The sequence below is a fragment of the Pseudoalteromonas sp. H105 genome (assembly GCF_001469215.1).
In the GTDB taxonomy this organism is placed as follows: Bacteria; Pseudomonadota; Gammaproteobacteria; order Enterobacterales; family Alteromonadaceae; genus Pseudoalteromonas.
The window spans coordinates 1-115,343 of the sequence record NZ_LOFH01000010.1 but is presented as its reverse complement, the minus strand read 5'-3'; the positions used below and the strand labels follow the sequence as shown (position 1 = coordinate 115,343).

The following is a 115,343-nucleotide window of genomic DNA, read 5'->3' as shown; positions in this document are numbered from 1 at the left end:
GCATCTGGTGACAGTGACAGCATACTTATCGTCGGCGCATCAAACAATTGCTTCGCAGAGAGAGTTTTACTCGCGTGCTGACTTATGGTGATTTTGTCATGTGCTGACTTAGGCTCAAAATCCAGTGACACTTCATTCCAATTAGCGACTTGCTCTGCAATGATAAGCACTTGGTGTTCGCCATTACTTAATGCCAGTTGGTAAGTATGATCGTTTGCGGTGAGCTCTACGCCATCAATAAATAACGTCGCTTTTTCTATACCACTCAGTTTCAGAGCACCTTCACTAAAACGCTCTGTGTGTACGGTAAATTTTAATGCCTGCAATCCACCAAGGGTCAGCGCGTTTACCTTACTTAATGTTTGCCATTTATGCTGCTCACCAAATACAGAAAAGCTTGAACTGTCAGCTAAAAGACGTGGGAGAAGATTCTTTATTGCCGCATCATGATGAGGTGTTTGGTGAGGTTTCACCTGCATTTGCTCGGCCAAAGGGCCAATAAATGCAATTTTTTCCTTATTTAACACCGCTGCTGAAGCTGAAGTTGCTACAGTGTATAAAGCCAATGCACTGAGTGTTTTTAACACACGTTTATTTGATAATTTTGCAGACAAATTGAAAGTCATAGCTAAGCCTTTGAACGATAATTTGGATAAATATACCATGTATTGGTAGGATGCTCATTAGTCCAACGATGAGAGTGATTTAATGACGTTATTAATTGTTTACATGTGTGTTGCTATTCTGATTTCATTTTTGTGTTCTATTATGGAAGCGGTGTTATTAAGTATCACCCCAAGCTATGTAGCATTGCTGCGTAAACAAAACCCAAAGCTGGCTAAGTGTGTTGAAAAACTTAAAAAAAATGTAGATCAACCATTGGCTGCTATCTTAACTTTAAATACAGTGGCTCACACCGCAGGTGCTGCTGGTGTTGGGGCGCAGGCCGCCGTTGTTTTTTCAGATGCAGCGGTGGGTATCGCATCAGCCATCATGACGTTACTTGTATTAGTACTATCAGAAATCATTCCAAAAACACTCGGTGCCAATTATTGGCGTGCCTTGACCCCTATTGTCTCACGCGGGTTGGTGTATTTAGTCATTTTATTAAAACCCTTCGTATGGTTTGCTGAAAAGCTAACGAATCTGATGGGACGAAACTATGATGAAGCCTTTTATATTCGTCAAGAAATAGAAGCCATGGCCGACATAGGTTCAGAGTCAGGGGCATTACACCAGGAAGAGTCGGAGATCATTCGTAGCTTATTACATTTTCGACACACCACGCTTGATTCAATAATGACGCCACGTACTGTACTATTTAAAGTGCATAAAGACATCACCGTACACCAGTACTTGGCTGAGCATGGCTCTTCGTCATTTTCACGTGTGTTAGTTTACGATAAAGACGGCGACGATATTATCGGGTTTGTGCATAAAAACGACATTATGTTGGCATATCATCGGCTTGGTGAGGACTACAAAGTCAGTAAATTGGTTAAGCCACTTTATACCGTGCCAGAGACGCTTTACATGCCTACGCTATTGCACACCTTACTCGCTAAACGTAACCATATCTGTTTAGTGATAGACGAGTACGGTGACGTGCAAGGAATTGTCACACTTGAAGATATGATAGAGTCATTAATGGGGCTTAATATTATGGATGAACGTGATCAATCGGCCGATATGCAAATGGTTGCTAAGCAACGTTGGCGGCAGCGTTTGGCCAGTACCGACAAGCTACTTAGCGAAGACGATCACAAACAATAGAATCAGCGCTGATTAGCGTCTTTAATCATTTGTAGCCATGATTTTGCCCATACAGTGAAGTCGGACTTTGATTTGGGCTGGCAAATTAAAAAGCCTTGCATCAAAATAAACTCTTTGAAGCGGTCTAAGTATTCTAGCTCTTCAATACGCTCGATGCCTTCTGCAACAATGGCAATCCCTTCCTGTATGGCAATATTAACTAAGCCACTGGTGATGACCTGAGAGAATTGGTCAGTTTCAATGTGGCTAATGAGTGTCCGATCAATTTTCACTTCACTAAAGGGTAAGGTTTTTAGTTGGTTAACATTAGTAAAACCAATGCCATAATCATCTAAAGAAATATCAAAACCGCGAATTCTTAGTCTATTCAATGTTTCTAACTGCGCGCTACTGCAGAGCGCATGTTGCTCTGTTATTTCTAGAATTATTTCGCTAGGGGTTAAATTATTAAGCTTGAGAATAAGGGCTAGCTTATCGGGGCAGCTAAGATCTTCTAACTGACAAGGCGACAAATTAAACGCTAATTTAAATTTATACCCAAAACATTCTTTTAATCCTATGAAATCAGCAGTGGCCTTTTCAAACAATTGAAAGGTGATTAAATTAATTAGATCAAGATCTTCAGCAACACTAATAAAGTGGTCCGGTAATATTAGGTGCCCTTTTTCAGTCACTATGCGAGCAAGCACCTCTACACTTGTTATTTTATTTTTATAGCGGTTGACCTTGGGTTGATAAAAAGGAGTGATTTCATTGTGACTTAGAGCATGCAATAGCTGTGATTCGCTGATAGGCTCAAACGGCCTCTCTATGTGTGAAGCTAAATGGTCTAGCTTTTTAAGCAACGTATGTACTTGGGTCAATTGTACTGGTTTTGCAATATTGCCAATTAAATGAGCGTTACTTTTTTTTGCTAAATCAGCAGCTAAATCAATGACTTTATGGTCCATTTCAGAAATGATAACTATTGCACCAGGGTACTTCATGTCACCTAAATGCCTAATGAGCTCCATACCGTCCATATCCGGCATATTAAGATCAGTAAAGACTGCATCATACTTTAGCGGCGCACTTTTTACTTTGTATAGCGCTTCCTGAGCACTTAAGCAGGTCGTGATATTGGGGATTTCTAGTTCGTTTAAAATTGCTTCCATTACAACTAAAATAGCTTTGGAATCATCAACAACGAGAATGTTTTTTGCTAATTTGGTCATATTCACTCCTTGAATTAAAAGCGTCCCATAATATAAAAGTAGCTGCAAACTAAAAAAAAGTCAGTATTAAGGGTAAAATAATTTCGCTAATTATCGCTAAAAAATAGGTATACTAATCGCACTCTTTTTTAGGTTTTAGGTTTTATGATTCAAATACAATTAACTCTTGCAGAGCAAGCTTTTTGTCTTATGCTCGCAGAGCAAAAAATTGTGCAAATTTTTCAGTCTGACCAAGCAATTAGTTTTGATACCCTACAACAACACTACGTTGAATTTGAATTAGACGGTAATCGCATAGGTTTAGATACCAGTGAACTGAATGATCAATTGTTATTGTTGTATGTTAATGATCAACTGGTACAAAAGCTTCCTATCCCAGAAGTGCAAAAAACGAAGCCCAAACAAGGCCTGCTAGGTATATTTGCATTAGGCTTCAAGGTATTTAAAAGTGCTAAAGTTGTTAAGGCTGCATTAGCCGGGGCGTCTGTTGCTGGTTATGCATGGTTGTTCACCTTTGAATTTGCGCTGATGTTAATTGCGTGTTTAGTTATTCATGAATACGGCCACGTACGTGCAATGAAATATTTTGGTATTAAGACCAAAGGTATTTATTTAATTCCTTTTGTGGGAGGGCTCGCTGTATCAGATGAAAAAATTACAACTCGTTGGCAAGATGTTGTGATTTCGCTAATGGGCCCAGCGTTCGGATTAATCACCTCGGTACTCGGTGTAGTGCTTTACTATGCAACAGAAATGGAAATTTTTGCGGGTGTTGCGGTACTCAGTGCTTTATTGAATTTATTTAACTTATTACCCATATTGCCTTTAGATGGCGGTCATGTGTTAAAGAGCGTTAGTTTTTCAATGCGCTCTTGGGTGGGGCTCAGTGTGTGTTTGCTTGGCGTGCTATTTGGTTTGTGGGTAAGTTATACTTTTGGTTTGATGTTGCTCGTGTTCTTTTTATTTATTGGTGCGCTGGAAATCGTGTTTGAATGGCGTGGCCGCCATTTTTCACATTTGGTGCCATTGGATAAATATGGCCAAGTTTTTTCTGCTGTGATGTATGCTTTAGTTGTGGCAGGTCACGTGGCTGTGATGATGCACTTTGCTGATTCAGAAAGTGTGATTTTAAGCTTACCTATGAAAATTCTATCAAGTTAGGGTAAGAGCTGTTGATCTTTTCAAAGCGCAACGACAAGGTTGCGCTTCAGTGTCACTTTATTTAAGGATAGAAGGTCAACATCAGTGAAATAAACACACCTGTAATGATTAACTGTACTAAACAAAAACCCATAATATCTTTGGCTTTCAATCCCGCAATAGCTAATACCGGCAATGCCCAAAACGGCTGAATTAGGTTTGTCCACGCATCGCCCCATGCTACTGCCATCGCAACGCGTGGAATATCAGCCCCTAGCGCTTGTGCAGCGGGTATTACAATGGGAGCTTGTACCGCCCACTGACCGCCGCCTGAAGGGACAAAAATGTTCACTAACCCTGCACTTAAAAACCCCCATAAAGGCAATGATTCAGCACTCGCAATGGCTATAAAACCATGTGATATTTGTTGTGCCAAGCCAGTATCAATCATAATTGCCATGATCCCTGCATAAAAGGGAAATTGAATAACAATGCCAGCACCACTGGGGATCGCTTGTTGTAAGCTGAGCAATAAATTATGTGGCGTCTGATGCAACAAAATAGCCGTAAACAAAAATAGTCCAATGACACTATTGAGGTTAAGTGCGCCATTGTTTAACACAAAGTAGTAACTTAAATACGTCAGGCCAAGTAAACCGATACTCATGCCTAATAGGCGACTGTGTTCCATTTTTTCTGCTGGGCGAGTCGCTATTATTTGCACTGGTAAAGGGTCACAGAGTTTATCTTTTTCGACAAAAACGCTGTCTTTTTTGCTTGGAAGCATATAGCGATTAACAAGTGGCATAATAATAAATAAGCCCAGTACAATCGCCATATTAAAGCCAGAAAATAGTGTCTCAGATGTACTGATTACGCCAATGCTTTGCGCTGAAAAATGCCCGGGAGTTGCAATGGTCAAAGGTACAGAGCCTGCCAAACCACCATGCCACACTATAAAGCCTGAGTAGGCACTGGCAACCAACAGTCGATAATCAACTCGCGTTTGCCTTGCTATTGCTTTGGCAAACAAGGCGCCGATCACTAAGCCAAACCCCCAGTTCAGCCAGCTACCTAGCAATGAAACTAATGTGACCCATATAATTGCTTTCGCTGGTGTACTCGCAAAGCTTGCTAATTTCGCCAATAAACGTTTGATAATAGGGGTGCTTGCTAGCATGTAACCGCTCAGGAGTACGAGTAACATTTGCATGGCAAATTGCAATAGGTTCCAGAAACCACTGCCCCAAGCATTGAGTACCTGAACGGGGTTGGCGGGCGTTAAAGCCGTAGCCATAATAGCGCTAAGAAGGGTTAATATGATGACAAATATAAAGGGGTCGGGTAGGTAGCGTTCTACGAGCAGGGTAAATGGCTTGGCAACACGATTAAGCATAATAAATGAGCGTTTTTGTTATTAGATTATGCCAATTAATCACGAAAGTGATAAATTGGCAAATTGACATCGCTATTTGTTCTGTTCAAGCACTGCTTTTAAGCGATTTTGAACTTCTTCAACCAGTAAGTCGGGTTGAAACTTAGATAAAAAGGCGTTGCAGCCTACCTTCTCAACTAAAGCTTGGTTAAAACTACCGCTTAGTGACGTATTTAATACAACATACAAGTTTTTCATGCGGTCATCATTACGGATTTCGTGGGTTAAACGGTAGCCATCCATCGCGGGCATTTCTGCATCGGTTATCACCATCAATAAATCTTGCTCTAGATTGTCACCTCGATCAGCCCAATCCTTCAGCATTGTAAGGGCTTCTAAACCGTTACTGGCTGGGATTATTTCAATACCTAATTGCGAGAGTGTGTCACTCACTTGCTTGCGTGCTGTGGGTGAGTCATCAGCATGTAAAATTTTACGGCCAGCAAATTCGTTAACAATGGTTTGATCAAGTATTTCATTAGAAATTTGCACTTCGTATTCAACAATTTCAGCCAGTACTTTTTCTACATCAATAATTTCAACGAGTTGCTCTTGGCCATCACGTTTTACTTTGGTCAGGGCTGTTAAGTAGTGATTTTTACCTACAGAAGTGGGTGGAGGCATAATATCTGACCAAGTCATATTAACAATTTGATCAACTTTTCCAATTAAAAAGCCTTGTACAGTACGATTATACTCAGTAATAACTAAGTTACTGTCTTCAGTATTTTTAGCTGCGGGCATACAAATAGCTTGGCGCAAATCTATAACAGGAATAGATTCTCCTCGGATATTTGCCACCCCTGAAATTTTAGGGTGGGCATGAGGTATGATGTTTAAATGAGGTAGTTTCACAACCTCTTTTACTTTAAACACATTAAGCGCGAAAAGGTGGCGGCTGTGTAAATAAAATAATAGCAGTTCAAGACGATTTTCGCCGACCAGCTGGGTTCGTTGATCTACAGAAGCTAAAACACCCGACATAATACACCCGTCTTTATAATTAATAACACGAGTATAGCTTACACCTTTTTTAGCCCCCTAGAAAATAATCTTAATTGTCTGTTGCGTGTTGAGCGTTTAGACAAAAACTCTTAGAGTTGGCGGGTATCGAGTCAAAGCACCCTGTGTGACGAGTGCTCAAGCAAAATGTCATATAATATAGAGTTAATAAGCCCCCAAGCATTGTCATAAATTACGCATTGCAGTAACTTAAGGGCTAATTAAAAGCAGAATAATCACGTGGTGGCATGCCTTTTATCTTTAAACGATTTTTTATTATAGTCAGGAGTCATATCGATCAAGTGAGTTGGCAAGCAGTCGCACTCGCAACATTGATACATATGCTTGTCACTTGGCTATTGTTATTTATAGCAAACGAAGATGCATTAATACCCAGTAGTACGTTTGTATACTATTACATAGTAACGACGTCCACGGTGGGCTATGGTGATTTTAGCGCAAGTACAGCGTTTGGGCGTTGGGTGGTTGCGCTAGTACAAATTCCGTTTGGATTAGCTTTATTCGGTGTTCTGTTGGGGAAAACAGGGCAAACAGTGACATATTTAATTAGGCGCGCTATGACAGGTGATAAAAACTTTTCGCACTTTAACAATCATATTATTATTTTTGGCTGGCATCAAACCAGAACAAAAAAAATGATTGATTATATTTTGGCTGATCAAAAGCGAACACAAAGGCGCATTTTGTTAGCGGTGACAGAGCAAATGGAACATCCTTTTTTAACCAACGAGCACGTTGATTTTGCTCGTTTAAGTAGTTTTACTGATTGTGAGCAGCTAGACCGAGTTGCGATTAAAGAGGCCGATAAAATCATTATTGATGGCCAAGATGATGATCAAACGTTTACGACAGCTTTACGGATTAGCAAACTTGTCAAAGAGGGCTGCCACATTAGTGCTCACTTTAATGATGAAAGCAAAGTCGAAATGCTGTTAGAGCATTGTCACAACGTAGAGTGCTCAAGCGCTAAATCAGCTGAAATTTTAGTCCGCTCAATGCAGGATCCAGGCTCAAGTCGCGTGCAAGAAGAATTACTTTCTACATTGCATGGTGATACTCAGTTTAGCTTAGTCATTCCTCAGGGGCTTGCTCAAATGGAATTTGGTCAGTTGTTTCATCACTTTAAGCATGATCATGATGCAATTTTACTGGGTGTGGCTCATAATCTCAGCGCTAAAAACATGGATCTAAACCCGCCACTGAGTTACCCCGTTAACAGTGGTGATATTTTGCATTATATTGCCATTGATCGTGTGCTGAGTAACGAAGTTAATTGGCAAGAGTTAACGCAGTAATGAATGAGGTTGCGTTATTAATTTTATTATTGAGTGCCTATATTTTGCCTGTGGTTATGGTACTCAATAGCAAACGCACCCAAGGACATGAAAAAAACGGCTGGCTCATTGGTATTATCTTCTTCTCATGGCTGGCATTAGTGATGTATTTTGCCATTGTGCCCAAGCATGGACATGTAAAGAAAAAAGGTAAAAAGAAGAAAAATACATAGGCATCTTATACACCTAGTTCCGCTTGGGTTATTTTGTGACAGTGTTCAAAGTGACATCAAGTGAGTTTTAGTGTGCCATTTTTATAATCTGATCCCAATCCGAAGCGGTCACGGGCATGATTGATAAGCGCCCTCCCTTTTTCAAAGCAATGTCAGTAACAGCTTCGTTTTCTTTGATCGCTTTTAAACTCACGAGGTTATTTAAGTGATGTTTATAGGTTACATCAACGACTACCCAGCGAGGGTTTTCAGTGGTAGCTTTTGGGTCATAATAACCGCTATTTAAATCAAATTGGCATGGATCAGGGTAGGCCTCTCGGGTCACTGTTGCGATGCCAGCTACACCGACCTGCTTGCAGCTCGAATGATAAATCATCACTAGGTCACCTTGCTTAACCTCATCACGCATAAAATTACGCGCTTGATAGTTTCGCACGCCTTCCCATTGTGTGGTATGCGCGGGTGCATTTTTTAAATCGTCAATTGAGAATGCATCGGGTTCAGTTTTAAATAACCAATAAGCCATAATTAAGGTTTCCTAACAAAGATTTACTTAGTGGCATTGTATAGTATCATTTAAGTATTGTGGGATTGAGGATATTAAAAATGAGCCAAGTTTTAGATGATTTACTGTCGTTACTAACGCTAGAGGAAATAGAGCAAGGCTTGTATCGTGGGCAAAGCCAAGATTTAGGTTTTCGCGCGGTATTTGGTGGCCAAGTCATGGGGCAGGCACTCTCTGCCGCGAAAGAAACCTTGCCTGAAGGGCGCATAGTACATTCTTTGCATTCTTATTTCCTTCGTCCTGGGGATGCTGCAAAACCGATAGTTTACGATGTTGAAAACATCCGTGACGGTAAAAGTTTTAGCACGCGTCGTGTCAAAGCCATTCAATATGGCAAACCTATTTTTTATATGACGGCGTCTTTTCAATGTGTTGAAGGCGGGTTATCGCACCAGGCAACGATGCCCAATGTGCCCCAGCCAGAAGAGTTAAAATCCTCGTTGGAGTTTTATCAAGCAAATGCCGAGCACATTCCTGAATCAATACGTAATAAGTTTATTCGTGAAGTACCTATAGATATGCGGCCTGTCACTTTTCATAACCCATTTAAACCCGAAGTTATGGAGCCAGTGAAGCATATTTGGTTTAAAGCCAATGGCGATATGCCAGATGATCAACGCATTCATAATTACTTATTGGCGTATGCGTCTGACTTTGAATTTTTACCAACAGCATTACAGCCCCATGGTGTGTCGTTTATGCAGCCAAATATGCAGGTGGCAACGATTGACCATGCGATGTGGTTTCATCGACCGTTTAGGCTCGATGACTGGATTTTGTATACGATTGATAGCCCCAGTGCAAGTTCAGGAAGAGGCTTAGTGCGCGGACAATTTTTTGACCGCCAAGGTAACTTAGTCGCTTCAACAATCCAAGAAGGCGTAATGCGCCAGCGTTAATATGCTCCACCAATACGTTGAATGTAAGGTTAGGTGGCTTAGCACCTAACCTTACAAGCCTTTAGTTACTTTGGCTTTGAACGATACCTGAGATAGACTGCCAAATACGAGCTGGCAGCAACGCTTTAAGATGCATATAAATTTCACACAATTCACTGCTACCTTGTAGCCCGGCATCCGACTCGCTTATCAACTCTTGTTGGCGTAGGTTACTGATAAAGCTTACCAAAACCTTATTATCGAAAAACTCAGGGCTTTTAATTCCATGTAATGTACCAAGGCGCTGAGCTAATACTTGGCTTTCACGCTCTAGTTCAGCGCGGTCTATGCCAGCACTTGTTTGAATGAAGCCAATCACGATGGCATAGCGCTGTAACGTTAAGCTCAATGCACGACCTAGCATTTCAAGTTTAGCGAGGCAGTCATTACTATTGGTAATTTTTATTTCGTCACCATTTATCTCAATCAGATCTTGGTCAACAAAACTGGCCAGTATGCGAGAGATGTAATGCTCGTCCAATTCATTTAAAAACCATTCCTTAGCAAACAACGGGTAAAAACGACTTATTAGTTCTTGGCATTGGCTAAGCGTGGTTTGATGGCTTTTAAATATATGCAGTGCAAGCAAGCTGGGTACCGCAAAGACATGTAAAATATTATTTCGGTAGTAATTAAAGAGGATTTTTTCTTTATCATTAATCGTAATGATTTCACCAAATTCATCACTTATCACATCAAACTTATTAAGCTTCAAGGCATGTGTTAAAAGTTGTTCAGCGTTTTCAGCTGGTGCACTGATTTTATCGCTATAACTGGCATTACGTTGTAGATGTAAGTAAAAATCAAGTTGTGCTAATAGCTTAGGTTTACTCAATGCCTGTTTATCATTGACCAATAGAATCATTGCTAATAGGTTAACTGCATTTAGGGCCGCGGCACTATTAATATTAACCATGACTTTATCAGCTAAATTGGCTACCTGCGGGCCTAACCATTGTGGTTTTTGTACATCGGTAGGGTGAATCGACTCACGCCAGTCAGGTTGATGCTCGTTTAAATATTGATTAACAGAAATGGGATCACCAAAATTTAAGTACCCTCGTCCATAGTTCTTTAAGTTCTTAATAGCTTTAAATATGCCAAATATTGATTCGCCTTTTTTATCATTCCCAGCAAGTTCTTTGAGATACGTGTTAATTTCCATAACGTGCTCATACCCAATGTAGACAGGTACGATTGAAATTGGCCTATCAATACCACGCAGCATGGCTTGCAAAGTCATTGCTAGCATACCTGTTTTTGGCGGCAATAAGCGACCTGTTCGGCTGCGACCACCTTCGGTATAAAACTTGACAGAATAGCCTTTGATGAATAATTGACTTAAATATTCTTTAAACACCGCTGAATATAATTTATTACCGGCAAACGAACGGCGTATAAAAAAGGCGCCTGAACGACGGAAAATACCACCGGCTGGGAAAAAGTTTAAATTGATACCCGCAGCTATGTGTGGCGGTACTAAGCCTAGGTGGTAAATAGAGTAAGTCAGTAACAAATAATCCATGTGGCTACGATGGCACGGCATGTAAATTATTTCATGGCCTTTGTTGGTAAGGTCATGCAGTTGCTCTGTGTATTTAATATCAATACCGTTATACAGTTTATTCCAGAGCCAAGTCAGAACGCGTTCAGCGACCCTAATTGTGGCATCGCTGTAATTTGCAGCTATTTCATCGAGTAGTTTTAAGGCATTTTGACGCGCTTGTTCATGGCTAATGTTTTTTTCATTGGCCTCTGTTTGAATGGCTTTTTTTATTGTGGGTGAGGCTAACAGTGAACTAAAAAGCTGTTCGCGTGAAGGCATTTTAGGGCCTGTTGCAGCCAGCTTTTGACGGCGAAAATGCACACGTGCAACACGCAGTAATTTATGTGGCAACTCATCAACATCCGCTTTTTCATTAACGAGCAGCGACAAGTCTAACGGTTGGCTAAAGCGCACAAAGTTATCGCGGCCAGAAAAGAGAAGAACAAAAAATTTTCGAAACCAGCTGGGTGCTAATGAATGTGATACCAAAGTACCTAAACCAGGCTTTTCTTTCCCAGGGTTGCGTCCCCACAAAATTGTTACAGGGATCACTTGAACATTACGCTCATTACTTTGAATGAGCTGATCAATGATGAGCTTGCCTTTCTGCAAAGCATCGGTTGGTTTTGCCTTGTCACCAAATAATGGGGGCGGATTTTGCAATCCAATAAAACGACCTAGCTCAGCACTGCCTAATATTTGTTGCTCAGTGGGATTTGGTAACCCATGTTTTTTACATACACGCGCAAGTGCTGCTAAGTCAGAGCGTGCATTGAGTTTAACGATATAAAAGGTAGGTGATGCTGGGTCAAGACCATATTGTTCGATTGGGTTTTCAGGCAACACCTTACTCTTAACCAATAAACGGTTCATCACCATAGAGAAAAAGTTTAAACAATGACTAAAAATACGCATCAACTCACCAAGTTTAGAGGGTTAAAAAGCAAAATAAGCGCGGATAATACCAAGTTATAACTGGACTGACCATTAAGATAATTATTACTTGTCTTTATTATAGCCAATACTACGTTGAGTTTACTGTGTTTTTAATGAACAATTTAATACGGCAGGGGGGACATTGAAATAGTTGTTGCATTTATCACCAATATCACTATAATACGCAGGCTTTCAAAATTCCCTCGGGAACTTGGAAGGAACATTAAGCTTGGATTTCAAGCTAATAAAACAGGAGTTCCGATTTGGAACTCAACGTAGATATAAATCAACAACCGAGATCTTAAATTTTAAGATTGTTCGGTCGTTTTTTTATGCTCTTTTAAATGCTCTTTATATTGAGGTTTAAGAATGTCAAATCAACGCATTCGTATTCGCCTAAAAGCTTTTGACCACCGTTTGATTGACCAATCAACGGCGGAAATCGTGGAAACTGCGAAACGCACTGGCGCACAAGTACGTGGTCCAATTCCACTACCTACACGCTTTGAACGTTTTACTGTACTTACATCACCGCACGTTAATAAAGACGCGCGTGATCAGTACGAGATCCGCACCCATAAACGTCTGATCGACATCGTAGAACCAACTGACAAGACTGTTGACGCTCTTATGCGTTTAGATCTTGCTGCTGGTGTTGATGTTCAAATCAGCCTGGGTTAATCGGAAGATTAGAGAGGTTTTAGGAAAATGGCATTAGGTCTAGTCGGTCGTAAAGTGGGTATGACACGTATCTTCACTGAAGATGGTGTATCTATCCCTGTGACAGTTATTGAAGCGACACCTAACCGCATTGCTCAGATCAAATCTGAAGCAACAGACGGTTATAACTCACTTCAAGTAACCGCAGGCACTAAAAAAGCAAGCCGTGTAAACAAAGCAGCAGCGGGTCATTTCGCTAAAGCTGGTGTTGAAGCGGGTCGCGGTCTGTGGGAATTCCGCCTAAATGGTGGTGAAGGCGATTTTGAAGTAGGCGCAGAGCTTACTGTTGAATTATTCAACGAAATCAACAAAGTTGACGTAACCGGTACTTCTAAAGGTAAAGGTTTCCAAGGTGGTGTTAAGCGCTGGAATTTCAGCATGCAAGACGCTACACATGGTAACTCTCTATCTCACCGTGCTCCTGGTTCAATCGGTCAAAACCAATCACCTGGTAAGGTGTTTAAAGGTAAGAAAATGGCCGGTCAAATGGGTAATGAGCAAGTAACTACTCAAAACCTAGAACTAGTTCGCGTTGACGCTGAGCGTAATTTGCTTTTAGTTAAAGGTGCAGTACCTGGCGCTATCGGCGGTGACGTTATCGTTAAACCAGCTGTTAAAGCATAAGTCCTGGAGATTTAGTGATGGAATTAGCAATTAAAGACGCTTCTGGCGCTCTTGAAGTTTCTGAAGCTACTTTTGGACGTGAGTTTAACGAAGCATTAGTACACCAAGTAGTTGTTGCATACGCAGCAGGTGCTCGTCAAGGTACTCGTGCTCAGAAGACACGTTCTGAAGTAAGCGGTGGTGGTAAAAAACCATGGGCTCAAAAAGGTACTGGCCGTGCACGTGCTGGTACAATCCGTAGTCCAATTTGGCGTTCAGGTGGCGTTAGCTTCGCAGCTAAACCACAAGACCACAGCCAAAAAGTAAACCGTAAAATGTACCGCGGTGCGATCAAAAGCATCTTATCTGAATTAGTTCGTCAAGAGCGTTTAATCGTTGTTGAAAGTTTTGGTCTTGAAGCACCAAAAACTAAAGAACTAGTTTCTAAGCTTAAAGAACTTGAGCTTAAAGATGTTCTTATCGTGACTGAAGAAGTAGATGAAAATCTATTCTTATCGGCACGTAACCTGTACAAGGTTGACACACGCGATGTAGCTGGTATCGATCCTGTAAGCTTAATCGCTTTCGACAAGGTACTTATTACAGCTGCTGCTGTTAAGCAACTTGAGGAGACGCTAGCATGATCCGTGAAGAACGTCTTTTAAAAGTGATCCTTGCTCCACATATCTCTGAAAAGAGCACAATTGCTGCTGAAGAAAACAACACGATTGTTTTTAAAGTAGCAAATGACGCAACTAAAGCTGAGGTTAAATCAGCTGTTGAGAAGCTTTTTGAAGTGGAAGTAACTGGTGTTCGCACACTAAACGTTAAGGGTAAAACAAAACGTACTGGCGCACGTTTCGGTCGTCGTAGCGACTGGAAAAAAGCTTACGTTACTCTTAAAGAAGGTAGCGAGCTAGACTTTGTCGGCGGCGCCGAGTAATAAGGGGAGTTAGAATTATGGCACTTCAAAAGTGTAAACCAACTTCTGCGGGTCGTCGTCACCTAGTTAAAGTGGTTAACCCAGATTTACATAAGGGTAAACCTTACGCACCACTATTAGAGAAAAACTCTAAATCAGGTGGTCGTAATAACAATGGTCGTATTACGGTTCGTCATATCGGTGGTGGTCATAAGCATCATTACCGTTTAATCGATTTTAAACGTACTAAAGATGGCATTCCAGCCACTGTTGAGCGTTTGGAATATGATCCAAACCGTAGCGCAAACATCGCTCTTGTATTATATGCAGACGGTGAGCGTCGTTACATTATCGCACCTAAAGGCTTAAAAGCTGGCGATGCAATCCAGTCTGGTGTTGATGCACCAATCAAGCCTGGTAATGCATTACCTATGCGTAACATGCCTGTAGGTTCGACTGTTCACAACGTAGAATTAAAACCAGGTAAAGGTGCTCAAATCGCACGTTCTGCTGGTGCATACGTTCAAATCCTTGCGCGTGATGGTCAATACGTAACTCTACGTCTTCGTTCTGGCGAAGTTCGTAAAGTACAATCTGATTGTCGTGCAACACTAGGTGAAGTAGGCAATGCTGAGCATATGCTTCGTTCACTTGGTAAAGCAGGTGCAAATCGCTGGCGTGGTATTCGTCCGACAGTTCGTGGTGTTGCCATGAACCCGGTAGATCACCCACACGGTGGTGGTGAAGGTCGTACATCTGGTGGTCGTCATCCTGTGTCTCCATGGGGTAAGCCTACTAAAGGTGCTAAGACGCGTAAGAACAAGCGTACGGATAAATTTATAGTACGTCGTCGTACTAAGTAATATTGAGGAATAGCCATGCCACGCTCTCTCAAGAAGGGTCCTTTTATAGACCTACACTTGCTGAAGAAGGTAGAGAAAGCTTTGGAAAGCGGTGAAAAGAAGCCAATTAAAACTTGGAGCCGTCGTTCAATGATCATACCTAACATGATCGGATTGACCATTGCTGTCCATAATGGTCGCCAGCATGTACCAGTTTTCGTTTCTGACGAAATGATCGGTCACAAACTAGGTGAATTTGCACCAACTCGCACTTACCGTGGCCATGCTGCGGATAAGAAAGCGAAGAAACGCTAAGAGGGGAATGATAAATGCAAGCATTAGCTAAACATAAATTCGCCTCTGGTTCGGCGCAAAAAGCTCGTCTAGTTGCAGATCAGATCCGCGGGTTACCTGTCGATCGCGCTCTAGAAATCCTGGCGTACAGCCCAAAGAAAGCGGCTGTATTAGTTAAAAAAGTACTTGAGTCTGCTATTGCTAACGCAGAGCATAACGAAGGTGCTGACATTGATGAGCTACGTGTAACTACGATTTTTGTGGACGATGGTCCTACAATGAAGCGTATTATGCCACGTGCTAAAGGACGCGCAGATCGCATCCTTAAGCGTACAAGCCACATCACTGTTGTGGTTTCAGATAGCTAGGAGTATAAGTAATGGGACAAAAAGTTCATCCTACTGGTATTCGCCTAGGTATATCTAAACCTTGGGTTTCTACCTGGTACGCGAGTTCTAAAGATTTCTCTGATCAGCTTTTTGGCGATCACAAAGTACGTACTTTCCTTACAAAGGAATTAAAAGCGGCTTCTGTGTCTAAAATCGTTATTGAGCGTCCAGCAAAATCAATCCGCGTAACAATTCACACGGCTCGTCCGGGTGTTGTTATCGGTAAAAAAGGCGAAGACGTTGAAAAGCTACGTCAAGCGGTAACTAAGATCGCAGGTGTACCTGCTCAGATTAATATTTCTGAAGTACGTAAACCAGAATTAGATGCACAACTAGTAGCAGACGGCATTGCCTCTCAGCTAGAGCGTCGTGTTATGTTCCGTCGCGCTATGAAGCGTTCGGTACAAAATGCAATGCGCATCGGTTCTAAAGGGATCAAAGTTGAAGTTAGCGGTCGTCTTGGCGGCGCAGAAATCGCACGTTCAGAATGGTATCGTGAAGGTCGTGTACCTCTACATACTCTTCGTGCTGATATCGACTACGCAACTTCTGAAGCCTTAACCACTTACGGTATCATTGGTGTTAAAGTTTGGATCTTCAAAGGCGAAGTTATTGGTGGTTTACCACTAGTACAAGAGCAAGAGAAGCCAGCTAAACGCGCACCAAAGAAAGCCAAGAAAAGTGCTAAGTAGAGGTAGCGAGTAATGTTACAGCCAAAACGTACAAAATTCCGTAAAACGCATAAAGGCCGCAACCGTGGTCTTGCGCAAAACGGTAACAAAGTAAGCTTCGGTACTTTCGGTTTGAAAGCTACTGGTCGTGGCCGCATGACTGCTCGTCAAATCGAAGCAGCTCGTCGTGCTATGACACGTCACGTCAAGCGTCAAGGTAAAATCTGGATTCGTGTATTCCCAGACAAGCCGATTACAAACAAACCGCTTGAAGTTCGTATGGGTAAAGGTAAAGGTTCTGTTGAATATTGGGTTGCTGAAATTCAGCCTGGTAAAGTACTTTACGAAATGGAAGGTGTTTCTGAAGAGCTTGCTCGTGAAGCGTTTAACCTTGCAGCACGTAAATTACCATTCAAAACAACTTTCGTAACTCGGACGGTGATGTAATGAAAGCTAGCGAACTAAAAGACAAAAGCGTAGAAGAGCTTAATGCTGAACTTCTAGGACTTCTTCGTGAGCAGTTTAACCTGCGCATGCAAGCAAGCACTGGTCAGTTAGCTCAGACTCACACGCTAAGAACAGTACGTCGCGATATCGCGCGTGTAAAAACAATTATTAACCAGAAGGCAGGTCAATAATGAGCGATAAAATCCGTACTCTTCAAGGCCGTGTAATCAGCGACAAGATGGAAAAATCTTTCACTGTTGCTATCGCACGTTACGTGAAGCACCCAATCTATGGGAAATTCATCAAACGTACGACTAAGTTACACGTACATGACGAAAGCAATACAGCTCAGGCTGGTGACGTAGTTACTATCCGTGAGTGTGCTCCTATTTCTAAGAACAAATCTTGGACTTTAGTAGACGTTGTTGAGCGTCCAAAGAAAGCTTAATTTTTAATTAAGTTTACTTTTTAAAAAGCCCCTGCATTAGCTGGGGCTTTTTGTTTGTGTGGTACTTTGCTACAAGTCATAAGCCATCAGCCATCAGCTGTGTGGAGTGGCGTGCGGTAACTTGAGTTTGAGTCTAGGGCACCCGAGTAAAAAAGAACGCCTAGAGTACTCTAAAACTATATTCATACCCTGATAAAACCTGCATTTGCACCGAAAGAATTAACAGTCAATGAACTAAACCCATCTATAAGCACTCCTAAAGGAAACTGTTTACAAGGGAGTTCACGTGTTTAAAAGTAATTATAAGGCATGGATTATTTCTATTGGTCTACATGTCATTGTTATTTATTTTGTTTCAAGGCAAACAATCGATAATAAAGAGTTTGAACCCGCTGATGTAATGCAAGCATATGTCATGGTAGATCTTGCATCTCTCCCTTCGATTCAAAGCCAAACGAATGTCACTTCCACCACAAATGACCCCGAGCTTGATACCGTTGAGGAATTTAAAAAACAGCGACGAAAACAAGAAACTCAAACGACAGATAATGTGACTGAGAGCGCTGTCAAACTAAATTCAACCGTAAAATCCCAAACACGCGATGAGAGCAAAGTACTAAATACCAATGAGGCTATGGTAAAAAATCAACAAGTAGATTTAAACCATAAAGCTGTAAAAAAGCCATTTAAAAAGCTCAATCCATACGCACCAATACCGCAGCTTATGCCTTCAAATAAGGCTGGTATATCCTTTGATTACTCACAGGCAACCATATCGCAAAGTGGTAAAGAGGTTCAGCGTGTTACAGTCCCAAAAGAGCACTCAAGTTCATTTGAATCAGAGGTATTATGGCAAAACGCTGATGGAAGTAAGCGCCTGGAAATGTATAAAGGTATGTGCTACAAAATTGACTTCAATGGTGTGATGGGCAAAGTAGGTTTACCACAAGGGTCGCCAAGACCATGTAAAGATAACGATGGTATTTTATTCAATAAGATAATGGATAAGTGGAACAAGAAACAATAGCAAGTAGCTGCGCTATTTTATCAATACGTCATTAAGCAGCAATACGTAAGTGAAGAAAGCCCCCTATAAAAGAGGGCTTAATGAATAGTGTTACCAAATCATCTCTACAAACTCAGGATGGTCGATAAATGGATTGCGGTTGCCTTGATGTTCAAAGGCCGCTTGATTACGGTTAAGCTCTACTTGGCTAACAGGATCATTTGTATGCCATTGAACAAGCATGCTCACCACCCAGTTTTCGAATACTTGAGTGCTAGTTCCATTAAGTACTGCGTTGCTGTAAGTCGTGTTATTTTGCCAGTTACCAATGACGTTCTCATAGCGTGTTGCCATGTAGAAATATGCACGCGCAAAATCACCCTTAAATTCATCAATTGGCTCAAATACGGTACCAGAGTAATTTAAAGAACTCGTTGCATTACCTAGTTTACTGCCGTTGCTTGAAGTGTAAGTTGCGCTGGCTACATCACCAAATGGGAAGTTACTGCGCTTTGAGTTAACAAAACCATCGGTTGCAAAAATATGATGCACATCCGAATTCATCGGCTCTACTTTGCCACCAAACCAACTTTTAGGGAAAGAGTGTTCGCGGTTATAACAATCGCCTTCGTTACGGTATGTACCACATTGATCGCTCACCGCGACATAGCTAAAGCTGTCTTGTCCGGTAGGGTTTTCTGAGTAGCGGTCGAGGATTGAATTGTCGTTTTCAAATGATGTATCGCGCGATGCACTATCGTAAAAATTCCAAATAGCCGAATAGCCCTGCGAGTTATGGCCTTTAATAATATTATATAGTTCAGTTTTTAATGCATAGCCCGTTAACCCTTGAGCAGTCACGTAGTAGCCGGTAGGTTCAGGTGGGATAGTACCGCCAGTGCCGGCTCCTAAAGTAAACGGGGTTGATTCTGAATTTTGAAAGCTAGCTCCGTTAGCCAGTACTTTTGAATTGCTGGTTAGCGCATAGTTACCATTACCATAAGTACAACATATACCGTCGCCGTAGGTATCAAAAATGGTAAAAGTATAATTGCCATCTGTTAAGCACGCTTGTTCTTGATATTCGGTGCTGGCACTGTAGTTATTACCATCAGCAACCTTCACATTTTGGCTATTGGTTATTTGCCAACTAGTTTCTTCACCATAGTTATCAGTCAACAAAGTGAGGTTAACAGGGTTATCTGTACAGCCATTACTCGGAGGAGTGGATGTTGCACTTGGCATAAAGTTATCAAGGTACACGGCTTCATTGCCATCAAACCCCGCGATATCGTAGAAGCGTACGCCAACAGTTATTGTTTCGCTGGTCGTTGGCGTATATTGATGACTAATCTCTTGCCATTGATTTAATAGAGTGGGGTTAGAGTAACCTTGATAGCCATTAACGAGTAAGCGAGCTTTAATGCCACCCTCTGTGTGATACACCCAAGTGGAAAATGTGTAACTTTTCCCAGCATCTAGTTGCACATTTTGCAATAAATCCGTGTTGCTTTGACTGACTGTAGAAACAACAACGTTAGCTGAAAATGAGCCTGAATGTGTAATGCTTGAATTGGATGAAAGTGAAATGCCTGAGTCAATCGTGCTCCAGCCATTTGGGGTATTACCAGTCCAATCTTCAAAGTTTCCGTTAGAAATTGCCGCATAGCTTGGTATTGTTGTTAGTAATAGCGCTGCAGCAAGGGTATTTTTTTTATATGTCCCGTGTAACATATTTATTCCTTGTAACGTGGTTTGAACAACTGAATAAAACACAGTTGTGATTATTGCTCTAAGTGAGCAGAACCAATATACCTTATAGGAACAATGTTACAAAATAGTTAATGTTTATTTTGATTATCAAAAAGGAAGGAGCCGACTATTTCCAAAGATCAGGGTCTTCATGTTTAGGCGTGGTTTTATTTAAAACTTGTGAAAAACGATTGGCAAATATTCCAACGTACCCCCAAGCTGCAAAAAACAGGGCAATAAGCAGAATAACTAAACCAATGATTTGGAGAATGTAGTGACTAAAATAGCCCAGTGCTATGAATATCACGGCCAGCACAAAAAGTGCTAGGCCGCGTAAAAAGCGCTGTAAGCTGAGCTTAGGATCTGAGCCTAAACGATATATCAGCGGCTTTATCATAATATTTAGTAGTAAGAGTGATCGCCAGCTTGGTGATCGGTAATATCAGCAACACCTTTGATTTCTACGAATTTAGCCAGCATCTCTTTTTCAATGCCTTCTTTTAGGGTGACATCGATCATAGAACACCCGTTACAGCCGCCACCAAACTGAAGCACTGCAATGCCCTCAGCCGTTACTTCAACCAAGCTTACTTGACCACCATGGTTAGCAAGTTGTGGGTTAACTTCGGTCTCTAACATATGTTGAATGCGCTCATTTAAGCTAGCGTCATCGCCAATTTTACGTGCTTTGGCATTCGGGGCTTTCAGCGTTAATTGCGTACCCATTTTGTCAGTAACAAAATCAATTTCTGCTTCTTCTAAAAACGGTGCGCTTTCAGCATCAACAACTGCATCAAAACCATTAAAAGGTAAGCGAATGTCGCTTGTTTCAACAGCATCTTCAGGGCAATAAGAAACACCACACTCAGCTTGTGATGTACCAGGGTTAACAACAAATACGCGAATATTGGTTTGTTCAGCTTGGTCAGCTAATAATTTTGCAAAATGTGATTGTGCAGTTTCGGAAATAGATATCATAAAACAACTATACTTGACTAAATTACTCGGATACTGAGTATCATACTCCGCTCATCGCGTTGTCGCCAGTGTTGAGCGTAAAAAGTTGGCATCTAATTTTAGCAATGCTAGCGTGCAAACATTGATCATTTTATGAGTGTTTTATATGCGTTTGATAATAGCAATCTTTTCACTACTTTTAAGTTTCGCAAGTGTAGCCCAGCCGTTGTCGTATTATTTTGAAGACGACGTAAAATTTGACCCCGCAATTCCAACGCCTAAAGAAGTATTAGGGTATGAGGTTGGGGAATGGCATGTACGTCATGATCAGCTCGTTCGCTATATGGAAGTGGTCGCTGAAAAAAGTGATCGTATTAATTTTGAAGTCATTGGTCGCACTCATGAGCACCGTCCTTTGGTGATGTTAACAATCACAGCTGCTGATAAATTGGCAAAAGTGGAGCAGACTCGCCAGGCGCATTTAGCTCGCTTAACAGGCAAGCAAGTATCTAAGGCAGATCAGCCTGCTGTTGTATGGATGGGTTACAGCGTTCATGGGAATGAATCATCAGGCAGTAATACAGCCTTACTTGTTGCTTATTACTTAGCAGCAGCACAAGGTGAAGCGATCGACACGTTACTCGATAACACGGTAATCCTGCTTGATCCATCACTGAACCCTGATGGCTTAGCGCGTTTTGCTAATTGGGCTAACAGTAATCGTGGGATGAACCTATCATCAGATCCGCAAACACGTGAACATGTTGAAAGCTGGCCAAGTAGTCGAACTAACCATTATTGGTTTGACTTAAACCGAGATTGGCTTTTATTACAGCACCCAGAGTCACGCGCGCGCATTGCTAAATTCCACCATTGGAAACCTAACATTTTAACTGACTTTCATGAGATGGGCCCAAATAGTACCTACTTTTTCCAACCAGGCATTCCAACTCGTAAACACCCTATTACCCCTGATGAGAATGTCAGCTTAACCAAAGCGATTGCTAATTATCATGCAAAAACATTAGATGAAAACAATGCATTATATTTCACTGAGGAAAGCTTCGATGACTTTTATTACGGCAAAGGCTCTACTTACCCAGATGTAAATGGCGGTGTAGGCATTTTATTTGAGCAAGCAAGCTCTCGTGGTCACGTGCAAGAAACACAAAATGGTACTTTAACTTTCCCTTTTACTATTAAAAACCAGCTACTAACGAGTATGTCTACGTTCGAAGCCGCTATTGATAATCGTAAAGCGCTACTCGACTATCAAGCTAAGTTTTATAATCAGGCCGTGGATCTCGCAAATGAAGAAGACTTTAAAGGGTATGTTGTTGATGCAGGAAAAGACGCTGCACGTTTTTCACTATTTTTAGATCTCCTAAAGCAACATCAAATTACTGCCTACCCACTTAATAAAGCACTCAAAGTTGAAGGTAAACGCTTCTCTGAGCAAAGCTACTTTATTCCTTTAGCACAGTCGCAATTTCGTTTAGTGAAGGCGGTATTTAGTGAGCAAAAACGCTTCGTTGATAATACCTTTTATGACGTATCGGGTTGGACACTAGCACATGCTTTTAATCTTGAGTTTGCAGCCGTTAAAAGCAGCTGGGGGCTTGATGTAGGGACTACCGCGTGGCAGCAACAAGACAAAGCGACTTTTTCACCGCTAACTAAGCAGTATGCGTTTGGTTTTAAGTGGGATAACTATTTAGCACCGAAAATGCTTAATACGCTATTAAGCCAAGGTGTGAAGGCACGTGTCGCACTTAACCCATTATCGGCTAAATCAGTGTCAAACAGTGTCGATTTTTCAGCAGGCAGCATTATTGTTCCTGCAGGTATTCAGGATCAAGATAATTGGGTTGAATTATTAAATGCAGCGCAAAATGAATTTGGTATTGAAATAACCCCCATTACCTCAGGGCTAACTTCAAAAGGCGCTGATTTGGGCTCACGTTCATTGGCGGTTGTTAAAGCACCCAAAGTGTTATTAGTGGGTGGCAGAGGGACTAGCCAATATGAAGTAGGTGAAGTGTGGTATTACCTTGACCGCTTCGTTGGGGTTGCGCCTACCATTGTTGAAATGCAACGTTTAGGTCGTTTAGAGCTCAGTGATTACAGCCATATAGTATTGGCACACGGTAACTATAATAGCTTGAGCGATGCAGATAAGATGGCTATCAAAACGTGGGTACGTAAAGGTGGCGTTATTTGGGGTCATAAAGGGGGCGCTAAGTTTTTAGTTGATCAGCAATTACTAAAAACAAACTACCTATCTCGCCAAGATGTTGCGAGTGCGTTTAAAACCGATGGGCTTAGTTATGGTGATAAAGATGACTTAGCTGGTAGACAGCGTATTGCAGGCGCTATTTTTAACACGAGTGTTGATTTGACTCACCCTCTTACTTATTCGTTAGAGCGTAATACACTACCTGTGTTTAAAAATAGCACGTGGTTATTAGAAACCTCTAAAGCGCCATTTGTAAATGTTCTACAGTATACTCAAAAGCCTCTATTAGCTGGTTTTACCGATGATATTAATGTAGAGCAGGTTGCGGGTGCTGCAGGTCTTGTGGCGCACTCATACGGCCGTGGTAATGTTATTGGTATGACAGATAACCCTGTATTTCGTGGATATTGGTATGGCACTAGCCGCCTATTAAGTAATGCGCTGTTCTTTGGCCATGCATTTAGGGCTAGCAGCGAGTAAGCTAGCGACCAAGTGGCGTTAAACAAGTAACAAATGCCCACACTTGTTTAGCGCCCGCTTTTTTTAAAGCCACTGTTGCAGCATTGAGTGTTGCACCTGTTGTCATTACATCGTCTATAATCGCCACCGTTTTCCCTGCTAAATTTTGATGGCAAATAAATGCATCCTGCAGGTTTTTAACACGTTTTGCTTTGGTTAATGAAGACTGTGCGTCTGTTTTTTTGTGCCTGTGCAAATAATCAAGTTTAACATCCTCATTGTTTAAACAGTCACCCCAGGTTTGCGCGACTTGATTATACCCCCGTTGTATAAAGCGCTCACGATGCAGCGGGATGATAATAAACAGCTCAGGCCATATTTCGCAACGCGCTTTAACTGTGCTTAATTGTTGAGTAATTATCTGTTGTAATACGTTTTTATAAAAAATCTGGTTGCTAAATTTAAGCTGACTTAACCAACCATCAAAGGGCGGGCGATACCATGCACAGGCCACCAAGTTGTTAAATTGGCAGTCAGGGAATAGTTCTGCTATGTCTGGACGATACAGTAAATTGGGGTGCTTATTTAAATCCAGTAGGGGCAAATCAGTTAGGCAGTATTGGCAAATCCCAACATGAGTATTAACGGGGGTTTCGCATTGCACACAAAATGATGGGAAAAACCAATCAAGTATACGGGTTGTTTGCTTCTTTAAGCTAGTCATTGCATTCATTCCTTTAAACGCTATCATGAGCGCTAAGTTTGGATGAGGAATGGTGAAAATGCAAAATGAGCTAGTGTTATTGCATGGCTGGGGGATGAACCAAGGTGTATGGCAAGTCATCTTACCTGAGTTAGAATTTTTACATGGCGGGACCGTTAGATGTATTGATTTACCTGGCTATGGTGAAAATCAGCTTTGCCCGTCGCCTTATACTCTGCATGATGCAGCGAGACAAATCAGTGAGCAGTTAGCAGAAAATACAACCTTAATGGGGTGGTCGTTAGGCGGCTTATTCGCATTATATATTGCAAAGCACTGGCCAGAAAAAGTCGCGAAAGTGATTATGATAGCTTCAACTCCTTTGTTTGCAGAGCAAGCTGATTGGCCGGGTATTAAATCGGATGTGTTGAACGCTTTTAAAGAGCAATTAGTGACACACCGAGAAAAAACAATTGAACGGTTCTTAGCAATTCAAGCGATGGGTAGTACGAGCGCTCGCGATGATATTAAAAAACTAAAGCAGCTATTAAATGAGCATCCCGCACCTAAACATGTCGCGTTGACAGCGGGGCTTGATATTTTACAGCAAGAAGATTTACGTGGTTTATTTAAAGATGTTTCAGTTCCCCTAAGAGGCGTATTTGGTCGCCTTGATGCATTGGTTCCGTATCGTGTAATTAGTAAAATAAAGGCACTAAATGATGATTTTGAATACGAAGTGTTGGATAAAGCATCACATGCGCCATTTATCTCACATAAAGATGAGTTTTTATCTGCCATCAAATCAATGCTTTAAAATTTAACCGCCACAGCCCTGTAAATATAAGGGGTTTATACTTTATTTTGTTTGTTTTATGAGCGATAATTAATCTAAGTCTATCATTGGTGGAGGTGTAATATGCCAATCGGATCTGTATTTAATAATGGGGTAGAAGGGTTTAACCGTGCCAGCCAAGGTATTGAAAAGGCGAGTGCAGAGATAAACCGTGCCAGCATTGAGCAACAAGATGATGCGCAACTGGCTCAGCAGCGCCAACTTCAGGCTGCGCGTCCAGAAGAGGCGGTTACTGCACCTGTCGCACAACCTGCGCGTATAGATGAAGCATTAGTCAGCCTTAAAGTTGAAGAGTTCAACGCTAAAGCAAATACGCAATCAATACAAACAGCAGATGAAGTGCTGGGCACACTCATTGATGTGCGAGTTTAATGATATATGAACATTGTCACGCCCTTTCCAAACGTTAGTATAAACAGTGCAAATGTTTATACGGAAAGTGCTCGGCGTGACAATCAGCTCCGTGAAGTAATCCCCCCTCCTGCAGCAGCGAAACCAAGTAATACTGAAAATAAAGCGCTCGGTGACAACGAAAAAGCCAAGTCATCAGGTTCATCCGAGAATGCAACCTATGATGCTAAAGGTAAGTTAGCAGATGAGAGTGTTATTCAGGAACGTCAGCAAGGTGAGCAAAACCCTGACGATAATGAGCAGCAAAGTAAAGAGCAGCAAAAAGAAGACAAAAAAGAGCAACAAGCAGCAGAGCAAGAAGAACTTGATGCCGCACAGATTAAAGAACTAAAAGCACGCGACACCGAAGTAAGGGTGCATGAGCAAGCGCATGCTTCTGTCGGCGGTCAATATGCAGGTTCACCAAGCTATGAATATCAGCGTGGCCCGGATGGTCAAAATTATGCTGTTGGTGGTGAAGTGCAAATTGATGTTGCTGAAATTGAAGGTGACCCTCAAGCAACGATCGAAAAAATGCAAACTGTGCGAGCGGCAGCGCTTGCGCCCGCAGAACCGTCAGGTGCTGACAGAGCCATTGCTGCTGATGCCACGCAAAAGCTCTCAGCAGCACAAGTTGAGCTTACTACTGAATCGAGTAATGATGAACGCGAACAAGGTGGTGCAACGTTCAAAGTTGACAATGCATTAACTGATGATGACCAAGCTATCAAAACTTCTAGCCCTGAAACCGCGACTGCAAAACGTGACGCCGATGTCGACGCTCGTGCAGTAAGAGTCGCGCAGTTTTATCAAGGAGCCACTTCACCTTATGGGCAGTCAGGATTTTCAGCGACAATATAAGCCAAATAGCCCTTCAATTTTCTTTATTAAATATCCTCAGGTTACTTAGCCAATTTCACATTTGTTTACGTTTAGCTACATATTTTATTTGTTAAAATATCATCAACTTGTTATTTTTCCTGCGATTTTTATTAAGGAAGACAATTAAATGAAATATGCAGTATTAGCAGGGGCTTTATCACTTTTCTCAATCAACGCCATAGCAAACGAAACATCACTTTTAAGCTATGATTATGTTGAAGTAGGCTACGCTAAAATGGACGTCGATGATATTGATGAGCTTAGCTTTGATGGCTATGTTGTAAAACTTAGCAAGCAAGTGAATGATAATTGGTACCTAACAGGTTTATACGCCAGCACATCAGATGATCTTTTTGAGAGCGAGTCGATGGATTATCGTGAGCTTTATCAAAATGGTGATTATGTGGGCACTTCAACCTTTTATACAGAATCAAGTGTAGATATTGATATTACGCGCTTAGAGCTTGGTTTAGGGTATATCCAGCAGTTATCAGCAGTGACTAATGTAGACTACAGTATTAATTTAGGCAGACTTAAGTTCGAATCGGGTAGTGCTTTCTTATTTGAAGAAAGGTTTAACGGGGCAGTGCTTGATTCATACTCTGATGGTAGTTCAGATTCAAATAGTGCAGATATCCTGTCAGCAAACGTTCAAGTAAGGCATTTATTAACTGACCAGTTCGAAGTTAATGCGGGTGTTGGTTACGAGCGTTTACATGATGAAGAAAGTGAAAATAACCTTGTGCTTAAAGCTGGCTTTAACTACGCATTCACTGAAAAAGCCATCGTTGGTGCGACATATCGCAATGTTAATGAGTATTCTGATTTGAGCGTAACGCTACGTTATAATTTTTAATGCATAAACAACGCGTTTAAAATGTTTAAAGTGCCGCAACTTATGTTGCGGCATTTTTGATTTACTTTTTCACTTTTGCGTTAGCAAACGCATCGGCGAACGCATTGCCCATCATGGCATTCCCCGTATCGCGTTTTGGTTTAGTGGCACGAGGCTGGTGATTATTGCCACGAGCATTACTTTGCGGCTTTTGCTTCGCTGCAGGTGCCGATTTATTGCTAGTGTCAATGTCATCATCTAAGCGCATGGTAAAGCTGATACGTTTTCGCGCAGCATCTACTTCAACGACTTTTACTTTAACAATATCGCCGGCTTTAACTACTTCGCGGGGATCAGAAATAAACTTATTCGTAATCGCTGAGATATGCACGAGGCCATCTTGATGCACGCCTACATCCACAAATGCACCAAAGTTAGCAACATTGGATACAACACCTTCTAAGATCATACCAGGTTTTAAGTCAGCGATTTTTTCAACCCCGGCTTTAAACTCAGCAGTTTTAAACTCAGGGCGCGGGTCACGGCCTGGTTTATCGAGTTCGCTAATAATATCCGTTACCGTTGGCAGACCAAATTTGTCATCAATATAGTCGTTTGCAGCAAGCTTATTTAATAAATCGGAATTACCGATAAGACTGTTTACATTTAAGCTATTTTGCTCACAAATACGCTTAACAACAGGGTAAGCTTCAGGGTGAACGGATGAGTTATCTAGAGGGTCGTTACCGTTAGCTATTTTCAAGAACCCCGCCGCTTGCTCAAACGCTTTTGGCCCTAAACGTTCAACTTTTTTAAGTTCTGAACGTTTAGAGAATGAACCGTTAGCATCGCGGTAATTAACAATATTTTGTGCAAGGGTTTTATTTAACCCTGATACACGGGTTAACAAAGGAACGGATGCCATATTTAAATCTACACCGACTGTATTCACACAGTCTTCAACAACGGCCGTGAGTGTTTGACCTAATTGGCTTTGCGAAACATCATGCTGGTATTGACCAACACCAATTGATTTAGGCTCAATCTTTACAAGCTCTGCTAGAGGATCTTGTAAGCGACGCGCGATAGAGACCGCGCCACGGATAGACACATCTAAATCAGGAAACTCTTTTGCTGCAAACTCAGACGCTGAGTAAACGGATGCCCCGGCTTCGCTGACTATAATCTTATTTAACTTCAGCTCAGTGTTAGATTTAATTAATTCAGCAACCAACTTATCCGATTCACGAGACGCTGTTCCATTACCTATCGCAATCAATTCTACTTTATGTTGGCGGCATAATTGCTCTAGCGTTCGCACCGATTTATCCCAGTGGTTTTGTGGGGCATGAGGAAAAATGGTTTGTGAAGCAAGTAACTTACCCGTGCTATCAACAACAGCCACTTTACAGCCTGTGCGTAATCCGGGGTCTAGGCCTAAAGTAGTGCGAGCACCTGCAGGTGCGGCCATTAGCAAGTCTTTTAGGTTCTTAGCGAATACATCAATAGCGCCTGTTTCTGCTTTTTCGCGCATAGCAGCTAAAAACTCGTTTTCTAAATGTAAGCTTAACTTAATCTTCCATGCCCATTGTACCACCGTCATTAACCATGCACTGGCCGCTTGATTTTTTATATCAAGACGATAATGATCAGCAATCATAATAGCGCATACAATCGCTGCATCTTCGGCGTTTGGCTCAGGGTTAATACTTAGCTGCAAAATACCTTCGTTACGCGCGCGCAACATGGCAAGTGCGCGATGAGAAGGGGTTTTCTTTAAAGGCTCTTGATGTTCAAAGTAATCACGGTACTTTGCACCAGCTTGTTCTTGCCCTTTAATGACGCGAGCTTCAATTTGACCATGTTGGCTAATGTGGCTACGAAACTTTGCCAGCAGTTTTGCATCTTCGGCAAAACGCTCCATAAGTATAAATTTCGCGCCTTCGAGCACGGCCTTGGTATCTGCAAATCCTGCTTCACTATTAATAAACTGCTCTGCTTGTTGTTCAGGTGCGAGTGATGCGTCGTTGAATAGGTCGTCAGCGAGTGGCTTGATACCCGCTTCAATTGCTATTTGACCTTTTGTGCGACGCTTTGGTTTGTAAGGGAGATAAAGATCTTCAAGCTCTGTTTTGCTGTCTGCATTATTGATATCAGCTTCAAGACCAGCGCTTAGTTTATCTTGTGATTTAATGGTGGCTAATATAAACGTTCTGCGCTCTTCTAGTTCGCGTAAGTATGATAGGCGCTGCTCTAGCAAACGTAATTGGGTGTCATCTAAACCACCCGTTACTTCCTTACGGTAGCGTGCAATAAAAGGAACTGTTGCCCCTTCATCAAGTAATTTTATCGCAGCAACAACTTGTTGCTGTTGAGCATTTAGCTCAGTAGCTAAACGTGCAGAGAGTGTGCTCATGCATAAACCTTTTCAGACGAAAAATAAAGCCAGTATTGCTTTACTGGCACAATAGACTGATTGAATAATATCACAGAGCAGCGTAATAAAAAGGCCTTAAAGAGATACTTTAAGGCCGCTAAAAGCATAGGCGTATATTCAGCTATTAATACGTCTAATGGGGGTGATCAACTTGCTCTAACACTTCACTAAACGTATGAGCGATTGGGCTAATATGTAATGGGATTGATAATTTTTTAGTAATTTCTCTGGCCGAAATTAAGCCGCAAATCTCATTGTTTGCAGTCGTGACTAGTAAGAACATAGCACCATGATGTTCCATGGTTTGTAATGCATCGCCAATGCAGGCATAGCTTAAGCTTTGCATACTAACACCAATCAACTGAGAAATAGGAGTCATAACATAGCGCAAGCTAACATCCGCTCGGTTTATATTTAACCGTTGCGCGAGGATCATAATTTTTGAGCTTTGCAAATCAGCGCTTGAAACAAGGCCAATCAGCTTTTCACTGTCATCAATCACTAAAATAAAATCAGTATGCTGACTGCTTGTTTGGTATAAAGCATCAATAATACTGGTGTCAAAGTGAGCACGTAGGGGATCTTTTTTAGTAAAGTTATTGACCATTTCTAGCGCCGGAGAAGCTAGATTAACTTGCGGTTGCGTATCACTATATACATGAGATAACACACCTTGAGATACATCTTGAATACGTAATTCTTTGAAATTAGACATTATAGCCACCATTTGAGTTATTAAATTTAATATTGTTTAAAGCAATGAATTAAATGAAATAGACTGGCGGCCCTCGCACACTAGCGCGACTAAAAAGCGCAGCTAATTGTGGTTTTACATAATGTGATGGTGCTGATTCAAGAGGTGGTTGAGGCGCGCCTAAATCAAATTCGTTGGCATGTGTATCAATGTCAACGTCAAGATTTGCTTGGTCAAGGATGTCGCAAGCAATAAAATGTGTGGTTGAGGGCGTAGCGTTTGCAGTATCGTCAAAGTCATGGGCAAAATAGACAAACTGACACTCATCAAGAGTGCAAATAACACGGCATTACTCATTATACGCTGTATTAGGTTTGTCATAACACGACCTTTCTTTACTACCTCAAGTGCGAAATGCATTACTTGAGTAACTTAAGTTATAATCTACAAATGAAGATTAGACAATCAATTATTAACCTTATCTGAATTATCTTAGAAAGGGCACAGTAAGAAATTTGGCGTGTGAGGATCATAATGCGTTATAGGTAACTGAGTTAAATACCGCATTGTAAGTGTTACGTTTGCATAAAATTAACACGCTATCCTCTTTTTAAAAAATAATTTACGTTAGGTGCCTGTGTACTCAATACTATTTATATACCACTCTTTTTTGCCTTGTGGGGTAGTAACATAAAACTCATCATCCACTTCTTTTTTTAGCAAAGCCCGCGCCATGGGGGAGTCAATAGAAATGTAATCTTTACGATCATAAATTTCGTCAGGGCCTACAATTCTAAATTTTAAAATTTCACCTTGCTCATTTTCAATTTCAACCCATGCCCCAAAAAATACCTTACCTGCTTGCTGGGGTGAGTAATCAATAATTTTTAAGTCAGGCATGCGCTTTCGAAGGTAACGTACACGGCGATCAATTTGGCGCAGTAAACGTTTATTATACTGATAATCAGCATTCTCAGAACGATCTCCTAAGCTGGCTGCCCAACTCACTATTTTTGTCACTTCGGGACGTTTTTCATTCCATAAGTGGTCATGTTCTTGTTGAAGTTGTGCGTACCCTTCTCGGGTAATTAAGTTGGTTTTCACTGTTTTTCTCAAAATCGATAAGCTAAAAGGTATGACGGCCTATTTGCTTGTTAGTGTTATAGCGAGTTGTTTGACATGTTGTGTAACAATCTAATTCAGCAATTTGTTTTTTATTCGTAAAGTTTCATTTATATTAACTACTAACAAATCAAAAACAACAAGAATGAAAGTTATGGGACACGAAACCACAAAAGTATTAGTCGTCGACGATGATATGCGATTGCGTAGTTTATTAGAGCGTTACTTGGTAGAGCAAGGATTTATCGTCCGCAGTGCTGCTAATTCAGAGCAGATGGATAGGCTGTTAGAGCGTGAAAACTTTCATTTGATGGTACTCGATTTAATGTTGCCTGGTGAAGATGGTTTATCTATATGCCAACGTTTGCGCCAAAAAGAGAACGAAATTCCTATCGTCATGCTGACAGCGAAGGGTGACGAGGTTGACCGTATTATTGGGTTGGAGCTGGGCGCAGATGATTATATCCCTAAGCCATTCAACCCACGTGAATTGTTAGCGCGTATTAAAGCTATTTTACGTCGTCGTGCCAAAGAAGTGCCAGGCGCTCCTGCCGCAGAAGAAAATGAAATTAGCTTTGGTGAATTTGCACTAAATCTCGCCACTCGAGAGATGACGCATGGTGATAAAACTATGTCACTCACCAGTGGTGAGTTTGCAGTATTGAAGGCCTTAGTGACTCACCCTCGAGAACCGCTTAGTCGCGATAAGTTGATGAACTTGGCGCGAGGGCGTGATTACAGTGCACTTGAACGAAGCATTGATGTACAAGTGTCACGTTTACGCCGAATGATTGAAGAAGACGCCGCTAACCCTCGTTATATTCAAACAGTGTGGGGCTTAGGGTATGTATTTGTTCCTGATGGCGAAAAATAACCTGTTATGAATATGTTTCCCAAAAGTGCATTTGGGCAAACGGTGTTTTTGGTGGCGGCGTTGTTGCTCATAAACCAAGTTGTGTCCTACATCACTGTGAGTCTGTATGTCGTTAAGCCAACGATAGAGCAAGCAAATCTTATCCTCGCGAAACAAATTAAAACCGTGTTTATTGATTGGGAAGATGGCGTTGAGATTAGTGATGAGGTGTCAAATAAGTTCTTTGAAATCACGGGCATTGAAGTGATGACCCAACGTCAAGCAATGATTCAAGGGCTTGGGCAAACGCGTGAGTATCCTATGTTATCACGCAGTATGTCAGATCAATTAAATGGCTCTGCGCGAGTGCGGATCAGCCAAATTGGCCCATTAATTTATTGGGTCGAAGCACCACAAGCGCCAGGCTATTGGGTAAAGGTACCGCTCACAGGGTTTAAAGATAACAACCTTGAATTTTTGACCTTTTACTTATCAAGTATTGGTTTTTTAAGTGTCTTGGGTGGGTGGTTATTTGCACGGCACTTAAATAGACCTTTAAAAGAATTGCAACAAGCAGCTGTTAAGGTGGGGGTAGGGGATTTTTCAACCAAGCTTGAAGAACATGGTTCGACAGAAGTTATAGAGGTTACTAGAGCGTTTAATCAAATGTCGCGGGGTATCGCTGCACTTGAGAACGATCGACGATTATTAATGGCGGGCGTATCGCATGATTTACGCACACCATTGACACGTATTCGCCTGGCCACCGAGATGATGTCAGCAGAAGAGGACTATCTGCGCGAGGGCATCATTTACGACATTGAAGATATGAATGCCATTATCGATCAATTTATCGAATATTTACGTCATCATAAGCGTGAAGAGTTAGCGTTAGAGGACTTAAATGCGATTGTCTCTGAAGTGGTACATTCTGAACAAAAGCATCAACGTAGTATTCGCTTTATTGAAGACCCAAACCTCAATAATGTGCCGTTAAGTATGGTGGCAATCAAGCGCGTAATAACCAATATGATCGAAAATGCCATTCGTTATTCTGACGGCGATATCGAGGTTCAAACCGCGCAAAGTCATGATAAAAAGTATGCCATTGTTATGGTTAACGACCATGGCCCAGGTATTCCAGAAAGTGAATTGGAAACCGTATTTGAACCATTTAAGCAAGGTGATGCAGCCCGAGGCAGCGAAGGCAGTGGACTAGGTTTAGCTATTATCAAACGAATAATTGATATGCATAGCGGTAAAGTCAAACTAATTAACCGCCCAGAAGGTGGTTTAAGCGCACAAATATTATTGCCGATGAAATAAATACGCATGTTTTGTTCGAGAGGGGAGTTATGAGGTTTAAGGTGACTGATATGCCATTAAAAAAATGGTTACTACAATACATAATCGCTTTACCTATTATCTTTATTTTGCTGGCTGGGGTGCAGTATTTGAAGGGGAGGGAGTTAGTATACTGTCTAGAATTTGGTGCATCGTGGTCTGTTATATCAATCACCGTTTTTGCTTTAAGGCGGGCTTATAACTACCATAAAAATGTATATTGTGCTGTGTGTAACGATCTTCCTAAGCACAATAAAGCGCGGTAAATGCCGCGCTTAAGTACATACTTGTATGAGCGGGCTTAAATCGCTTTAAACCTAATTGCAGTGCCGCCACTTGTCGCTAACTTTATCGATAACGTATCTTTGGCTGTTACGATTCGTTGTTCTATCTTGATATCGTAAGGGGTGTTTTTCCACTCTGCCTTATCACCATCTTTGTAGATTTGTGCTTCAAATACTTTATTAGGCTCTAAAAAATCGAGTTTAATATCAATCGTACGTGCATGCTCATCAGTCACGGCCCCTAAGTACCAGTCATTTCCTGAGTAGTTGTCACGTTTTCGTTCTTTACGGGCAAACACAACATAGTCGCCAACTTCACCTGCAAGGGCAATACTTTGCTGCCAATCGGTCGGTACGTCTTGAATGAACTGAAATGCATCTGGTTTCGCTAAGTAGTTACGCGGTAAATCTGCAGCCATTTGAATCGGGCTATACACAACAACATAAAGGGCTAATTGCTTTGCAAGTGTTGTTTGTGGGCGATTGGTGTTGGCGCCCAACCCATTAAAACTCATATCAAAAATGCCCGGTGTAAAATCCATTGGGCCTGCTAACATGCGAGTAAAAGCAAGCATCGGAATATGTTCTGGCGGATTAGGAGGTGTGCCCCATGCATTAAACTCTTGGCCTCGAGCACCTTCACGAGCAATCCAATTAGGGTAAGTACGGCGCAAGCCCGTGTCTTTAATTGGTTCGTGCGTGTTAATACTGATTTTATGCTTAGCGGCAAGTTTGATGTTGTGTAGGTACTCATTCACCATAAATTGACCATCGTGCCACTCCTTGCGGGCAATGCCGTTTTCATCAATGCGTTTAATATTACCGCCATCAGCGACATAACCTGTTTTAACTTGGCTAACATTTGATTCTTCGTAGAGCGCAAAAGCATCTTCCATTTGGTTACGGTAGTTACTGACATTCCCTGACGTTTCATGGTGGCCAATTAACTGCACGCCTTTTTGCTTACCGTAGCGAGTCAGCTCTTTAATATCAAAGTCATCGTAAGGCTGAGTAAAGCTAAATACATCGCCGTTAAAGAACCAATCTCCGTCCCAGCCCAAATTCCAGCCTTCGACTAATACGCCGTCAAAGCCATACTGAGCGGCAAAGTCCATATAATATTTGGTATTTTTCGTGGTGGCGCCGTGCTTCTCACCGCTACCCCATGTGGTTTCATTGATATGCATGCCCCACCAGATACCGACATATTTACCCGGTTTAACCCAGGAAACATCGCCTAATTTATTCGGCTCATTTAGGTTTAAGATAATGTCAGAGTTAATTAAATCAATAGCCTTCTCACCTATTTGCACTGTACGCCAAGGGGTATTGAAGGCCCCTTGTTTTTTAACGGCTATCCCATCTGACCAGGGGGTTAAATCTGCTTGCAGAGTACCAGGGCGACGCTGGTTAAGCACCATGCCTGCGAAATCTACCAATGCGGCTTCATGAATACTAACGTGCACACCATCAGCATTTTTAAATGTAAATGGTGTATGCGCTAATGCTGCGTCTTGCAAAGGCGTTGTGTTGTAAACATATTCGTAGCGATTCCAGCCGCGCGCGGGAATCCACCACGCACGTGCTTGATTAGCTCCTGCAATAGCAAACTCAGTCAGTTCTTTTGTTATTTGTATGTCTTCAAAACCAGCTTGAGCAGGCACTTCATAACGAAATCCAACACCGCTATCAAAGGCTCTAAAACGCACCGTGTAAGTGCCGCCGTGAGGAGCCGGTTTAGTGAATGTTACGGCTATTTCATTATGTTTATCGAGAATGGTTTGACGTTCACCCCAGGGTTGTTCCCATTGAGCGTTCACTTTATTGTGAGTAACATGTGATAAAGAAAAGCCAGTATTAAAAGGAGCCTGTTGTTTAAATTCAAATCCTAAAGAAGAATTTTCTATTACTTTTTTATCGTTAAAACTAATTGAATAATGAGGCGCTGAGTTTTGATCTGAAATAATTATTTTTATTTTTTTATTAGGTGATTCAACAATCGCTTGCTTGGCAAAGCTGCTGCTGGAGAGTAAAACCAATAGTAGTAGAGATAATCGCATTGTGTGTCCAACTGATTTGATGGGTGCGCAGTTAGAATAAATGACCAAGCGAGGTTTTACGAGGTGGCTGCATACGTATTCAATTTGCAGCTTATAATTAAAAGGTTATTAAAATATCTGAAAATACGACTTAAATATGTCTATAATAAATCAAATCAAATAATAATATTGTCATCCAGATGAAGCTTCTTAGTGCTATCTTATTAACTTTATTGGCGTTCAGCAGTCAAGCCGCCACCATTACGGTTTATAACCAAGGCCAAAAAGTACAGCCAAATGTGGTTGTTTGGTTGCAAGCTAAAACCCCTATTTCGGTGCCTCGTAAGCCAGAGGAAATGTTCACTATGGGGCAGAAAGATCGTCAATTCACCCCGCATATTTTAGTGGTAGAGCAAAATGGTCAGGTTGATTTTCCGAATGCAGACTCGATCATGCATCACGTGTACTCATTTTCCAAAAGTAAGTCGTTTGAATTGAAGTTATACCGTGAGCAGCCACAAGCCCCCATTACTTTTGAGCAAACTGGCGTCGTTGAGCTTGGGTGTAACATACATGACTGGATGTTGGGCTATATTGTGGTTGTTGATAGCCCGTACTACGGTATCACTGACGAGCAAGGCCAAGTGACATTAGATGTCCCCGTTGGCGAATACACATTAAATTCGTGGCACGAGGGGTTTGCCGATATCAGCTCAATCGAGTCAAAGGCTGTAAGTATTGTTAGTGAGGCTTTGCGCTATCAACTTAAACAACCATTAATACCGCGCGTAGCTATTGGTGTGGATGAATTTGATGACTATTAAACATATATTAAACACTGTTTCTATTATTGCCGTGGTTACTACGTTTAACGTCAGTGCACACGTAAAAGGGCTGTTGCAGGTCAGTGCTATTAATGCGGACTCGCAAACAAGTTGGCAGGAGCGCGGTGTCGGCTTGTATCGCTTTGATAGTGATACAGAGGGGGTGTTACTTTCGCAAGGGTTACTTGATTTTCGCACTGATTTAACTTCTGCATGGTCTGCCCATGGTGTAATAAATGCTTATCAAGATCCTGAACCGACAGTGGGCTTTACACAAGCTTACTTGCAGTACAAACCTCTTACTCAGAATAAGTATAAATGGCACGTACGGGTTGGCGGCTTCTACCCATTATTATCACTAGAAAACCCAGATATGGGGTGGTTGTCCCCTTATAATTATACTAATTCAGCTATTAATTCGTGGGTAGGTGAAGAGCTCCGGACCTTGGGCATTGAAGCCACGATAAAGCGCCCTGGTCGAAGCTTTAACAGTGCACATAGCTTCTCATTTGTTGGCGCAACGTTTAAAGGAAATGATCCTGCCGGCACGTTATTGGCTTGGCGAGGCTTTGCACTGCATGACCGCCAAACAACATTTAATGAAGGTATCGCATTTGCGCCTGTTGCTTCACTCAATACTCCACAACTTCAGTTTCAAGCTAATCAGGTATTACCATTTGAAGAAGTTGACGGACGTTATGGGTATTACATTGGTATGCACTGGGATTATTTAAAACAATCTCAATTTAGGTTTTATTATTATGATAATAATGGTGATCCAGCTGCAATTAATTACAGCACGGGGCAATACGCATGGGATACGCGCTTTTCAAGTGCAGCATGGTTGTACAAATTCACCCGTAAAACGCGCTTAATTACACAGATGATGTCTGGTAGTACAGCGATGGGGGCTAAGCGGGGAGTTGATAATCGATTCTATAGCCATTTCATTTTATTAAGTCATAAATTAGCACTGCACCGACTTTCGATACGTTATGACTATTTTGAAGTGACTGACAAAGATGATTGGGCGTTTGACCCTAATGCGAGTCATGGAGAGGGTATTACAGCCACTTGGCGCTACCAATTAAATCAGCAATGGCAACTGGGAGCCGAAGCTTCTGCGTTACGCAGCCAAGCAGATAATCGCCCATTAATGGGGTTATCACCACGTATTTCACAACAACAAATTGCATTAAATGCGCAATGGCGATTTTGACTTAGGCAATACGATATTTTTCAACTATCTTTATACTTTAATGTGATGAACATTTTGAGTTGAGGTAATAGATGAAATTACAAAGTATTCGTGTCAAAAGTTCATTACCTATTGCGCTATTAGGTATTGCTATTGTTTTATTGATTGCAGGTTACACCTATTTAATTAATTTGCAAAAGGCTGCACTGGAGACCCAGTCAGTTCGCTTTTTAAATGCTATTTCGGTTGTTTTAAATGCTGATAGAGATCTTTATCAAGCTAAAGTCGCTGAGCTCAACTTAGTCACCAATAAAAAAGGCGATGCAGATGAATTACAAAGCCACAGTGAAAATGCGCAACAGGTCGCAGATCGGTTTAAACAATACTTAAGCTACCTGTCGATTTATCCCGAAGTTACCGAAAGCGTCAGTAATTTTGATTCAGCATTTTCTCGTTGGTTATCCGCTTCAGAGGCATATATAAACGCTGCTCAAAATAAATCGCATGAACAAGCGGCTAATCGAGAGTTTGACGCTTTACGAGATATTTTAGACAAAGCAGGGGAACGTGCCGAATCAGTGTCTAAAATAGAAAAGCAAAAGCTCATTGACAAGATTAATAGCACTAAATGGCTGCTGCTTTTTATGATCGTTGTTATTCTTGCGGTTGCAGGTTGGTTTAGTTATCAAATACCGCGTCAACTTACTAAACAAATGGATTATGTAACAAACAGAATCAATGAAATAGCATCCGGTGATGGGGATTTAACTGGGCGAATTACAATTAAGAGCCAAGATGAATTTGCAGAGCTTGCAACCGCATTTAATCGTTTTTTAGATAATTTACAGCAGCTGATACGCGATATTTTAGTGCAAGCGAATGAATTAAATAACCTAGGAGGCGATTTAAACCAGTTTGCTAATCAAAACAGTGATGTTAACCACAAGCTGAGTCAAGCTTCTGAGTCTATTGTGAGTGCGGTTCACCAAATGAGTGTCGCCAGTCGAGAAGTTGCCAGTGTGGCTCAAGAATCATCTAAAGAGGCTGATAACTCTCAGTCTTTGGCAAAAGATGGATTGAGTGCCGTTGCCAGTTCAAGTAATAAAATTATTGCGCTATCTGAAAATATGGAACACGCTAGTAATAAATCAACTGAGTTACAACAAAGTTCAGACAATATTGCCAGAGTGTTAGAGGTAATACGCGCAATCGCAGAGCAAACGAATTTGCTTGCCCTCAATGCGGCTATAGAAGCAGCTCGAGCGGGTGAACAAGGGCGTGGGTTTGCAGTGGTAGCAGATGAAGTGAGAACGCTCGCTACTCGGACCCAAGAAAGCACCAACGACATTCAAAATATGGTTGAGCAGTTTGCTACAAGTGTTGAGCAATCACTGTCAGCAATTAATAGTGGAAAAAGGTTTGCAGACGAAGCCGTAGCGTCATTTTCACAGACAAACGATGTACTTAACGCGATGCAAAGTTCCTCTGTTAAAGTTAATGAAATGGCGATGCAAACGGCGCATGCTACAGATGAGCAGACGACTGTTTCTGAAGAGATTAGTCACAACTTATCATCGCTTAATGATCAAACACTGCAAGGGGGAGAGCTTGCGCGCTCGACGGAAGATGTAGCACTTAGAATGAATCAACTAACCGGTGAGCTAAGCAATTTAGTGAAGCGTTTTAAGGTTTAAAAAAACCATTAAAGCAAAAGGGGCTACAAAGCCCCTTTGTTATGACATGTAAATTCAAATCAACTTTGGGAAGCGTTCCCCCAATTTTATTTTTTTGTAAATGCGCGCTTCATAAAGTTTGGTGTTGCAAGCGCACCATAATGAATACCGCTGTTGTAATACTCGGTGATTTGCGCAAGCTCTTTGGCTGCATCTTCTCTGAAACCTGCAAATACTTCACCTTTACGAGCGAGCGTGACAGACCACAAACCACTTGGGTAAATAGGCTGTGGGAAGGGTAAGGTTTGTAAGTCGCCAAACCCCACATCAGTCATTGCATCGCGCATTTCGACAAGTAAAGGCATATGCATTAGTGGAGATTCACTTTGTTGCACCATGATGCCGCCAGGGCGTAATGCTTTTAAACAGCTGGTGTAAAAGGCATGGTTGAATAGTCCTTCACCAGGGCCCACAGGGTCTGTGCCATCAACAATAACTACATCGATGGACTCAGGCGCTGCTTCGCGCATGTATTTAATTCCATCATCAAACATTACGGTTGCTCGTGGGTCTTGGTTGGCTTCACACAATTCAGGAAAATATTTCAGTGACATTTGTGTCACGACTTCATCGATATCGATTTGTGTTACCGACTCAACACTTGTATGTTTTAACACTTCACGTAACGTACCGCAGTCGCCGCCACCAATGATCACTACATTTTTAGGGTGTGGGTGCGCTAATAATGCTGGGTGGCTGATCATTTCATGATAAAAGAAGTTTTCACGACTACTGACCATTGTGCAGCCATCAATAATCATTAAGTTACCAAAGTCAGTGGTTTCGAACATTTCAACTTTTTGAAAAGGAGATTGCTTTTCGTCTAACTTTTTATTGATACGTAGAGAAAACGCACTGCCGTCTCGTTCACTGATTTCGGTAAACCATTTGCTTTGATCTAAATTTGCCATGTCGCTAGCTACACTTTTAAGTTGAGTATGAAAAAGGGGGCAATTCTGCCAGTGGTTGGCGTTTTGCTCAATTAAATTTTTACCAGTATAGCGAATATTTTCTTCTCGCTTTGGCTTAAAGTTTAATTTTTGTTAGCGTAGGAGCTATGGAAGTACTAAAATACGCGATTCTGCGAAACTTGTTAACTATAGAAGAATTTGCCATGACTTGGGGTTTAGACACAGCACGCGCGACCTATAACGTTGCACATTGGAGTGACGGTTACTTTGATATAAACAGCCAAGGCGAGTTGGTCGCTTACCCTGATAGTGATCAAACTAAAACGGCAATTTCGTTAAGCGAACTCACAGAGCAATTTAAAAAGCAAGGGTTAACACTCCCTGTGCTGGTACGATTTACTGATATTTTACAAAATCGAGTAGACACGCTCACTAGTGCATTTTGTAAAGCACGCGATGCTCGCGATTATCAAGGTCAGTACACCTGTGTATACCCCATTAAAGTTAACCAACAACGCTCAGTGGTAAGTAAACTATTAGCGCACCCGAGTGGTTTAGTGGGGCTCGAAGCAGGCTCTAAGCCTGAGCTTATGGCAATACTTGGTGTAGCCACTTCCCCAATTACCATTGTATGCAATGGCTACAAAGACAGCGAGTTTTTACGCCTTGCATGTATAGGTCAGGCAATGGGACATAACGTTAAAATAGTGGTTGAAAAATTATCAGAATTAACCACATTGTTAACTGAAATTGAAGACTTAGGCATTGAACCTGCGATAGGTATCCGCATTCGTTTAAATTCAGTGGGTAAAGGTAAGTGGCAAAATACGGGGGGGGAAAAAGGTAAGTTTGGACTAACCGCAGGCCAAGTATTAAGCGCTGTTGAGGTGCTTAAACAGCATGATAAATTACATTTAATGCAAATGGTGCACTTCCATATTGGTTCACAAATAGCCAATATTCGTGACATTCACCGCGCTTTACGCGAGTGCGCTCGTCACTTTGCTGAGCTTACTCAATTGGGCGTGCCGCTGAATACCGTTGATGTGGGTGGTGGCTTAGGTGTTGATTATGAGGGATCAGGTTCTCGCAGTGCGTGCTCTATGAATTACACCGTTGATGAATATGCTCGTAATGTGGTTAATGCGTTTGCTGAAGTGTGTGAGCAACACACGCTTCCTCACCCTGCTATTATTACAGAATCAGGGCGAGCACTTACCGCTCATCATGCTGTACTTATCACTGATGTGATTGATGTTGAAAAAGCCCCAAACCACTCAAGCCCAAGTGCACCAGAACCAAATAGCGTGCTAGTGCTTGATGAAATGTGGCAGTGTTTACAACGTTTAACCCCGCGCATGGCCTTAGAAATCTACCACGATGCGATGCACTTATTTAGTGAAGCGCATGACCAATATGTACATGGATTAGTGAGTATGTTGGAGTGGGCAAAAATAGAGCAGTTATACTTCACTATTTTACATCGTGTGCGCGCGTCTTTGAGTAATGCACGTGCCCATCGCGAAGTATTAGATGATTTAAATGAAAAGCTAGCAGATAAGTTATTTGTGAACTTTTCGTTATTTCAGTCACTACCCGATGTATGGGGTATTCAACAACTGTTTCCTGTGATGCCGATAGAAAACTTGGATAAGCCATTAACACAACGCGCAATTATTCAAGATATAACCTGTGATTCAGACGGCCAAATTCGGGAATATGTTGAAGGCGCAGGCATTGAAACAAGCCTACCTATACCTGAGTATGTAGCAGGGCAGCAATACCATATTGCGATGTTTATGGTAGGCGCATATCAAGAAATATTAGGCGATCTTCATAACCTATTTGGTGATACCGATTCAGTGCATGTGGAGCTAAATGAGCAAGGCTATCAACTCACTAATGCCATAAAAGGTGATAGCGTTAAGGATGTATTAAAGTTTGTTGATTATGATAGCGAAATTTTAGCTGAAAACTTTGCTACAACAATCGCAACATTATCAGTAAGTGACACCGAAAAAGCGCAGTTTTTAACAGAGCTTAATGCTGGGTTGGCTGGGTATACCTATTTTGAAGATTAACAACAGACACGTTTAATGAAAGGAATTGAGTAGTAATGTCTATAATTCGCTGTGTTTTTAGTATTGTGTTTTACACCTTAAATACTGTGCTTTGGTTTATTCCTATTTTTATTTTTGGCCTTATAAAGTTATTGCCTATTAAACCGCTACAAAAAGCGATGAGCTGGGCTGCCAAAAAGTGTGCAAGCATGTGGGTAACGTGCAATTCGCTAAATCAGAATCTATTTACACCTTATGAGCTAAATGTATCAGGTCTTGAGTCGTTGCAACTTAAAGATTGGTATTTGATTATTGCCAATCATCAAAGCTGGGTTGATATTTTAGTTTTACAGCGATTACTCAATAGAAAAATTCCATTTCTAAATTTCTTTTTAAAAAAAGAATTAATTTATGTACCAATTTTAGGCTTGGCTTGGTGGGCATTGGATTTTCCATTTATGACGCGTACCAGCAAGAGCCAACTTAAGAAGAACCCAAAATTACGTGGTAAAGATTTGGAAACAACCCGAAGAGCCTGTGAAAAATTTAAAGAAATGCCAGTGAGTATTGTCAACTTTGTTGAAGGAACTCGTTTTACCGATGTAAAACATCAGCGCCAAAATAGCCCGTTCTCACATTTGCTTAAACCTAAAGCGGGTGGTATTGCATTTGTCATGCAAGCAATGGGCGAACAAATTTCAAAAGTGGTTAATGTGACCATTCAATACCCTGATGGTATTCCAACGTTTGTCGACTTTGCCAGCGGTCGAGTGAAACATATTAATGTTCACGTTGAGGTATTACCTGTTAGCCCTGAGTTAATCGGTGATTACACTGCTGATAATGAGTTTAGAGTGCGCTTTCAGTCGGAGTTAAACCGCTTGTGGGAAGAAAAAGAAAAGCAAATTATTCAGTTAGAACAGCAATCTAAATGATCATAAAAAGCGAGTTTACATGCTAAATAAAATCACACCAAATTGGCTTAATGGCCTGTTTGTCGGCACGGTACTTTTTAGCAACACTTTGCTGTGGGGCACGTTAGTTTTAATACTGGGTGTTATTAAACTCGTTTTACCTTTTAAGTGGATCAGTGACTTATTACACTGTGCTTATCAGGGCTGGTGTAGTGGTAATCGTTTAGGCCTGCGTCTGAGTAATGCGCAGTTGGATGTCAACATCGCGGGTGATGTCAATAAGCATGGCTGGTACTTGTTAGTTTCAAATCACTTAAGTTGGCTTGATATCGTTGTATTAAGTGCAATAGATGCGCTACCAGCGCCAAAATTCTTTTTAAAAGATGAGTTGAAGTATGTGCCTCTCATTGGCTCAGGTGCATGGGCAATGGGGATGCCATTTATGAAACGGGTATCGAAGGCGCAGGTAGCACGTAATCCGAAACTAAAAGGACTCGATGTAGAGCGAACAAAGCGCAGTTGTCGAGACTTTCGCAGTCACCCAACAACCATAATTAACTTTGTTGAAGGCACGCGTTTTACTGCTCTAAAGCACCGTACTCAACATAGCCCTTTTAAGTACTTACTCAAGCCAAAAGCCGGCGGTGTGGCTTTTGCATTAGAAGTGCTAGGGGAGCAATTTGATGCCATACTTAACACCACTTTGGTGTATGACGCTAAAAGTAACCATATTTGTGGTAGTTTTCTTCGTGGCCAGTTAAATAAAATAACAGTCACCATTACACTCACACCAGTAAGCCCCCATTTATTAGGTAATTATCAGCAAGACACGGCGTTTAGGGCGCAGTTTCAAAAAAGTATTAATCAGATATGGATAGCAAAAGATAGCGAGTTAGCTAAAGCATATAAACCACGCTATGCTGATCCTGTCATACTGGATGATAAGGAGATTGAAATACCGTGACTCAACAAACACATTTACAGCAACTCATTATGCCATGGTTTGAAGGGGTGCCTGATGCCACATTTTTCAGTGCGCTGACTGCCACAGCGATTGGTGTGTGCACTCTGCTTTTGGTGTATTTATTTACCGGTCGTCTAATGTTGCCGGGCATTCAGGCTGTGGTGACCAAGCTATCACCAGAGCGTATCGGTTCACTTGCGCCTATGCTAACCAAGCTGAATCGTCGCTTTGCAGGTATGCTATGTTGCGTGTTATTTTTAGCCACGTTCGATAGTATTTATCCGGTCGGGGAATTTGCTGCGGAAGTGTTTAAAATCATTGGGCAAACACTGCTTGTCATTCATATCGGATTTATTATCAGCAGTATAGTGAGTATTGCGGGTGGGATTTACAATCAGCTTGAGTTTGCCCGTGAGGTACCTATTCAAGGGTTGATCCAAGTTGTTAAACTAATGACCTTTATGGTTTGTGCAATCTTGATCGTGAGTATCGTACTTGAAAAATCGCCTACGTATATTCTGTCGGGTTTTGGTGCAATTGCGGCCGTCACTTTACTTGTTTTTAAAGACACCATTCTTGGTTTTGTAGCGAGTATTCAAATCGCCGCGAATCGTCTAGTGACTTATGGTGATTGGATTCAAGTTGAAAATTATGGCGCAGACGGTGAGGTGATAGATCTCGGTTTAAACACGGTTAAAGTGCGTAACTGGGATAACACAATTACCACTATTCCAACGTATATGCTGGTGGCTGGTTCATTTAAAAATTGGCGCGGCATGCAGGAATCAGGTGGACGCCGTATTAAGCGATCATTGAATATTGACATGAACAGTATTCGTCTTGCGGATGATGAGTTCACGCGTACATTGGGGCAGGCCATTGTTTTAAAAGATTACATTAAGTTAAGTTCATTACCCGAACCAGTATCAAACCTAGGGCTATTTCGCCGCTATGCTGAAGGGTATTTAAAACAGCATAGTAAAATAAACAGCTCGCTGACACTAATGGTCCGAGAGTTACAGCCGCTTAATCATGGCCTACCTATTGAGTTTTATTGTTTTAGTGAAGATAAGCGCTGGATATCTTATGAGCATTTACAAGCAGAAATCATGGATCATCTATTAGCGGTACTACCTTTGTTTGACTTACGGCCTTATCAAAGTGTTACAGGGCAGTTTAGCCCTGCAACGACAATGTCTAGTAGTGTAAAACCGACGATTAAAGTGGCAAATACTGCTGGCCAAGACCCACAAAAATAAACCCAATGAGAAGCCACCAAATAGGTGGTTTTGCCAGTCGAAGCCAAGCAAAAGCAGCAACAACAAGGGCTATGTGCCAGATATTATGTACTGCTGAAGTCCAAATAGGCGAATACAGTGCAGCGGCTAAAAACCCCACGACCGCTGCGTTAAGCGCAGCAATACTACTGGCGAAACGAGGGCGTTGAGCTAGTTGCAACCAACTTTTCTGTAACGCGAACATGAGCAATAAGCCCGGCAGAAAAATGAGTGTTGTTGCAATGAGTGCACCCATCACTGGGTTTACACCTGAAAACTGGGTGCCTAAATAAGTGGCTATAGTGAACATAGGACCCGGTACAGCTTGAGCACTGGCGTAGGCACTTAAAAACTGCTCCGTACTTAGCTCTGTAACGCCTGCTTGTAAAATGGGTAATACAACGTGACCGCCTCCAAATACCATTGCACCAGCTTGATAAAACGGAGCAAACAGTGCTGCGTGGTCACCTAAGGGGGCAAAACTCAGAACCAACAACAAGGCAAATAAACCCAATGCACCCCAATGAATGTGAGTTGTTTTTGCTGAAGTGGCATCGGTGTTTTGAGGTAACTTTATTAAAGGCCAAATAGCGCCAATAGCTGCTGCGATAACAAGTACAGCGATTTGGTTTAAAAGGTTTGGCTGCAATATCAGTAGTACTGTACTTGCTAAGGCTAATGCTTTTAATACCCAGCTAGTGCAAAAGCTCTTTGCCATACTCAGTGTTGCATCTGCCACAATCACCACGGCAAAAAGCTTAAGGCCAGTAACGACTGCAAAGTAGATACTGTCAAACTGATGTGCACTGAGTGCCAATAACAGCATGATCAACAAAGAAGGCAGCGTAAACCCAATAAAGGCTGCAATGCCGCCAGGCAAACCATGGCGTTCAACACCGATTGCAAATCCAACTTGACTTGAGCCAGGACCTGGTAGGGCTTGGCTTAAACTGATCAGTTGCGCGTAACGTTGATTATTTAACCACTTTAAGTTATCAACAAAATGGTTTTTAAAATAACCTAAGTGCGCCGCTGGCCCCCCAAAACTCATGCAACCTAGTAGAAAAAACTGTTTAAAAATAGCAAACAACATAATGGATCTATTTTCCTATATGACTCTTTTATTTCATTATGACAAATTTATATGACATTTTAATGGTTTTTAAACCTTGTACCTGTCTACAATGTAATAAAGGTTTAATTAAATTTAATCAGCTATGCAATTTATTGGCTATATTCTCATTATTTTTTTCTTTTTATCGCCTAGTTTAAAGGCGGCAGACCCATACGTACGTGCGAAAGTGCCTAACGTGTCAATCGCTGTGGATCATGCGCCTCCTTATAGTCAAATCAGTCCTGATGGTGAAATCAGTGGTGCCATCGTCGATATTGTTCGCGCGATGCAAACGCAGCTAGATTTCAAAATTGAATTAGTGGGCTGTCCGTTTTCTCGTTGTATACGTATGTTAGAGTACGGTGAGGTTGATGCGATGGGGGGGTTAATTTTAACGCCCGAACGCCAGCAAAAAATGGTGTTTATTAAGCCCGCTTATATGGCTTTATCATCGTCATTTGTTTTTTATGCGCGTCATAAAAGCCAGTTGAAAATAACAAATTATGAAGATCTTTATGGCAAAAAAATAGCGGTTATGCGAGGCGCAGCCTACTTTAAACGATTCAATGAGGATAATGATTTAATTAAAGTTCCCGTGCCTTCAGAGCAAACTGCAATGGATTTATTATTCAAAGAGCGAGCTGATTTAGTCATCGCGGTGGAAGAAACGGCGGATCATGCGATGAGTGTGCTGAATCAACCCTCTAATAAATTAGTTAAAATGGATTACCGCTACAAAGACACTATCTTTGGCTACCTTGCATTTAATAAAAAATTTGCATCAAGCGTGATTGCACAGGCACTCACTCTTCAAATGCAGCAGATGGCTAAAAGTGGTCAGTTAAGTCAGCTTGTTGCCCCCTATAAATTGCCTCCCATCCCCCCAGAAGTGCTGGACTTTTAATACTTACTTCATTTTTTGTTCATGGAACCCTTGTTAAGCTGCTGCCCAATAGAATTCAACGGCAAGGAAATACCATGGCATTAACTAAATCGCTGTTATCAGCAACAATCATCGGTGTGCTACTTACCGGTTGTGAAACCACAAATACGGGTACGGGTGCTGCAATTGGCGCTGCTACGGGGGCTGTACTTGGTAAAGCAACAGGCAATCATGATGACAAGCGCATTTTTATCGGCGCGGCAATTGGTGCATTAGCCGGAGCCGCTGTGGGCGATTACATGGACAAGCAAGAAGAAGCATTCCGTGATGAGCTGGCAGGTTCTGGTGTTGAAGTGGTGCGTGAGGGTGATAATTTACGCTTAGTGATGCCTTCTAATATTACCTTTGCCACGGATCAATCGTACATTTCATCTGGTTTTCATACTACGCTCGATGCTATTGCAAAAGTGATGAATAAATATGAAAAAACGTATTTAAGTATTCAAGGTCATACAGACAGCACGGGTAAAGATAGCTATAACATGACGCTATCAGAGCAGCGTGCACAAAGCGTTAAAGGTTATTTAGTTAATCAGCAAATTTTAGCAACGCGTATTAACACACGAGGCTATGGTGAAACACAGCCTATAGCGAGTAATGACAGTGCTAATGGTCGCGCAAAAAACCGCCGTGTTGAGATTCAAATAGTCCCGAACACAAAAAAATGATTGAGCATATTTGACCGCACAGCGTGCGGTCACCCTTCAATCTTTATTAAATTGCAGCTCGCAAAGCTGCTTATAAAGTGGGTTAGATTCAATAAGCTGTTGATGTGAGCCAGTGGCAATTATTTGGCCTTGCTCCATGACAACAATCACATCCGCATGTTTTACTGTCGCCAAACGATGCGCAATGATTAACGTGGTTCGGTTTTGCATTAAATGCTCAAGTGCGGCTTGAACATGTTGCTCGCTTTGTGCATCCAGCGCGCTTGTTGCCTCATCAAGTAGTAATATTACAGGGTCTTTTAATATTGCTCGAGCAAGCACAATCCGTTGTTTTTGACCGCCTGATAAACGCACGCCTTGTTCCCCCAAGAAGCTTTCATACCCATTTGGCAAGCTGGTAATAAACTCATCCGCATGGGCATATTTAGCGGCTTGATAGACGAGCTCATCAGAGGCATCTGGATTGCCATATCGAATATTGTGCATAACATCAGAGCTAAATAAAATAGGGTTTTGTGCAACCATACCCATACTGTCTCTAAGTGTTTTAAGTGACAAATCTTTAATATCGATACCATGAAATTTAATGGCGCCATTGGCAGGGTCATAAAAACGTTGCAGTAGTTCAAATAGCGTCGTTTTTCCTGCACCAGAAGGCCCAACAATCGCGACTGTTTGCCCTTGCTGTATACGCAATGAAACGTTTTTCAATGCGCTGACATCAGGGCGAGACGGATAATTAAAAGTCACATTACTGAGCTCAATCGCAGCCGACTCGGGATACGCATCTAACGTGTCATCCAGTGGATGCGTTGGATTAATGATTTCACTCTTCACCGCTAGTAATTCAAGCAACCTGGCCGCAGCTCCTGCTGCACGTTGTAGTTCACCATACACTTCAGCAACGGTCGCCACTGACATTGCAACCATAATCGCATAAAATACAAAAGCGCCTAATTCACCACCTGTCATCGTGCCTGCAAGCACATCATTCCCGCCAACCCACAGCATGATGCTAATCGCACTGAACGTTAAAAAGATGACGGCGGCAATTAAGAATGAACGTTGTTTAATGCGGCTCTTCGCCACAGCAAACGCTTTATCCGTTTCAAGTGCAAACGCCTGTTGTTCGCGTTGTTCATGGCTGTAACTTTGTACCACTTTAATATTTTGAATGATCTCACCGGCATAAGTACTGATATCAGCAATCGCATCTTGGCTGGAGCTCGCTAATTTACGTACTTTTCTACCAAAAACCATCATAGGCACTAGCACTAATGGCACGCAGGTAATCACAACTAAGGTTAGCTTGAGATTTGTGATTAATAACATGGCTAAGCCGCCTATCAGCATTAACGCACTGCGTAATGCCATCGAAAACGATGAACCAATGATGGACTGTAATAATGTCGTGTCAGTGGTTAAACGAGACATTAACTCACCACTGCGATTTTCTTCAAAGTAACTCGGATGAAGTGTGACAATGCGATCAAATACCGCTTTACGAATGTCATTACTGACGCGCTCGCCGATCCACGACATTAAATAAAAACGACTAAAGGTGCCTATTGCTAATAAGCTTATCAGGCCAATCAGCACGAGCACGGCTTGCTTAAGTTGTGCTTGTGAGCCTGCGATAAACCCATGGTCAATGACAAATTTAACACCTTGGCCGAGCGATAAATTAACGCCAGCAGTAACAAGTAATGCCGCCAGCGCTGAAAAAACGACCCATTTATAGGGTTTTATAAATTTAAAAATCGGGATCAAGCTGCTAAAAGCGGCCTTCTCTTTTTGCTCGTTATTGCGACTGCTCATGGTGGATTCTTTTCAATGGATAAGGTATAGATATGGTCACGTTACTCATAAATTCAATAACTGCAGTTAAAAATCAATAAAGGACTCGGATGGAAACTCAAAAAATAAGCGGTCAATTTAGCGTTAAACTTCACCCGATAGAAAGTTACGCCAAAGGCATTGATGGTGTAAATCTAGGGCGTATGTCAATTGATAAAATCTTTAGCGGTGATCTTGAGGCAACGAGCCAAGGTGAAATGCTTAGCGCAATGACGACAACGCAAGGAAGTGCGGGTTATGTGGCAATTGAACAAGTTGTTGGGTCGCTTGGTGGCAAGCAGGGCAGCTTTGTATTACAACACTTTGGTACAATGGATAAAGGCCAAGACGCTTTAATTTTAAATGTAGTGCCGGATTCTGGAAGTAATGAACTTGCCGGGTTGAAAGGTAAAATGGTGATCCGCATTGAAGAGGGGACTCACTTTTATGACTTCGAGTATCAATTATAAATGAGCACGTTGTGCAGAAAATAGTAGAATTTAGAAAACACCGTGGCTTTTTTAGAGGCGGTATTGATATTGACGCACTGAATGAGCGGATTTATCAATTAAACCAAGATGGCTGGAAAGTCATCAATGTGAACGCTGCAACAGGGCTATACGGCCAAGTTTATGCTTACATATAACTGATTGAAAATGTAGAATTATAAGGAATATCAATGACATTATCCGTTTGGTTAAGTTTAGTTGTTATCTGCATGATGGGAGCAATGTCACCAGGGCCAAGCCTCGCAGTGGTACTCAAGCATAGTATTCATGGCAGTATGAGAAACGGCATGTTAGCGGCACTTAGTCATGGTGTTGGTGTTGGGTTTTATGCCGCAGCATCGTTACTTGGCCTAGGCGCACTAATGCTTCAATTACCTACGGTCTATCAAGTATTGGTGTATTTAGGCGCAGCGTATTTAGCGTATTTAGGTCTTAAAATCCTATTAGCTAAACCCGCGACTGATAAACTACATGTGGCTCAGCAAAGTGGTCACGCACTACAGGCATTACAAGATGGTTTTGCTATTGCTTTTTTAAACCCTAAATTGGCCGTGTTTTTTCTCGCCTTATTTTCTCAGTTCATCGACCCCGCTAATTTAACCCTAAAAATGGGGCTGATCATGTGCTTAACCGTCTTTGTGATCGACACGGGTTGGTACTTACTTGTCGCATTATTAACGGAGCTATCAAGAAAACGCTTTGGTTTCACAAAACCCTCGCCTTGGCTCGATAAGGCGCTGGCAATCGTTTTTATCGCACTGGCAATTCGTGTCGTACTAGCGGTTTAGCTTTTACTAAAACACTCATCTTAAAAATCAAATTAGGTCGCGTTTCCTAACCGCTTTTACGTGTGCTGTGACAGCGGATAATCAACCCACTATTTTAGGTTTGCCATCCATTGCAGTGAAGCTATCGTTGCTTCATGCTTTTCTCTCTTCCTTGCCTGTGCTTATGCATACGTATTCATCACACTTAATTTACTTTTTGGTTACACTTTATTGGTTTTATTTTATCCACAAATTATAAATAAACAGCACACAACTATAATATTAATAGGGTAGGAAGCTCATGGGGAAATTCAAACTGAGTGCATTAATGCTCGCAATGTTTGCCGCAAGCAGTGCATTAGCTGCAGCTGAGAGTGAGGCGCAAACGAGTAAAGAGAAACCACAGATAGAAGAAGATCTCGAAGTCATTGAGGTACGTGGTTTTAGTCGTAGTTTAATCCAATCGCTAAACCAAAAGCGTTTTACAGATACTGTTTCAGAGCAGTTATCAGCTGATGACTTAGGCGCATTGCCTGATGTATCAATGGCTGATGCATTGACTCGATTGCCGGGTATTTCAGCGGTCCGAACAGGCGGGCAAGCAGCGGAAATCAACATTCGGGGTATGTCGGGAGGCTTTGTATTTTCGACTTTAAATGGCCGAGAACAGGTTTCAACCAGTGGTAGCCGAAGCATTGAGTTTGATCAGTATCCCTCTGAGCTAATTAGCTCCGCAGCAGTGTATAAATCGCCTAAAGCATCGCTTATTGAAGGGGGCGTTGCAGGTACTGTTGAGCTGCAAACAGCCAGCCCATTAAGCAATGATCAAAAACATAAGTTTGTGGTGAATGCTCGCGGTATGTTTAATGACCGCGCGTCAGAGGTCAATGATGCCACAGAATATGGCGACCGAATTAGTTTTTCGTATCAAGGTAAATACCTTGATGACACTCTAGGTGTTGCGTTGGGTTATGCCCGTTTATTTCAACCGAGTGTTGCAACCCAGTTTATCGGCCTTGCTTACAACGACAATAAAGATGTTGATGGCCTCGCAAATGACACTGGTGGTCCCGAGCTTAAACCTGAAAACGAATACATCAGTGAAGGCTTTGAGCTTCAGCATTTAGGCGGTGAAGAAACCCGAAATGGCTACATGGCTGCCATTGAATGGGCACCGGTAGATAACTTTAAGTTAAAAAGTGATGTGTTTTTATCTCGCTTTGATACGGAGTCGTTTGCCCGTGGTTTTCGGGTTAAATTAGGCGGTCCAAGCGCCAGCTATGCGAATGCGCAATTAGAAGGCAACTCAGTCATCGGTGCGTCAGTTAACCGCACTTCAAAAAGTTACACGCGAGTAGAAATTGTCAATGATGACAATCAAGACTTTGATGAAGTGGATAGCTACGGAATCAATGCAGATTGGCAAGTCACTGATCGTTTAAACGTTAATATGGACGTGTCTTTATCACGCGCAAAAAGTAATTTCCGTAATGGCTTGCTGTGGGCATTAGTGGCAGAAGATGCCAACGCACAAGAGCCTGTTCTTGATAATAACGTATCAATAAACTATCAACTAAACGGGCTGAACTTACCTGATGTTGGCTTTAATCAAGCGGCTGCTTTTAGTGATATCGATCGTGTGATGGTTAGTAAGTACGGTATTTATCCTTTTAAAAATGAAGATGAAGTTAAAGCGTATCGTCTAGATTTTAAATATGAACTTGAAAATAGCGTGTTTAGTTCTGTTGAGTTTGGTGCGCGTTATTCAGATCGTGAATACAGCAATAATCGGTCTGTGTTTGAATACGGTGATGATGGCGCGTTTTCTGCAAGCGAGCCGCCACTTAAATTAACCGATGATATGGTTGATGTTGTTGATTGGCAGGGCGAGTTTAGTTACTTCCCATCATATTTGGCGATTGACTTAGACAAAGCCTTGAACGCCTGGTTCCCGCAAGGTGTTCCTCAACCAGTTACCACGTGGGGTAATGCGGACGGCGTAGTTGATCCACAAGGTTATACCACGAACTATTCGTGGACTATGCTGCAAAGTGGCTCAGTGTATGAAGAAGTGTTTTCAGCTTATGCAATGCTGAATATCAATACTGAAATTGGCGGTATGCCAGTTCTGGGTAACATAGGTGTTCGCCGTGTAGATACGGATCAATCGGCCACTATTTTAGAAAATGTGAATGGTGATTTAGCCCTCGGTGCACAAAATATTACTGACAGTATCGGTATTGTGAACCAAAACTACTTACCGAATGTGTTGGGTACCGACTACGTTGATTATCTGCCATCACTGAACTTAAACTTCCAGCTGTCTGACAACACGCAATTGCGTTTTGCTGCTGCGAAAGTAATGTCGCGTCCACCTATTAATCGCTTAGCAGGGGATGCCAGCGCACAAGCAGATAAAACCAGTGGTAAAATTAATGGTTCAAGCACCAACAACCCATTCTTAAAGCCATTTTACGCTGATCAATATGATGTGTCTTATGAGCATTATTTTGATGAGTCAGATGGGGCGCTGGTCTTAGCTGCGTTCTATAAAAATATTGATTCATTTATCGATACTATCGCTATTGAAGGGTTCGACTTTAAAGGCAATGGCTTCAATGTGCCTGACTTTATTGAAAACCCGGTCAGTGGTGAGCAAGTAGCGACCACCAACGGTACATACACAACAGCGGTTAATAACGCTAACGGTGGCTATATTCGCGGTATTGAGCTTGCTTATACGCAGGTATTTTCATCGTTGCCAGCGCCGTTTAATGGCTTGGGCTTTAACGGTAGCTACTCATACACAGAGAGTGAAGTTGAATCAATCACCAGCTTAGGTGGCGAAACGATGACACAAGGTTTGCCTGGGCTATCAAAGAACGTACTAAACGGCACCTTGTTTTATAGCCTAGATAACTTTGAAACTCGCCTCAATGTGCGTTACCGCTCGGACTTTGTATCAGAGCAAGTGGCTATTAACGAGCAGGTAGTAAATTTCGATGCTGAAACCGTGGTCGATTTTCAAACCTCTTACCAATTTACTGATTCATTTGGCATGTTGCTACAGGTCAATAACCTCACCGATGAACCGACCCAGAGTTACTTTGGCAATGAAAGTATCACCGGGACAACCCAATATTTTGGGCGTCAGGTTTATTTAGGTTTTACCTACAGTCACTAATAGCAAATTGGAGCACGAATAATGAACATAATAACTAAAATGACTCATGTGCTGTTGGCCGTGAGTTTAACGTTACTTTTTGGCTGCGGTGGCGCAGGCAGTAGCGATGTAAAAGCAGGGCAAGCATTACTGACCTGTGATGTACCGCAAGTCCCTAATGCGGCTGGCACACAATGTGTTGACCCAGAGCCTATCTCTTGTGATGCACCGCTGTTTCCAGATGCAAATAACGAAAGTTGCATCAATGGTTATAACCCTGATTTACCCGACCCTGTGATATTTGCAGGCGAAGGTGAGGCTATTTTATTTTATAAACGTCCAGAAAATGAAGGATACGAGGGCTACCGCCTACATTCGTGGAACAATGATAGTTGTGATGCCTATGCGCCGCCATTTGATGCAACGGATTGGGCAAATGGTCACGAATACAACGGTATCGACCCAAATTATGGTGCATATTGGATTGTGGCATTAAAAGAAGGTTACTCCGAATGTGCTAACTTTATTGTTCACATTGGTACGGATGGCGATGGTAAAGCATATGGTGATGTTGATTTAACCATGCCATTGATGCAAGACGATGAACGCTTTGTACGTATGAACTTTACTTTTGATGGTGAGCCTTCAGTTTTTGAATTTCCAGTTGCAAGCCTAGGTGAACGCCCGGTTGCGATTGATGGCGCATCAGCACATTGGATTGACTTAAATACGGTGCTGTATAAGCCTAGTAGCGATCTCGCACAAATTATTAAGTTACACTCATCTGCAACTGCGGACCTAGTGGTTGATTTAGACACTGGGCTAAATGGTGAAGCGGTTGAACTGACTGTAACTGAGTTGAGCGATGAGCAGGTAGCAAAAGTCCCTCATCTAGCCGATTGGACAGCATATCAAGGTAATTGGGATGCTGATGCTGCCAAACAGTTAATCAAACAGCAGTTAGTATTGGCAGGGTACGACGTCGACGGAAAATTACTTGAAGCGACCTTCGTACAAACAGCTAAAGCACTTGATGCACTTTACACGGTAGGCGAAAGTGACGCGAACGAAGCGATGCTTGGCGTGCATTATAATAACAACGCAATCGATGTCTCAGTATGGGCGCCGACTGCGAATGACATGATGATCACGATTTTTGATGCTGACAAAACGCAAGTTGATACAAGTGCGATGACTTTTGATAGCAACACCGGTATTTGGTCTATCAGTTTGGACAGTAAATACGATCGTCATTATTTCCGTTTTGCGTTTGATGTTTATCATCCAACCACTAAAGCAATTGAAAGCTTATGGAGTACCGACCCTTACTCACTCAATGTATCGAGTAATGGGCTTTATTCACAACTGATCAACTTAAGCGATGACGACACTAAACCAGAAGGCTGGGATACGCGTATCGTGCCCACGATTACTAACCCAGAAGATGCGATTATTTATGAAGGCCATGTCCGTGATTTCAGTGTTCGCGATCAGTCAGTGAGCGAAGCAAACCGTGGTAAATACCTAGCATTCACTGAACTTGAAAGCGTGCCAATGCAGCACCTTAAACAATTAGCTGATAAAGGCTTAACGCACTTTCATTTACTCCCTGTGACAGATATTGGCACTATTGAAGAAGACACTGAGCAACGTGTTGAAATCACAGATACGCTAGGAAAGCTTTGTGAGCGTATCAACGATGAAGCGGATGCGTGTAAAATCGAAAATAAAAGCAGCACCATTGTCGATATTATGCAAAGTTACCTACCCGGTTCAGATGATGCACAAGCACTTGCCAGTGCGATGCGTGATTTAGATGGCTTTAACTGGGGGTATGATCCACACCATTTTATCGCACCAGAAGGGTCATATGCATCAAGCAGCGAAGGCATTGCTCGCGTTAAAGAGACGCGTGCCATGGTGCAATCACTGCAAGAAGTAGGGCTTCGTGTGGTACTTGATGTGGTGTACAACCACACAACGTCATCTGGCATTTGGGAAAAGTCAGTGTTTGATAAACTGGTGCCTGGTTATTATCACCGTTACAACGAGGTCTCAGGCGCGATAGAGCGTTCAACCTGTTGTGAAAACACAGCGACTGAACATGTGATGATGGATAAGTTTGTTAGTGATTCAATGGTTATTCTTGCTCGAGATTTTGGGTATGACAGCTTTCGTTTTGATGTAATGGGGCATATGCCTAAATCATCCATATTAGCTGCGCGTGAAGCAGTGCAGGCTGTCGACCCTGATAACTATTTTTATGGTGAAGGCTGGGATTTTGGTGAAGTAGCTAACAATCGTTTATTCACCCAAGCTAAGCAGGCAGATATGGCTGGCTCAGAGGTTGGCACATTTAACGACCGTATTCGTGAAGCCGTGCGTGGTGGGGCGATGTTTAGTAACAACCCGACAGATGGTAATCTCGCAGAGCAAGATACTCTGCGTTTATCGCTGGCGGGCAACTTACAAAATTACATTCTTAAAGACTTTAAAGGTAATTCAGCAAAAGGTAACAGCTTTAGCTGGAACACGCAGCCAACGGCTTACGCGTTAGACCCAGCAGACAGCATTAACTATGTATCAAAGCATGACAATGAAACGCTGTGGGATCAGTTGCAATACAAGCATGCATCAAGCATGAGTATTGAACAGCGCGTGCGTGCGCACAACATGGCATTGTCTATTCCACTTATGAGCCAAGGCATTGTGTTTATGCAACTGGGCGCTGATTTACTGCGTTCTAAGTCAATGGATCGTGATAGTTATAATGCGGGTGATTGGTTTAATGCTGTTGATTTAACCAAAGAGAATAATAACTGGAACATTGGTTTACCTAACGCAGAGAAGAACCAAGAAAAATGGTCTGAAATTATGCCTATCTCTGCTAATGCAGATGCACAGGCAATGCCACAAGATATTGCCTATGCAGGTGATGTATTCCAAGAGTTCTTGGCTATTCGAAGCGCGAGTCCGTTATTTAGATTAACAACTGAGCAAGCAGTTATTGACCGTGTCGGTTTTCATAATGTAGGTAAAAACCAGCAACACGGCTTAATCGTGATGAGCTTGGATGATGGGCAAGGCCTTGATGACTTAGATGCGCAATTTGATGCGCTCGTGGTGATGGTTAACGCAACAGAGCAAACGCTTTCACATACAGTGCCAACAGCGGCTGGCTTTGAATTGCATCCGTTACTAAAAGACAGTGTGGATAGCAGTATGTCTGGGGCTAGCTTTGCAGCGAGTGAAGTCGATGGTACGTTTACTGTACCTGCTTACACTATGGCGGTGTTTGTAAAACCGCAAGGTGATACACAAGGTGCTGGACTCAGTGCGAATGCAACGGTTGGTGCACCGGATGTTGTGCCATTTGGTAGTACCACAGTTTATGTTCGAGGCACCCTGAATGACTGGGGCACAGCGGATAGCTTTGAGTATGTGGGCGGCGGTGAATACCGTGTTGCTATTACACTTACAGCGGGTGATTACGAGTTTAAGATAGCATCAGAGGACTGGGCTACTGTTGATTTTGGCGCCTTGTCAGATGCTGACAAAGACGTCATCGAAAACCAAGCAGAGTCTTTAACACGCAGTGGGGCAAATATGACCTTTACTGCTGCGGTAGATGCGACGTATGTATTCTCGTTTGATGCTAGTGATAAAGAGAGTCCAACACTTAAGGTGTATAACGAAGAGCCGTTTGTAGGCACGCCCGTGTTTGTTCGTGGCAGTTTAAATGAATGGGGTACAAGTGATGAGCTAATGTACCAAGGTAAAGGCATTTACACCTTTACGAAAACACTTAGCGCAGGCAGCTACGAGTTTAAAATTGCCTCTGAAGATTGGAGCACGGTCGACTTTGGCTCGGGTGAATCAGATGCCATGGTTACCGTTGCTAAAGCGAAGCTACTCGCTGTTAAAGGCGCAAACATGATGATGGATATTGCCAGTGATGGTGATTACCAATTTGTGTTTGATGCTAGTAACTTAGATGAGCCAACCCTGAGTGTATTTGATGCGCAAATGTTTGCTGATACACAAGTTTATTTACGTGGTAGTTTAAACGGATGGGGTACTGATAATCCGCTTATGTATCAAGGCAATGCGATGTATAGCACGTCGCTTGAATTAGCGGCTGGCGATTATGAATTTAAAATAGCCTCAGAAGATTGGAGCACCGTTGATTATGGTGGTGTAGGTGAATCACCCGTATTGATGGTGGGCGAACAAAGCTTACTTGAAGCCGTCGGTGCGAATATAACACTGAATATTGCAGAGCAAGGAAATTACACCTTTGCTGTGATTGGGCCTGACCGTAACAACGTCAAGGTACTTATCAGCAAGAATTAATTTGTTTTAGATGTACACTCAAAAGCCGAGCCCCCTGGATGCTCGGCTTTTTTATATGTCAATTGCAGTGGTCAATAACTTAGCGTATCTTGAATTTATAATTACAAAAAGGAAGTAACTACGATGTCAGAGTCTGTTTTAAAAACTGCCGCATTTGATCCCAAAATAAAGTCTTACTGGTTAGTGTTTGCACTATGTATAAGCACAATTAGTATTGTCAGCATTCCTTTAATCCCCATTATTGTGTTGATTGTCTGGCTTGTCAGCGGTCGTATTTTAGCGGCGATGTCGGCTGAACTTTTAGAGCGAAAGCTGGTGGTTAAACGTGGTATTTTATTTAAAGTAGAAAAATCGATACCGCTAGAGAAAATCACTGATGTTGGATTAAGCCAAGGCCCGCTGATGCGGTTATTTGGTTTGTATCGCTTGAGCTTTGAAACGGCCGGGCAGTCTGGACAAGGGGCATTAGTATCATTATTGGGTGTCGTTGATGCCAGTGAATTTCGTGAGGCGATTTTAACGCAAAAAGATAACCTAACGTCTTCGCAACCGGGTAAAGCGCAAAATAATGAGCCTGATAGCCAGCTAGAGTTACTGCGCGCGTTAACTTACAGCGTAAAAAATATCGAGCAGATGATGATGACTTTGCTAGACGAAAAAAAGTAAATAGGTGTATTTTTAAGGTTATTAATAAACCCTTAAACCCTTGTTGCAGAGCAAGCCTTCACCCTCGTTCGACAGGGTTTATAAATAGGGGCCTCAACGCAATCTGAGCCCCTTATCTGATCGTTATTTTTACCACAACGTATAAAAAATAATCATTTTTACAATAAACAGATAATCCCCCAATAAAATAAACAGGTAGTTTACTTTTTTACAGCACGTTATTTGCTTAACATGTGAGCCGTTGAAATACCGACAAACGCCTTAGAGCTGTCAATAGCGGTTTGTGTTTTAATGGTGCCATAGGCTACATTGTAGGTAGGCGTCGTTTATTCAGAGGTGTCGAACTAATATGAATTACAGATTATTTTTGATACTTAGTATTGCCAGTATACTCAGTGGTTGTGGTGGAGGAGGCGGTAACAGCGAAAGCGATGTCCCCCCTGTAGTCACGCAAAATAAATCCCCTTCAATTTCTGTTGCTAACGTGCCTAGTGAGGTAGCTAAAGGGCAATCACTCACATTATCAGCAACAGCCAATGATGAAGATGGCAGTATTGCCAGCGTTATTTGGCAGCAGACCACAGGACAAAACGTACTTGCTGAGCCTATCGATGCTAACTCAATAACACTTGATCTAGCGCCTGCGTCGAGCTTTACGCCAACAGAGTACGCTTTTACTGTAACTGCAACGGATAACCAAGGCGCCACTGCAACAACCAATATCCGCTTTATGGCGCTTAATCGTATGGATCAATTCGCCAGCTCGCGGTTATTGCACCAAGGCAGTATGGGCCCAACACTCAATGAAATACGCCAATCACAAGGGCTAAGTGAGCAGCAGTGGCTTGATGAGCAAATCGCCTTACCTGTCGGTTATCATCGCAATTACTTAACAAAAAGCCCGGGTGAAGATGAGTTTGGTTACATCAATCGTGTGGACGCTTGGTGGAAAGCGGTGATGCGCAGTAATGACCAGCTTAGGCAACGAGTGGCATTTGCATTAAGCGAAATATTGGTGGTGTCTGATGCCAATAATGGTTTGCGCTCAGAGCCAGAAGCAATGGTTGGCTACTATGATTTACTCCTTGAGCATGCATTTGGTAATTACCGGGACTTGCTTGAAGCGGTAACACTCTCGCCTGTCATGGGGACATATTTAAGTCATTTAGGCAATGAAAAAGCGGATGAAGCACTTAACATTCGCCCAGACGAAAACTATGCCCGCGAGGTCATGCAGTTATTCACTATTGGTTTAGACGAGCTAAATCTCAATGGTTCGTTAAAACTCGATGCTCAAGGCAATAGCATGGCCACTTACGGCCAGGATGAAATTCAAGGCTTCGCGCGTGTATTTACCGGTTGGACATATGCCGATAATGAAACATTTAAGCGCAAAAATCGCAATTACATCAAGCCTATGAAGGCCTTTGCAGAGTATCATTCAAATAAGCAAAAGGTGTTATTGAATGGCCAAGTGATCCCCCCTGACTATGGACCCCAAGAATCGCTTGATATCGCACTCGATAACTTATTTAACCACCCTAATGTTGCCCCATTTATTACCAAGCAACTTATTCAGCGTTTGATAACCTCTAACCCAACACCACAATACGTTGAACGCGTTGCTAGCGTGTTTAATGACAATGGGCAGGGAGTGCGCGGTGATTTAGCTGCCGTGATCAAAGCTATTTATTTAGACGATGAAGCGCGCCATTTTGGTGCTGTTTTAACCTATCAAGGTAAGATTAAAGAGCCGTTACTTAAAGTAGTGCAGTTTTGGCGGAACCTTGATGCAAGATCATTAGATGATGAATACAGAACGTGGAACACTTTTGATAGGTTAGGGCAAGGTCCCATGCGCTCACCTTCGGTATTTAACTTTTTTCGGCCTGACTATCAACCCGCGCAACTACGTGCAGATGGCTTGTTAGCACCTGAATTGCAAATTGCAGGGGATGCAACGCTCATTGGCACAATGAATGAACATTACTCTGAGCTAGTGTGGGGTGTGGCAGAAAAACAAACAGAGTTAAAGTCGAGTAGTATCTATGTTTATCTGCAAAATGATATGAATATTTTACAAAGCAATGGTATTGAAGCATTGCTAGATCAGTACAATGTTGTGTATTACGCTGGCTCAATGAGTGACCATACACGCCAAGCTTTACGGGATTTAGACGCTTATTTTGATGATGACCAATACCCAGAAAGAGTATCGTATTTACTGTATATGATTGCCATTTCACCTGAATTTAACCTGCAGTATTAGGAGAAATATAATGAGTTTAAATAGACGACAATTTTTATCATTATGTTTAAAAGGTGGAGTATCAGCAGCCGCGTTGACAAGTTTGCAGTTACAAGCACTCACCGGCTCAATAAATACAGCTCAGTTAACCGACTACAAAGCATTGGTGTGTGTGTTTTTATATGGCGGTAATGATTCACTTAATATGCTTGTTCCGCTAGCAGGTGAACAACGCGTACTGTACGAACAAAGCCGACAAAACCTTGCGGTAGTTTCACCTGTGGCATTAAATACCCCAACAAATTTTGCCGGTGGGGTGGGTCTTCATCCTTCTTTAAGTGCCATAAAAAATGTATTTGATTCAGCCAATTTAGCGTTTGTTGGCGGTGTTGGTACTTTGCTTACACCAACCACTTACAATGACTACAAAAATAAAACCACTGCACTACCTGAGCACCTATTCTCACACAATGATCAACAAGCATCATGGATGTATGGCCGCGAAAAACAGTCGCTAAACAGCGGGTGGGGAGCACGCTTGTTAGAGCGTTTAGGGCAGCAAGATCAGTTTGCTGCCAATATCTCACTTGATGGGACTAACCTCTGGCAAACGGGCGATCAAACAAAAGCATTTGTTTTGAATAAAAGCGGTATCAGTAAAATTAATGCATTTAGTGGTTATCAGCCTCGCTCAGAGCATGTAACACGTATTATGAATCGTTTGATGAGTAATACTCAGCACCCTTTGAGTACTGCTTATGCAAGCAGCTTTAATTCGGCGATTAATAACACCCAAACAATGAATGCGGCGCTGGAATCGGGCGTTGAGTTTTCAACGGTATTCAGTGATACGTCTTTATCAGAACAGCTAGCAGCGGTTGCCAAAGCGATTAGTGTTCAATCGAGGTTAAGCACACAAAGGCAGGTGTTTTTTGTTTCTATGGGGGGGTTTGATACCCATGATGATCAATTAGATACCCATCCACTATTACTTAACACACTCGCTCAAGGGCTGGCTGAATTTGACAGTGCAATGAAAGAGCTGAATATGGCTAACAATGTAACAACATTTACTATGTCTGACTTTGGCCGTACTTTAACGTCAAATGGAGATGGTACCGATCATGGGTGGGCAGGGAATCAAATTGTGATGGGCGGTGCAGTCAAAGGCGGGGATATTTACGGTGAGTTACTTACTCAGCATTTAGATGGTCCGCAAGATGTTGGCTCAGGGCGCTTAATTCCACGTGTTGCAAATGAGCAATACTTTGCTACTTTAGCCAAGTGGTTTGGTGTACCAGACTCTGAGCTTGTCGATATATTTCCAAATTTAAGTAATTTTAATCAGCATACGCTCAATGTGTTTGGTAGCAGCTGACATTATAATACTGTTGATTACTCAGCTTAAGTGAATCGCTTAAGCTGAGTGTATTTATCACAATACCATTAACCTTGAATCTGTGGTTGTCCAGCGATTACATGAAGTTCGTTACTGCGTTCAGTTTGCATGGTGTATGAGGCCGTTTTTATGCTACTGACGTATTGCCACTTTGCGGTTGCTTGTTCAGGGGTAAAGGTAATTGTTAAATATCCACGATCAACAAGGTTGTTATACACCAAGTCGTTTACTAGTAATGGAATAACTTGTTCCATTTGAGCTGTGACTTCTGGTCCTTGGGTATTCAATGCTAAGTACTCTTCAAGGCCAGGTGAAGACACTGATGAGGTGGCAAATTCAACCCCGGCATTTTGCGAAGCTGCGATTGGGTTGGTTGCATCGGTGGTTAGCTGACCTGCCCATGCATTATGCGTATCACCGGCCAACACAACTAAATTCTTTTGCAAAGCGATTGCAGTACCAAGTAGTACTTCGCGTTCGTAAGCATAGCCGTCCCAGGCATCTAAATTATAAGGTGCAGTGGTATCAACACGGGCTCGCTCTGCGTCAGTTACTGTTGGATCGCCGGCCAAAATACGGCCTTTGATTTGAGCTAATTCTGCAAACACTGCATTGGCTTGAGCTAATAGTGGCGCAATATCACCTCCGCCAGCTTGCGTTACCTGTAGGGTCACCAATAACTGTAATATTTCGAATGGTAAATACATTTTGGTCATCAATACTTGTTGGCCAAGAACTTGCCATTGAGCGTTTGATGTTGTCATTCCATCCGTCAGCCACGTGAGCTGCTCATTACCGAGTAATGCACGACTAGGCGAGCTAATGGCATTGACAAAATCGCTTTGCCCCTGCGCACTGGTTAAGTCAAAATCACCGTAGTTTAGCTGCTCATCACGCGCCAAAACTCGGGTATCTAGCATATACAACGACACTAAATCGCCAAACTCAAAACGGCGGTAAATACGTTCTTTATCGGCGACATTGCGGATTGGCATCCATTCAAAATAGGCTTGTAGGGCATGGAGCTTTCTTTCGCTAAACTCCCCTTCGCCATCGTTATGGTTCTCTGCACCTTCACGCCATGTATCATTGGTTACTTCGTGGTCGTCCCACACGGTTATAAATGCACAATTACTATGCGCTGCTTGTAAATTACGGTCTGTACGATAGTGCGCATAGCGTTTACGGTAATCAGTTAAACTGATTATTTCTTCGCTATTGTCTTGTGGCAGTAACCGTCCTAACAGCGCCGCATCTTGCGAAGCATAGCCACCATTCCCGTATTCATAAATATAATCGCCTAAGTGTAATACGGCGTCTAAATCAGTTTGTTTTGCTATTTCACCATACACATGAAAAAAGCCCGCAGGGTAGTTGGCACATGAAATAACAGCAAACTTCACTTGATCAATATTGCCTGTAGGCAGTGTTTTACCTGAACCAACAGGCGATGCTTTTCCATTAGAGATAAAGCGGTAGTAGTAGGTGGTATTAGCATCTAAGCCTTGAAGGTCCACTTTTAAAGTGAAATCACTGGCGGTTGTTACAAGCGCTTCGCCATCATGGCTAATGTTATTGAAATTAGGGTCTGTCGCGGCTTGCCACTGTACTTTAATGCTACTGGTTGCTGTATCGAGTGGCGTTACACGGGTCCATAAAATTAGGCTATCACTGAGTGGATCGCCACTGGCTACTCCGTGATCAAAACTAATTTCAATGGTTTCATCATCGTCTTCATCAAATGTACACCCTGTGATGCCCAATGATAAAACGGCAGCGCCGAAACCCGCTGCCGATGCTTTTAAAAAACTTCTCCGTGTAAACGTCATTGCTCTGTACCGTTAAAAGTAAAACAATGAGCTTATCCGACCAGTATGACTATTATATGAAACAGATATTAAAATACGTGGCAGATAGTATCCGCTTTACACGTAATGACAGTCACGTTTTCGTAGCCAACACGCGTGAGCGCTTCTGCACTGAGTGTTGCGCGTGCACCACTGGCGCAATGAAGATAAATAGGACGTGCAGGGTCTTTTTCTATCTCCATTAACTTCATTTCCAGTAAACCACGTGGGATGTTGATTGCACCAATAGCAGCCTTTGTTGTATGTTCGGCAGGCTCGCGAACATCAATTAATAAGCCGTGGTTTTGTTCAAGCTCTTGTTTTGCTTGCGCTGCTTCGATACGACGTTGGTTTGGTGTAATTATTTTCATTAAATCAGGGATAGATGTAAGCATGTTATTCCTCAAAACCAAGTTTTTTTAAGATAGTGATCATTGGGCACCATTTGCTAAATGCCGATTGAATTAAGTTTAGGGCAATAAATACAGTAAACCAAATCCATAATGGATCGTGAAACTGTTGTAACAACAATGAAATGCCAACCATGATGCCTGCAATAAGACGGAGTACGTCGTTTAGTTTCATTTTAACCTCAACACAATGTGAATATGTAATAAATATATTAGAAAAACCTACATTAGTAAATTCTAATATTAGACTTTTCTAATATAACAACCTATACTATTTTGGTACTTTGAATATAAGAGTGAACTTATGACTATCGATTTTGCTGCTATGGCTAACAATGTAGAGCGTGCTGAAAAGCTATTAAAGATATTAGCCAATAAAAACCGTTTAATGATTTTGTGCTCATTACAAGATACAGAGATGAGTGTGTCCGCACTGAATGAAGCTGTACCTTTAGCACAATCAGCATTATCACAGCACTTAGCAGCCCTGCGTAAAGCAAACATAGTTGATACGCGCAGAGAGGGGCAAACAATTTATTACCGTGTGGTGGATCAGCATGCGCAAGCGATGCTGGGTACATTGTATGGCTTATTTTGTAAGGAATAAGAGATGTTTACGCTTGATAGCGCAGTAAAAAATAGCCTCAATGGGCGCATTCCTGTCATTATTTTTGTGATGGCTGTATTGCTTGGCATTATGGCGTTACAGCAGACCCCACGAGAAGAAGAACCGCAAATTGTGGTTCCCATGCTTGATATTTATGTCTCGGCTCCGAACGTTGAAGCGCCGGAAGTCGCACGGTTAGTCACCCAACCTTTAGAAAAACTATTAGCACAATTACGTGGTGTCGAACATATTTACTCAACCACACACAGTAATAGCACCGTTGTTACGCTTCGCTTTGAAGTGGGGCATGATCGCGAGCAAGCCATTTTAGATACATACGCAAAACTTTATAGTTATCAACATACTATGGCATCAGTCATTAGTGCATGGCAAGTGAGGCCGGTTGAAGTGAACGACGTGCCAATTGTGATGCTTGGCTTATTCAGTAAAGATCCAAAACTATACAGTGATTTTGAGTTAACCCGTTTTGCGTATGAAATAGCAAACAGCCTTCAGCGTATTGAAAACACCAGTGAAGTAAAAGTTATTGCAGGGCGCACACGCACCTTAAGCATTAACTTAGATGCCAGTGCATTGGCGGCGCATCAAACAACGTTGGCTGATGTATATTATGCCTTGAGCGCATCAAACCAGCTCACGTACGTTGGCAGTGTTGTCGATGCCGCGCAGCAAATAACGCTACAGGCCGGAGATGTGCTTCGGTCAAAAGCCGCAATAGAACAGTTAGTGGTTAATGTCATTAATGGCAAAACGGTTTATTTAAGCGATGTGGCTCATGTTCTTGATGGGCCGAGTGAGCCAGATAACTATCAGTGGTTAGCACAATCTAATGGCAAGCAAGATCAGCCATTAGTGACCCTCAGTATAGCCAAAAAAGCAGGCACTAACGCTGTTGCGGTTGCCAACGACGTGCATCAAATGATGGCTGAGCTTAAAGCCGGCTTTTTACCCCCTGAAATAGACTACACCACGCTGCGGGATTACGGCCAAACGGCAGATGAAAAAGTGAATAACTTAACGTCAAGCTTGGTGTTTGCTGTTTTTACAGTGGTTATTTTTGTTGGGGTATTTTTAGGCTGGCGCCCCGCGATAGTGGTGGGTCTTGCGGTGCCTATTTGCTATGGCATTACCCTGAGTTTAGATTTTGCTTTTGGCTACACCATTAATAGGGTGACACTTTTTGCATTGATTTTATCCCTGGGTTTGCTGGTGGATGACCCTATAACGGGCATCGACAATATCAGTCGTTTTTTACAAAAAAAGGGCAATAAAAAGCAACAAATCGTAGCCGCGATGAGTGAAATACGCGGTGCACTGTTAATGTCTACCTTGACCATTATGGTGGCATTTATACCACTGGCTTATATCACTGGCATGATGGGGCCTTATATGGCACCAATGGCATTCAATGTTCCGTTAAGTGTGGCGGTTTCTACCATAGTCGCGTTTTTTGTTACCCCATGGCTTGCCATGAAATTATTAAAAGAAACGGGGGCTGAACCGCCTGTAGCGGTGATACAAAAAGCGGGTATTTATGAGCGTATGCTAACACCATTGTTAGCATCAAAAAGCAGAGCAAAGTTCGTTCTATGGATAACCTTAGCCCTTTTTGTCATCAGTGCTTTATTGCCAGTGATACGCGCGGTTCCGCTGAAGCTATTACCCTTTGATAATAAAAATGAAGTGCAAGTGCTGATTGATATGCCAGAGGGAACAAGCTTAGAGCAAACAGCCCTTGTTACCCGAAAAGTGCAGGCTGTAACGTGGCAGCTAAACGAGGTGAGCGAAATAGCCGCTTATGTTGGTCAGCCATCAAGTATGGACTTTAATGGCATGGTGCGCGGGTATTACCGCCGTGAGGCTTCACATTTGGCCGAGCTAAGAGTGCTGTTATTAGATAAAGCAGAGCGAGAGCAACAATCGCATGGCATAGTCATGCGTTTGCGTAAACAACTTGCACCTCTCGCTGTTAACGGCATTGTTATTAAGGTTGTAGAAGTGCCGCCAGGGCCGCCTGTTTTAAGCACCCTTGTCGCTGAAGTATACCGTGACGCATTTGTTGATACTGCGACTTTCCATCAAGCCGCACGCAATGTTGCAGAGCGCTTGAGGCAAGAACCACACGTTGTGGAAGTGGATACCAGTATTGCCGCGCCAGCTCCTTTACAGCGTTTTATTAGCGATAAAACAAAAGCGGCACTATCAGCGGTGTCAACCGACGACATTGCCAATACACTGTCGATCGCCTCTGCGGGTAAGCGTGTGGGGGTGATGTACGTCAGTGGTGAAACGCAACCGGTCGATATTAAGATGCAGCTGCCGTATCAGCAGCGAAATCAGTTAGCAACGCTGCTTGCTATGCAAGTACGTGGCGATCGCGAATTGGCAAAAACCATGGATGAATATGGATTATCGAGTGCGCCTCGTCCGTTAGTGTCCTTGTCAGAGCTCGGTGAGTTTTCATCATTGAACGTAGCTAAACCTATTATGCGCAAAGACCAACGTGATGTCGTTTATGTCATGGCTGAGCTAAATGGCCGTACACCAGCAGAAATTATTGCCGATGTAAATGCTGATTTAAATGCAAGTAATAATGAATTTACCCAAACAGATTGGTTAAGTAGGCACTTTTTCAATAACGGTGGTACCGCAGCTTGGCAGCTACCAGCAGGTACACATGTTACGTTTAGTGGCGAAGGGGAATGGCGAATTACGATTGATGTATTTCGTGATATGGGGATTGCATTTGCATTCGCTTTAACCGCGATCTTTATTATTTTGCGCATTCAAACACAATCAGCAAGCTTATCGTTGATCATCATGTCGGCGATTCCTTTAACGGTGATTGGTATAATGCCTGGTTTTTGGCTGCTCAATCAGTTTGGTGAGCGAAGCATTGCAGGTGCTCCAGAACCGGTTTTATTCACCGCAACAGCCATGATAGGCATGATCGCATTAGCGGGGATTGTTATACGTAACTCGCTTATTCTCGTTGAGTTTATCAATCAATCCAGAGCGCATGGCATGGTAATAAAAGACGCATTAATTGCTGCTGGAACAACACGTTTGCGTCCGGTTCTGCTGACGGCAGGCACCACTTTACTTGGCAACTTAGTGATCACACTCGACCCCGTTTTTAGTGGCCTGGCGATTGCCATAATCTTTGGCATTGTGGCATCGACTGTCTTTTCACTCTTTGTCGTGCCGTTAGTTTATTTTTTAGTTTTTTCAAACACACAAGCAACTGAGGATGATGCTCATGCAAGGTAAATCAAAACTGTTTGGCTCAATCATCGCGTTGGTGGTGATTATTGGTTCAGTACTTTATATGGCTGGGAGTTTTTCAGATAAGCAGGCTGCTGGCGATAAAGTGATCCCCGCATCTGACTACGCAGGCCGAGTGATTGTGGTTAATGCGACAACCATTGCACGTAATGAGCGGGTGCCAGGCAGCGTGATTGCAAAGCAGAATACACAAATTTCATCACGGGTAATGGCGCAAGTAGAGCATTTAAATGTACGAGCGGGCGATAGTGTAACTCGAGGTGATGTGCTAATCAGTTTGGAGCAAAATGACTTTAAAGCGCAATTGGCACAAAGCAAGGCGCAAATAAAGGCGATTCAAGCGCAGCTAACACAAGCTGAGAAACAGCTTAAACGCATGCGTGATTTATATTCACAAGGCTTAGTCTCGGTCAGTGATTTTGATGATGCAAAAGCCAAGTTTGATAATATAACAGCCAACTTAGCGATTGCGCAGCAGCAGCAAACGCAAGCTCAAGTAGCCCTTGAGTTTACCCGTATTAAAGCGCCTATTTCGGGTGTCGTGGTCGAGCGGTTAGTTGAACCCGGTGATACAGCCACTCCGGGAAAACCACTACTTGCCTTGTATAATCCTCAACAGCTTCAACTTGAATTTAATGTTCGAGAACGCCAAGCAATTAAGCTTCAATTAGGGCAAGCGCTGCAAGTCAATTTACCCACATTAAATATAAGCACCGAGGCCATAGTGACTGAAATTGTGCCAGTGGCAGACAGTGCCGCACGTAGTTTATTGATTCGTTTAGACATGGAATCAAATGGCGCACTGATGCCGGGGTTATACGCGCAGTTACAATTGCCGTTACACGCACAACAAGGTGTGATGGTTGCAACTGATTGGGTGCATGAATTTGGCCAGTTAAATATGGTGTATGTGATTAATAATAATGTTGTTGAACGTCGCTTTGTACGCTTAGGAGAGGTGCAGGGTGCAAACGTGCACGTTGTCGCGGGGCTTAACCCCGGCGACAAACTTGCGGCTGATTATAAGCCGGTTTTGATCAGATAAACGTGGCTATCTCGTCGAGTGATTTCTTCACCAGTGCATGATTTGGTACGGTTGCCTCATCACTGGGGTAACCGGCCACTAAAAGCATATAAGGGCGTTCATTGTCTTTGTCTCTGCCACAAATATCGGTTAAAAAGCTCATTGGCTTAGGGGTGTGCGTTAGCGTTGCAAGGCCTGCTCGGTGTAGCGCTTGAATTAAAAAGCCTGTCGCGAGCCCCACTGATTCATGCACATAATAATTGGTGTTTTTGTCATCGGTGTTTAAACCCCCTTTCTTTTGACTAAATACGGCAATTAACCAAGGGGCATGCTCTAGGTAAGGTTTACTGGCATCAGTGCCTAATGGCTTAAGGGCATCAAGCCATTCTTCGCCCGCGCGCCCCTCATAAAAAGAGCGCTCTAATTTTTCTGCGGCCTCTCTAATCTGTTTTTTAACGTCACTAGAATGAATCGCGACAAAATGCCACGGCTGATGATTCGCTCCACTTGGGGCGGTCCCTGCGGCTTTGATACAGGTTTCTATAATCTCTTTTGGTACAGGGCGATCGCTAAAGCTGCGAATGCTGTGGCGACGCTGGCTAGTGGTTAAAAACTCCTTTGCGCGTTCAAGCATAATCTCTTCTGGGTATTCATTAAAGTCATTAAGGGGTTGATTGTCGTGTTGTTGCATGGCTTTTCGCTTCTTATTAAAAGGGGATGTTATTTTTATACCTAGTCACGGTATCAGGTGCAAGTAATATCTGCTCTGATTAGTTGCTATTGATATGTTCACTAAATGTTCAGTTTTACTTGAATATAGTGAATCTTGCACTATGATTCAGCAGAATCGAATTCACTCTCCTACATGTGAAACCAAGCCGCATTTATTGCGGCTTTTCTGTGTTTCTAACTTTACGAAGCTCGGCTGTTAACCACACATTTGCTGTAAGTTGTGTACCATCCTTGAGAATAACGGTATACGCTTTTCCGCTCCAAGCACTTTTTGTCGCTAAATTATTGATAAAGTCATCCGCTGTTTTGGCATAACGCTTACCTTTTTTGTACTTCATGGCTAGGTGCTCAGCAGCTTCCGTGCTGGTGTGATTATTTCCATTACGAATAAACGTTGCATCACTGTGAGCTATAAACGTAATGAGGTGGTTAACCTCTTTATCGACCGTGCTTGCTTGACTAAATAATGTGATTAAAGCAATGCTTAGCCAGCATATATACAGTATTAATTTATTCACTTAGGCGCCTTATTTTTTCTCATGTAACTGGGTGGGGCTTATTTACTTGGTATTCTGTTTCAGCTTAACTTTGTCCTTTTAATATAATCAACTAGGTACTAAGTTCACTGTTAAAAAGTGTGCTGAGTTCTACTGTTTGTCTACAAAATTACTACAGTTTTTTACCTTTTAATAGCGCTCCTCTATATACAATTACAACTCTTAAACACATAAAAGGACAAACCTGATGAAGGCGTTAATCACATGTTCAATAGTACTAATGCTGAGTGCATGCTCGTCGGTGACAATTCAGCCGCAAAAAATTGCCAAATTGAGCGCTAAACCAACGTATCAAGATAGTCGCCCTTTTTTCATGTGGGGACTGGTTGGCGAAGAGCGTGTGGATGTGAAAAAAGTATGTGGCGATCAAAGCGTGTTGCAAATGCAGTCGCAACAAACCGCCACGGATGGGGTGTTAGGATTAGTAACATTAGGCATTTACGCGCCTCATACGGTAAAAGTATGGTGTGATGAGCAGCAAGCAGCAGGAGGCATGTTATGAAAAAATTAACGGTATTAGCAGCTAGTTTAGTGATACTCAGTGCGACTGGGTGTACCAATATCCATTTTGATAATGGTGAATATACAGCGTCACAGAAAGCCAATAAAACAAAACAGTGGCACCACAATTTTGCGCTTGGGTTATACGAGGGTTCCGATGCGATTAATTTATCGCAAACGTGTGCGGACGGTCAGTGGCAGAGTGTTCATACGTATAAATCGTTTGTGAATGGTTTAGCTGAAATGGCCGTTAATGAAGTAGGCCCTGTTTGGTACCCTAAAACTGTCGAAGTCGACTGCGCTAAGGTACCTTACAAGGTGCAATAATTACTCGTAACGCAGTGCATCAATAGGATTCAGCCTTGCTGCTTTAATAGCCGGGGCTAATCCAAACACAATCCCAATTAATGAGGTAAACCCAAACGACAACATAATAGCCCACCCAGGTATATACGCATCAGGCATACTTGGCACAGAGAGCGAAATAAGCGCCGCAGCGCCATAACCAATCGCCAGACCAATTAACCCGCCAAAGAGTGATAACACCACCGCTTCAACTAAAAATTGCAGCATGATAAAACCAGGAGTCGCCCCCAGTGCTTTTAATGTGCCTATCACACGGGTGCGCTCGGTCACAGAAACCAGCATGATGTTCATGACACCAATGCCCCCTACCACTAAACTGATACCTACAATTCCCGCGGTGATAGCGGTGGCACTGCCAGTGAACTTATCGACATTGGCGCGGGCTTTTTCTGCGGTTTCAAACTCAAAATCGTTCTCTTCACCGTCTTCGAGTTTATGCAGTTGGCGCAAGATACGGGTAATTTTGGCGAGCACTAACTCTTCATCACTGTTTTCTTTTAACCTAAACATAATTTGTACGTTGCTGGTACTGCTAGCCCCTTCAAGTGCGCTCATAGTACTGATGGGGATATTAATATAATCGTCTTGATCAAAGCCGAGTAAGCTGCCTTGCTTTTCAGCCACGCCAATGATTCTAAACCATTCGCCACCCAGTTTTATGTATTCACCAACGGGGTTGTCAGGGAGGTTTAATTTCTCGATAATTGAAGGGCCAATAAAGGCAACGCGGCGACGTTTTTCATCATCTTCAGCGCGAATAAAACGGCCGAGCTCAGGAAATGTGCGGTATGCTTTTTGATAATCCTGTTCGGTGCCCATCACCCGTGATGAATGACTTTTATTACCGTACTCAGCGCCACCAGAAAAACGCCACGTAAACATTAAAGCGGTAAATGTTTCGGCTTCTTTTACCCGGGCTTTTAAGGTTAAAAAATCGCTGTAAGTGAGCTTTGCATTTTTCCCCACCATTTCTTGTTCAATGCTGGTAAATGGCTTAATTGAAGTAACATCAGGTGCCATGTCGGCTAACTGGTCGTTGATTTGCTTGGTAAAACCTTGCATAACGGCAACCACAGTAATCACTGCCGCCACACCTATAATAATACCTAAACAGGTTAAAGCACTGCGCATGGCATTGGCTTTAATAGCCATGAGAGCTGCTTTAGTGCCTTCCATAATGGCTATAGCAGATTTAAACATGTTGTTTATCTCCTTCGCCTTTACGCACATCACTAACCACTTTTCCGTCCACTAAACGAATCACTCGTTGGCAATGATCGGCAATGTCTTGTTCGTGAGTTACTAAAATAATGGTGTGGCCTTCGTTATGTAGCTCATCAAACAACGCCATGATCTCGGTGGTGGTTTTGCTATCGAGGTTACCGGTAGGTTCATCACCTAATAAAATATGTGGTTTAGTTACTAGTGCACGGGCAATGGCAACCCGCTGGCGTTGGCCACCCGACAACTGACTTGATAGATGATCAACTTTATCACCCAGGCCTACACGCTTGAGAGCTTCAAGTGCTTTTTGTTTACGCTGCTTAGCAGGGATAAAACGATACACCAGCGGTTGCATCACGTTCTCAAGTGCAGAGGCACGTGGTAATAAATTAAAGCTTTGAAAAATAAACCCCACGCTCTCATTGCGCTGATGTGCGAGTTCCGTCTCAGTCATGCTTTTTACAAGTTTATCTTTTAAAAAGTAATCACCACTGGTTGGGGTGTCTAAACAGCCGAGTAAATTCATTAAAGTGGATTTACCAGAGCCGGACGGACCAATGATCGCCACATATTCGTTTTCATCAATAACAACGTTTACATCATCGAGTGCTTTAAATATTTGCTCACCCATTTTGTATTGTTTGTTGATGTGTTCAAGCCTAATAACTGCCGACATTATTACGCATCCTCAGCAATAGGCTGCTTAACTTTTACGGTGTCGTTTTCTTTTAGCTTACTGACTGGGCGAGCAGGGCCAATAACAACGCGCTCACCTTTAGTTAAGCCTTTGGTGATGGCTTGCTCTATGTCGGATGAAATTCCCACTTTGACATACGCTTTGCTGACTGTGTTATCGTTGTTTAAGCGCCATACAAAAAATTTATCATCTTCTTTTTGCACTGCTTCTATGGGGAGTTTTAAACCATCCACAGCAATACTCGTTGCAATTTCCGCACGGCAACTCATACCGGCATAAAGTTGTCTATCGGTGTTATCAAGCAGCACTTTTACGCGAAACGATAATCCCTGAGAACCCGATTGGTTTTTAGCCGATGTGCCGATGTTAATCACTTTGCCTGTGAAAGGCTGGTTCGGGTAGGCGGCGGCATAAATATCGGTGTGTTGATCAAGCTTGATGCCAGCAATATCGGTTTCATCAACCCTAAGCTCTGCCAAAATAGCGCTCGGATCGGCAACCAGCATTAAGTCAGAGCCAATAATATTGGTGGTGCCTGCTATAACGGTTTCGCCTTCTTTAATGTTAACCGAGGCCAGCAAACCACTCATTGGTGCGCGAAAAACGCTTTTACTGAGTCTATCTTCTGCAATAGAGAGCGAAGCTTTAGCTTGGTTATAGGCTTCACCACGGGCTTCTATATCAATTTTGGCAAGGTCACGGGCATTTTGTAGGTTTTCATACACTTCTTGTCCTGCAAGGCCAACATCGTAGAGTTCTTTTTGACGCTTTAACTGTCGTTCAATATTTTTGAGGCGTGTTTTGCTGTGCTTAATTTCAATTTCGCTGGCACGTAAAACGGCTTTATTACGATTGACTTCAGATTCAAATGCGGTGGTATCAAGGCGCATTAAAATATCGCCTTGCTTCACACTCTGGCCTTCCTCTACAAACACTTTGTCTACGCGGCCAGTTACTTCAGAACGCAGTTGTACTTGCGTATTAAACACTAAGTTACCTGAGGCTAAAATAGAGTCGGCAATACTGCCTTGTTCAACCTGTGCGATATTAACTTCTGGCGCGTCTTTACTGCCAGTGATTTGCTTTGACACAATTAAGGCAACAAACGCAGCAATCGCAAGGATGATGATAATGGCTTTTTTCATTGTTATTTCCGTGTGTTTTGTGGGTAACGTTAATTACCCACGCACTTTTAAACGAGGGCTATCACAGTCCATATTCCGTAGATTACAACGCTTGGCAGAGCTGCAAAAAGGAGTGCTTTGTTGAAGCTAAAATTAGTCCAGCACGTTAAGCCAATAGCCGCTAAGGCAATGCCCCAAAGGCTAAAAACATTTAAACTTTCAGTCATGGTATAAAACGGGTGACCTAGCTCTAAGCCAAGCATTAATTGGTTTACAGAAGCGTAACTAAATAAATTGATTGAAAGTTCATTGGTGCTTGCCGTCAACACTAATGCGATGACACCTAAGCTTGAAATAATCATGGGCATCATGGTCCACAAACCAAAGCCATACCATGCACCATAGCCGTAATTTGCTTCAGGGTCTTGTTTTGACACTAATAAGTAATACCCGGAAATAAGTGCGTTGATAATAATAATACCGAAAATACCTCCGCCAATAGCAAACCAAACTTGGTGATCAATACCTTGCTCCATACTTTGACGAATCATCTTCTTTTCGCCAATGGTGGCATCAACCGTGGCCGCGGCGACCTGTTGTTCTAATAAAAATTGCGGATCAGCTTTGCTGTAAAACAAATAACTACTGGCAACAAGTGCCGTTATAATCAGCGCAAACGCAAGCCAAGACCAACCTTTGGCTTCTTTTATGCCATTGAAGGCTTTAGTCGGTGTGATAAAAATATCGGCACACGCAGACAGGGCATTGGTTGATTTCATTATTATTATTCCTTTGTTAAGTGTTTTATATCCAAGTCCCTGTGAAACGCTGAATTCTGCATCTTCAGGTGGTTTGGGCATTTAGGTACAAATCTTAAGGCTATTAATACCTCATTATGTAGGTAGAATAAAGCATAATCAGTATCTGTACACGACAATAGTGTAACAACCTATTAACGTATGGATATTAATTGAATAATAAATGGAATGAGGCAGAAATAATGATCAGCACTGAGCGAAAGATAGATGAATTAGTACTGGGGTTTTGGCGTTTATTAGATTGGCAAATCTCACCGCAGCAATGTTTAACTTTTCTTGAACAAGCGATTGAAGCAGGTATAACAGAGACTGATCACGCCGATATTTACGGGCAATATGGTTGCGAGGCAGAGTTTGGTAAAGCCTTGGCATTAAAGCCAAGTATTCGTGATGACATTAAAATAATTACTAAGTGTGGTATTAAACCAGCTTTTCCCAGTTTAGGCCTTGAGGGGAAAGCTAACCACTATGACTCAAGTGCAAAGCATATCATTGCTTCTGCACAGCAATCGCTTAAGCATTTTAATACAGACCGTTTAGATGTATTACTGATTCATCGCCCAGATTATTTAATGAATGCTGACGAAATGGCACACGCCTTTCACACCTTAAAACAACATGGTGATGTGTTGGAATTTGGTGTGTCTAACTTTACCCCTTCACAATTGAGCTTATTGCAGTCACGCCTAGACTTTGACTTAGTGACTAACCAGATTGAATGCTCACCCTATGAAATGAAAGCCCTTGATGATGGCACTTTAGATCAATGTCAGCTGCTTGATATTAAACCCATGTTTTGGTCACCGCTTGCTGGCGGGCGTCTATTTTCAGGCAGCGATGAAAAGGCGATACGTTTACGCCTTGTGCTTGAACAAGTAGCGAGTGAAATTGGCGCAAGTTCGATTGATCAAGTGGTATACGCATGGTTACTAATGCACCCAAGCGCGCCATCGGTAGTACTCGGTACAGGTAATATAAAACGTATTGAATCGGCAGTAGCCGCTAAGCAGTTAAAACTTAACCGCGAACAGTGGTACCGTATTTGGCAGGGCTCTACAGGACATAGCGTGCCTTAATTGTCATATCTGCTCATATAGCTTTACTGTTTGAGTCAATCTTACACCGCTATATGAGCGATAATCGGACTGTCCCCCCATTATTGTAATTTATGCAGTCAGTTTGGGTTATGACGTTTTTGCCCAATATGACAGCTCCTTCCCATTTTTATGTCTATTTGAACTTATACAGCCTGAACCTTAGTTAACTAATTGTTTACAAAATTGCATTTAATCGATAATGTTAATGTATTGTCATATATGGATATTTATCCGTTTATAAAACGGCAAATATCGCAGACAACATGGTTATGTACTCATTTAAATTAAACATATAGGGATATTTTATGAAAACACTCTCACTAATTTTCTTTTCAATTTTGGTTTTAGGATGTACTTCAACCCCGGAAGTCGTTTTAAACCAAGCGCCAGTTGAAGTAACAAATGACAATGTTGGTCAATACTGGGTGCTAAAAAATAAAAGGTTTAGTGTTAATTTACCCCTAAGACGGGCCCCAAAAAAACTTGAAGAAGGGCATGTTACTTTACGTTTTCTCATAGACTCCAATGGCAATACATTTGACCCAGAAATCATCGAGTCAGTACCTGCAGGTATTTGGGATAATGCGGGAGTTAAAGCGATGTCAAAGCAAGATTTCATTCCTGCCAAATCCAATACCCTAAACGTTCCAGTGTATTTCACTCAGACGATATTTTTTAAGTAAAGCACTTAAAGGGGGCGTCATTGGCTTGGCGTTCCTATGTATTATTGTCTCTTAGTGATGAGTTTAAGGTGAAAGCTACCTGCGTCAAAGCCTTTGGTGCTATAAACCGTGCTGTTGTCTGATGGCACTATTAACTGACGCAGGGGGTTGTTATCAATCATCAAAATGAGATAGGGTAGGTTGTTATATGGATATCCCAACAATGGAGTGTATATGAAAGTTTCGTTCTTAATCCCTTTATTCATTGCCTTTGCCAGTACAGGTGCTGTAGCTAAAAATAAAACTACTTATGCAGACATACAAGTTACAGATGTAGACCCCACCAGTGACTTTATTTGGCAGCGAGCAAATCAAAATACGCCCAAATACCCAGTCGAGCTAGCTCGTTCAGGGTTAAGAGGCTGCGCTGTTTTGGCCTTTAATATTACTGACTCTGGTAAAACCGAAAATGTTGAGGTTATTAATACTTTGCCTAATAAGCACATAGGTAAATATTCTCGTAAAATGTTGAAAAAATGGAAGTGGGTGCCTGCTGCAACAGAGATGGCTTCAGAAAAGAGAGTATTAAGATTAGATTTTTGCATGGGTGGTGAGTCTGTTGAGCAAGCTGAACAGGCTTGTAAACAACAAACAAAATTAGCCTGTAGCTAATTAAAGCCAGGCGATGCCCATTTTTTGCTTAGTTTAGAAAATAACTTCAAAGACATTCGTGTTTTATGACTACGTGTAAAAAGTGTAAAAGCAAAATTTTACCTAAATTAGTTGGGGCAGGTAAATCTGCCGCTTATTTTTGCCCGTTTTGTGGCGCTTCTCAAAGCCGATTTGGTCTGAAAGAGTACTATCTTTTATTGATAGCTCTGCTGTTGTTGTGGTTTGCCGCTTTTTTTAACCATCATATCGGTGCTGGCAATGTTATATGGTCACCGTTAATGCAAAAGTCGGTATTACTGGTATTGGCCTCTATTGCAGGTTTTATTTTTACTTTCTATAAAGATTTAAAAAAGCATAAAGGGCGTTGGAAGCTTTATAATTTCTTGGCTTTTATAGGACTGGTTTTGTCTATAGCGCTGTCAGCATCTCAAGTTTGGGGGTTATAAAAAGAGGGAGTCAGTTAATCGCTACTTTCTTTTAACTTGTGCCTATTTTATGTAGCATGATCGAGTCTAATTTTTAAAGGAGTTTCGCCATGTTGCGAACAATGTTATCTGTAAGCTTGGGATTAGCGGTCAGTATGGGCGCATATGCCAACGATTTAATGACCCCAGAAAAGCTTTGGCAAGTAAAGCGCGTTAGTGCGCTGGGTTTAAATCAAGACAAAACCCATGTGATTTATAAAGTGACCACGCCGAGTGTTGAAAACAACGACTTCAATAGCAAAGTTTACCAAGTGCCGCTTAAAGGCGGTGAATCTCAGTTATTAGAAGCCTACCAAGGCCTTTTGATTGATCGCAGTATATCCCCTGATGGCAGCAAAAAACTGTTCCATGAAAAAGTGAAACTAGAAAAGGTATTAGCATCCGACCGGTATAAAGAGCTTGGTCAGGCTAATGCATATGTGTTTGATGACTTAAACTATCGCCACTGGGATACATGGAAAGACGGCAGCTTTAAGCATGTATTTTATCAAGATTTAAAAAGCGAAGAAAAAGTCGACATCATGAAGGGAATGGCATTCGACAGTCCAACGTCGCCATTTGGTGGGGCTGCTGATTATACCTGGGGCCCAAAAGGTGAGAATATTTACTATGTGAGCAAAAAGTTCACAGGCACTGAGTATGTAAAAAGCACCAATACCGATATTTATCGTTATAACCTTGCTAGCAAAAAAACCACAAACATCACACAAAGTAATTTAGGCTATGATAAATACCCCGCGTTCTCACCAAAAGGTCACTTAGCGTGGTTGCAAATGGATGAGCCAGGCAATGAAGCGGATAAGAACGATATCATTGTTAAAGTTAAAAACCGTGAATTTAACTTAACAGCGCACTGGGATGGCACAGTAAACAGCTTTAAATGGAGCCATGACGGTAAGCACATATATTTTGTGGCGCCAACTGATGGCACAATTCAGCTATTTCAAGTCTCTGTAAATACTAAAACCAAAGCCAAGCCGAAAATAAAACAGCTTACCAATGGCCAGTTTGATGTAAACAGCATTGTTGCGGTGTTAGACAATCAATTAGTGGTTACGCGTAACAGCATGAATGCCGCAAGAGAAATTTACCGACTTGATTTAAAGAGCAAAAAACTGGTTGCATTGACCAAAGAGAACAACGCGTTTTATGCCAACCTTGAGTTACCTAATGTTGAAAAACGTATGGTAAAAACCAAAGACGGTCAAGACATGCTGACGTGGGTTATTTACCCGCCTAATTTCGATAAAAGCAAAAAATACCCAACCTTATTGTATTTACAAGGTGGCCCTCAGTCTGCACTGTCGCAGTTTTACTCTTTTCGGTGGAACTTCCAAGTAATGGCCTCACAAGGTTATATTGTGGTGGCACCTAACCGCCGTGGTATGCCGGGTCATGGAGTTCAATGGAATGAAGACATAAGCCAAGATTGGGGTGGTAAGGTAATGCAAGATTACCTTGATGCCATTGATGATGTAGCAAAAGAATCGTATGTAGATACGTCTCGCATTGGTGCAATTGGCGCAAGTTATGGCGGTTACTCTGCATTTTATTTAGCGGGTAACCACGACGGCCGCTTTAAAACCTTTATTGCCCACTGTGGAATTTTTGATTTACGTAGCATGTACGGCACAACTGAAGAGTTATTTTTTGTAAATAACGAATTAGGTGGCGCGTATTGGGAAGAAAATGCCGCGACCAAAAAATCATATGGCCAATTTAACCCAATAAGCTATGTAGATAAGTGGGATGCCCCGATGTTTGTGATTCACGGTGGTAAAGATTACCGTGTACCGCTAGAGCAAGGTATTGCCGCTTTTCAGGCAGCAAAATTACGTGGCTTGCAAAGTCGCTTTTTATACTTCCCTGAAGAAAATCACTGGGTGCTAACACCGCAAAACGGGATTGTATGGCAACGTGAATTCTTTAAGTGGTTAGATGAAACCCTGTAGTTAAACAGTTATAAATAAAGCCAGTACGTGAAAATTCGCGCACTGGCTTTTTTATTGAGACTTACTCGCTAGGGCAAACATCAGTCACAGTGAATACAACTAAGGAGTATCCATGTTCGCAGTCATATTTAGGGCAAAACCAGGTATTCAGGATGATGAATACGGTAAAACAGTAACAAAAATGAGAGAGCTTGCATTTGAAAAGTACGGCTGTTTAGATTTTGTTGCTGTGACAGAGGGCGATCAAGAAATTGCAATTTCGTATTGGGAAAGTGAAGAAGCAATCAAAAATTGGAAGCGGGATCCAGAGCACGCGCTAGCCCAAGGTATTGGCCGTTCTAAATGGTATGAGTCATACAGTGTGCAAGTGGTAGAAATAAAACGTGAGTACACGTTTAACGGATAACGCATGTTTCTCTTTTATACTAACTAAATTAAGTGGCAGAGAATGGCTGGTTTTTTTTGTGACTTTTGCTTGAAAAAGACCTAACCATCAACGGCTAAAAATACTCTTAATCGACAAGGAGCAATTCGGTTTGTCGACCATTTAAATACCACACGCCGGTTTTATCGAAAATGGCGTCTTCTTCTAGCATAATTCTAATTTCTTTATTCCATGGTTTGATAAACACCGCATTGTTAAGCTCAATTGAATAAGCGGTGTTTAAATGCAGTGGGTAATCGCCATCTCCCGGCACGCCTTGTTGAGAATCCCACATACCTAATGTAGTGCCTGCTGCATGACCATGATAGCCAAGCGGGTGCGTATAAATAGTAGGTTTTAAGCCCTGTGCAATGGCTTTTTCGCGAGCGGCTTTTAATACCTGATTACCTGTTCTACCTTCACTAAATTCAGCGGTAAAAATATCTTGTAGTTTATTGCCTTTTTTTAACGCATCGACAAGGTAGTCGGGGGCTCGTGTTTCGTTAGGTTTTAACACATAGGCATGTTGTTGTGTGTCGGTGTTTAAGCGCAAATACGTAATACCAAAATCGACATGCAGTAAATCACCTGCTTGAATCACATTATCGGCATAGCCATTGGTAAAGCTGTCTTCGTGATCGAATGATTTACTGTCGGCGCGTTGAATTGCAATACTGGGGTGAAACCATGTTTGTAGTTTAAGGTCTTTTACGCGCTCTCTAAACCACCAGACTAAATCATCGCTGGTTGTTTTGCCTACCTTAATAACTTTGCTGGAAAAGCCCTCAGCAATAATCGCATGCGCAATTGCCACTATGTGTTTGTACATTTCTACTTCTTCAGGAATGCGCTGCTCTAACCAAGCAACAGCCAGCGGCTCTGCTGATATTATTTTATTTTTATAAGCACTCGGTAAGTTGGCCATTAAGTTATTGTAATCGCCAAGCACTAAACCATCCGCATGGCCCCAATCGGTAGAGGTATTTAGTGCGATGTTGCTTGGCTTGTAGCGTTCAATTATGTCATTAAGCGCTTGCCATTGGTTTGGTTGCGCTTTTTTATCCCAGCCCTTTGTAAATACATTACCTATTTTATAAGGGGCAATAGCGTAGGCATCAACACCGCCTTGCTTATTTTGAGCAAACAGTAAAATGGTGGTGCGCCTTGCCGATAACCACGTTGCAGGCAGCATGGTTTTTAGTATCGGGTCTTCGTTGTATTCACGGCTAATAAGCAGCCACATATCAATGTTGTGTTGCTTCATTAGGCTGGGCATTAACGTGTTAAACCTGAGCTCGGTGATATTATCGATAAACGCAGCACGTTCTTTCATTGATAAAATAGTCGGTACGTCACTCCCCTTAGCTAAAGGGCTTAACACAAGTGTGGCTAGCAAGATTACGCAAAGCATGAGTTGTTTAGTAAAGTGCATAATTGTTTTATTTTTAGGCTAATTAATTTATAACATGCCTGAATAACTGCGATAAACAAACAATTTGAGATAAATCGCCGGTAAGTGAGAAAAGTGCAGAGCGATTATTTTATTCGTGGTTTCAATTTTCGTTCGCGGCAGTTCATTTTCTCTAAAAGCGCAATTAACTTATACACATTTAACTTCATAGACAGTTTTATCTTTGGCTTTTCTTAAAGAGGTCGAAACAAACCTTATTAAGCACTCAGGGCTGTAATTTGTTATGCTATTAATCACCTCCGTGTCTAATCGGCCTTCAATAAAACAAAAGTTTTTAGCGCATTTTCCTCTATCATGAAGCCCATAAAGCTCACCTGTTACAGGGAGTAACTCTTTCATTTTTTGTCCTGATGACGCTTCTAAATTCTCATACCATATTCTGAACAGGCCTGAGTTATATAATTCATCGGTGAGAAAATAATGTGCAAATACTTTATCCTGTTCATCTACTTTCTCTAAAACGATATCATCTACACAGTATGTTCTAATGTCACGACTAAGAGAACGTTTTCGATAACCACAATGAGTATTAACCTCAGCTTTTTCAAGCTCTGGTAAAATACCTTTATATAAGTCACTATTAACGTCAATAGGGTGTCCTAGGACTATATCAGGCATAGCCTTTGCAAATGCTAGATGTTCTTCATCAGTATATGCCTTACGCAACATATAGCTTTTAAGCGCAATTGCTTCTGCTGCTCTGCCATTTTGAAGTGCAGGCATATTTTTTAAGTTTAAAATCTTCTGATGCAATTCTGCTTTTTTGTCATCGGTATTCGGCTTATCTTTTGAGAGTGGCTTATCAGCAACCTCTTCGCGAACTTCTAACGTTGTGGCGTGACTACGTTTTTTATCTTCTGAAACAACTTCGTCTCTATTGTTATCTAACAACCCTGTAAGCTGTAAAGAGACATAAATTAAAACACCTAAGATTACTAAAAATGAGAGCTTCTTCAATTTACCTTCCACTATATCAATCATATTAACGTCAATACATAAACCATTGTTTGTAATTGTTTTTTTAGGTTAGTTTACTTTGATTGGTTTTACAAGGTAGCGCTAAATAGCCTGTTTTATTCCTTTGCTAACTTACTCAATAAAGGGTCTCGATTGTTCAATGGGCTTTCTTACTTTCACTTGAAAGTTTTTACTCAAAATTAGTAGGCGAAATACATTTTGTATCAATAGGATGGGTAAGGTGGCTTTATAGTAAACTCAGAGCTTGTGAGTAATGAGCATTCAAATGAGTGCCCATTAACAGTGGAGTTTATTGCGCCGCAGCGAGTGCGCGGGCTCTAATATCTGCGGCAAAAGTTAAGCCTTTTTTAAAGCTTACCTCAGCAGCATTGATTTCACTTGGTTCACCATTAGCAGCTAATACAGCATGGCTAAGTGCATTATATAAATGAGTGATTTGCGCTTGATACGCTGATTCAATAGCCTGTTCAACAGTCGTCATTATTGTACCTTATAATTAATTTGAATTTTCATTTTAAGGTACAGTTATAATGCATGCACGAGAAAATTTTATCGCAGAACCCTTTTCGTGAGTGAAGCTGAAAACGACAAACAAAAATAATCGTTTGGAACCACCGAGATTTGGAGGCGCTACGCGCTACACAGAGGGTTAATATCTATTTAATGTATGAGTTACTCGTTGTTTCTAATTTTAAGTAATTAAGTATAGACTGGACTCGCTGAATCATTTCAACTTGCTTACTTATAAGGATATTAAATTGTCGCAACCTCTTCCTATTCCAGCACAACGTTGGCTCTCACTTTTATTGTGTGCGATTACCGCAGCCGCGATTACCGTATTCTTAAGTAACGTCAGTTTTGTACAACAAACTTACGCAAACTGGGGCAGCATTTTAAATACAAGTCCCGTGCTGCATTATAGTTTTGCTTTTCTTGCCGGGATTGGCATTAAGCTAGTGCTGGATAAGTTTTATATCTCCCACGCCAAGCGCAGTATTGGGTTTAACTGGCGATATCCACCGGTGACAATGAGTGTATTGTTTGGATTACTTTTCATTGTGGGTTATGTGTATTTAACGCATTCAGATGAAGCATTAGAGCAACTAATTGCCCAAACCTTTGGTGCTCTTAAATTTATAGTACTGAGCTTTTTAGCTATTGCAGCGACTACTATCTATCAAACAAAACTCTACACAGAAAAGCCTGTATTTTCAGCGGTACTGTGCGCGGTATCAGCATTTTATGTATTTTCAGCAATATACCTAGTTGAAATAGAACAAGCATTCTGTGTGTTTTTATTTATAGCAGCTGCCTATCTGGGTATGTCGATATATTTGTTATGGGAGCAGCTAAAAGCACCTAGCGCAGAGTCGAGAGTCGAATCAAAACAAGAAGCGGAATTAACGCTTGAGAGCTTAGAAGATTTTCGAAAATGGTTTAAAGACGATTCAACTATTAAAAATACAGAGAAATTAGAGCCTGATTTGCAGGTTTATGCAAAGCGCATTGCAGATCGACTGCTAAAAAGAGGTGATCAGGGAGGGGGTCAACTAAAGGGAGCGCAACATATCGCATTGTGTGGGCCATTTGGTTGTGGAAAAAGCAGCATAGTTGACAGTATTGCAAGTGAGTTAGCAAAAAGCCCTAAGCAAAGTGGGGAATGGATACACAGCGATATATCAACATGGGGTGCAGCAAGCGGCAGTGTCGCGCATGTAGTACTTAGCCATATTATCGATGATATCAGCCAGCACATTGATATGTGTGCCTTTCGTGCATTACCAAAGCATTATACAGAAGCGATGAAAGTAGGCGGTAGTTTTTTCCAATTTGCATCTACACTACTCGCAGGCCCCGTTGATATTGAGAAAAGGTTTAAAAAGCTTAATGATGTTCTTGAAGCAACCAATCATAAATTATTGATCACACTGCAAGACGTAGATCGCGGCACTGGCGATGATAACGAAAAACGCTTAAATGATATAGCTGCGTTGTTGGATAGGTTAAAAGACAGAGGTTTAAGTCATATCAACTTTATAATCGCGATGGGTAATGAAAATGAAGTTGCGGCAGAAGTAATATCAAAAGCGACTGATTATAAAGAAGGTGTTGCTGCAAAGGATTGCTACGAATATTTAAGTAAATATACAAAACTCTGTTTAGAAAGTGCATTACGGCCAAATAAAGGGCGGGAAATTGATAGTTATAAAATAGCGGGAGGTAGAGGGTTATTAAAGCTAGATAGCCTCAATGCTGGTCAGCGTGATAGTTTATCATCTGAATTAAAAAGGTTCGAAATATCTATCAGTTATATTAATGGCAGTATCGCCTCACTTCGAGTACTTAAAAAAGTTTTACGTAGAGTTGAACAAATTTGGCAACCTGGAAAGCTTATGGGTGAGGTTAACTTTATCTCCTTGATAATGGTTACAACTTTTCGAGAAGTTTATCCTGTTCAATATGCTAGGTATCAAAAACTAGCAACAAAAGAAAATCAATTACTAAATAGGTGGTCCGACCCTCAGAGCCTTAAGTTAAAAATAACAGATATTTGTAAAAGTAATGATGATGTTCAAAGTGAATTGCTAACAAAATTTTTAGAGCATATGCTCCGAATTGATTGGCGTGAAAATGATGCCGAGTCTAATTCAAAACAAATAGTAAGGGATAAATTAATTGATAGAGGTTCTATAAAGGAGAGTACCGCCTCAGTAATAATTGAAAGTAAAGATTTAAAAAATATTCAGCTAAATCCATTGCGATTTGAGGTGGATAGTTCTGCAATTAAAAGTGAGAAAGGCTCTAATAATGAAAATTTGGTAATGAACCCTAAGTTTAATTACCTGCAATCAGTTGGCTGTACAAATCCAGCCGTCAATTATTTAGATCGTATCCAACGTGAGCAGTTACAAAACACAGAACTGAGCGATCAAGCATTAATCGCCAAAGTTATTGAGCTACGCAAGTCTAAAGATATTTTAGAGTTTTTGAATAAATGGCTTGAGTTGGATAGTGACTATCGTTTAGGTGTAGAGCGATTCTTTTTTATACCTCATTGCTGTGATGATTTAAGTGAGGGGCTTGTGGACTTTTTTGAGAGTTCAAGCCTTGATAGAGGTCCAAACTTTCAAGACTTTAGTAAAAATTGTGATATTGAGCTTAGTATAGTGTGGCTTATCGCTGAGAATTTATCTTTAAGTAATCTATATCAAGTTATTAATTTTTTCTTTAATAGCATTGAAGTTAATAGCCCAAAAAGTAAGACTGAACTGGGGTATGTATTCTATTTATTGGTTACTGAAATGCTGGATTTAATGTCAGATACTTCAGAACCAGAAATTAAAAGGGCATTTTTTAGAGAGCTAAATAAGGCTGAGAATGAAGAAGCTCATATGTTTTTCTGTTTATTTTTGATTTCTTGTAGAGGTAAATATAATTTTGATGTTGTGAGTAATAGTTATAAATTTGATATTTCAAGTATCAAAATTGCGGGAGAAAGCCTTAATGTTATATTGGGTGTGAATTCAACTGAAAGGCTAGAAATATCAATAAATCAGGATATTAAATTTGATAACGCTTTAGGGTTAAATAAAGCAATAGAAAAATATATTAAGCCAGATTTTAATCGGTAATACCCTCGGTGTAGCGCGCAGCGCCTCGGTAGTGAAAGTGTCTTTTAAAATAGAACACGGTGTAGAGTCTTTCGTGGCTGAAGCCATCTCCTACGGGGTGTACTTGCGGTTTTACATCTTGTAGGTCAGGCTTTAGCCTGAAAAATGTGACGGGATAAATCCCAACCTGCAAAAGAATACGATACCAGACCTCTGTGTAGCACGAAGTGCCTCAGTGTACTCGGTGGTTAAATAGCTTTTGGTTTGTTTATTTTGACTGAATCACAATACTGCCGAAGCCCGAAGCCCGAAGCCCGAAGCCCGAAGCCCGAAGCCCGAAGCCCGAAGCCTTATTGCGCTGGGTTTCGCTTCGCTCTACCCAGCCTACATCTCAACATTCAACCCAGTTGAAAGTGCTTATTCTTCTATCGCGCTCACAATGAAGTAGGGGTTCAGGTATTCATCTTTTGTATTATAAAGTAGCGGGCTACCGTCGAGTTTAGTGACTTTTGCACCGGCGATTTCAGCAATCGCATGGCCGGCACCGGTGTCCCATTCGCAGGTTGGGCCGAGGCGAGGGTATATATCAGCGCTGCCTTCGGCAACCAAGCACAGTTTTAGTGAACTGCCTTTTGATACCATTTCAACGTCGTCAAAGCGTTTTACAAATTCAGCTAAATCAGGGGAAGGGTGTGAGCGGCTGCCGACTACGCGAATCAACCCTTTGTTAGGTTTAGTGGTTACCTTAAGCTCTATGCGTTCATCGCCTTTGTCTTTAAATGCACCGATGGCCTCTGCGGCGAGGTAAGAAACGCCAATCGCTGGGGCGTCTACCACGGCTAATGTGGGTTTACCGTTTTCGATTAGTGCGATGTTTACCGTGAACTCGCCGTTCTTTTTAATAAACTCTTTAGTGCCGTCAATGGGGTCTACCAGCCAGTAGCGAGTCCAAGTTTGGCGGACATCCCAGCTGATATCAGCACTTTCTTCACTAAGTACTGGCACATCAGGGGTTAAGAGTTTTAAACCGTTGGCAATCACTTTGTGGGCTGCTAGATCAGCGTCAGTTACAGGGCTTTCATCCGCCTTATACTCAACATTAAAGTCTTTTTCGTAAATCCCCATAATGGCGTTACCGGCTTGGCGGGCGAGGATCAATACTTCTTCTAGCAGTTCCGTTTGGTTCATGACTTAACCTTTAATAATTTGCTGTTGTTTTAGATACGCTATCAGCTCTTGCACCGATCGGTCTAGCGTGTTTTTACTGGTATCTAATATTATTTCCGGTGAATGAGGTATTTGATAGTCAGAATCAATCCCTGTGAAATGCTTAATTTCACCCGCGCGGGCTTTTTTATACAAGCCTTTAGGGTCGCGACTTTCACAGACATCCAATGGTGTGTCTAAAAACACTTCAATAAACTCGCCATCACCCACTAATTCTCTGACCATATCGCGCTCGGCCCGAAACGGTGAAATAAATGCGGTGAGCACTAAAAGCCCGGCATCAACCATGAGTTTGGCGGTTTCACCAACGCGGCGGATATTCTCTATGCGGTCTTCGTCGCTAAAGCCTAAGTCTTTACATAAGCCATGGCGAACGTTGTCACCATCAAGCAGGTAAGTATGAATACCTTGTTGATTAAGTGCGCTTTCAAGGGCGTTTGCGACGGTGCTTTTGCCTGAGCCAGAAAAACCGGTAAACCATAAAATAGCGGGTTTATGGCTTTTATGCTCACTACGCTGTGATTTAGTAATGGCATAATTGTGCCAAACAATATTCTCATCCATTTTAATACTCTCTTATAGAATCTTGAGTAACGCTGGTTAAAACGGGAATACCAGCGGAATTAGGGTTAATACCGTTATTGAATAAATAATAGAAAGCGGTAAACCCATTAATACGTAATCTTTTAGCCGGTAGTTGCCCGCGCTGTAAACCATTAAGTTAGTTTGATAACCAAACGGTGAGATAAAACTGGCCGATGCGCCAAAGGCTACCGCCATAATAAATGGCAGTGGGTCTACATTAAAGCCAATCGCTAAAGCGTAAGCTACAGGGAATGATAAAGCCGCGGCTGCATTATTTGTAATAAGTTCAGTGAATAACACCGTCATTATGAATATGGCGATAAACGCACCATAAGGGCCAAAGTCACCGAGTACATAAAACATAGCGTCAGATATTTGCCCAGCTAAGCCTGTGCCTATCATGAGCTTGGCAAGGCCAATGGCACTTCCGACTACCGCCAGTAATTCGATAGGGAAACGGCGTTTCACTTCATTGAGCTTGATGGTGCCTGTGAGCATTAAGCCGATGAGCAGTACCAACAAGCCTTTAACAAGTGGCACGATACCAAAAATGCTTAAGCCTAATACGGCGGCAAAACTGGCCAGCACTAAATTTGATTGTTTTGAGGCAAGGTGAGTTTGTAAATCAAGCCCTGAAATATAAACAAATTCGCGCTTTAAATTAGGTAAGGTGTAAAAGTCTTTACCGGGCGCGAGAATAAGCGAATCGCCGGCTTGAAGCTGCACTTTACCAAGACCACCTTGCAGGCGGTCGTGACCACGGCGAATAGCAATAACTGCAGCGTGGAACTGCTCGCGAAAACGAATCTCTTTAACCGTTTTACCAATAAACTTAGATGATTGACTCACAACCACTTCAACAAGGTGTTCTACGTCTTTTTCGTGTTTGTCATGCACGACTTTTAAGCCATCAAAACGCGTGAGCAGTGGTACTGATTTAATATCGCCAACAAACAGCAATACATCGCCAGATTTAATTACTTGCTGTGGAGTGACCGCGCATATGCGCCTGTCACCACGTAAAATTTCCGCTAGGAATAAATCTTTGAGGTCGCGTAGGCCATTTTCTTCCACGCTTTTACCTATCAGTTTTGAGTCTGATTCAACTTTACCTTCAAGGTAAAAAGGCACGACTTCTTGGTCGTTTTTACCGTTGTCGGGTAAGTATTTCAGCATCACTAAAATAGTAATTAGGCCTACACTTAATGCGCCTAAGCCGACTAAAGTAAAGTCGAAAAAGCCCAGTGGGGCCATGCCTGCATCAACGGCAAAACCATTGACGATTAAATTTGTTGAAGTACCAATTAAGGTAATCGTGCCACCTAATATGGCGGTGTACGATAAAGGTAACAACAGCTTTGACGGTGAATGCGTTGGGCTGTCTTTAATTGCTGTAATTAAAGAGGCCACTACGGCGGTGTTGTTAGTAAAAGATGACAAAAAGGCGGTTGAAAGGCCGAGTTTAGTCACTGAGCTGGATAAGCTGCCTTTTGACAGTGACTGGGCTAATTTTTGCACCAGTGTCGTTTTTTCTACCGCAATAGAAACTAACACCAATAATATAAGTGTGATAAGCGAGGGGTTGGCATAGTTTACCAACATGTCTTCAAGCTCAATCAGGCCAGCTAAATAGGCGGTACCAATGGCACCGACAAAAAGCCATGCTGGCTTTAGTCGGGTGCCAAAAAGGCAACCCACTAAAGTAAGCATAATGCCTGTTAATACTAGCTGTTGATACATGCTTTAAATGTCCTTAACAGGCAAAGGTAGTTATTTAAGCTTAGAAATATCAAGCGCTTGCCAGTGTGGGAAGTGCTTGCGTACTAATGCGTTAAATTCAACTTCAAAATCACTGTAGTTACCGCTTTGCTCTTGGCTAGCGAGAACCTGCTCAATCATACCCGCCGCAACGGTTAGATTAGACAAACGGTCAATCATGATAAACGCGCCCGTCTCGTGATTGTTGTGATACTCATCAGCTAAAATTGTTTCTGTAAGCTCAAGCGTCACAATTGCGATTTCGTTCAGTTGTAGGCTGTCAGCGGTGCCGTGTTCAAGGGTGTTCACATCAATGGTGTGATCAATCTTTTTCACGATAGCCGATGTATTCTTACTGCCTAACTTAAAGTTGTAGCTTTTACCTAGTACAAGCGGTGCTTCATGCATCCACACTAATTTTGCTTGTATTTGGTTAGTCACTGCGGCGGCTGAATCAGCAGGTACAATTACATCACCGCGACTGATATCTATCTCAGTGTTCAATGTGATAGTAATTGCCTGACCAGCATATGCTGTGTCTAAATTGCCGTCAAACGTGACAAGTTCTTTAATGTTTGATGTTTTACCCGATGGTAATACTTTTACTGCATCACCAACAGATAACTTACCCGATGTTAGTGTACCTTGGAAACCACGGAAGTTTAAATTTGGACGCACTACGTATTGCACCGGGAAACGCGCTTCAAAGCCCGTGTCTGTTTCAGCAGCAGGTGAGTCTTCAAGTAACTCAAGTAACGGCTTATCAGTGTAATATGGTGTGTGTGCAGAGCGTGTTACTACGTTATCGCCTTTAAGCGCCGACATAGGTACAAACTTAATGTTAGAGACGTTAAGCTGCTCAGCAAACTTTAGGTAGTCCGCTTTGATGCGCTCATAAACGGTTTCGTCAAAATCAACGATATCCATTTTGTTAATCGCCACAACAAACTGCTTAATGCCCAATGAATCACAGATAAAGCTGTGACGCTTAGTTTGTACTTGCACACCATAGCGCGCATCAACAAGAATGATTGCCACATCACTGGTAGATGCACCCGTTACCATGTTGCGGGTGTATTGCTCATGCCCTGGCGTATCTGCAATGATGAATTTACGCTTGGCCGTTGAAAAGTAACGATACGCTACGTCAATGGTAATGCCTTGCTCACGCTCTGCTTGCAGGCCATCAACCAGTAAGGCTAAATCAAGTTCTTCACCTGCGTTGCCTACTTTTTCGTTATCTTTATGCAGTGCTGCTAGCTGATCTTCATAAATTTGGTGGCTGTCATGTAATAGACGGCCAATCAGGGTTGATTTGCCGTCATCTACGCTGCCACAGGTCAACATACGTAATAAGCTTTTATCTTGTTGGCGAGCAAGGTAGGCATCGATACCCAGTTCTCTTACTTCGTTAATTGTGTCGTTAGTGTTAGTAGACATTAGAAATAGCCCTCACGTTTTTTCTTCTCCATTGAACCTGCTGAATCATGATCTATTACTCGGCCTTCACGCTCTGATGACGTTGATAGCAGCATTTCTTCGATAATTTCAGTTAAAGTACCGGCAGTTGACTCTACGGCACCGGTCAGCGGGTAGCAGCCTAATGTACGAAAACGCACTGATTTCATTTCTGGTACTTCACCTTCGTTTAGTGGCATACGTTCGTCATCAACCATGATCAACGTGCCGTCACGCTCTACAACAGGGCGCTCTTTAGCTAGGTATAGCGGTACCATATCGATGTTTTCTTGATAGATGTATTGCCAAATATCAAGCTCGGTCCAGTTAGACAGTGGGAATACACGAATACTTTCACCTGGATTTACTTGGCTGTTATACGTGTTCCACAGTTCTGGGCGTTGATTTTTAGGGTCCCATCTGTGGTGCTTATCACGGAACGAGTACACACGCTCTTTTGCACGTGATTTTTCTTCATCACGGCGCGCGCCACCAAAGGCAGCATCAAAACCATATTTATCAAGTGCTTGTTTTAAGCCTTGAGTTTTCATTATGTCTGTGTGCTTGCCTGAGCCATGAGTAAATGGACCCACGCCCATCGCTAAACCTTCAGGGTTTTTATGAACGATTAGGTCAAAGCCGTACTCTTTTGACAAGCGGTCACGAAACTCAATCATTTCTTTAAACTTCCAGTCGGTATCAACGTGGAGCAGTGGAAATGGAATTTTACCAGGGTAAAAAGCCTTACGCGCTAAGTGTAAAAGCACCGATGAATCTTTACCGATAGAGTAAAGCATAACTGGGTTCTCAAACTCAGCGGCGACTTCGCGCATGATTTTGATACTTTCAGCTTCTAGTTGCTGAAGGTGAGTTAAAGCCATTGTTAGTCGTCCTACTAAAATGATTAAAGTTAAAAATTAAAAGTAATAAAAATTTGTTCTTAAGCTACGTCGGTCAGCGGTTGTGCAAAGCTGCTGGTTTGTGCTTTTTCGCCAAACCAATGAAGTTGCTCATGTAGAGAGGCCACTTCACCAATAATCAGTAATGCGGGTGAAATAATGCTGTGACTTTCAATTAAGTCGGCTAATTCACCTAGTTTTCCTGTTACAACGCGTTGGTTTTTACGTGTACCGTTTTCAATAATTGCAACAGGTGTATCTGCACCACGGCCATGTTTTAATAGCTGCGCTTGAATATGTGGTGATTTAATCACCCCCATATAAATTGCTAAGGTTTGGTTAGGTTTAGCGAGCGATTGCCAATCCAATTCTTGACCGTCTTTTTTACAGTGACCTGTCACAAATTGAATGGCTTGCGCATGGTCGCGATGAGTAAGCGGAATACCTGCATAAGCACTGCAACCTGCGGCAGCGGTAATACCAGGTACAATTTGGTAGCTTACTTGGTTCGCTGCTAATACTTGTACTTCTTCGCCGCCACGGCCATAAATAAATGGATCGCCGCCTTTAATTCGGCACACTTTCTTACCTTGCTTAGCAAAGTCGACCAGCATTTGGTTGGTGTCTTCTTGGACCACACTGTGATCGCCCAAGCGTTTACCGACACAGACTAAATCAGCATCACGACGAACCAGTTCCATGATCTCGTCTGACACGAGGTAGTCGTATACCACCACATCAGCTTGTTGCATTAATTGCAGTGCTTTTAACGTTAATAATTCTGGGTCACCTGGGCCTGCACCAATCACGTACACTTCACCCTCGGGCTCTGGCTTGGCATCAAGGAGTTGCTCTAATTGCGCCATGGCTGATTGTGTATCACCACTTTGTACTTTGCTGACCACGGAAGAATCAAATACGCCTTCCCAAAATTGACGGCGGTCGGCAAAGTGTTTAAAACGTTGTTTAACTTTATCTCTAAAACTACCTACTAAGGTTGCTAACGGGCCAATGTGCTGCGGGATCAGTGTTTCGAGCTTTTCACGTAGTCGCCTGGCTAAAACAGGCGCTGTACCTGCGCTTGAAATGGCAATGGTAATCGGATCACGGTCAACAATAGAGGGAAAAATAAACGTGCATTTAGGTTGGTCATCAACCACGTTTACAAACACATTGCGTGCGTTGGCAAGCTCAAACACCGCATTGTTAACTTCGTCTCGGTCGGTTGCAGCAATAACCAGCATTTTTCCGTCTAGGTGCGACTCGTCAAAGTAGGCGTCTATTAGGGTAACTTCGTTGTGTTGTGCATGTTCTTTTAATTCGTCACAGAACCAAGGTGCCACTAAGGTGACATCTGCACGGGCTTTTAAAAATGCACGGCATTTGCGTAATGCAACCTCTCCACCACCCACAACCAGTACGGGTTTATTATCTAGCTTGGTGAAGATAGGTAAATATTGCATTGTAGTAACACCTCTTAACAACTGTCATAGCATATATGCTTAATAGAAACGCAGAATATAGCGCGTTTAGCGAAGTAAAAAATAATTAAAACCCTGTTTATATAACCAAAAGTTATATGTGGTGTGTTGATTTGGCCTAAGGCTTAGTTAACAAGGGATTGCAGCTACTTTCAAGCGGATTGTTCTGCTTATGGTGATTAGTTATGAGATATAGCTAGATTATGATAATTTGCTACTATGGATCACTAATTTAGATATGAGTAGAGCGATAAATTCATGAATGAAAAACATAAAAATGCAGCGCGTGCTGTGGCCCTTATGGATTTAACAACGCTTAATGACACTGATACCACTCAGACGATCGAGCAATTGGTAGCAAGCATCCAGCCTTTATTGGGTACGCCAGCTGCGGTGTGCGTGTATAGTGAATTTGTTGACGATGCAAAAGTGTTATTGGCACACAAAGGGTTAAATCACGTTAAAGTGGCAACCGTAACCAATTTTCCTTCTGGTGACGGCGTGTTAAGTGATGTGATTAATGAAACCTTAGTTGCGATTGAGCGTGGCGCTGACGAAATTGACCTAGTACTGCCTTACAAAGCGTTAGCAGCGGGTGATGATGCTAAAGCGCTTGAATATGTAACAGCCAGCAAAGCGGTATGCCCTGAGCATGTAAAGTTAAAAGTGATCATTGAGTCAGGTGAGCTTAAAACACACGCATTGATTAAACAAGCAACCGAAATAGCCATTGCTGGCGGGGCTGACTTTGTTAAAACCAGCACCGGAAAAGTGGCAATGAACGCGACACTTGATGCAACAAAAGTAATGCTAGAAACAATTAAAGCCTCAAATAAAGTGGTCGGGTTTAAAGCCGCAGGCGGTGTTAAAACGGTCAGCGAAGCTGGAGATTATTTACACCTAGCGAACGATGTTATGGGGGCTGATTACTTAAATCCACAGACATTTAGGTTTGGCGCTTCGAGTTTACTAAGTCAGGTATATACCGTTTTAAATGAAACGTGACAGTGAACGCGGAAAAGTAGCCCTTGAGCATGGGGCTGCTAAGTTATTTTTACGCTGTTATGAAAAAGAGTTTGGCGTAGAAATGCGCAATATTTGGCACAACACCCCGAGCAAGCCCGATATTAGCTGTTACCAAGGTGATGCACTGTTAGATATTGAAATTGCTCACCTTTATGCCAGTGAAACGGAAGCGATGGCAGTGCTTGGGCGACCATTATCAATTTCAATGCAGTGTGCACTGGCTAAAATGGCCCAAGATCCCAGCGATCAGAAGTTACTCGCCCCATTGCAGAGGCTGTTAAAACAAAAGGCAACGAAGCGTTATAATTCAACGCGTACATGGTTACTTATTCGCAATGCAAGTCCGCTTTGGCTTAAAGCCGATTTTGAACAGCAACTAACAAACATTGAAGTGCCGAAAAAGCACCCATTTGAACAAATTTGGTTGTTGTGTGATTTTTACAAAGGCGACATGCTACGTTTGGTATAACAATAAGAAAAGGCTGAAAATGAAAATGAGACGTTCAGGGACACAGGTCATGTTTAATAATTTGCTGAAGGCTGGCACGATAGCTGGGGTTGCAGTATTGAGCTTAACCGCGTGTACAAATCCGAGTACGCCTGCAGGTCAGGAAGGGTACGTATACGAAAAGCCACGTGTATTCGGCGAAGGGGGGTATCAAGGCTCAATGGTTGGCCCTAGTAATTTTGGTATGTCACTATTGCGTAATGAAGTGATTAATATCGATATGCGGCCTAATACCTACACCGAAGCATTTCAAATTTTAGCCAATGATGATTTAAATATTCGGTTTGATTTTCATGCTGTTATCTCAATTGAAACGGGCTCTGTTAAAACCGTCATTGAGCAGTTTGGTGGTGAAAACTGGTATCCACGTTTTGTACGAGAAACATTTAGAACATACGTAAGAGACATTGTGCAAAAATATGACAGTGGCGAACTTAAAACTAACCGTGAAAAAATAGCACAAGAAGTCACAACTCGATTGCAAAAGTACCTCTCTGCGACCCCTTTTAAATTAGCAAATGTCGTAGTTGGTAACATAAATTACCCGGCTATAGTGGCTAACGCTGTAGAGAAAAAGTTGGCTGCGCAGCAGTTATTGTCAGAAAAAGAAACGCAAAAAGAAATTGCCCGTAAAGATGCTGAAATAAGGGTTGAAGAGGCCAAAGGTATTGCGCAGGCACAAAAAATAATTAATGCCACACTGACGCCGAATTACTTACAGCATGAAGCGATTAATGCGCAAATGAAAATGGCTGAGTCACCGAATCACACAACAGTGTATATTCCCGTTGGCAACAATGGTGTACCACTGGTGAAAGGGACTAAGTAAGTTATACCCAAGCCACCTTAAGATGCAGAGTTCAGCGTTTCACAGGGGCTTAATATCAAGGGGGTACTTTGTAAGAATGGCAGTCTTTTTTAAGCAGTAACAACGATGTGAGTAAGTGCCTGTGAAACGCCCAAGGGGTTGGTTTAAAAACGATTTATACTGCGTTATTGATTTTAACAATAGAACCACTATTACTTGCAATCAATGCCTTGCTTAAATTGCTTTTAATTCCAACGACGGCCGCATCTTGAAGTGGTTTGGGTATATTTATTAACTTAGCGGTAAATTAACCGCTAAGATTTTATAATATGGGCATCTTTTACTCTTGTGTTAATGATTTGCGTAAGTATAATAGGCATCCACTTTGCAGGGGCGTAGTTCCAATTGGTAGAACAGCGGTCTCCAAAACCGACGGTTGGGAGTTCGAATCTCTCCGCCCCTGCCAATTTTTCTTGTAAGTGGGTAAAGTCTTAGGTTAAAAATCGGTTTAAATTAGTCTGTTTTTAAGTTTAGATTTTAATGGATTAACCCTGCCATCGTGTAGGGTTGTTGTGTCTGTAGTTAAGGTAATAATATTATGAGCACGAATGTGGAAACACCATCAAGTGGGATGGATGCGGTAAAGTGGCTTGTGGCAATTGCGCTACTTGCAGGCGCAGTAGTTGGTAATTATATGTATGCAGATCAGTCTGTATTGTTACGTGCTATTGGTGTTGTTGTTGCTGTTGCAGCGGGTTTAGGCATCGCAGCAGTAACTGAAAAAGGACGTACCTTCCTTGCTTTTGCAAAAGAAGCGCGTATTGAAGTACGTAAAGTAGTATGGCCTACACGCCAAGAAACTACCCATACGACATTTATTGTAATGGTTGCAACTGTGATTATGGCATTAATCCTTTGGGGTTTAGATGGCATTTTATTCCGCGCAGTAGGCTTTTTAACTGGATTGGAGATCTGATCCCATGTCGGATGAGAACAACGAAAAGAAACTACGTTGGTACGTAGTACAGGCTTTCTCGGGTTATGAGAAGCGTGTTGCACAAACCATTCTTGAGCATATCAAGATTGAAGGTTTAGAAGATAGTTTTGGTGAAGTATTAGTGCCAACAGAAGAAGTGGTTGAGATGCGCGCGGGTCAAAAGCGTAAATCTGAGCGTAAGTTCTTCCCAGGTTATGTATTAGTACAAATGGATATGAACGATGCAAGCTGGCACTTAGTGAACAGCACTGCACGTGTAATGGGCTTTATCGGTGGTACTTCTGACCGTCCAGCGCCTATCAGCTCTAAAGAAGCTGAGCGTATTCTAAACCGCTTACAAGAAAACGCAGAAGCACCTAAACCAGCAACATTATTTGAACCGGGTGAAGTGGTTCGTGTTGTTGACGGTCCATTTGCTGACTTTAGTGGTGTGGTTGAAGCTGTTGACTACGAAAAGAGCCGCGTAAAAGTATCTGTACTTATCTTTGGTCGTTCTACGCCTGTTGACCTTGAATTTGGTCAAGTTGAACAAGATAAGTAATAAAAATTAGATAGTTTATGCGAAGTGATTTATTACTTTGCATAGTACTTGAAAAAGGCCGCTGATTAACTTATAATCAGCGGCCTTTTTGTATTCAGGGATAGAGTTTCTTGAATTGATTACAAAAAGTACGAAACCAATTTTTAAACTGGGAAGCCGCTAGAGTACGCGTCCTCGCGCGCACAAGGCTAAGACCCACCTAATGAGGTATTTATAATGGCTAAGAAAGTTGAAGCTCTAATCAAGCTACAAGTTGCTGCTGGTATGGCTAATCCTAGTCCTCCAGTAGGTCCAGCACTAGGTCAACACGGTGTAAACATCATGGAATTCTGTAAAGCGTTCAACGCACGTACAGAATCTATCGAAAAAGGCGCTCCAGTTCCTGTAGTGATCTCTGTTTACGGCGACCGTTCATTTACGTTCGACATGAAAACGCCACCGGCTGCTTACTTACTTAAGAAAGCTGCAGGCATCAAATCAGGCTCAGGCCGTCCTAACACTGAAAAAGTAGGCACAGTAACTCGTGCTCAACTTGAAGAAATCGTTGAGACTAAACGACCTGATCTTACAGCGGCTGATATGGACGCTGCGGTTCGCACTATCGCAGGTTCTGCGCGTGCGATGGGCTTGAACGTAGAGGACTAAGATAATGGCTAAATTAACTAAACGTATGCGTACTATCCGCGAAAAAGTGGAAGTAACTAAAGATTACGAAATCAACGAAGCAGTTGCTCTTTTAAAAGAGTTAGCGACAGCTAAATTCGTAGAAAGTGTTGACGTTGCTGTTAACCTTGGTATCGATGCTCGTAAATCTGATCAAAACGTTCGTGGTGCTACTGTACTACCTAACGGTACTGGTCGTGACGTTCGCGTTGCAGTATTCACACAAGGCGCTAACGCAGAAGCTGCGAAAGAAGCCGGTGCTGAACTAGTAGGTATGGAAGATCTTGCTGATCTAGTTAAGAAAGGCGAGATGAACTTTGACGTTGTTGTTGCATCACCAGACGCTATGCGTGTTGTTGGTCAACTAGGTCAAATCTTAGGCCCACGTGGTCTAATGCCAAACCCTAAAACTGGTACTGTAACACCTAACGTTGCAGAAGCAGTTAAAAATGCAAAAGCTGGTCAAGTGCGTTACCGCAATGACAAAAACGGCATCATCCATACTACAATTGGTAAGGTTGATTTCACAGCTGAGCAACTTCAACAAAATCTTGAAGCTCTTATTGTTGCGCTTAAGAAGGCTAAACCTTCTCAAGCTAAAGGTACTTACGTGAAGAAAGTAACTATCTCTACAACAATGGGCGCAGGTGTTTCTGTTGACCAAGGCACTTTAAGCACAACTGTAGCTTAATAGGTGTTTACATGGCGTGAAATTTGTACTATAATTTCGCGCCATTTTGTTGAATAATTTGATTGTTCGACAATGTAAAGAATTCGGGTTGAAGTTCATAATTTCGGTGCGCCTTAGGGCTAAGCGATAAATTGAACTTCCGTCCAAGACCGTAGGTGGTTTCGGCCTTAATTTTTACCTACGTAGACGGTGTGAATCCCCAGATAGATTTTTCCTAATCTTCTGGCTCTCGCCGTAAAAAGCATCTCCATCACATGTGGTGGGGAAGAGTAAAACAGGGAAACCGATAAACGGTGACCCATTAAACCAGGAGTAACACCCATGGCTTTAAATCTTCAAGGCAAAAAAGCAATTGTTGCTGAAGTCAACGAAGCAGCCACTGGTGCTCTATCTGCAGTAATCGCAGATTCTCGTGGTGTAACAGTTGGTGCAATCACTGCCCTTCGTAAAGAAGCTCGTGAAGCAGGTGTTTGGATGAAAGTTGTCCGTAACACTTTAGCAAAACGTGCTATCGAAGGAACAGATTTTGAGTGCCTTAACGATTCATTAGTTGGTCCAAGCTTAATCGCTTTCTCATCAGAGCACCCAGGTGCTGCTGCGCGTATCTTCTCAGATTTCGCGAAAAAGAATGAGAAATTCGAAATTAAAACGGCCGCTTTTGAAGGCAATGTAGTAGATGCAGCTATGCTTGCAACTCTACCTACATACGACGAAGCTGTTGCACGCTTAATGAGCGCTATGAAAGAAGCGTCTGCTGGCAAATTGTGTAAAACAATTGAAGCAGTACGTGTACAGAAAGAAGAGCAAGCTGCTTAATTTTAAGCTGTATAAACTCTCTTTCGGTGTAAAATTTTTTTGGACCTTTGAGTCCGTTAATTATTAGGAAATTTGTAATGTCTGTAACTAAAGACCAAATCCTTGACGCAATTGCTGAAATGTCAGTAATGGACGTTGTTGCTCTTATTGAAGCAATGGAAGAAAAATTCGGCGTAACTGCTGCAGCTGCTATGGTAGCAGGTCCTGCTGCTGAAGCTGCTGAAGAGAAAACTGAATTTGACGTAATCCTTACTGGCGCTGGCGCTAACAAGGTTGCGGCAATCAAAGCTGTACGTAGCGCAACTGGCCTAGGCCTTAAAGAAGCGAAAGCTTTAGTTGAAGCTGCTCCAACTCCAGTTAAAGAAGGTATCTCTAAAGAAGAAGCTGAAGCTCTTGCTAAAGACCTTACTGAAGCTGGTGCTGAAGTTGAGGTTAAGTAATCTAGCTCACGCTAGGTTCGCTGCCTGAGAAATCAGGCAAGGGCTGGTGATTATTTAATCACCGGCCTTTTTGCGCTATAGAGTTATGTATTCCTGTAGCTCAAATAAAATCTGATTTTCTCTTTACTTTCAACGCTTTATAGTTTGCTAGTGTTAAAGTGGGAGTCTTTCGGAACAACAATTAAATGTTGTACATATTGGCATAGATGCCAGTTAAGTCTGTTCTTACAAGAACAGGTCGGGTCAAAGATCAGCAAGCTGAGGAACCCCATGGCTTACTCTTATTCTGAAAAGAAACGTATCCGTAAGGATTTTGGTAAACGTCCACAAGTATTGGATATACCTTTCTTACTGTCGACGCAGTTAGAATCGTTTAAAAAATTCTTAGTCCCGGACGCTGATGGCGATCATGGTTTGGAAGCAGCCTTCCAATCTGTATTTCCAATCAAAAGCTACTCGGGAAATTCTGAGCTTCAATACGTAAGTTATCGTATTGGTGAGCCAGTATTCGATGTAAAAGAATGTCAAATTCGCGGTGTGACTTTTTCTGCTCCACTTCGCGTAAAATTGCGTCTTGTAGTAATGGACAAAGAAGCTCCAGGCACAGTTAAAGACATTAAAGAGCAAGAAGTTTACATGGGCGAAATTCCGCTCATGACCGATACCGGTACCTTTGTAATCAATGGTACAGAGCGTGTTATCGTTTCTCAGCTACACCGTAGCCCTGGTGTATTCTTTGATAACGACCGCGGTAAAACTCACTCATCGGGTAAAGTACTATATAACGCACGTGTAATTCCTTACCGTGGTTCATGGTTAGACTTTGAGTTTGATGCAAAAGATAACTTATATGTACGTATTGACCGTCGTCGTAAATTGCCGGCGTCTATCATTTTACGTGCACTTGAGTACACGACTGAAGAAATCCTTGAGATGTTCTTCGAAACCACTGCATTTGAAGTAACTGACGGTAAAGTTCTAATGGAACTTGTACCTTCACGTTTACGTGGTGAAACCGCTGCCTTTGATATTAAAGGTGAAGACGGTGACGTGTTAGTTGAAAGTGGTCGTCGTATTACTGCGCGCCATATCAAAAGCATTGAGAAAAAAGGCATTACTCAGTTAGAAGTACCACATGAGTACATTATTGGTCGTGTTGTTGCAAAGAACTACGTTGATGAGTCAACGGGTGAAATCATTGCTACAGCAAATGACGAACTAACACTTGAGCTAATGGCTGAGCTTGTAAAAGCGGGTCACACTAAGATTGATACATTGTATATCAATGAAGTAGACAGTGGTGCGTACATCTCAGATACGTTACGTATCGACTCAAGCACTAACCGTTTAGAAGCACTTGTTGAAATTTATCGCATGATGCGCCCAGGCGAGCCACCGACGAAAGACGCGGCTGAAGCCTTATTTGAGAACCTATTTTTCTCAGAAGAACGCTATGACTTATCAACAGTAGGTCGTATGAAGTTCAATAGCCGTGTTGGTTATGATACTGATACAGGCCCAGGCACATTAAGCAAAGAAGACATCGTGTCTGTTATGAAGGTATTAATTGCTATTCGTAACGGTCAAGGCGATGTTGATGACATTGACCACTTAGGCAACCGTCGTATTCGTAGTGTTGGCGAAATGGCTGAGAATCAGTTCCGTGTTGGTCTAGTACGTGTAGAACGTGCTGTACGTGAGCGTTTAAGCTTAGGTGACCTTGATGCGGTAATGCCACAAGATCTTATTAACGCTAAGCCTATTTCGGCAGCCGTTAAAGAGTTCTTTGGTTCATCTCAGTTATCACAGTTCATGGACCAAAATAACCCGCTATCAGAAGTAACGCATAAGCGTCGTATTTCTGCATTAGGCCCGGGCGGTCTTACACGTGAACGCGCTGGCTTTGAAGTACGTGATGTTCACGTAACTCACTATGGTCGCGTATGTCCAATCGAGACCCCTGAGGGTCCAAACATCGGTCTAATTAACTCATTATCTACGTACGCACGTACGAATGATTACGGTTTCTTAGAAACACCTTACCGTAAAGTGGTAGATGGTGTAGTAACTGATGAAGTAGATTACCTATCAGCCATTGAAGAAGGTCAGTTTGTTATCGCACAGGCGAATTCAAACCTAACTGAAACCAATGAGTTTGTTGATGAACTTATCCCATGTCGTCACAAAGGTGAATCAACCTTTATGGGTCGCATGGACCAGCAATATATGGATGTATCACCACAACAGGTGATTTCTGTAGCGGCCGCACTTATCCCGTTCCTAGAACACGATGATGCTAACCGTGCCTTGATGGGTTCAAACATGCAACGTCAAGCAGTACCAACATTGAAAGCGGATAAGCCGTTAGTAGGTACGGGTATTGAGTTAACACTAGCAAAAGACTCTGGTGTGACAATCGTTGCGAAACGTGGTGGTGAAGTAATGTATGCTGACGCAAGTCGCATCGTTGTTAATGTACATGAAGAAGAACGCATCCCTGGTGAAGCGGGTATCGACATCTACAACTTAACTAAATACACCCGTTCTAACCAAAATACATGTATTAACCAAAAACCAACTTGTATGGTTGGTGAACCGGTTACTCGTGGCGATGTGTTAGCAGATGGTCCTTCGACTGACTTAGGTGACTTAGCCCTAGGTCAAAACCTTCGCGTGGCATTCATGCCATGGAACGGTTATAACTTCGAGGATTCAATCCTACTATCAGAGCGCGTAGTTGAAGAAGATCGTCTAACGACTATCCATATTCAAGAGCTACAGTGTATCGCCCGTGATACTAAGTTAGGTCCAGAAGAGATCACAGCAGATATCCCGAATGTGGGTGAGTCTGCACTAGGCAAGCTTGATGAGTCAGGTGTTGTTTATATCGGTGCTGAAGTGAAAGGCGGCGATATCCTAGTAGGTAAAGTGACTCCGAAAGGTGAAACGCAATTAACACCAGAAGAGAAGCTACTACGTGCTATCTTCGGTGAAAAAGCGTCTGACGTTAAAGACAGCTCATTACGTGTACCAAACTCTGTCACTGGTACTGTAATTGACGTGCAAGTTTTCACCCGTGATGGTGTTGAAAAAGACAAGCGCGCACTTGAAGTTGAAGAAATGCAACTTCGTGATGCTAAAAAAGACTTTAATGAAGAATTCCGTATTCTTGAAGCAGGCGTATTAGACCGTGCTCGTAAGTTACTTGTAGCTGCTGGTCAAAACGAAGAACATTTAGCCACACTGAATGCTGAGAAGCTATTAACTCAAAGTCTTGCTGAAGAAGATAAGCAAGCAGAACTTGAGCAACTAGCTGCGCAGTACGATGAGCTTAAAGCTGAATACGATAAAAAGTTTGAAAACAAACGTCGTAAGATCACTCAGGGCGATGACTTAGCACCAGGCGTACTTAAGATTGTTAAAGTATACCTAGCTGTTAAACGTCGTATCCAACCAGGTGATAAAATGGCGGGTCGTCACGGTAACAAAGGTGTTATCTCGACTATCGTACCAGTAGAAGATATGCCATACGATGACAAAGGTCGTACGGTAGATATCGTATTGAACCCACTAGGTGTACCATCACGTATGAACATCGGTCAGATCCTTGAAACACATATGGGTCTTGCTGCACGTGGTATCGGTGAACGTATTGAAGAAATGATGAAAGAGCAACGTGAGCTTCATGAGCTACGTGAATTCATCAAGCAAGCTTACGAAATTGGTGAATCTCGCCAAGTAGTAGACATTGCAAGTTTCTCTGATGACGAAATCCGTCGTCTAGCTGTAAACTTAAAAGGTGGTTTACCGATTGCAACTCCTGCATTTGATGGCGCGAAAGAAGCTGAAATCAAAGACATGCTTGAGTTAGGTGGCTACCCAAGAAGTGGTCAGGTTACACTTTATGATGGCCGTACTGGCGATCAGTTTGAACGTCAAGTAACCGTAGGTTACATGTACATGCTGAAACTAAATCACTTAGTTGATGACAAGATGCATGCGCGTTCAACTGGTTCTTATAGCCTTGTTACTCAGCAGCCGCTGGTTGGTAAAGCTCAGTTCGGTGGCCAGCGTTTTGGTGAGATGGAAGTATGGGCACTTGAAGCTTACGGTGCTGCTTACACGCTACAAGAAATGCTAACAGTGAAATCGGATGACGTGAACGGTCGTACTAAGATGTATAAAAACATCGTTGATGGTAACCATAAAATGGAACCAGGTATGCCAGAATCGTTCAACGTATTGTTGAAAGAAATCCGCTCACTGGGTATCAACATCGAGTTGGAAGAAAATTAAGCCAATTAGGTGCTGTGGCTAGCTACAGCACCTGTTACGGCCGAATAGAATGTAGGGACGAGATTATCCGTCCTCAAGATTAACTCCGACAGGAGAGCTAAGGTGAAAGACTTACTTAAGTTTCTGAAGCAACAAAATAAGACCGAAGAATTCGATGCAATTCGCATTGGTCTTGCTTCACCAGACATGGTTCGTTCATGGTCATACGGTGAAGTAAAGAAACCTGAGACTATTAACTACCGTACTTTCAAGCCTGAGCGCGATGGCTTATTCTGTGCCCGTATTTTCGGCCCAGTGAAAGATTATGAGTGTTTATGTGGTAAATATAAACGCCTTAAACACCGTGGTGTGATCTGTGAAAAGTGTGGCGTTGAAGTAACACTCACTAAAGTGCGTCGTGATCGTATGGGTCATATTGACCTTGCGAGCCCAGTTGCACATATATGGTTTTTAAAATCATTACCGTCACGTATTGGCTTAATGCTTGATATGACGCTTCGTGATATTGAACGTGTTCTTTACTTCGAATCATTCGTAGTAACTGAGCCTGGTATGACAACGCTTGAGCGTGGTCAGCTATTAGGTGAAGAAGAATACCTAGATGCACTAGAAGAGCACGGTGACGAATTTGAAGCGAAGATGGGTGCTGAAGCAGTATTAGACTTGCTTCGTGAACTTGATCTTGGCCAATTGATTGCTGAAATGCGCGAAGAGTTACCAACAATTAACTCTGAAACCAAGCGTAAAAAGATCACTAAACGCCTTAAATTAATGGAATCGTTCCACCAATCAGGTAATAACCCTGAGTGGATGATCATGACAGTACTGCCAGTATTGCCACCTGATCTACGTCCATTAGTACCACTTGATGGTGGTCGTTTTGCGACTTCAGATCTGAATGACCTTTATCGTCGTGTTATTAACCGTAATAACCGTCTTAAGCGTCTATTAGATTTAGCAGCACCAGATATTATCGTACGCAACGAAAAACGTATGTTACAAGAAGCGGTTGATGCGCTACTTGATAACGGTCGTCGTGGTCGTGCAATTACAGGTTCTAACAAGCGTCCACTTAAATCTCTTGCTGATATGATCAAGGGTAAGCAAGGTCGTTTCCGTCAGAACTTACTTGGTAAGCGTGTAGATTACTCTGGCCGTTCTGTAATCACGGTTGGTCCTACACTTAAGCTTCACCAATGTGGTCTTCCTAAGAAGATGGCACTTGAGCTATTCAAACCATTCATCTATGGCAAATTAGAGCGTCGCGGCATGGCTACGACAATCAAAGCTGCTAAGAAAATGGTAGAGCGTGAAGTTCCGGAAGTATGGGATGTATTAGACGAAGTAATTCGTGAACATCCAGTATTACTTAACCGTGCACCAACACTTCACCGTTTGGGTATCCAAGCGTTTGAGCCTGTGCTTATCGAAGGTAAAGCAATCCACTTGCACCCATTAGTATGTGCGGCCTACAACGCCGACTTCGATGGTGACCAAATGGCGGTACACGTACCGTTAACGATTGAAGCACAGCTTGAAGCACGTGCGTTAATGATGTCGACAAACAACATCTTATCGCCTGCTAACGGTGAGCCAATCATCGTTCCTTCACAGGACGTTGTATTAGGTCTTTACTACATGACGCGTGATCGCATTAATGCGAAAGGCGAAGGTACTGTATTTAAAGATCCAAAAGAAGCAGAAAAAGCATACCGTAGTGGTAATGCTGAACTTCACGCTCGCGTAAAAGTTCGTATTAGCCAATCAGTGAAGAACGAAAATGGTGTAGTAGAAGATACTATCACTATCATCGATACCACTGTTGGTCGTGCAATTTTGTCTCTAATTTTACCTAAAGGCATGCCGTTTGAGTCAATCAACCAAGCATTAGGTAAAAAGCAGATTTCTAGCTTATTAAACGAGTGTTACCGTCGTCTAGGCCTTAAAGACACTGTTGTGTTTGCTGACCAAGTTATGTACACCGGTTTCCACTACGCAATGAAGTCAGGTGTTTCAATTGGTATTGATGACTTAGTTATTCCACCAGTTAAAGCCCAAATCATTGAAGATGCAGAAGCTGAAGTAACTGAAATCAACCAACAATTCCAATCAGGTCTTGTAACGGCGGGTGAAAAGTACAATAAAGTTATCGATATCTGGTCACGTGTAAATGAAAACTTATCACGTGAAATGATGGCTAACTTGTCAAAAGACACGGTTATCAATGCGCAAGGTGAAGAAGAAGAGCAACCATCATTTAACTCAGTGTTTATGATGGCCGACTCGGGTGCTCGTGGTAGTGCCGCTCAGATCCGTCAGCTAGCAGGTATGCGTGGTCTAATGGCACGTCCAGATGGTTCAATCATCGAGACGCCAATCACGGCTAACTTCCGTGAAGGTCTAAACGTACTTCAGTACTTCATCTCAACGCACGGTGCGCGTAAAGGTCTTGCCGATACAGCACTGAAAACAGCGAACTCGGGTTACCTAACGCGTCGTCTAGTAGACGTTGCACAAGATTTGGTAATCAATGAAGACGACTGTGGCACAGAAGATGGCTTAACAATGAAACCGCTTATTGAAGGTGGTGATGTTGTAGAAGCACTTCGCGAACGCGTTTTAGGTCGTGTTGTTGCCGAAGACGTTGTGATTCCAGGTACTAATACTGTGCTTGTTGAGCGTAACATCATGCTTGACGAAAAACTGTGTGACCTTTTAGAAGAGCACTCAGTGGATGAAGTTCGCGTACGTTCAGTTATCACATGTGATAACGACTTTGGTGTATGTGCTAAGTGTTATGGTCGTGACCTTGCACGTGGACACATCATCAACGCGGGTGAATCAGTTGGTGTTATCGCGGCTCAATCAATCGGTGAGCCAGGTACACAGCTTACGATGCGTACATTCCACATTGGTGGTGCGGCATCAAGAGCGTCTGCTGAAAACAATGTACAAGTTAAAACTAACGGTACATTAAAACTTCACAACGCTAAATATGTATTAAATACAGACGGTAAGATTGTTATTACCTCTCGTTCTACTGAGATCACTATCATTGATAGCCATGGTCGTGAGAAAGAACGTTATAAAGTGCCTTACGGTGCGGTATTAACAGTACAAGATAATGCTGAAGTTCAAGGTAACGATATTGTCGCTACTTGGGACCCGCATAGTCACCCAATCGTTCTTGAGCATAAATCAAAAGTATCGTTTAGCGATATCGATGACTCGAATACAGAGACGCAAACCGATGAATTAACTGGTTTAACTCGTATCGTAGTTAAAGACCTTGCTAAAGCGAATGCGAAAGAGCCTAAACTTATCATCGAAAGTGATGAGCGCGGTCTGCAAGAAACACGTCTTCCTTCATTCACAACGATTGAAGTGACTGATGGCGCGACTGCAAACCCAGGTGACGTGCTAGCACGTATCCCGCAAGAAGGTTCGAAAACTCGTGATATCACGGGTGGTCTGCCACGCGTAGCCGACTTATTTGAAGCTCGTAAGCCGAAAGAGCCAGCTATATTAGCTGAGATCACCGGTACTATTAGCTTCGGTAAAGAGACTAAAGGTAAGAAGCGTTTAGTTATTACGCCGGCTGAAGGTGATCATTACGAAGAAATGATTCCTAAGTGGCGTCAACTTAACGTGTTTGAAGGTGAGCAAGTGTCTAAAGGCGAAGTTATTGCCGATGGTCCAGAATCACCGCATGACATCTTACGCCTACGTGGTGTGACTCATGTTGCTAACTATATCGTTAACGAAGTGCAAGAGGTTTACCGTTTGCAGGGCGTTAAGATCAATGATAAGCACATTGAAACAATTATTCGTCAGATGCTACGTAAATGTACCATCCTTGACGGCGGTCATAGTGAATTCCTAGCCGGTGAGCAAATAGAAGTGGCGCGCGTTAATATCGCAAACCGTGACCTTGAAGCTCAAGGCAAGTTACCAGCTAAATTTGAAATCCAGTTAATGGGTATCACTAAAGCATCACTAGCCACAGAATCTTTCATCTCAGCAGCCTCGTTCCAGGAGACAACACGTGTCCTAACAGAAGCCGCTGTGAATGGTAAGAGCGATGAACTTCGCGGTCTGAAAGAAAACGTAATTGTGGGTCGTTTGATCCCAGCCGGTACCGGTTTTGCGTATCATCAGGATCGTATGGCACGTCGTAAGCAAAGTTTAGTTGTTGAAGAGCAAACAGTAAGTGCAGAAGAGGCAACTCAAGCACTGACAGATGCTCTAAACGCTGATTTATCTGGAAATCAATAAACTGAATCTAATCAATAGATTAGATTTTAGCAAGGCAGTTATCTTCTGCCTTGCTAACGGTTTATGTTGACAGGTTAATCTTTGCTCATTAAAATTCCGCCACCCATTTACCTGCGCGTTTGTTACGAGCTTGTAAAAAGGGCGGATTTTTTTATTTTTTCAGTAGTAATTTTAATTTCAGGAGCTATTTAAATGGCAACTATTAACCAGCTAGTGCGTAAGCCACGTCGTAGCAAGGTTACTAAAAGTAACTCAGCTGCGCTTAAAGCGTGTCCGCAAAAGCGTGGTGTATGTACTCGCGTATATACAACTACACCTAAGAAACCAAACTCGGCGTTACGTAAAGTAGCTCGTGTACGTTTAACTAACGGTTTCGAAGTAACTTCATACATCGGTGGTGAAGGTCATAACCTTCAAGAACACAGTGTAATCCTAATCCGTGGTGGTCGTGTTAAAGATTTACCAGGTGTGCGTTTTCACACTGTACGTGGTGCACTTGACTGTGCAGGCGTTAGCGACCGTCGTCAAGCTCGTTCTAAATACGGTGCAAAACGCCCTAAAGGCTAATTGTTTTCCGTTAGTAAGGCCAAGCACTAAATATTATTAATTATTGTTTTGGGTGATTGTTCCAAAAGGACAAACCTGAATAAACCGGAGATACAAAATGCCTAGAAGACGCGTAATAGGTCAACGTAAAATTCTTCCAGATCCTAAGTTCGGATCGGAACTTCTTGCAAAATTCGTTAACATCGTAATGTTAGACGGCAAGAAATCTACTGCTGAAAAAATCGTTTACGGTGCGCTAGATGTGGCTGCTGAGAAATCAGGCAAATCGCACCTTGAAATCTTTGAGTCTGCACTTGATAACATCCGTCCACAGGTAGAGGTTAAATCTCGCCGTGTTGGTGGTTCTACGTATCAAGTACCAGTTGAAGTACGTCCAGTTCGTCGTAACGCATTAGGTATGCGTTGGTTAGTAGACGCTGCACGTAAGCGTGGCGAAAAATCTATGGGCTTACGTTTAGCTCAAGAAATCGTTGACGCTGCTGATAATAAAGGCACTGCGGTTAAGAAACGTGAAGACGTTCACCGTATGGCTGAAGCGAATAAAGCATTCGCTCATTACCGTTGGTAATCTGCCCTTAACCTTTAAGAGGATCATATGGCACGTACAACTCCACTTGAGCGCTACCGTAATATCGGTATTGTTGCTCACGTAGATGCAGGCAAAACCACTACGACAGAACGTGTTCTGTTTTACACTGGCCTTTCTCACAAGATTGGTGAAGTGCATGATGGCGCCGCAACTATGGATTGGATGGAGCAGGAACAAGAGCGTGGTATCACAATCACTTCTGCTGCAACAACGTGTTTCTGGAAAGGGATGGACGCGCAATTTGACGACCATCGTATCAATATTATTGATACTCCAGGACACGTAGATTTCACTATCGAAGTAGAACGTTCTTTACGTGTACTTGATGGTGCGGTAGTTGTTCTTTGTGCTTCATCAGGTGTACAGCCGCAAACTGAGACAGTTTGGCGTCAAGCGAACAAATACGAAGTTCCGAGAATGATCTTCGTAAATAAAATGGATCGCACGGGCGCTGACTTCTTAACGGTTGTTAGCCAGGTGAAATCTCGTCTTGGAGCAACGCCTGTTCCAATTCAGCTGCCAGTTGGCGCTGAAGACGACTTTAAAGGTGTAATTGACCTTATAAAAATGAAAGTGATTAACTGGAATTCTGAAGACCAGGGCATGACCTTCTCTTATGAGGCAATACCGGCAGATCTTCAAGAGCTCGCTGACGAATGGCATTCTCACTTAGTAGAAAGTGCCGCTGAAGCCTCTGAAGAACTAATGGATAAGTATTTGGAAGGTGAAGACCTGACAGAGGCAGAAATTAAAGCTGCTTTGCGTCAGCGTACATTAGCAAACGAAATCGTCCCAATGACTTGTGGTAGCGCATTTAAAAATAAAGGCGTTCAAGCTGTGCTTGATGGCGTTATTGAATATATGCCTGCACCAACACAAGTGAAACAAATTCAAGGTATCCTTGAAGATGGCACTGAGGAAGAACGTCCTGCTGATGACAATGCACCGTTTGCTGCACTTGCTTTTAAAATTGCAACAGACCCGTTCGTTGGCACTTTAACCTTTTTCCGTGTTTACTCTGGTACTGTTAAACAGGGTGATGCGGTTTACAACCCAATAAAAAGTAAGCGTGAGCGCCTTGGTCGTATCGTTCAGATGCATTCAAACTCACGTGAAGAGATCAAAGAAGTCCACGCAGGCGATATCGCGGCGGCTATTGGTCTTAAAGACGTTACAACAGGTGAGACACTGTGTGATCCGAATTCTAAAATTACGCTTGAGCGTATGGAATTCCCAGAACCAGTAATCTCTGTTGCGGTTGAGCCTCGCACAATCGCTGACCAGGACAAGATGGCTATCGCACTAGGTAAACTAGCGGCTGAAGATCCATCTTTCCGCGTACAAACTGATGATGAGTCAGGCCAGACTATAATTTCTGGTATGGGTGAACTTCACCTCGATATCATTGTCGACCGTATGAAACGTGAATTCAGTGTTGAATGTAACGTTGGTAAGCCGCAGGTTTCTTACCGTGAAGCTATCCGTGATACCGTCAAGGTAGAAGGAAAGTTCGTACGTCAATCAGGTGGTCGTGGTCAATATGGTCACGTCTGGCTTAAACTTGAACCGATGGATATTTCGGATGATGAAGCCCCAATTTACGAGTTCGTTAACGAAACCGTAGGTGGCTCTGTTCCAAAAGAATACATCCCTGCGGTAGACAAAGGCATCCAAGAGCAAATGGCTCAAGGTGTGCTGGCAGGCTACCCGTTACTTGGCGTTAAAGCGACTTTATATGATGGTTCATTCCATGATGTAGATTCGAATGAAATGGCATTTAAAATAGCAGGTTCTTTGGCAATGAAGCAGGGTGCACTTGATGCAAACCCTGTACTTTTAGAGCCAATGATGAAGGTTGAAGTACTCACTCCTGAAGCAAACATGGGTGATGTAGTTGGCGACCTAAACCGTCGTCGCGGCATGATCGAAGGTATGGAAGAGGCACTCGGTGGACTTAAACAAGTTAACGCTTTAGTTCCGCTCTCTGAAATGTTTGGTTATGCAACTGATCTGCGATCTGCAACACAAGGCCGTGCCTCATACTCTATGGAGTTTTTGAAGTACGCTGAAGCCGCGAAAAATGTTGCAGATAAAATAATTGCAGCTCGCACTTAAGTAATTTTTAGCTTGGTTTGGCTCAATAACGAGCTCGACCTTTAATTTCTTTATAGGAATTTTTTAAGATGGCAAAAGAAAAGTTTGAACGCGTAAAACCGCATGTAAACGTTGGTACAATCGGCCACGTTGACCACGGTAAAACAACCCTAACTGCAGCAATCACTAACGTACTTGCAAAAGTATACGGCGGTGTTGCTAAAGATTTCGCATCAATCGATAACGCTCCAGAAGAGCGCGAGCGTGGTATCACAATCTCAACGTCACACGTAGAGTACGATACTCCTACTCGTCACTACGCACACGTAGATTGTCCTGGACACGCCGATTATGTTAAAAACATGATCACTGGTGCTGCTCAAATGGACGGCGCTATCCTAGTTGTTGCTGCAACTGATGGTCCTATGCCACAAACGCGTGAGCACATCCTACTTTCTCGTCAGGTTGGCGTTCCTTACATCATCGTATTCATGAACAAATGTGACATGGTTGATGATGAAGAGCTACTTGAGCTAGTAGAAATGGAAGTTCGTGAACTTCTTTCTGAATATGACTTCCCAGGTGATGACTTACCACTAATTCAAGGTTCTGCTCTTAAAGCACTTGAAGGCGAAAAGCAGTGGGAAGACAAGATCGTTGAGCTTGCAGAAGCACTAGATTCTTACATTCCAGAGCCAGAGCGTGACATCGATAAGCCATTCATCATGCCTATCGAAGACGTTTTCTCAATCCAAGGTCGTGGTACTGTTGTAACTGGCCGTGTTGAAGCTGGTATCATCAACGTGAATGACGAAGTTGAAATCGTTGGTATCAAAGAGACGACTAAGTCTACTTGTACTGGTGTTGAAATGTTCCGTAAGCTTCTTGACGAAGGTCGTGCTGGTGAGAACATTGGTGCACTTCTACGTGGTACTAAGCGTGAAGACGTTGAACGTGGTCAAGTACTAGCTAAGCCTGGTTCAATCAACCCACACACAACTTTCACTTCAGAAGTATACGTACTTTCTAAAGATGAAGGTGGTCGTCATACTCCTTTCTTCAAAGGTTACCGTCCACAGTTCTACTTCCGTACAACTGACGTAACTGGTGACGTACAGTTACCAGAAGGCGTAGAAATGGTAATGCCTGGTGATAACGTTAAGATGACAGTAACTCTAATCGCGCCAATCGCGATGGATGAAGGTCTTCGTTTCGCTATCCGTGAAGGTGGCCGTACTGTAGGTGCTGGT

General features: G+C 42.3%; 103 protein-coding genes and 1 tRNA gene (1 of these 104 running past the window's edge). 69 read left to right on the top strand and 35 right to left on the bottom strand.

What is annotated here, in order from left to right; translation table 11 throughout:
* On the bottom strand, window positions 1-626 hold the start of the coding sequence (locus ATS75_RS16050; protein WP_058561428.1) for an alpha/beta hydrolase family protein. It extends 1,870 nt beyond the left edge of the window; only the first 626 of its 2,496 coding nucleotides appear in the window; it begins with the start codon at window positions 624-626; its stop codon lies off the left edge, out of view.
* 82 nt (window positions 627-708) lie between these two features.
* Here ATS75_RS16050 and ATS75_RS16045 point away from each other — a divergent pair, with 82 nt between their 5' ends.
* Window positions 709-1,773: a hemolysin family protein gene (locus tag ATS75_RS16045; protein ID WP_058561427.1), complete on the top strand. Its 1,065-nt coding sequence runs from the start codon at window positions 709-711 to the stop codon at window positions 1,771-1,773.
* 2 nt (window positions 1,774-1,775) lie between these two features.
* Here the strand turns inward: ATS75_RS16045 and ATS75_RS16040 are convergent, their stop codons facing one another.
* Entirely contained in the window at window positions 1,776-2,987 is a 1,212-nt protein-coding gene (locus ATS75_RS16040) for an EAL domain-containing protein (RefSeq protein WP_058561426.1), read from the bottom strand.
* A gap of 144 nt (window positions 2,988-3,131) precedes the next feature.
* Between ATS75_RS16040 and ATS75_RS16035 the strand changes: the two genes are divergently transcribed.
* On the top strand, window positions 3,132-4,148 hold the full coding sequence (locus ATS75_RS16035) for a metalloprotease (RefSeq protein WP_058561425.1): 1,017 nt from the start codon (window positions 3,132-3,134) through the stop codon (window positions 4,146-4,148).
* A gap of 61 nt (window positions 4,149-4,209) precedes the next feature.
* On the opposite strand, the gene ATS75_RS16030 is transcribed toward ATS75_RS16035, so the two are convergent.
* Together ATS75_RS16030 and ATS75_RS16025 are read right to left on the bottom strand one after the other, a co-directional pair.
* Window positions 4,210-5,523, bottom strand: coding sequence for a short-chain fatty acid transporter (locus tag ATS75_RS16030; protein WP_058561424.1), 1,314 nt, complete (start codon window positions 5,521-5,523; stop codon window positions 4,210-4,212).
* Window positions 5,524-5,595: 72 nt separating this feature from the next.
* Window positions 5,596-6,546 carry a chemotaxis protein CheV gene (locus tag ATS75_RS16025; protein ID WP_058561423.1) on the bottom strand — a complete coding sequence of 317 codons (951 nt, stop codon included), beginning with the start codon at window positions 6,544-6,546 and terminating at the stop codon, window positions 5,596-5,598.
* A 266-nt stretch (window positions 6,547-6,812) separates the two neighbouring features.
* Here ATS75_RS16025 and ATS75_RS16020 point away from each other — a divergent pair, with 266 nt between their 5' ends.
* Together ATS75_RS16020 and ATS75_RS16015 are read left to right on the top strand one after the other, a co-directional pair.
* Complete coding sequence (locus ATS75_RS16020; RefSeq protein ID WP_058561422.1) at window positions 6,813-7,880, top strand: potassium channel family protein; 1,068 nt, start codon at window positions 6,813-6,815, stop codon at window positions 7,878-7,880.
* Complete coding sequence (locus ATS75_RS16015) at window positions 7,880-8,092, top strand: hypothetical protein (RefSeq protein ID WP_058561421.1); 213 nt, start codon at window positions 7,880-7,882, stop codon at window positions 8,090-8,092. The genes ATS75_RS16020 and ATS75_RS16015 overlap by 1 nt, the downstream gene beginning before the upstream one ends.
* Window positions 8,093-8,159: 67 nt before the next feature.
* On the opposite strand, the gene ATS75_RS16010 is transcribed toward ATS75_RS16015, so the two are convergent.
* On the bottom strand, window positions 8,160-8,618 hold the full coding sequence (locus ATS75_RS16010; protein WP_058561420.1) for an EVE domain-containing protein: 459 nt from the start codon (window positions 8,616-8,618) through the stop codon (window positions 8,160-8,162).
* An 80-nt stretch (window positions 8,619-8,698) separates the two neighbouring features.
* Here ATS75_RS16010 and tesB point away from each other — a divergent pair, with 80 nt between their 5' ends.
* The gene (tesB, locus tag ATS75_RS16005) at window positions 8,699-9,556 is read left to right on the top strand and encodes an acyl-CoA thioesterase II (RefSeq protein WP_058561419.1); all 858 of its coding nucleotides are present in this window, start codon (window positions 8,699-8,701) and stop codon (window positions 9,554-9,556) included.
* Between the two features lie 61 nt (window positions 9,557-9,617).
* Here tesB and plsB read toward each other — a convergent pair whose 3' ends face one another.
* Entirely contained in the window at window positions 9,618-12,056 is a 2,439-nt protein-coding gene (plsB, locus tag ATS75_RS16000) for a glycerol-3-phosphate 1-O-acyltransferase PlsB (RefSeq protein WP_058561418.1), read from the bottom strand.
* Between the two features lie 390 nt (window positions 12,057-12,446).
* On the opposite strand from plsB, the gene rpsJ reads away from it, so the two are divergent.
* The 12 genes from rpsJ (at window position 12,447) to ATS75_RS15940 (ending at window position 18,440) form a co-directional block, all read left to right on the top strand.
* Complete coding sequence (gene rpsJ, locus ATS75_RS15995; protein ID WP_002957900.1) at window positions 12,447-12,758, top strand: 30S ribosomal protein S10; 312 nt, start codon at window positions 12,447-12,449, stop codon at window positions 12,756-12,758.
* A gap of 27 nt (window positions 12,759-12,785) precedes the next feature.
* Window positions 12,786-13,421, top strand: a complete 636-nt coding sequence (rplC, locus tag ATS75_RS15990) for a 50S ribosomal protein L3 (protein WP_058561417.1) — start codon at window positions 12,786-12,788, stop codon at window positions 13,419-13,421.
* A 17-nt stretch (window positions 13,422-13,438) separates the two neighbouring features.
* Window positions 13,439-14,044, top strand: coding sequence for a 50S ribosomal protein L4 (rplD, locus tag ATS75_RS15985; protein ID WP_058561416.1), 606 nt, complete (start codon window positions 13,439-13,441; stop codon window positions 14,042-14,044).
* The gene (rplW, locus tag ATS75_RS15980; RefSeq protein ID WP_058561415.1) at window positions 14,041-14,343 is read left to right on the top strand and encodes a 50S ribosomal protein L23; all 303 of its coding nucleotides are present in this window, start codon (window positions 14,041-14,043) and stop codon (window positions 14,341-14,343) included. The genes rplD and rplW overlap by 4 nt, the downstream gene beginning before the upstream one ends.
* Before the next feature lie 17 nt (window positions 14,344-14,360).
* Window positions 14,361-15,185: a 50S ribosomal protein L2 gene (gene rplB / locus ATS75_RS15975; protein ID WP_004588688.1), complete on the top strand. Its 825-nt coding sequence runs from the start codon at window positions 14,361-14,363 to the stop codon at window positions 15,183-15,185.
* Window positions 15,186-15,200: 15 nt separating this feature from the next.
* Entirely contained in the window at window positions 15,201-15,479 is a 279-nt protein-coding gene (gene rpsS / locus ATS75_RS15970) for a 30S ribosomal protein S19 (RefSeq protein WP_004588689.1), read from the top strand.
* A gap of 14 nt (window positions 15,480-15,493) precedes the next feature.
* Window positions 15,494-15,826, top strand: coding sequence for a 50S ribosomal protein L22 (gene rplV, locus ATS75_RS15965; RefSeq protein WP_004588690.1), 333 nt, complete (start codon window positions 15,494-15,496; stop codon window positions 15,824-15,826).
* 11 nt (window positions 15,827-15,837) lie between these two features.
* Window positions 15,838-16,539: a 30S ribosomal protein S3 gene (gene rpsC, locus ATS75_RS15960; RefSeq protein ID WP_004588691.1), complete on the top strand. Its 702-nt coding sequence runs from the start codon at window positions 15,838-15,840 to the stop codon at window positions 16,537-16,539.
* Between the two features lie 12 nt (window positions 16,540-16,551).
* Window positions 16,552-16,965, top strand: a complete 414-nt coding sequence (rplP, locus tag ATS75_RS15955; RefSeq protein ID WP_054206129.1) for a 50S ribosomal protein L16 — start codon at window positions 16,552-16,554, stop codon at window positions 16,963-16,965.
* On the top strand, window positions 16,965-17,156 hold the full coding sequence (gene rpmC, locus ATS75_RS15950; protein WP_004588692.1) for a 50S ribosomal protein L29: 192 nt from the start codon (window positions 16,965-16,967) through the stop codon (window positions 17,154-17,156). The genes rplP and rpmC overlap by 1 nt, the downstream gene beginning before the upstream one ends.
* The gene (rpsQ, locus tag ATS75_RS15945; RefSeq protein WP_058561414.1) at window positions 17,156-17,413 is read left to right on the top strand and encodes a 30S ribosomal protein S17; all 258 of its coding nucleotides are present in this window, start codon (window positions 17,156-17,158) and stop codon (window positions 17,411-17,413) included. Before rpmC ends, rpsQ begins: the two co-directional genes overlap by 1 nt.
* Before the next feature lie 286 nt (window positions 17,414-17,699).
* Entirely contained in the window at window positions 17,700-18,440 is a 741-nt protein-coding gene (locus ATS75_RS15940; RefSeq protein ID WP_058561413.1) for a hypothetical protein, read from the top strand.
* A 90-nt stretch (window positions 18,441-18,530) separates the two neighbouring features.
* Here the strand turns inward: ATS75_RS15940 and ATS75_RS15935 are convergent, their stop codons facing one another.
* The 3 genes from ATS75_RS15935 to nfuA all read right to left on the bottom strand — a co-directional run bounded on the left by ATS75_RS15935 (window position 18,531) and on the right by nfuA (window position 21,149).
* On the bottom strand, window positions 18,531-20,153 hold the full coding sequence (locus ATS75_RS15935) for an endonuclease (RefSeq protein ID WP_058561412.1): 1,623 nt from the start codon (window positions 20,151-20,153) through the stop codon (window positions 18,531-18,533).
* Between the two features lie 145 nt (window positions 20,154-20,298).
* On the bottom strand, window positions 20,299-20,568 hold the full coding sequence (locus tag ATS75_RS15930) for a hypothetical protein (protein ID WP_058561411.1): 270 nt from the start codon (window positions 20,566-20,568) through the stop codon (window positions 20,299-20,301).
* A 5-nt stretch (window positions 20,569-20,573) separates the two neighbouring features.
* Entirely contained in the window at window positions 20,574-21,149 is a 576-nt protein-coding gene (gene nfuA / locus ATS75_RS15925) for a Fe-S biogenesis protein NfuA (RefSeq protein WP_058561410.1), read from the bottom strand.
* A 145-nt stretch (window positions 21,150-21,294) separates the two neighbouring features.
* Here nfuA and ATS75_RS15920 point away from each other — a divergent pair, with 145 nt between their 5' ends.
* Window positions 21,295-23,844, top strand: coding sequence for a M14 metallopeptidase family protein (locus ATS75_RS15920; protein ID WP_058561409.1), 2,550 nt, complete (start codon window positions 21,295-21,297; stop codon window positions 23,842-23,844).
* Window position 23,845: 1 nt separating this feature from the next.
* On the opposite strand, the gene ATS75_RS15915 is transcribed toward ATS75_RS15920, so the two are convergent.
* A complete protein-coding gene (locus tag ATS75_RS15915) occupies window positions 23,846-24,547 on the bottom strand; it encodes a ComF family protein (protein ID WP_058561408.1) in 702 nt (233 codons plus the stop codon).
* A 58-nt stretch (window positions 24,548-24,605) separates the two neighbouring features.
* Between ATS75_RS15915 and bioH the strand changes: the two genes are divergently transcribed.
* The 4 genes from bioH to ATS75_RS15895 all read left to right on the top strand — a co-directional run bounded on the left by bioH (window position 24,606) and on the right by ATS75_RS15895 (window position 27,510).
* Entirely contained in the window at window positions 24,606-25,343 is a 738-nt protein-coding gene (gene bioH / locus ATS75_RS15910) for a pimeloyl-ACP methyl ester esterase BioH (RefSeq protein WP_058561495.1), read from the top strand.
* 102 nt (window positions 25,344-25,445) lie between these two features.
* Window positions 25,446-25,754, top strand: coding sequence for a hypothetical protein (locus tag ATS75_RS15905; RefSeq protein ID WP_058561407.1), 309 nt, complete (start codon window positions 25,446-25,448; stop codon window positions 25,752-25,754).
* Between the two features lie 6 nt (window positions 25,755-25,760).
* Window positions 25,761-26,633 carry a putative metalloprotease CJM1_0395 family protein gene (locus tag ATS75_RS15900; RefSeq protein WP_058561406.1) on the top strand — a complete coding sequence of 291 codons (873 nt, stop codon included), beginning with the start codon at window positions 25,761-25,763 and terminating at the stop codon, window positions 26,631-26,633.
* Between the two features lie 148 nt (window positions 26,634-26,781).
* Window positions 26,782-27,510, top strand: a complete 729-nt coding sequence (locus tag ATS75_RS15895) for a hypothetical protein (RefSeq protein ID WP_058561405.1) — start codon at window positions 26,782-26,784, stop codon at window positions 27,508-27,510.
* Between the two features lie 61 nt (window positions 27,511-27,571).
* On the opposite strand, the gene ATS75_RS15890 is transcribed toward ATS75_RS15895, so the two are convergent.
* The 3 genes from ATS75_RS15890 to greB all read right to left on the bottom strand — a co-directional run bounded on the left by ATS75_RS15890 (window position 27,572) and on the right by greB (window position 31,724).
* Complete coding sequence (locus ATS75_RS15890; RefSeq protein ID WP_058561404.1) at window positions 27,572-29,905, bottom strand: Tex family protein; 2,334 nt, start codon at window positions 29,903-29,905, stop codon at window positions 27,572-27,574.
* A gap of 154 nt (window positions 29,906-30,059) precedes the next feature.
* Window positions 30,060-30,641, bottom strand: a complete 582-nt coding sequence (locus ATS75_RS15885; RefSeq protein ID WP_058561403.1) for a CBS domain-containing protein — start codon at window positions 30,639-30,641, stop codon at window positions 30,060-30,062.
* A gap of 606 nt (window positions 30,642-31,247) precedes the next feature.
* Complete coding sequence (greB, locus tag ATS75_RS15880; protein ID WP_058561402.1) at window positions 31,248-31,724, bottom strand: transcription elongation factor GreB; 477 nt, start codon at window positions 31,722-31,724, stop codon at window positions 31,248-31,250.
* 172 nt (window positions 31,725-31,896) lie between these two features.
* Here greB and ompR point away from each other — a divergent pair, with 172 nt between their 5' ends.
* Together ompR and envZ are read left to right on the top strand one after the other, a co-directional pair.
* On the top strand, window positions 31,897-32,616 hold the full coding sequence (gene ompR / locus ATS75_RS15875; RefSeq protein WP_058561494.1) for a two-component system response regulator OmpR: 720 nt from the start codon (window positions 31,897-31,899) through the stop codon (window positions 32,614-32,616).
* Between the two features lie 6 nt (window positions 32,617-32,622).
* A complete protein-coding gene (gene envZ / locus ATS75_RS15870) occupies window positions 32,623-33,921 on the top strand; it encodes a two-component system sensor histidine kinase EnvZ (RefSeq protein WP_058561401.1) in 1,299 nt (432 codons plus the stop codon).
* 319 nt (window positions 33,922-34,240) lie between these two features.
* Here envZ and ATS75_RS15860 read toward each other — a convergent pair whose 3' ends face one another.
* Window positions 34,241-36,283 carry a glycoside hydrolase family 97 protein gene (locus ATS75_RS15860; protein ID WP_058561399.1) on the bottom strand — a complete coding sequence of 681 codons (2,043 nt, stop codon included), beginning with the start codon at window positions 36,281-36,283 and terminating at the stop codon, window positions 34,241-34,243.
* Between the two features lie 179 nt (window positions 36,284-36,462).
* Here ATS75_RS15860 and ATS75_RS15855 point away from each other — a divergent pair, with 179 nt between their 5' ends.
* The 3 genes from ATS75_RS15855 (at window position 36,463) to ATS75_RS15845 (ending at window position 39,978) form a co-directional block, all read left to right on the top strand.
* Window positions 36,463-37,086: a hypothetical protein gene (locus ATS75_RS15855; protein WP_058561398.1), complete on the top strand. Its 624-nt coding sequence runs from the start codon at window positions 36,463-36,465 to the stop codon at window positions 37,084-37,086.
* On the top strand, window positions 37,076-38,305 hold the full coding sequence (locus ATS75_RS15850) for a hypothetical protein (RefSeq protein ID WP_058561493.1): 1,230 nt from the start codon (window positions 37,076-37,078) through the stop codon (window positions 38,303-38,305). The genes ATS75_RS15855 and ATS75_RS15850 overlap by 11 nt, the downstream gene beginning before the upstream one ends.
* 71 nt (window positions 38,306-38,376) lie before the next feature.
* Window positions 38,377-39,978 (top strand): methyl-accepting chemotaxis protein, encoded by a 1,602-nt coding sequence (locus tag ATS75_RS15845; RefSeq protein WP_058561397.1) that lies wholly within the window; start codon window positions 38,377-38,379, stop codon window positions 39,976-39,978.
* An 86-nt stretch (window positions 39,979-40,064) separates the two neighbouring features.
* On the opposite strand, the gene speE is transcribed toward ATS75_RS15845, so the two are convergent.
* Entirely contained in the window at window positions 40,065-40,928 is an 864-nt protein-coding gene (gene speE, locus ATS75_RS15840) for a polyamine aminopropyltransferase (protein WP_058561396.1), read from the bottom strand.
* Window positions 40,929-41,131: 203 nt separating this feature from the next.
* Here speE and speA point away from each other — a divergent pair, with 203 nt between their 5' ends.
* The 4 genes from speA to ATS75_RS15820 are packed head-to-tail and all read left to right on the top strand — an operon-like array spanning window position 41,132 to window position 46,125.
* Window positions 41,132-43,009 carry a biosynthetic arginine decarboxylase gene (gene speA / locus ATS75_RS15835; protein ID WP_058561492.1) on the top strand — a complete coding sequence of 626 codons (1,878 nt, stop codon included), beginning with the start codon at window positions 41,132-41,134 and terminating at the stop codon, window positions 43,007-43,009.
* A 35-nt stretch (window positions 43,010-43,044) separates the two neighbouring features.
* The gene (locus ATS75_RS15830; protein WP_058561395.1) at window positions 43,045-43,923 is read left to right on the top strand and encodes an acyltransferase; all 879 of its coding nucleotides are present in this window, start codon (window positions 43,045-43,047) and stop codon (window positions 43,921-43,923) included.
* Between the two features lie 19 nt (window positions 43,924-43,942).
* Window positions 43,943-44,866: an acetyltransferase gene (locus ATS75_RS15825; protein WP_058561394.1), complete on the top strand. Its 924-nt coding sequence runs from the start codon at window positions 43,943-43,945 to the stop codon at window positions 44,864-44,866.
* A gap of 29 nt (window positions 44,867-44,895) precedes the next feature.
* A complete protein-coding gene (locus tag ATS75_RS15820) occupies window positions 44,896-46,125 on the top strand; it encodes a mechanosensitive ion channel family protein (RefSeq protein WP_058561491.1) in 1,230 nt (409 codons plus the stop codon).
* On the opposite strand, the gene chrA is transcribed toward ATS75_RS15820, so the two are convergent.
* A complete protein-coding gene (gene chrA, locus ATS75_RS15815; protein WP_058561393.1) occupies window positions 46,085-47,236 on the bottom strand; it encodes a chromate efflux transporter in 1,152 nt (383 codons plus the stop codon). The two genes, ATS75_RS15820 and chrA, sit on opposite strands and share 41 nt — an antisense overlap.
* A gap of 124 nt (window positions 47,237-47,360) precedes the next feature.
* On the opposite strand from chrA, the gene ATS75_RS15810 reads away from it, so the two are divergent.
* The gene (locus ATS75_RS15810) at window positions 47,361-48,161 is read left to right on the top strand and encodes a substrate-binding periplasmic protein (RefSeq protein WP_058561392.1); all 801 of its coding nucleotides are present in this window, start codon (window positions 47,361-47,363) and stop codon (window positions 48,159-48,161) included.
* A 74-nt stretch (window positions 48,162-48,235) separates the two neighbouring features.
* Window positions 48,236-48,868, top strand: a complete 633-nt coding sequence (locus ATS75_RS15805; protein WP_058561391.1) for an OmpA family protein — start codon at window positions 48,236-48,238, stop codon at window positions 48,866-48,868.
* Between the two features lie 36 nt (window positions 48,869-48,904).
* Here the strand turns inward: ATS75_RS15805 and ATS75_RS15800 are convergent, their stop codons facing one another.
* A complete protein-coding gene (locus ATS75_RS15800) occupies window positions 48,905-50,686 on the bottom strand; it encodes an ABC transporter transmembrane domain-containing protein (RefSeq protein ID WP_058561390.1) in 1,782 nt (593 codons plus the stop codon).
* 89 nt (window positions 50,687-50,775) lie between these two features.
* Here ATS75_RS15800 and ATS75_RS15795 point away from each other — a divergent pair, with 89 nt between their 5' ends.
* The 8 genes from ATS75_RS15795 to ATS75_RS15765 all read left to right on the top strand — a co-directional run bounded on the left by ATS75_RS15795 (window position 50,776) and on the right by ATS75_RS15765 (window position 63,788).
* Window positions 50,776-51,174, top strand: a complete 399-nt coding sequence (locus ATS75_RS15795) for a DUF3224 domain-containing protein (RefSeq protein WP_058561389.1) — start codon at window positions 50,776-50,778, stop codon at window positions 51,172-51,174.
* Between the two features lie 11 nt (window positions 51,175-51,185).
* A complete protein-coding gene (locus tag ATS75_RS20515; protein WP_201020974.1) occupies window positions 51,186-51,350 on the top strand; it encodes a hypothetical protein in 165 nt (54 codons plus the stop codon).
* 33 nt (window positions 51,351-51,383) lie between these two features.
* The gene (locus ATS75_RS15790) at window positions 51,384-52,001 is read left to right on the top strand and encodes a LysE family translocator (protein WP_058561388.1); all 618 of its coding nucleotides are present in this window, start codon (window positions 51,384-51,386) and stop codon (window positions 51,999-52,001) included.
* A gap of 280 nt (window positions 52,002-52,281) precedes the next feature.
* Window positions 52,282-55,164 carry a TonB-dependent receptor gene (locus ATS75_RS15785; RefSeq protein WP_058561387.1) on the top strand — a complete coding sequence of 961 codons (2,883 nt, stop codon included), beginning with the start codon at window positions 52,282-52,284 and terminating at the stop codon, window positions 55,162-55,164.
* A gap of 21 nt (window positions 55,165-55,185) precedes the next feature.
* Complete coding sequence (locus ATS75_RS15780) at window positions 55,186-59,496, top strand: alpha-1,6-glucosidase domain-containing protein (protein WP_058561386.1); 4,311 nt, start codon at window positions 55,186-55,188, stop codon at window positions 59,494-59,496.
* A 123-nt stretch (window positions 59,497-59,619) separates the two neighbouring features.
* A complete protein-coding gene (locus ATS75_RS15775; RefSeq protein ID WP_058561385.1) occupies window positions 59,620-60,162 on the top strand; it encodes a PH domain-containing protein in 543 nt (180 codons plus the stop codon).
* A 349-nt stretch (window positions 60,163-60,511) separates the two neighbouring features.
* The gene (locus ATS75_RS15770; protein WP_058561384.1) at window positions 60,512-62,431 is read left to right on the top strand and encodes a DUF1800 domain-containing protein; all 1,920 of its coding nucleotides are present in this window, start codon (window positions 60,512-60,514) and stop codon (window positions 62,429-62,431) included.
* A gap of 10 nt (window positions 62,432-62,441) precedes the next feature.
* Window positions 62,442-63,788 (top strand): DUF1501 domain-containing protein, encoded by a 1,347-nt coding sequence (locus ATS75_RS15765; RefSeq protein ID WP_058561383.1) that lies wholly within the window; start codon window positions 62,442-62,444, stop codon window positions 63,786-63,788.
* Window positions 63,789-63,856: 68 nt separating this feature from the next.
* On the opposite strand, the gene ATS75_RS15760 is transcribed toward ATS75_RS15765, so the two are convergent.
* The 3 genes from ATS75_RS15760 to ATS75_RS15750 form a co-directional block, all read right to left on the bottom strand.
* Complete coding sequence (locus ATS75_RS15760; protein ID WP_058561382.1) at window positions 63,857-65,638, bottom strand: alkaline phosphatase D family protein; 1,782 nt, start codon at window positions 65,636-65,638, stop codon at window positions 63,857-63,859.
* A gap of 68 nt (window positions 65,639-65,706) precedes the next feature.
* Entirely contained in the window at window positions 65,707-66,051 is a 345-nt protein-coding gene (locus ATS75_RS15755; protein ID WP_058561381.1) for a rhodanese-like domain-containing protein, read from the bottom strand.
* A gap of 1 nt (window position 66,052) precedes the next feature.
* Window positions 66,053-66,241: a DUF2892 domain-containing protein gene (locus tag ATS75_RS15750; RefSeq protein WP_058561380.1), complete on the bottom strand. Its 189-nt coding sequence runs from the start codon at window positions 66,239-66,241 to the stop codon at window positions 66,053-66,055.
* A 129-nt stretch (window positions 66,242-66,370) separates the two neighbouring features.
* Between ATS75_RS15750 and ATS75_RS15745 the strand changes: the two genes are divergently transcribed.
* From ATS75_RS15745 to ATS75_RS15735, 3 genes are read left to right on the top strand one after another with little or no spacing between them, the layout of a single operon-like run.
* Window positions 66,371-66,673, top strand: coding sequence for an ArsR/SmtB family transcription factor (locus ATS75_RS15745; RefSeq protein WP_058561379.1), 303 nt, complete (start codon window positions 66,371-66,373; stop codon window positions 66,671-66,673).
* A gap of 3 nt (window positions 66,674-66,676) precedes the next feature.
* Window positions 66,677-69,964, top strand: a complete 3,288-nt coding sequence (locus ATS75_RS15740; protein ID WP_058561378.1) for an efflux RND transporter permease subunit — start codon at window positions 66,677-66,679, stop codon at window positions 69,962-69,964.
* Window positions 69,954-71,024, top strand: coding sequence for an efflux RND transporter periplasmic adaptor subunit (locus ATS75_RS15735; protein WP_058561377.1), 1,071 nt, complete (start codon window positions 69,954-69,956; stop codon window positions 71,022-71,024). The genes ATS75_RS15740 and ATS75_RS15735 overlap by 11 nt, the downstream gene beginning before the upstream one ends.
* Here ATS75_RS15735 and ATS75_RS15730 read toward each other — a convergent pair.
* Both ATS75_RS15730 and ATS75_RS15725 read right to left on the bottom strand, forming a co-directional pair.
* Window positions 71,017-71,694 (bottom strand): nitroreductase family protein, encoded by a 678-nt coding sequence (locus ATS75_RS15730; protein WP_058561376.1) that lies wholly within the window; start codon window positions 71,692-71,694, stop codon window positions 71,017-71,019. The two genes, ATS75_RS15735 and ATS75_RS15730, sit on opposite strands and share 8 nt — an antisense overlap.
* 193 nt (window positions 71,695-71,887) lie before the next feature.
* Entirely contained in the window at window positions 71,888-72,253 is a 366-nt protein-coding gene (locus ATS75_RS15725) for a YfeK family protein (RefSeq protein WP_058561375.1), read from the bottom strand.
* A gap of 226 nt (window positions 72,254-72,479) precedes the next feature.
* Here ATS75_RS15725 and ATS75_RS15720 point away from each other — a divergent pair, with 226 nt between their 5' ends.
* Window positions 72,480-72,794 carry a Bor family protein gene (locus ATS75_RS15720; protein ID WP_058561374.1) on the top strand — a complete coding sequence of 105 codons (315 nt, stop codon included), beginning with the start codon at window positions 72,480-72,482 and terminating at the stop codon, window positions 72,792-72,794.
* Entirely contained in the window at window positions 72,791-73,120 is a 330-nt protein-coding gene (locus ATS75_RS15715) for a Bor/Iss family lipoprotein (RefSeq protein WP_058561373.1), read from the top strand. Before ATS75_RS15720 ends, ATS75_RS15715 begins: the two co-directional genes overlap by 4 nt.
* On the opposite strand, the gene ATS75_RS15710 is transcribed toward ATS75_RS15715, so the two are convergent.
* From ATS75_RS15710 to ATS75_RS15695, 4 genes are read right to left on the bottom strand one after another with little or no spacing between them, the layout of a single operon-like run.
* The gene (locus ATS75_RS15710) at window positions 73,121-74,359 is read right to left on the bottom strand and encodes an ABC transporter permease (protein WP_058561372.1); all 1,239 of its coding nucleotides are present in this window, start codon (window positions 74,357-74,359) and stop codon (window positions 73,121-73,123) included.
* Window positions 74,352-75,059 carry an ABC transporter ATP-binding protein gene (locus tag ATS75_RS15705; protein ID WP_058561371.1) on the bottom strand — a complete coding sequence of 236 codons (708 nt, stop codon included), beginning with the start codon at window positions 75,057-75,059 and terminating at the stop codon, window positions 74,352-74,354. The genes ATS75_RS15710 and ATS75_RS15705 overlap by 8 nt, the downstream gene beginning before the upstream one ends.
* A gap of 2 nt (window positions 75,060-75,061) precedes the next feature.
* Complete coding sequence (locus ATS75_RS15700; RefSeq protein ID WP_058561370.1) at window positions 75,062-76,225, bottom strand: efflux RND transporter periplasmic adaptor subunit; 1,164 nt, start codon at window positions 76,223-76,225, stop codon at window positions 75,062-75,064.
* Between the two features lie 47 nt (window positions 76,226-76,272).
* Entirely contained in the window at window positions 76,273-76,983 is a 711-nt protein-coding gene (locus ATS75_RS15695) for a YIP1 family protein (protein ID WP_058561369.1), read from the bottom strand.
* 221 nt (window positions 76,984-77,204) lie between these two features.
* Between ATS75_RS15695 and ATS75_RS15690 the strand changes: the two genes are divergently transcribed.
* From ATS75_RS15690 to ATS75_RS15665, 6 genes are all read left to right on the top strand, one after another.
* A complete protein-coding gene (locus tag ATS75_RS15690) occupies window positions 77,205-78,098 on the top strand; it encodes an aldo/keto reductase (RefSeq protein ID WP_058561368.1) in 894 nt (297 codons plus the stop codon).
* Window positions 78,099-78,424: 326 nt separating this feature from the next.
* A complete protein-coding gene (locus ATS75_RS15685) occupies window positions 78,425-78,802 on the top strand; it encodes an energy transducer TonB (protein WP_058561367.1) in 378 nt (125 codons plus the stop codon).
* Between the two features lie 213 nt (window positions 78,803-79,015).
* Window positions 79,016-79,453 carry a TonB family protein gene (locus tag ATS75_RS15680; RefSeq protein ID WP_058561366.1) on the top strand — a complete coding sequence of 146 codons (438 nt, stop codon included), beginning with the start codon at window positions 79,016-79,018 and terminating at the stop codon, window positions 79,451-79,453.
* A 65-nt stretch (window positions 79,454-79,518) separates the two neighbouring features.
* Complete coding sequence (locus ATS75_RS15675) at window positions 79,519-79,899, top strand: hypothetical protein (RefSeq protein WP_058561365.1); 381 nt, start codon at window positions 79,519-79,521, stop codon at window positions 79,897-79,899.
* A gap of 89 nt (window positions 79,900-79,988) precedes the next feature.
* Window positions 79,989-81,890, top strand: coding sequence for a S9 family peptidase (locus ATS75_RS15670; RefSeq protein WP_058561364.1), 1,902 nt, complete (start codon window positions 79,989-79,991; stop codon window positions 81,888-81,890).
* Window positions 81,891-82,002: 112 nt separating this feature from the next.
* Window positions 82,003-82,296, top strand: coding sequence for an antibiotic biosynthesis monooxygenase family protein (locus ATS75_RS15665; RefSeq protein WP_058561363.1), 294 nt, complete (start codon window positions 82,003-82,005; stop codon window positions 82,294-82,296).
* A 106-nt stretch (window positions 82,297-82,402) separates the two neighbouring features.
* On the opposite strand, the gene ATS75_RS15660 is transcribed toward ATS75_RS15665, so the two are convergent.
* The 3 genes from ATS75_RS15660 to ATS75_RS15650 all read right to left on the bottom strand — a co-directional run bounded on the left by ATS75_RS15660 (window position 82,403) and on the right by ATS75_RS15650 (window position 85,244).
* Window positions 82,403-83,746: a M24 family metallopeptidase gene (locus ATS75_RS15660; RefSeq protein ID WP_058561362.1), complete on the bottom strand. Its 1,344-nt coding sequence runs from the start codon at window positions 83,744-83,746 to the stop codon at window positions 82,403-82,405.
* A gap of 168 nt (window positions 83,747-83,914) precedes the next feature.
* Complete coding sequence (locus ATS75_RS15655) at window positions 83,915-84,766, bottom strand: hypothetical protein (protein ID WP_058561361.1); 852 nt, start codon at window positions 84,764-84,766, stop codon at window positions 83,915-83,917.
* 286 nt (window positions 84,767-85,052) lie between these two features.
* Window positions 85,053-85,244, bottom strand: a complete 192-nt coding sequence (locus tag ATS75_RS15650) for a hypothetical protein (protein ID WP_058561360.1) — start codon at window positions 85,242-85,244, stop codon at window positions 85,053-85,055.
* A 547-nt stretch (window positions 85,245-85,791) separates the two neighbouring features.
* Here ATS75_RS15650 and ATS75_RS15645 point away from each other — a divergent pair.
* A complete protein-coding gene (locus ATS75_RS15645; protein ID WP_152996236.1) occupies window positions 85,792-88,395 on the top strand; it encodes a P-loop NTPase fold protein in 2,604 nt (867 codons plus the stop codon).
* Between the two features lie 396 nt (window positions 88,396-88,791).
* Here ATS75_RS15645 and cysQ read toward each other — a convergent pair whose 3' ends face one another.
* From cysQ to cysG, 6 genes are read right to left on the bottom strand one after another with little or no spacing between them, the layout of a single operon-like run.
* Window positions 88,792-89,562: a 3'(2'),5'-bisphosphate nucleotidase CysQ gene (gene cysQ / locus ATS75_RS15640; RefSeq protein WP_058561358.1), complete on the bottom strand. Its 771-nt coding sequence runs from the start codon at window positions 89,560-89,562 to the stop codon at window positions 88,792-88,794.
* A gap of 3 nt (window positions 89,563-89,565) precedes the next feature.
* Window positions 89,566-90,165, bottom strand: coding sequence for an adenylyl-sulfate kinase (gene cysC / locus ATS75_RS15635; protein ID WP_058561357.1), 600 nt, complete (start codon window positions 90,163-90,165; stop codon window positions 89,566-89,568).
* 36 nt (window positions 90,166-90,201) lie between these two features.
* Entirely contained in the window at window positions 90,202-91,926 is a 1,725-nt protein-coding gene (locus ATS75_RS15630; RefSeq protein ID WP_058561356.1) for an SLC13 family permease, read from the bottom strand.
* Between the two features lie 30 nt (window positions 91,927-91,956).
* A complete protein-coding gene (gene cysN / locus ATS75_RS15625; protein ID WP_058561355.1) occupies window positions 91,957-93,384 on the bottom strand; it encodes a sulfate adenylyltransferase subunit CysN in 1,428 nt (475 codons plus the stop codon).
* Window positions 93,384-94,283: a sulfate adenylyltransferase subunit CysD gene (cysD, locus tag ATS75_RS15620; protein ID WP_058561354.1), complete on the bottom strand. Its 900-nt coding sequence runs from the start codon at window positions 94,281-94,283 to the stop codon at window positions 93,384-93,386. The genes cysN and cysD overlap by 1 nt, the downstream gene beginning before the upstream one ends.
* A gap of 59 nt (window positions 94,284-94,342) precedes the next feature.
* Window positions 94,343-95,764 carry a siroheme synthase CysG gene (cysG, locus tag ATS75_RS15615; RefSeq protein ID WP_058561353.1) on the bottom strand — a complete coding sequence of 474 codons (1,422 nt, stop codon included), beginning with the start codon at window positions 95,762-95,764 and terminating at the stop codon, window positions 94,343-94,345.
* Window positions 95,765-96,040: 276 nt separating this feature from the next.
* Between cysG and deoC the strand changes: the two genes are divergently transcribed.
* The 16 genes from deoC to tuf all read left to right on the top strand — a co-directional run.
* Complete coding sequence (gene deoC / locus ATS75_RS15610) at window positions 96,041-96,787, top strand: deoxyribose-phosphate aldolase (RefSeq protein ID WP_058561352.1); 747 nt, start codon at window positions 96,041-96,043, stop codon at window positions 96,785-96,787.
* Window positions 96,777-97,277 carry a hypothetical protein gene (locus ATS75_RS15605; RefSeq protein WP_058561351.1) on the top strand — a complete coding sequence of 167 codons (501 nt, stop codon included), beginning with the start codon at window positions 96,777-96,779 and terminating at the stop codon, window positions 97,275-97,277. Before deoC ends, ATS75_RS15605 begins: the two co-directional genes overlap by 11 nt.
* 19 nt (window positions 97,278-97,296) lie before the next feature.
* Window positions 97,297-98,145, top strand: a complete 849-nt coding sequence (locus tag ATS75_RS15600; RefSeq protein WP_058561350.1) for an SPFH domain-containing protein — start codon at window positions 97,297-97,299, stop codon at window positions 98,143-98,145.
* A gap of 368 nt (window positions 98,146-98,513) precedes the next feature.
* Window positions 98,514-98,590, top strand: a tRNA-Trp gene (locus ATS75_RS15595).
* A gap of 132 nt (window positions 98,591-98,722) precedes the next feature.
* Entirely contained in the window at window positions 98,723-99,100 is a 378-nt protein-coding gene (gene secE, locus ATS75_RS15590; RefSeq protein WP_058561349.1) for a preprotein translocase subunit SecE, read from the top strand.
* Window positions 99,101-99,104: 4 nt separating this feature from the next.
* Window positions 99,105-99,662: a transcription termination/antitermination protein NusG gene (gene nusG, locus ATS75_RS15585; protein ID WP_058561348.1), complete on the top strand. Its 558-nt coding sequence runs from the start codon at window positions 99,105-99,107 to the stop codon at window positions 99,660-99,662.
* 216 nt (window positions 99,663-99,878) lie between these two features.
* A complete protein-coding gene (rplK, locus tag ATS75_RS15580) occupies window positions 99,879-100,307 on the top strand; it encodes a 50S ribosomal protein L11 (protein WP_058561347.1) in 429 nt (142 codons plus the stop codon).
* A 4-nt stretch (window positions 100,308-100,311) separates the two neighbouring features.
* Complete coding sequence (gene rplA / locus ATS75_RS15575; RefSeq protein ID WP_058561346.1) at window positions 100,312-101,016, top strand: 50S ribosomal protein L1; 705 nt, start codon at window positions 100,312-100,314, stop codon at window positions 101,014-101,016.
* Window positions 101,017-101,337: 321 nt separating this feature from the next.
* A complete protein-coding gene (gene rplJ, locus ATS75_RS15570; protein ID WP_058561345.1) occupies window positions 101,338-101,832 on the top strand; it encodes a 50S ribosomal protein L10 in 495 nt (164 codons plus the stop codon).
* Between the two features lie 77 nt (window positions 101,833-101,909).
* Window positions 101,910-102,272 (top strand): 50S ribosomal protein L7/L12, encoded by a 363-nt coding sequence (gene rplL / locus ATS75_RS15565; RefSeq protein ID WP_058561344.1) that lies wholly within the window; start codon window positions 101,910-101,912, stop codon window positions 102,270-102,272.
* A gap of 270 nt (window positions 102,273-102,542) precedes the next feature.
* Window positions 102,543-106,568 carry a DNA-directed RNA polymerase subunit beta gene (rpoB, locus tag ATS75_RS15560; RefSeq protein ID WP_058561343.1) on the top strand — a complete coding sequence of 1,342 codons (4,026 nt, stop codon included), beginning with the start codon at window positions 102,543-102,545 and terminating at the stop codon, window positions 106,566-106,568.
* Window positions 106,569-106,670: 102 nt separating this feature from the next.
* On the top strand, window positions 106,671-110,843 hold the full coding sequence (gene rpoC / locus ATS75_RS15555; RefSeq protein ID WP_058561342.1) for a DNA-directed RNA polymerase subunit beta': 4,173 nt from the start codon (window positions 106,671-106,673) through the stop codon (window positions 110,841-110,843).
* Window positions 110,844-111,035: 192 nt separating this feature from the next.
* Window positions 111,036-111,410, top strand: a complete 375-nt coding sequence (gene rpsL, locus ATS75_RS15550; protein ID WP_002958885.1) for a 30S ribosomal protein S12 — start codon at window positions 111,036-111,038, stop codon at window positions 111,408-111,410.
* A 97-nt stretch (window positions 111,411-111,507) separates the two neighbouring features.
* On the top strand, window positions 111,508-111,978 hold the full coding sequence (gene rpsG / locus ATS75_RS15545) for a 30S ribosomal protein S7 (RefSeq protein ID WP_004588211.1): 471 nt from the start codon (window positions 111,508-111,510) through the stop codon (window positions 111,976-111,978).
* Between the two features lie 27 nt (window positions 111,979-112,005).
* On the top strand, window positions 112,006-114,114 hold the full coding sequence (gene fusA / locus ATS75_RS15540; RefSeq protein WP_058561341.1) for an elongation factor G: 2,109 nt from the start codon (window positions 112,006-112,008) through the stop codon (window positions 114,112-114,114).
* 68 nt (window positions 114,115-114,182) lie between these two features.
* Window positions 114,183-115,343 (top strand): elongation factor Tu (tuf, locus tag ATS75_RS15535; RefSeq protein WP_058561340.1); only part of this gene is annotated, 1,161 nt, incomplete at its 3' end.

What these genes read in the sequence shown, in the direction of transcription:
- ATS75_RS16045 (WP_058561427.1), top strand. Translation starts at nt 709, where the DNA reads ATGACGTTATTAATTGTTTACATGTGTGTTGCTATTCTGATTTCATTT.
- ATS75_RS16040 (WP_058561426.1), bottom strand. Translation starts at nt 2,987, where the DNA reads ATGACCAAATTAGCAAAAAACATTCTCGTTGTTGATGATTCCAAAGCT.
- ATS75_RS16035 (WP_058561425.1), top strand. Translation starts at nt 3,132, where the DNA reads ATGATTCAAATACAATTAACTCTTGCAGAGCAAGCTTTTTGTCTTATG.
- ATS75_RS16030 (WP_058561424.1), bottom strand. Translation starts at nt 5,523, where the DNA reads ATGCTTAATCGTGTTGCCAAGCCATTTACCCTGCTCGTAGAACGCTAC.
- ATS75_RS16025 (WP_058561423.1), bottom strand. Translation starts at nt 6,546, where the DNA reads ATGTCGGGTGTTTTAGCTTCTGTAGATCAACGAACCCAGCTGGTCGGC.
- ATS75_RS16020 (WP_058561422.1), top strand. Translation starts at nt 6,813, where the DNA reads ATGCCTTTTATCTTTAAACGATTTTTTATTATAGTCAGGAGTCATATC.
- ATS75_RS16015 (WP_058561421.1), top strand. Translation starts at nt 7,880, where the DNA reads ATGAATGAGGTTGCGTTATTAATTTTATTATTGAGTGCCTATATTTTG.
- ATS75_RS16010 (WP_058561420.1), bottom strand. Translation starts at nt 8,618, where the DNA reads ATGGCTTATTGGTTATTTAAAACTGAACCCGATGCATTCTCAATTGAC.
- tesB (WP_058561419.1), top strand. Translation starts at nt 8,699, where the DNA reads ATGAGCCAAGTTTTAGATGATTTACTGTCGTTACTAACGCTAGAGGAA.
- plsB (WP_058561418.1), bottom strand. Translation starts at nt 12,056, where the DNA reads ATGCGTATTTTTAGTCATTGTTTAAACTTTTTCTCTATGGTGATGAAC.
- rpsJ (WP_002957900.1), top strand. Translation starts at nt 12,447, where the DNA reads ATGTCAAATCAACGCATTCGTATTCGCCTAAAAGCTTTTGACCACCGT.
- rplC (WP_058561417.1), top strand. Translation starts at nt 12,786, where the DNA reads ATGGCATTAGGTCTAGTCGGTCGTAAAGTGGGTATGACACGTATCTTC.
- rplD (WP_058561416.1), top strand. Translation starts at nt 13,439, where the DNA reads ATGGAATTAGCAATTAAAGACGCTTCTGGCGCTCTTGAAGTTTCTGAA.
- rplW (WP_058561415.1), top strand. Translation starts at nt 14,041, where the DNA reads ATGATCCGTGAAGAACGTCTTTTAAAAGTGATCCTTGCTCCACATATC.
- rplB (WP_004588688.1), top strand. Translation starts at nt 14,361, where the DNA reads ATGGCACTTCAAAAGTGTAAACCAACTTCTGCGGGTCGTCGTCACCTA.
- rpsS (WP_004588689.1), top strand. Translation starts at nt 15,201, where the DNA reads ATGCCACGCTCTCTCAAGAAGGGTCCTTTTATAGACCTACACTTGCTG.
- rplV (WP_004588690.1), top strand. Translation starts at nt 15,494, where the DNA reads ATGCAAGCATTAGCTAAACATAAATTCGCCTCTGGTTCGGCGCAAAAA.
- rpsC (WP_004588691.1), top strand. Translation starts at nt 15,838, where the DNA reads ATGGGACAAAAAGTTCATCCTACTGGTATTCGCCTAGGTATATCTAAA.
- rplP (WP_054206129.1), top strand. Translation starts at nt 16,552, where the DNA reads ATGTTACAGCCAAAACGTACAAAATTCCGTAAAACGCATAAAGGCCGC.
- rpmC (WP_004588692.1), top strand. Translation starts at nt 16,965, where the DNA reads ATGAAAGCTAGCGAACTAAAAGACAAAAGCGTAGAAGAGCTTAATGCT.
- rpsQ (WP_058561414.1), top strand. Translation starts at nt 17,156, where the DNA reads ATGAGCGATAAAATCCGTACTCTTCAAGGCCGTGTAATCAGCGACAAG.
- ATS75_RS15935 (WP_058561412.1), bottom strand. Translation starts at nt 20,153, where the DNA reads ATGTTACACGGGACATATAAAAAAAATACCCTTGCTGCAGCGCTATTA.
- ATS75_RS15930 (WP_058561411.1), bottom strand. Translation starts at nt 20,568, where the DNA reads ATGATAAAGCCGCTGATATATCGTTTAGGCTCAGATCCTAAGCTCAGC.
- nfuA (WP_058561410.1), bottom strand. Translation starts at nt 21,149, where the DNA reads ATGATATCTATTTCCGAAACTGCACAATCACATTTTGCAAAATTATTA.
- ATS75_RS15920 (WP_058561409.1), top strand. Translation starts at nt 21,295, where the DNA reads ATGCGTTTGATAATAGCAATCTTTTCACTACTTTTAAGTTTCGCAAGT.
- ATS75_RS15915 (WP_058561408.1), bottom strand. Translation starts at nt 24,547, where the DNA reads ATGACTAGCTTAAAGAAGCAAACAACCCGTATACTTGATTGGTTTTTC.
- bioH (WP_058561495.1), top strand. Translation starts at nt 24,606, where the DNA reads ATGCAAAATGAGCTAGTGTTATTGCATGGCTGGGGGATGAACCAAGGT.
- ATS75_RS15905 (WP_058561407.1), top strand. Translation starts at nt 25,446, where the DNA reads ATGCCAATCGGATCTGTATTTAATAATGGGGTAGAAGGGTTTAACCGT.
- ATS75_RS15900 (WP_058561406.1), top strand. Translation starts at nt 25,761, where the DNA reads ATGAACATTGTCACGCCCTTTCCAAACGTTAGTATAAACAGTGCAAAT.
- ATS75_RS15895 (WP_058561405.1), top strand. Translation starts at nt 26,782, where the DNA reads ATGAAATATGCAGTATTAGCAGGGGCTTTATCACTTTTCTCAATCAAC.
- ATS75_RS15890 (WP_058561404.1), bottom strand. Translation starts at nt 29,905, where the DNA reads ATGAGCACACTCTCTGCACGTTTAGCTACTGAGCTAAATGCTCAACAG.
- ATS75_RS15885 (WP_058561403.1), bottom strand. Translation starts at nt 30,641, where the DNA reads ATGTCTAATTTCAAAGAATTACGTATTCAAGATGTATCTCAAGGTGTG.
- ompR (WP_058561494.1), top strand. Translation starts at nt 31,897, where the DNA reads ATGGGACACGAAACCACAAAAGTATTAGTCGTCGACGATGATATGCGA.
- envZ (WP_058561401.1), top strand. Translation starts at nt 32,623, where the DNA reads ATGAATATGTTTCCCAAAAGTGCATTTGGGCAAACGGTGTTTTTGGTG.
- ATS75_RS15860 (WP_058561399.1), bottom strand. Translation starts at nt 36,283, where the DNA reads ATGCGATTATCTCTACTACTATTGGTTTTACTCTCCAGCAGCAGCTTT.
- ATS75_RS15855 (WP_058561398.1), top strand. Translation starts at nt 36,463, where the DNA reads ATGAAGCTTCTTAGTGCTATCTTATTAACTTTATTGGCGTTCAGCAGT.
- ATS75_RS15850 (WP_058561493.1), top strand. Translation starts at nt 37,076, where the DNA reads ATGACTATTAAACATATATTAAACACTGTTTCTATTATTGCCGTGGTT.
- ATS75_RS15845 (WP_058561397.1), top strand. Translation starts at nt 38,377, where the DNA reads ATGAAATTACAAAGTATTCGTGTCAAAAGTTCATTACCTATTGCGCTA.
- speE (WP_058561396.1), bottom strand. Translation starts at nt 40,928, where the DNA reads ATGGCAAATTTAGATCAAAGCAAATGGTTTACCGAAATCAGTGAACGA.
- speA (WP_058561492.1), top strand. Translation starts at nt 41,132, where the DNA reads ATGACTTGGGGTTTAGACACAGCACGCGCGACCTATAACGTTGCACAT.
- ATS75_RS15830 (WP_058561395.1), top strand. Translation starts at nt 43,045, where the DNA reads ATGTCTATAATTCGCTGTGTTTTTAGTATTGTGTTTTACACCTTAAAT.
- ATS75_RS15825 (WP_058561394.1), top strand. Translation starts at nt 43,943, where the DNA reads ATGCTAAATAAAATCACACCAAATTGGCTTAATGGCCTGTTTGTCGGC.
- ATS75_RS15820 (WP_058561491.1), top strand. Translation starts at nt 44,896, where the DNA reads ATGCCATGGTTTGAAGGGGTGCCTGATGCCACATTTTTCAGTGCGCTG.
- chrA (WP_058561393.1), bottom strand. Translation starts at nt 47,236, where the DNA reads ATGTTGTTTGCTATTTTTAAACAGTTTTTTCTACTAGGTTGCATGAGT.
- ATS75_RS15810 (WP_058561392.1), top strand. Translation starts at nt 47,361, where the DNA reads ATGCAATTTATTGGCTATATTCTCATTATTTTTTTCTTTTTATCGCCT.
- ATS75_RS15805 (WP_058561391.1), top strand. Translation starts at nt 48,236, where the DNA reads ATGGCATTAACTAAATCGCTGTTATCAGCAACAATCATCGGTGTGCTA.
- ATS75_RS15800 (WP_058561390.1), bottom strand. Translation starts at nt 50,686, where the DNA reads ATGAGCAGTCGCAATAACGAGCAAAAAGAGAAGGCCGCTTTTAGCAGC.
- ATS75_RS15795 (WP_058561389.1), top strand. Translation starts at nt 50,776, where the DNA reads ATGGAAACTCAAAAAATAAGCGGTCAATTTAGCGTTAAACTTCACCCG.
- ATS75_RS15790 (WP_058561388.1), top strand. Translation starts at nt 51,384, where the DNA reads ATGACATTATCCGTTTGGTTAAGTTTAGTTGTTATCTGCATGATGGGA.
- ATS75_RS15785 (WP_058561387.1), top strand. Translation starts at nt 52,282, where the DNA reads ATGGGGAAATTCAAACTGAGTGCATTAATGCTCGCAATGTTTGCCGCA.
- ATS75_RS15780 (WP_058561386.1), top strand. Translation starts at nt 55,186, where the DNA reads ATGAACATAATAACTAAAATGACTCATGTGCTGTTGGCCGTGAGTTTA.
- ATS75_RS15775 (WP_058561385.1), top strand. Translation starts at nt 59,620, where the DNA reads ATGTCAGAGTCTGTTTTAAAAACTGCCGCATTTGATCCCAAAATAAAG.
- ATS75_RS15770 (WP_058561384.1), top strand. Translation starts at nt 60,512, where the DNA reads ATGAATTACAGATTATTTTTGATACTTAGTATTGCCAGTATACTCAGT.
- ATS75_RS15765 (WP_058561383.1), top strand. Translation starts at nt 62,442, where the DNA reads ATGAGTTTAAATAGACGACAATTTTTATCATTATGTTTAAAAGGTGGA.
- ATS75_RS15760 (WP_058561382.1), bottom strand. Translation starts at nt 65,638, where the DNA reads ATGACGTTTACACGGAGAAGTTTTTTAAAAGCATCGGCAGCGGGTTTC.
- ATS75_RS15755 (WP_058561381.1), bottom strand. Translation starts at nt 66,051, where the DNA reads ATGCTTACATCTATCCCTGATTTAATGAAAATAATTACACCAAACCAA.
- ATS75_RS15750 (WP_058561380.1), bottom strand. Translation starts at nt 66,241, where the DNA reads ATGAAACTAAACGACGTACTCCGTCTTATTGCAGGCATCATGGTTGGC.
- ATS75_RS15745 (WP_058561379.1), top strand. Translation starts at nt 66,371, where the DNA reads ATGACTATCGATTTTGCTGCTATGGCTAACAATGTAGAGCGTGCTGAA.
- ATS75_RS15740 (WP_058561378.1), top strand. Translation starts at nt 66,677, where the DNA reads ATGTTTACGCTTGATAGCGCAGTAAAAAATAGCCTCAATGGGCGCATT.
- ATS75_RS15735 (WP_058561377.1), top strand. Translation starts at nt 69,954, where the DNA reads ATGCAAGGTAAATCAAAACTGTTTGGCTCAATCATCGCGTTGGTGGTG.
- ATS75_RS15730 (WP_058561376.1), bottom strand. Translation starts at nt 71,694, where the DNA reads ATGCAACAACACGACAATCAACCCCTTAATGACTTTAATGAATACCCA.
- ATS75_RS15720 (WP_058561374.1), top strand. Translation starts at nt 72,480, where the DNA reads ATGAAGGCGTTAATCACATGTTCAATAGTACTAATGCTGAGTGCATGC.
- ATS75_RS15715 (WP_058561373.1), top strand. Translation starts at nt 72,791, where the DNA reads ATGAAAAAATTAACGGTATTAGCAGCTAGTTTAGTGATACTCAGTGCG.
- ATS75_RS15710 (WP_058561372.1), bottom strand. Translation starts at nt 74,359, where the DNA reads ATGTTTAAATCTGCTATAGCCATTATGGAAGGCACTAAAGCAGCTCTC.
- ATS75_RS15705 (WP_058561371.1), bottom strand. Translation starts at nt 75,059, where the DNA reads ATGTCGGCAGTTATTAGGCTTGAACACATCAACAAACAATACAAAATG.
- ATS75_RS15700 (WP_058561370.1), bottom strand. Translation starts at nt 76,225, where the DNA reads ATGAAAAAAGCCATTATCATCATCCTTGCGATTGCTGCGTTTGTTGCC.
- ATS75_RS15695 (WP_058561369.1), bottom strand. Translation starts at nt 76,983, where the DNA reads ATGAAATCAACCAATGCCCTGTCTGCGTGTGCCGATATTTTTATCACA.
- ATS75_RS15690 (WP_058561368.1), top strand. Translation starts at nt 77,205, where the DNA reads ATGATCAGCACTGAGCGAAAGATAGATGAATTAGTACTGGGGTTTTGG.
- ATS75_RS15685 (WP_058561367.1), top strand. Translation starts at nt 78,425, where the DNA reads ATGAAAACACTCTCACTAATTTTCTTTTCAATTTTGGTTTTAGGATGT.
- ATS75_RS15680 (WP_058561366.1), top strand. Translation starts at nt 79,016, where the DNA reads ATGAAAGTTTCGTTCTTAATCCCTTTATTCATTGCCTTTGCCAGTACA.
- ATS75_RS15675 (WP_058561365.1), top strand. Translation starts at nt 79,519, where the DNA reads ATGACTACGTGTAAAAAGTGTAAAAGCAAAATTTTACCTAAATTAGTT.
- ATS75_RS15670 (WP_058561364.1), top strand. Translation starts at nt 79,989, where the DNA reads ATGTTGCGAACAATGTTATCTGTAAGCTTGGGATTAGCGGTCAGTATG.
- ATS75_RS15665 (WP_058561363.1), top strand. Translation starts at nt 82,003, where the DNA reads ATGTTCGCAGTCATATTTAGGGCAAAACCAGGTATTCAGGATGATGAA.
- ATS75_RS15660 (WP_058561362.1), bottom strand. Translation starts at nt 83,746, where the DNA reads ATGCACTTTACTAAACAACTCATGCTTTGCGTAATCTTGCTAGCCACA.
- ATS75_RS15655 (WP_058561361.1), bottom strand. Translation starts at nt 84,766, where the DNA reads ATGATTGATATAGTGGAAGGTAAATTGAAGAAGCTCTCATTTTTAGTA.
- ATS75_RS15650 (WP_058561360.1), bottom strand. Translation starts at nt 85,244, where the DNA reads ATGACGACTGTTGAACAGGCTATTGAATCAGCGTATCAAGCGCAAATC.
- ATS75_RS15645 (WP_152996236.1), top strand. Translation starts at nt 85,792, where the DNA reads ATGAGTGTATTGTTTGGATTACTTTTCATTGTGGGTTATGTGTATTTA.
- cysQ (WP_058561358.1), bottom strand. Translation starts at nt 89,562, where the DNA reads ATGAACCAAACGGAACTGCTAGAAGAAGTATTGATCCTCGCCCGCCAA.
- cysC (WP_058561357.1), bottom strand. Translation starts at nt 90,165, where the DNA reads ATGGATGAGAATATTGTTTGGCACAATTATGCCATTACTAAATCACAG.
- ATS75_RS15630 (WP_058561356.1), bottom strand. Translation starts at nt 91,926, where the DNA reads ATGTATCAACAGCTAGTATTAACAGGCATTATGCTTACTTTAGTGGGT.
- cysN (WP_058561355.1), bottom strand. Translation starts at nt 93,384, where the DNA reads ATGTCTACTAACACTAACGACACAATTAACGAAGTAAGAGAACTGGGT.
- cysD (WP_058561354.1), bottom strand. Translation starts at nt 94,283, where the DNA reads ATGGCTTTAACTCACCTTCAGCAACTAGAAGCTGAAAGTATCAAAATC.
- cysG (WP_058561353.1), bottom strand. Translation starts at nt 95,764, where the DNA reads ATGCAATATTTACCTATCTTCACCAAGCTAGATAATAAACCCGTACTG.
- deoC (WP_058561352.1), top strand. Translation starts at nt 96,041, where the DNA reads ATGAATGAAAAACATAAAAATGCAGCGCGTGCTGTGGCCCTTATGGAT.
- ATS75_RS15605 (WP_058561351.1), top strand. Translation starts at nt 96,777, where the DNA reads ATGAAACGTGACAGTGAACGCGGAAAAGTAGCCCTTGAGCATGGGGCT.
- ATS75_RS15600 (WP_058561350.1), top strand. Translation starts at nt 97,297, where the DNA reads ATGAAAATGAGACGTTCAGGGACACAGGTCATGTTTAATAATTTGCTG.
- secE (WP_058561349.1), top strand. Translation starts at nt 98,723, where the DNA reads ATGAGCACGAATGTGGAAACACCATCAAGTGGGATGGATGCGGTAAAG.
- nusG (WP_058561348.1), top strand. Translation starts at nt 99,105, where the DNA reads ATGTCGGATGAGAACAACGAAAAGAAACTACGTTGGTACGTAGTACAG.
- rplK (WP_058561347.1), top strand. Translation starts at nt 99,879, where the DNA reads ATGGCTAAGAAAGTTGAAGCTCTAATCAAGCTACAAGTTGCTGCTGGT.
- rplA (WP_058561346.1), top strand. Translation starts at nt 100,312, where the DNA reads ATGGCTAAATTAACTAAACGTATGCGTACTATCCGCGAAAAAGTGGAA.
- rplJ (WP_058561345.1), top strand. Translation starts at nt 101,338, where the DNA reads ATGGCTTTAAATCTTCAAGGCAAAAAAGCAATTGTTGCTGAAGTCAAC.
- rplL (WP_058561344.1), top strand. Translation starts at nt 101,910, where the DNA reads ATGTCTGTAACTAAAGACCAAATCCTTGACGCAATTGCTGAAATGTCA.
- rpoB (WP_058561343.1), top strand. Translation starts at nt 102,543, where the DNA reads ATGGCTTACTCTTATTCTGAAAAGAAACGTATCCGTAAGGATTTTGGT.
- rpsL (WP_002958885.1), top strand. Translation starts at nt 111,036, where the DNA reads ATGGCAACTATTAACCAGCTAGTGCGTAAGCCACGTCGTAGCAAGGTT.
- rpsG (WP_004588211.1), top strand. Translation starts at nt 111,508, where the DNA reads ATGCCTAGAAGACGCGTAATAGGTCAACGTAAAATTCTTCCAGATCCT.
- fusA (WP_058561341.1), top strand. Translation starts at nt 112,006, where the DNA reads ATGGCACGTACAACTCCACTTGAGCGCTACCGTAATATCGGTATTGTT.